The sequence below is a fragment of the Roseovarius litorisediminis genome, assembly GCF_900172295.1.
In the GTDB taxonomy this organism is placed as follows: domain Bacteria; phylum Pseudomonadota; class Alphaproteobacteria; order Rhodobacterales; family Rhodobacteraceae; genus Roseovarius; species Roseovarius litorisediminis.
In genome coordinates this window covers 173015-281300 of sequence record NZ_FWFL01000006.1, presented here as the reverse complement: position 1 = coordinate 281300, position 108286 = coordinate 173015, and the positions used below count along the sequence as shown (strand labels likewise).

The window sequence follows — 108286 nt, the reverse complement described above, 5'->3', positions numbered from 1 at the left end:
GTAACCTTCGACATCGAAGCAGGCCGTGATGGCCGCGAAAGCGCGTCGAACCTTCAGCTCGCCTAAGTCGAACTGATCTGACTAATTCGGGCGGCATCGGGAACACCCCGGCGCCGCCCGTTTTTGTTTTTAGGTGATGGGAAAGCTGGCTGCGCCAACGAAGTCCTTATGAAAATCATCTGGGACGAACGGATTAATGCGCGTTCGAATTAAGGGCGACTGAAGCATTTAGAACCCGGCATTGGTGACCATCCCGGCTTGTTGGGCCAGCAAACCTGGCGTGTGTGAGCCACACATGTCGTAATGGTCTGAAGATTTCCAGGCGCGGGCATCACCCACACAGTGGAAAACAGAAAACTTATCCCTTGCCCTATCCCCCTACCTCCCTTATAGACCCCCAATCCGCGACGCCCGGGCAACCGGGATTCGTGTGTTTGCAATTCATCCACCAGGTTTCAGGTGACCCTGTAACAACCGACAGGGGCCAACTGGTGTTTTGAGAAAGGAAAAGGCGATGAACGCCAAGGAACTACGTGATAAAACACCGGACCAGCTCCGCGAGGATCTGGCCGCACTGAAAAAAGAGCAGTTCAACCTGCGCTTTCAGGCCGCAACCGGTCAGCTGGAAAACCCCGCGCAGATGAAAACGGCCCGCCGTAGCGCTGCGCGCGTCAAGACCATCCTGAACGAAAAAGCCGCTGCAGCGGCCGCTGAATAAGGAGCCATAAGATGCCCAAACGTATCCTGACTGGCACCGTGACCAGCAACGCGAACGAGCAAACCGTAACCGTGTCCGTTGAGCGCCGCTTCAAGCACCCGGTTCTGCAGAAAACCATCCGTAAGTCCAAGAAATACCGGGCTCACGACGAAAAGAACGCCTTCAAGGTCGGCGACCAGGTTCGTATCATCGAATGTGCGCCGCGCTCGAAAACCAAACGCTGGGAGGTTCTGGAGGCCTAAGCCTGCAGATACTTTACAGTATCATCGAAACCCTGGGGACAAGGCAGTGCATCGCCCCCCATAGGTCGGGAGAAACCAAATGATCCAGATGCAGACCAACCTGGATGTTGCTGACAACAGCGGCGCGCGCCGTGTTCAGTGCATCAAGGTACTGGGTGGTTCCAAGCGTAAGTACGCATCCGTGGGTGACATCATTGTCGTCTCGGTCAAGGAAGCCATCCCGCGCGGCCGCGTGAAAAAAGGCGACGTTCGCAAGGCCGTCGTTGTACGCACCGCCAAGGAAGTTCGTCGTGAAGACGGTACCGCCATCCGCTTTGACCGTAACGCTGCCGTGATCCTGAACAACGCAGGTGAGCCGGTAGGGACCCGTATCTTTGGGCCGGTTGTGCGCGAATTGCGCGGCAAGAACTTCATGAAAATCATCTCGCTCGCCCCGGAGGTGCTGTAAGATGGCTGCCAAACTGAAAAAAGGCGACAAGGTCGTCGTGCTTGCTGGCAAGGACAAGGGTAAAGAGGGAACTATTTCCTCGGTTGACCCCAAAGCCGGCAAAGCTGTTGTAGACGGTGTGAACATGGCAATCCGCCACACCCGTCAAAGCCAGACCAGCCAAGGTGGCCGCATCCCAAAAGCGATGCCGATCGACCTGAGCAACCTGGCAATGCTGGACAAAAATGGCAAACCTACCCGCGTTGGCTTCAAGATCGAAGGTGACAAGAAAGTGCGTTTTGCCAAGACCACGGGGGACGTGATCAATGCTTGATACTGCAAATTATACCCCGCGTCTGAAGACTCTGTTCAAGGACAGCATCAAAGCTGCCATGAAAGAAGAGTTCGGCTACAAGAACGACATGCAGATCCCGCGTCTGGATAAAATCGTTCTGAACATCGGCTGTGGCGCCGAGGCGGTCCGCGATTCCAAAAAGGCCAAATCGGCCCAGGAAGACCTGTCCACCATCGCTGGCCAGCACGCTGTCATCACGACTGCCAAGAACTCCATCGCTGGTTTCCGCGTTCGCGAAGACATGCCGATGGGGGCCAAGGTTACCCTGCGTGGCGACCGGATGTATGAATTCCTTGACCGTCTGACGACTGTTGCAATGCCTCGTATCCGCGACTTTCGCGGCGTATCTGGCAAAAGCTTTGATGGTCGTGGCAACTATGCCTTTGGCATCAAGGAACACATCATCTTCCCCGAAATCAACTTTGATAAAGTTGATGAAATGTGGGGTATGGACATCATAATCGCAACCACGGCGCAAACCGACGCTGAAGCCAAGGCGCTGTTGAAGCATTTCAACATGCCCTTCAACAGCTAAAGCAGCGGGAGAAAGAATTATGGCTAAAAAAGCAATGATCGAACGCGAAACCAAGCGCCAGAAACTGGTGGCAAAATACGCCACCAAGCGCGCCGCGTTGAAAGAGATCATCAATGATGAGAGCAAGCCGATGGAAGAGCGCTTTCGCGCTTCTCTGAAGCTGGCAAAACTGCCGCGTAACAGCTCGGCCACCCGGCTTCACAACCGTTGCCAGTTGACCGGTCGTCCGCACGGCTATTATCGCAAACTCAAAGTGTCACGGATCATGCTGCGCGAGCTCGGCTCAAGCGGTCAGGCTCCTGGCCTTGTGAAATCCAGCTGGTAAGGGAGATTTGATATGAATGATCCTATCGGCGATATGCTCACCCGTATCCGTAACGCCGGCATGCGTGGCAAATCCACCGTCTTGACCCCAGCGTCGAAAATGCGTGTCCGGGTTCTCGACGTGCTTGCGGACGAAGGGTACATCCGCGGCTACGAGGCAACCACCGGCGCAGATGGCCACCCGGCCATCGAGGTCAGCCTCAAGTATTTCGAAGGCACCCCTGCTATTCGCGAAATGAAACGGGTCTCAAAACCCGGTCGTCGCGTCTATCTGGGCGTCAATGACATCCCGCAGGTCCGTCAGGGTCTGGGTGTGTCGATTGTCTCCACCTCAAAAGGTGTGATGTCGGATGCAAGTGCACGCAGCCACAATGTTGGCGGCGAAGTGCTCTGCACCGTATTCTAAGGGGGCTGAAACATGTCACGTATCGGCAAACAACCTGTTGCTCTGCCCAGTGGTGTCACCGCGACGCTGTCGGGTCAGACGATTGAGGTCAAAGGCCCTAAAGCGACCAAAAGCTTCACGGCGACTGATGATGTCACCCTCACCATCGAGGATGGCCAGATTTCGGTGACGCCGCGCGGCAAATCGAAACGCGCACGTCAGCAGTGGGGCATGACCCGCACTGTGGTGGCCAACCTGGTCCATGGCTGCAACGAAATGTTCAAGAAAGAACTTGAGATTCGCGGCGTTGGTTACCGGGCTCAGATGCAGGGCAATGTCCTGAAGCTGAACCTTGGCCTGTCCCACGACGTTGATTTCGAAGTTCCGGAAGGTGTGACTGTAACCGCGCCCAAGCCCACCGAACTGGTGGTTGAAGGCACGGATAAGCAGCTCGTTGGTCAGGTTGCGGCAAATATCCGCGACTGGCGTCGTCCCGAGCCCTACAAGGGCAAAGGCATTCGCTACAAAGACGAGTATATCTTCCAGAAGGAAGGCAAGAAGAAGTAAGGACGCGACAGATGGCAAACAGCAAAAGAAAACTGTTCCAAAAACGCCGCATGCGCGTTCGGAACAAACTTCGCAAGGTCAACGCAGGGCGTCCGCGCCTTTCCGTTCACCGCTCGAACAAGAATATCAGCGTTCAGCTGATCGACGACGTCAATGGTGTGACGCTCGCCGCGGCCTCGACCCTCGAAAAGGGGCTGGGTGTGGTTGGCAAAAACAACGTCGAAGCAGCCACGAAAGTGGGTGCAGCGATTGCCGAACGTGCCAAAAAGGCCGGCGTAAGCGAAGCTTACTTCGACCGTGGCGGTTTCCTGTTTCACGGCAAGGTCAAGGCAGTTGCCGACGCCGCGCGTGAAGGTGGCCTGAAAATCTAAATAGCGCAGGCGGTCCATTCAGGACCGCCTCGATGATCCGGGGGTTTTGGCCCACTGGGATTGAATAAAACAGGTACCTATGGTGCCGCAAGGAAAGGACGCCAATATGGCAAGAGATGACAACCGTCGCGGTGGTCGCGATCGCGACGAAACGCCGGAATTCGCCGATCGTCTGGTTGCAATCAACCGCGTATCGAAAACCGTTAAAGGTGGTAAACGCTTTGGCTTTGCCGCTCTGGTCGTTGTTGGCGACCAAAAAGGCCGCGTAGGCTTTGGCAAAGGTAAAGCGAAAGAGGTCCCCGAGGCTATTCGCAAAGCCACTGAGCAAGCCAAGCGTCAGATGATCCGCGTACCGCTGCGCGAAGGCCGCACGCTGCACCACGACATGGAAGGCCGTCATGGCGCCGGTAAGGTCGTGATGCGTACTGCCCCGCAAGGTACCGGTATCATTGCCGGTGGTCCGATGCGCGCCGTGTTCGAGATGCTGGGCGTTCAGGACGTTGTTGCAAAATCCAACGGCAGCCAGAACCCCTACAACATGATCCGCGCCACAATTAACGGCCTGCAAAAAGAAAGCAGCCCGCGTATGGTGGCACAGCGTCGTGGTAAGAAGGTGGCCGACATCCTGAAACGCGATGAGGCCCCCGCAGCGGCACCTGCCGAAGAAACCGCGGAAGCGTAAGGAGATCTGAACCATGGCAAAAACCATCGTCATCAAGCAGATCGGTTCGCCGATCCGCCGCCCGGAAAAACAGCGTCAGACGCTGATTGGCCTGGGTCTCAACAAAATGCACCGCGTGCGCGAACTGGAAGATACCCCAGCCGTGCGCGGCATGATCAACAAGATTCCGCATATGGTTGAGATCATCGAAGAAAAAGGCTGAACGCAGGCGTAGGTCTCACCCGCCCTACGAGAGTTTGCAGGCGCCCCGGTCAGAAATGGCCGGGGCGCTTTGCTTTGCTGGACACGAGTTGCAGGGGGCGAAACCAGCTTTTACGACCATGCGTCAACCGCAATACGGATATTCCAAATCAGACCTAGTGGGGTGAGTCTCGCAGGCTTACTTGCGCCTCTGAGGAATAAATCAAACCCCGGAGTAATTCCAATGGCCATGGCCGCCCGCTACAACACTCTTTTCGCCCCGCTTGCCGGGCTATTTGCATCGCTGATACGCCGCGCTCAGACGGCATGGGCTGCGGGCCCGGTGCCGCACTGGACAGATTACCTGCGCGACACCTCGCCGAAAGGTTGACGGCCAGTCGCTCACGCCGCCTTGGGCCCAGAAATAGCAAACGCTCCGGTCAGCTGACTGGGGCGTTTTTTAATCTCAGTCGCAGGTAAATCCAGGCTCACGCGCTGAAATTCGGGCAGATTTGCCTGACGCCTGCACATATTCTTTAGTATCGGGTGGCAATATTTGATTCACGACCGCCCTGTTTGGCATGGTAAGATTTCCCTGCGACGGGTGTATAACACCGTACCCCGCCAGCCTGTGCATTAAGGTGATGAACCAGCAATAACAGGGGGGACCCATGTCTCATAAGTATTCCGGTGGCTGCAGCCACATCCATACCCATTCCGACAGCGACCCGATTGACAATCACACCTGCCACTGTTCCGTCTGCAAAGGCGTGACCGGCCAGGACACCACCCATGTGGTGTTTTTCAATCACGACGATGTTGTGGTTGACCATGAAGACAAGCTGAAACGCCAGCCGTTCAATGCCAACAACCCCGACGGCCCGCTAGAGCTGTGCACCTGTGGCGAGTGTGGCGCACCAGTCATGCTGGACGACAAACAAAGCCGCATCCGGGTGATCGTGCCCAACCTGATGGGCTATGGCGATCAGATTGAACCGGCGCCCTATCACGCCTTCTATGATCCCGCCAGCGGTGTGCCCAAGCCCTCGGATGGCCGACCGGTCTACGAAGGGTTGCGTCCTGATTTCGTCTGGCCCGAAGGGTCCTGAAAATGCGAACGGATTGGCGCGGGGGAAGATCCTCCGCGCCCCAGCCCCGGGCTTATGCCCCGCCCGCGCTTGGGGTGGTTTGTTGTGCCCGCCCGATTAACGCGCACCCAAGCGTCCGGGTTAGTGCCTCGGCCAGCTCGTCCACCGTCTCGGTCGAAACGAACATGCCGCCGGTGCGGTCCGCCAGACATTTGGCGACGGTTTTTCCATCGGCATAGGTCTTTGCCTCGGGGCTGTCCCAGGTAAAGAAATCCGCGACCACCTTGAAACCGATGACATGCACCGTCAGACCCGGCGCTATGGCGGCGAATTCGGTGCCAAGGGCGCAGGGCGTGCCGCCGCAGGTTTCATTCCCGTCGGTCACCAGCACAACAATACCTCTTTGGCGCAACACGCCCGCCGCCCGCCGGACCGCATTGGTCAACGGTGTCAGCCCATTGGGCTGCAAGCCATCAATGGCAGTGATGATCCGGTCGGCGGCGTCCGGGGCAGGGGCAAAGCGCAGGTCGATGTTGCTGCAGGCATCCAGTGGCCCGGGCCCATAGGTAATCAGTCCAACCCTGCGATAGGGGGCAATCTGCGGCATGGCCCGGCGCACTGCATGGCGCGCGTCGACGATCCGGGTGGTATCCTGAATATCAAACCCAAGTTCGGCCATCGACGCAGACGCGTCAAAAACCAGCATCGCATCCGCCGCACAACCAGATAGCCCACGCGCAGGTGGCGGGCTTACCGCTGCAACTGACAGTGCGGCCGCCCCAATCAGACAGATTGGCATTCTCATACCAACAGCTTGGCACTAGTCTCGTTTCAAAATCAATGAAAGGCACTGCAATGTTCGTCAAAAAACTGTCTGACACTCTGATCACACCTGCCCATGTTACGGGTGATGCCTTTGAAAGCCGCCGCATTCTGCTGGCGGCGGACGGGTTGGGGTATTCCTTTCACGATACAGTCGTGAAAAAGGGCAGCACCCAACGGTTGGAATACAAAAACCACATCGAGGCGAATTACTGCATCGAAGGTGAGGGTGAAGTGGAAGAGGTATCCACCGGGCAGGTCTGGCCGCTGCGCCCCGGCACCATGTATGTGCTGGATCAACACGACGCCCATATCATTCGCGCAACCCAAAGTGACTTGAGGTTCATCTGCATCTTTACGCCTGCCCTCAGCGGCGAAGAGACGCATGACGCCAGCGGAAGCTATGCCCCGCCGGGATGAGGACAGGATAAGGCTTGAACGCGGCGCACATCCCGTCTATACGCCCCCGGTGGTCCGTTGTGGACCCGACTCAACAATCAAGAAACGCCGCGTTTGGCCGCTCCCGTCGCTGGGGGCCACTTCCGGCAAAGGAGAAGCGACATGAAACTGCATGAACTGCACGACAATCCCGGTGCAACAAAGAAACGCAAACGCATTGGCCGTGGTCCGGGTTCGGGCACAGGTAAAACTGGTGGCCGGGGCATTAAAGGTCAGAAATCACGCTCGGGCGTGGCGATCAAGGGCTACGAAGGCGGCCAGATGCCGCTTTATCAACGTCTGCCCAAGCGTGGCTTTACCAAGCCGAACCGCAAGCAATACGCCGTTGTGAACCTTGGTCTGATCCAGAAATTCATCGACGACAAGAAACTCGACATCAAATCCGCCATCACCGAAGATGCGCTGGTTGCGTCGGGTCTTGTGCGTCGCAAACTTGACGGTGTTCGTGTTCTGGCCAAAGGCGATATTTCGGCCAAAGTGAAGCTGGAAGTGACCGGCGCGTCGAAATCTGCCGTTGAAGCGGTGGAAAAAGCTGGCGGTTCGCTGACAGTCACAACTGCGCAGGCTGCTGAATAAGAGGTTGTGAGCGGCGCCCGCGCCGCTTACATAGTCTCACACGTTTTCCCATGACGCCGCCTGAGCTGGAAAACCGCTCATGGCGGCGTTGTCATTAAGAGAGAGCCGAATGGTATCTGCAGCAGAACAAATGGCGGCCAATACAAGCTGGTCCGCACTTGGCAAAGCCTCTGATCTTCGCAACCGCATCCTGTTTACGCTGGGTCTGCTGATCGTCTACCGGTTGGGCACCTACATTCCGGTGCCGGGTATCGACGGCGCAGAATTGCGCGCATTCATGGAGCAGGCGACACAGGGCCTTGGTGGTATCCTGTCGATGTTCACCGGTGGTGCGCTTGGCCGGATGGGTATCTTTGCCCTTGGGATCATGCCGTATATCTCGGCCTCGATCATCATTCAGTTGCTGACCGCGATGGTTCCGACGCTGGAGCAGCTCAAGAAAGAGGGTGAACAGGGCCGCAAGAAGATCAACCAGTACACCCGCTATGGCACCGTGGGTCTGGCAACGCTGCAATCATACGGACTGGCCGTCAGCCTGCAATCCGGCGATCTGGTCACCAATCCCGGCGTCTTTTTCATCGTTTCCTGCATGGTTACGCTGGTGGGCGGTACCATGTTCCTGATGTGGCTGGGTGAACAGATCACCGCACGCGGCATCGGCAACGGTATCTCACTTATCATTTTCGTCGGCATCATTGCCGAAGTGCCCGCAGCCCTTGCACAGTTCTTCAGCCAGGGCCGTTCGGGCGCTGTCAGCCCCGCTGTGATCGTCGGTGTGATGGTCATGGTGGTGGCCGTCATTGCCTTTGTGGTGTTCATGGAGCGCGCCCTGCGCAAGATCCATATTCAGTACCCGCGCCGTCAGGTCGGGATGAAGGTGTATGACGGCGGATCAAGCCACCTGCCGGTCAAAGTAAACCCGGCTGGCGTTATCCCGGCGATCTTTGCCAGTTCGTTGTTGCTGTTGCCCACCACAATCAGCACATTCTCGGGCGCTCAAACCGGCCCGATTATGTCGCTCATCCTGGCTTATTTCGGCCCCGGCCAGCCGCTTTACCTACTTTTCTTCACGGGAATGATCGTATTTTTCGCTTATTTCTACACCTACAACGTTTCGTTCAAGACAGATGAAGTGGCAGAGAATCTGAAGAACCAGAATGGTTTTGTTCCCGGTGTGCGTCCGGGTAAAAAGACTGCCGAGTATCTGGATTATGTCGTAACCCGCGTTCTGGTGCTGGGGTCGGCCTATCTTGCGGCCGTTTGCCTGCTGCCCGAGATTCTGCGCAGCCAGTTGCAAATCCCGTTCTATTTTGGCGGCACATCGGTTCTTATCGTGGTCTCGGTGACCATGGACACGATCCAGCAGGTTCAATCGCATCTTCTGGCACATCAATACGAAGGCTTGATCGAGAAATCACAGCTGAGCGGCAAAGGTAAAAAGCGCGCTCGCAGGAAAGGGGCTGCACGCCGATGAACATCATTCTTCTTGGACCGCCGGGCGCAGGCAAAGGTACACAGGCTCACCTTTTGGTGGAAGGCCGCAACATGATCCAGCTTTCAACCGGCGATATGCTGCGCGAAGCCAAGGACAGCGGCACCGAAATGGGTAAGGTTGTGGCGGATGTCATGGCGCGCGGTGATCTGGTGACGGATGATATCGTGATCGGGCTGATCCGCGAGAAGCTGCAGGGCGACAAGGCAGGCGGCTTTATCTTTGACGGTTTCCCGCGCACGCTGGCACAAGCTGATGCACTGGGCGGTTTGCTGGAAGAGAACGGCGAGACACTGGATGCCGTGGTCGAGATGCGCGTTGATGATGACGCGCTGGTACAACGCATCACCGCACGTTCCACCTGTGGCGGCTGTGGCAATGTCTACAACGACATCACCAAGCCCTGGCCTGCGGATGGCAAGTGCGAAAACTGTGGCTCGAACGATGTCAAGCGCCGGGCGGATGACAACGAGGAAAGCCTTAAGAATCGCCTGATGGAATACTACAAGAAAACCTCGCCGCTGATTGGCTATTACTATGCCAAGGGCATGCTCAGGTCGGTCAACGGACTGGGCGAAATTGCTGAAGTGCAAGCAGAGATCAACTCGGTTTTGAACACCTGAAGCTCACTTCGCACCTTGTCGTTTTGTCATCTATTAGTTCAAATGCTTTGATTAGCTTTAAGCCGCCGCAAAATATTCTGCGGCGGTTTCTGCTTTTAGATTAGGGGCTATGTCCCCTATTTCGAAACAATGCCTCGAGAATGGCTATATTGTACAAGCCAGATAGGGAAATTCACTCAATATTCTTCGGATTTTCGGTTTTGTTTGACATCTAAAGGCATTTCTTAAATATCTTTTTGATGTTCATCAATTATTCCTTGGGGGAATCATGCTAAACACTATCAAAGCTTTTTTAGTTTCGGCCTTTATGGCAACAACGTTAATTGCTGCCACTCAGGCAAGCGCAACAAGTGTGAACTGGACCACAGAAGGTGGTCTGTCTGATTTTGATACGGATACTATCACTTTTACCGGGTTCAACACCAATCAGCTTACCAGTGTGGTCGGCAGCGCATTCTTTCACAGCCATAGCACCAGTTCGGTTGTGAATTTCAATCTTGAAGTTCTGCTTGACGGTGTATGGACATCAATTTTCACAGACTCGACGAACTCTGTTTCTCCGGTCAGCGGCGATAATGTGTTGTCCAGCCTGATCTCGAACGTCAGTTTTGCAACGGGTATCGTATCCGGTATCCGCGCGACCGGTTCCCCTAATCAATCTCAGGCGAATCACAATTGGGGTAACACGGTGTTTAATTTCAACGATGTGTCCCGAGTTCCGCTTCCCGCAAGCCTTCCTCTCTTAGCTGCTTCAATTTTCGGCTTTGGGTTTATGCGTCGACGTGCGCAAAAAGGCTGAGACGCGTTAAAAAAACGCAGTTATCTGCAACAACGCCGCCGTCAAAATTCAAATGGCTTGTTATCAGGCCATTTGGCTTGACGGCGGCGTAATATGCTCATAACACGCCCTATCTGTATAGAGAATCAGATCGCAAAACAGGTCGCTCCTGTGGCGCGAGATCACCAAATCAGCTGCGGCCCGAAGCGAAAACGCGTCGGGCTTGCGTTGTGAAAAAAGGGTCTGGCATTACGGACCCGCAACGAAAAGGAAAGTGACACGTGGCACGTATTGCCGGCGTAAACATCCCGACCCATAAACGGGTCCCGATCGCCCTGACTTATATCACCGGAATTGGCCATTCGACCGCCAAAACCATCTGTGAAGCCGTGAACATCGACGTTTCCCGTCGTGTAAACGAACTCAGCGATGCCGAAGTTCTGGCCATCCGCGAACATATCGACGCGAACATCGACGTCGAAGGTGACCTGCGCCGCGAAGTTCAGATGAACATCAAGCGCCTGATGGATCTTGGCTGCTACCGTGGCCTGCGTCACCGTCGCAACCTTCCGGTTCGCGGTCAGCGGACCCATACCAACGCACGCACACGCAAAGGCCCCGCAAAGGCCATTGCCGGTAAGAAGAAATAAGGGAGGGCTGATCAATGGCACGCGATACCAAACGCACCAAAAAGAAGGTCTCCAAGAACATCGCCACCGGCGTTGCTCATGTGAACTCGTCTTTCAACAACACCAAGATCCTGATCTCGGACGTGCAGGGCAATGCGATCGCATGGTCGTCGGCCGGCACAATGGGCTTCAAGGGGTCGCGTAAATCCACCCCCTATGCCGCTCAGATGGCCGCAGAAGATGCGGGCAAAAAGGCACAGGAACATGGCATGCGCACCCTTGAGGTCGAAGTTCAGGGGCCCGGTTCGGGCCGTGAATCGGCACTTCGCGCTCTGGCCGCCGTTGGTTTTAACATCACTTCGATCCGTGATGTGACCCCGATGGCCCACAATGGCTGCCGCCCGCCGAAACGCCGCCGGGTCTGATACTGTTTTCCGGGTGGGGCTGCGCTTGTTAGCGTGGGCCCCATTCCGTCATTTTAATACCTCGGGCGTCTTGCACCTTTGGACATGAGGACAAGACAGGAATGGAGGGACACATGATCCATAAGAACTGGGCTGAACTGATCAAGCCGACACAGCTGGAAGTGAAACCGGGGAATGACCCGATCCGCCAGGCAACCGTTGTCGCCGAACCGCTGGAGCGCGGTTTTGGTCTGACACTTGGCAACGCGCTGCGCCGGGTGCTGCTGTCGTCGCTTCAGGGCGCGGCCATCACATCGGTGCAGATCGACAACGTTCTGCACGAGTTTTCATCTGTTGCCGGTGTACGTGAAGACGTCACCGACATCGTTCTGAACCTCAAGGGTGTTTCCCTGCGTATGGAAGTCGAAGGGCCGAAACGCCTGTCGATAAATGCCAAAGGCCCCGGTGTTGTCACCGCTGGTGATATTTCGGACAGTGCCGGTATCGAGATCCTGAACAAGGACCACGTGATCTGTCACCTGGACGAAGGCGCTGACCTGTTCATGGAACTGACAGTGAACCAGGGCAAAGGCTATGTCGCAGCCGACAAGAACAAGCCCGAAGATGCGCCGATTGGCCTGATTCCGATCGACGCGATCTATTCGCCGATCAGCAAGGTCAGCTATGACGTTCAGCCCACCCGCGAGGGCCAGGTGCTGGATTATGATAAGCTGACCATGAAGATTGAAACCGATGGCTCGATCACACCCGATGACGCCGTGGCCTATGCTGCGCGCATCATCCAGGATCAATTGTCGATCTTCGTCAACTTCGACGAACCCGAAGCCGCTGGTCGTCAGGACGAAGACGATGGTCTTGAGTTCAACCCGCTTCTGCTCAAGAAAGTGGACGAGCTCGAACTGTCTGTCCGTTCGGCCAACTGCCTCAAGAACGACAACATCGTTTACATCGGCGATCTGATCCAGAAAACCGAAGCCGAGATGCTGCGCACGCCAAACTTTGGCCGCAAGTCCCTCAACGAGATCAAAGAAGTTCTCAGCGGCATGGGTCTGCACCTTGGCATGGACGTCGAAGACTGGCCACCAGACAACATCGAGGATCTGGCCAAGAAATTCGAGGATGCTTTCTAAGCAATTTGGGAAACGTACGGAATCCGCGTACAAATCGTACGTTTCGTACGTTTCCCACACCGGGCAATCCCGCCCCAAGGAGAGCGGCTGACACGCATCAGACCGCCGGACAAAGCAAAACAAGTCTAGGAGAATTAAAATGCGTCACGCACGAGGCTACCGCCGCCTGAACCGTACCCACGAGCACCGCAAGGCGCTTTGGGCAAACATGGCCGGCTCGCTGATTGAACATGAGCAAATCAAAACGACCCTGCCCAAAGCCAAAGAGCTGCGCCGGATCATTGAGAAGCTTGTAACCCTTGGAAAACGCGGCGATTTGCACGCCCGCCGTCAGGCGGCCTCGCAGCTGAAACAGGACCAGTATGTTGAAAAACTGTTTGCTGTCCTGGGTCCGCGCTACAAAGAGCGTCAGGGCGGCTATGTCCGCGTTCTGAAGGCTGGTTTCCGTTACGGTGACATGGCGCCGATGGCGATTATCGAATTTGTTGACCGTGATGTGGATGCCAAAGGCGCCGCAGACAAGGCCCGCGTTGCTGCCATGGCCGAGGCGGGTGACGAATAATCATTCAGTAACAACTGGTTACTGTCAGGCCCTCGCCCCACCGGCGGGGGCCTTTGCCTTTTCTGGCTTGGCAATTTTTACCGGAATAAAGCAGGGTTTGCTTGCATCTGCGGGCTGGTATTCGCATATCCTGTGGCAGTGCAATCATGGAAAAGGGGGCTGTTTTGATCCGGGCGTTTTGCATCCTTTTGGTATCATTGATAAATCCCGCATGGGCCGAAACCAGCGTGCCGCAGAACCAGATTGAGATTCAGTTGGGTTTTGCCCCCGTCGTTGCCCACGCCGCCCCGGCGGTTGTCAATATCTACGCCAAGCGCATCGTCAACGTCCGCTCTTCCCCATTTCAGAATGATCCCTTTTTTCAAGGGCTTTTCCGTGATTTCGGCTCACCGCGACCGCGGGTTCAGAACTCTCTGGGGTCGGGTGTGATCCTGGGCGAGGATGGGATCGTGGTGTCGAATTACCATGTGGTGGGTGAGGCGACGGATATCCGCGTCGTCCTGAATGACCGCCGCGAATTTTCGGCCAAGGTGTTGTTATCAGACGAGGAAAGTGACTTGGCAATTCTACGGATGGAGAATGCCAACGGCATGGCCGCACTGGAGTTGCGCGACAGCGATACGGTACAGGTGGGCGAATTGGTGTTGGCTATCGGCAACCCCTTCGGCGTTGGCCAGACGGTCAGTAGCGGCATCGTGTCAGGTTTGGCGCGCTCAGGCGCTGCCACGGGCAACGGGCGGGGCTATTTCATCCAGACCGACGCGCCGATCAACCCAGGGAATTCCGGTGGGGCCCTTGTGGATGTGAAGGGGCAACTTATTGGAATCAATACCTCAATTCTATCGCGCTCGGGCGGATCAAATGGTATTGGCTTTGCTATCCCCTCGGCACTGGTGGCACAATTTGTGGCGCAGGCTCGTGCCGGGAGCGACCGGTTTCAGCGCCCCTGGGCAGGGATAGCAGGCCAGCAGGTCACGGCGGATATGGCCGAAGGGCTGGGGCTGGACCGTCCCGGTGGCATCGTGATTTCGCTATTGCACCCTGAAAGCCCCTTTAGAAAAACGGGGTTTCGGGCTGGAGATGTGATCACTGCAGTGGATGGTCAGCCGGTGAATACCGCCGCCGAGATGGTTTTTCGTATGTCTGTGGCAGGGCTAGGCGCGCAAGCGATTGTCACGCGGGCGCGTGATGCTCAGGTCAAAGACATTTCCGTCAATCTGATCGCCGCACCTGACCTTCCGCCACGCGATGCTCAGGAAACTGGAGCCGCCTCGGCCATCCCCGGAATGACGCTGATAAACATCAACCCCGCCGTGATTGCCGACTATGGCCTGCCCCTGAGTGCCAAGGGCGTTGCCATAAGCGACCCCGGCCAGATTGGCGCAAGAGCAGGGTTGCACCCCGGTGATATCCTGCAAAGTATAAACAATTACGATGCAACAGATGTTCCCACAGCCCTGACCCTGCTAAATACAGCGACCCGGCGACTGACGCTTGGGGTGCAGCGCGAGGGCAGGAGCATGGTCATGCGGTTCAGGTTATAACGGGTGGCTGATCTTTTCACCTCTGACACGGGCAAAAACGTGGCTGAAACCGCCCCACGCCCCTTGGCCGATCGGCTGAGGCCCCGCAAACTGTCCGAAGTAATTGGTCAGCAACAGGTTTTGGGCCCGCAGGCTCCGCTTGGTGTGATGCTGGAATCCGGCAGTTTAAGTTCACTGGTGTTCTGGGGCCCGCCGGGGGTGGGCAAGACGACCATCGCGCGGTTGCTTGCGGATGAAACCGATTTGCATTTCATTCAGGTCAGCGCGATTTTTACGGGCGTGCCCGAATTGCGCAAGGTGTTCGAAGAAGCCCGCCATCGCCGCAGCAACGGGCAGGGTACGCTTTTGTTCGTGGATGAGATCCACCGTTTCAACAAGGCCCAGCAGGATGGGTTTTTGCCGCATATGGAGGATGGTACCATCCTCTTGGTGGGGGCCACGACCGAGAACCCCAGTTTTGAGCTGAACGCCGCTTTGCTCAGCCGGGCACAGGTGCTGGTACTGGAGCGGCTTAGCCTTGCTGATCTTGAACATCTGGCACAGCGGGCCGAACAGGAACTGGATCGTTCGCTGCCGCTCGATGGCCCCGCACGCGAGGCGCTGTTGGAGATGGCCGATGGCGATGGCCGCGCCTTACTGAATCTGATCGAGCAGGTGGCGGCCTGGAAAACCGATGGCAAACTGAACACCGCCTCACTTGCCGGGCGGCTGATGAAACGGGCGGCAAAATACGACAAGGGCGGCGATGAGCACTATAATCTTATCTCGGCGCTGCATAAATCGGTGCGTGGCTCAGACCCGGATGCCGCGCTGTACTGGTTTGCACGAATGCTTACCGGCGGAGAGGATCCAAGGTATCTGGCAAGGCGGATCATACGCATGGCTGTTGAGGATATCGGATTGGCCGACCCGCAGGCGCAAACCGTTTGCCTGCACGCTTGGGAGACCTACGAGAGATTGGGCAGCCCCGAAGGTGAACTGGCGCTTGCCCAGGCGGTGACTTATCTGGCGTTAGCGCCGAAGTCGAATGCGGGTTATGCCGGGTTCAAGGCGGCCATGGCCATGGCCAAACGCACCGGTTCGGAGCCGCCCCCCAAGCATATTCTGAATGCCCCGACCAAGCTGATGAAGGATCAAGGTTACGGCGATGGGTACGCCTATGATCATGATGCCGAAGATGGGTTCTCGGGGCAGAACTATTTTCCGGACGGCATTAAACGCCCGGTGATTTACCAACCGGTCGAGCGCGGTTTTGAGCGTGAGCTGAAACGCCGACTGGATTATTTTTCGAAATTGCGTGCCAAGAAGAACTGAGACGATACCGCGCTCGGTGCGTGCCAGCGTCGATAAGGACTATCAGGCAGTAAGGTTCAAAATTTCAGGACGATGTCGTTTTCTGACCATTTGACTAAGGAGGCGTGTAAGCGCACGAAACCTACACTTATGCATAAACTCCTGAAATAAACTGTATCTAGCGGACATAACGAAAAAAAAACTGAATCAGCCAACTAGAGACTGGTAGTCATCTAATTTTCGTGTTTTGGTTACTTTATGTCGCAAATAAGCCACCTACTGACGTGCAGGAATAAGAAGCTTCTGGGTAATGGCCGGAACATCGGCTGTACGAACGAAAAAAGTTCCAACAAAAAAACTCACAGGGAGATACGATGAAACAGATCAAAGATCAGATGATGATTGATCGGCTGGCAGATGCTGCTCGCGAGGGCAAAATCTCACGCCGTTCATTCATGAACTATTCAATGGCTGCAGGGATGACCGCATCAGCTGCAACCGGTTTATGGGGAACCACGGCCAAAGCAGCGCCTACGCCGGGCGGTACTTTCCGCCTTGGTGCACACGACGGTAACACCTCGGATTCACATGATCCCGGTACCTATGTTACTTTTTCGATGATTCAGACAGCGCATACGTTCCGCTCGTATCTGACTCTTATTGAATCTGACGGGTCGCTTGGGCCGGACGTGGCCAGCGAATGGTCGGCAACACCGGACGCCAAAGACTGGACCTTCAAGTTGAACCCCAAGGCGACGTTCCACAGTGGTGCCAAACTGACCGCTGCCGATGTTATCGCATCGTTGAACCATCACCGTGGGGATGACAGCACCTCGGCGGCTAAGGCTTTGTTGGCTGATGTTACCGATATTATTGATAATGGCGACCACTCGATCACGATCAAATCGGGCTCGCCTAATGCCGACCTGCCTTGGCTGATGACCGACTATCACCTGGCAATTGTTCCCGGCAACGCAGATGGCAGTGCAAACTGGCAGTCCGGCGATGGTTGCGGACCATACAAGATGATGGCGGCCAATTTCGGGGTCAATTACAGCCTTGTTCGCCACGATGACTGGCATCTGGAAGGCGCGTATTTTGACGCTGTTGAAATTACGGTCCTGAACGATCCGAATGCGATGCAGTCGGCGCTGGTGACAAGCGACATCGACGCGGCGACGCAATTGGATCTGAAAACTCTGGCTCTGTTGCAGCGCAATCCCGATATCGAGATCGACAACGTACCGTCGGCCGCGGCGATCACAATGCCAATGCTGTGCGACGTGGCGCCATTCGACAATGTCGATGTGCGCAACGCGTTGAAACTGTCGGTAGATCGCAACGAACTGATCGAAAAGATCGCTTATGGCGCTGCGTCACTTGGCAATGACTTCCACCATTCCCCGGCAATGCCCTATTTCCCAGCGGATATTCCGCAGCGGGAGTATGACCCGGAACAAGCAAAAGCGTTGCTGAAGAAGGCCGGTCATGAGGGACTGGAAGTTGGTCTGAGTGTGGCCGACTCGGTTTATTCGGGCGCTGTGGATATGTGCGTACTGTACGCTGAGCAAGCCAAGGCTGCTGGTATCACGATCAACGTTCAACGTGAACCAAACGATGGTTACTATTCTGACGTCTGGCTGAAGAAACCTTGGTGTGCCGTTCAGTGGGGCGCGCGTCCGACACCGGATGTTATGTACAGCCTGGCCTACAAGGACGATGCGGCCTGGAACGAAAGCCACTGGCAGAACGAACGCTTCAATGTGCTGCTGCGTCAGGCCAAGGCCGAGTTGGATGATGCCAAGCGTAAAGAAATGTATGCTGAAATGGGTCAACTGGCCCGTGACGATGGCGGCACAGTTATCCCGTTCTTCCCCAACTTTGTTTACGCACGCCGTAAAAATGTGCGTCATGGTGAAAACCTTGCCGCTAGCTGGCAGATGGATGGCGCACGCGCCTGTAGCCGCTGGTGGTTTGAGGGTTGAACCTAAAATAAAGAGCCCGGCGCTGATGCGCCGGGCTTTTACTTTTTGAGATCCGAAAATTGTGTGGGATACTCATAACAGATTGCCGGAACCCACAAGATCATGCTCCGATCTTAGGTGTGGAATGGCCAAAAAGTAAGCTGAGCGCCATCTAGAGTTCTTGCTATTTGGATGTCAGTGGAAAAACAGGAGGGACGAATGGGAGACATTCTTGGGCTCGTTGGAAAGCGGCTCGGTCTCGGATTGGTGATTCTTTTTATCATCTCAATCATAATTTTCTTCATGGTCGAACTGTTGCCGGGTGACATTGCCCAAGCGGTTCTTGGCCAGGGAGCGACCGAGGAAAACCTTGCGGCCATGCGCAAGGAAATGGGACTCGATCAGCCTGCGATCGTCAGATATCTGGGATGGCTTGCTGGTGCGGTCCAATTTGATTTCGGATCATCGATAGTAACCGGAAAAGCGGTTTCAGCGATTATCGGAGAGCGGTTTGTAAACACGCTATTCCTGGCAGCATATGCTGCTGTGATAGCGGTGCCCATAGCAATCATCTTGGGTGTTATTGTTGCGCTGCTTCGCAACTCAATCTTTGACCGGGTTGCAAACGTGGCAACGCTGACATCAATTTCGTCACCTGAGTTTTTTCTGGCCTATATCCTGATCCTCTACTTCTCGATTAAATGGGGGATGTTCCCGTCGAACGCTAAAATCTCTGACGGTATGACCCTGGCAGACTTGTTGTACCGCACCTTCCTGCCCGCGCTTACGCTGGTCTTGGTGGTCGTGGCGCATATGATGCGAATGACGCGGGCGTCAATTATCAGCCTTCTGGCCTCGCCTTATATCGAAATGGCTCGTCTGAAGGGGGCCCCGCCCTGGAAAGTGATCGTAAAGCACGCTCTGCCTAACGCGTGGGCCCCGATTATAAACGTTGTGGCCCTGAACCTGGCCTATCTGATTACAGGTGTGGTTCTGGTCGAGGTGGTCTTTGTTTACCCCGGCATCGGCCAGGCGCTGGTTGATGCGGTTTCGAAACGAGACTTCCCTGTTGTTCAGGCCTGCTGTCTGATCTTCGCGGCGACATTCATTTTGCTTAACCTTGCAGCTGATGTCGGCGCCATCCTGACAAACCCGCGTTTGCGGCATCCAAAATAAGGGAGTAGAGAAATGAGCTATTTCGTAATCGGCTACTACGCCCTTTTGTTAGCGGTGTCCTGCCTTGCTGCCTTCTACAACAGAAGGTCTGTCTTTCTGTTGGCGTTCTCTCTGACGTTGGTTTCCTTCGTTCTGGGGATCGTTGGCGGCGTTGGTGCCCTGAAGGCTGTTGCCATCTGCGCAGGTCTGTTGGGCCTGACAGCAATGGTATCTTACGCCTTCCGCGAATTCCTGATCGCGCTGGCCCCAATTGAGACCGCAAAGGAACTGCGAACTGCACCTTTAACAGCTGCGTTTGGAATGTTCGTCATTTTCACCTATGCAATTGCGGGTATCTTTGCACCCTGGATTGCGCCGTTTGGAGAGGCGGAGGTTATTTCTTCGGCCTTTGCGCCTGCAGACGAAAACATGCTGCTTGGCGCGGACCAGCTGGGCCGTGATATGTTCAGCAGGTTGGTGTTTGGGGCCCGCAACTCGGTTGGGCTTGCTCTGACTGCCACGATCGCTGCCTTTGTCCTGGGTGCTGGCGCCGGGCTTTTGGCGGCAACCAAGGGCGGGTGGTTTGATCAGTTCATGGGGCGGTTTGCGGATGTGATCATGTCGATCCCATCATTGATCTTCGCCCTGCTTATGCTGTCGATCTTTGGTCCTACCACACCGGTGATCATTATCGCCGTTGCCATCATCTATGCGCCAAGGGTGTTCCGCCTGACGCGCGCGGTTGCGGGCAACGTCGTCGTGATGGACTATATCGAAGCAGCCAAGCTGCGTGGAGAAGGCACGGGTTACCTGATCCGCCGCGAAATCCTGCCAAATTCGATGGCTCCACTTATTGCCGAGTTTGGCCTGGAGTTCTGCTTTGTGTTCCTGTTGGTCGCTGGCCTGTCGTTCCTTGGTCTGGGTATCCAGCCGCCAACGGCGGATTGGGGCTCGATGGTGCGAGAGAACGCCACGCTGATTTCATTCGGTGACATTACGCCGCTGATTCCAGCGGCAGCAATCGCGTTGCTGACCGTTGGGGTCAACTTTGTCGTTGACTGGATGTTGCACCGGTCCTCCGGCCTGAAGGAGTAATCTAAATGCCTAAGAAAAAAGAAGTCCTTCTGAAGATCAGGAACCTGAAAATTCAGGGCTATTCTGATGAGCAATGGGTCGACATCATCAAAGGTGTCGATCTGACCCTCCACCGCGGTGAGGTTATGGGTCTGATCGGTGAATCCGGTGCGGGCAAATCCACCATCGGTGCGGGTGCCATGGGTTATGCCCGCGACGGCACGCGTATCTCGGAAGGTTCGATTGAGTTCGACGGGATGGAGCTGACAACGGCCACCGAAGCGGAAAGGCGTGCCTTGCGCGGGTCACGCATCGCCTATGTTGCGCAATCGGCTGCGGCATCGTTTAACCCGGCGCATAAGATCATTGATCAGCATACCGAAGGGCCACTGCAATACCGTTTGCAAAAACGGATGGAAGCCCAGGAAGATGCGATGGATCTCTACGAGCGTCTGCGCCTGCCCAATCCCAAGGAAATCGGGTTTCGGTATCCGCACCAGGTATCAGGGGGGCAGCTACAACGGGCGATGACGGCTATGGCGATGTCGTGTCGACCAGATCTGATCATCTTTGATGAGCCGACAACGGCGCTTGACGTGACCACTCAGATTGAGGTTCTGGCCGCAATCCGTGACATTGTCGAGCAATTCAACACCGCCGCCATCTACATCACCCATGACCTTGCGGTGGTGGCGCAGATGGCGGATACGATCAAGGTGTTGTTGAAGGGTTCCGAAGTTGAAGAAGCATCAACTGAGGAAATGCTGAGTAATCCGAAAGAGGAATACACAAAATCCCTCTGGGCGGTGCGAAGCTTTGAAAGCCCTCAAAAACACCGACCCAAAGATGGTGTTCCGCTGATTTCGGTCAAGAATGTCGATGCGTCTTATAGCGCCGGCCCAAAGATCCTGAATGATGTCTCGTTTGATATCTATGCGGGGATGACCGTTGCTGTGGTAGGCGAATCCGGATCGGGAAAGTCAACTACAGCACGCTGTATCACCGGTCTTCTTCCCCCATCCAAGGGCGAGATTTTGTTCAAGGGCACACCGTTTCCACCGGATTACCGTAACCGCAGCAAGGACCAGTTACGACAGTGTCAGATGATTTATCAGATGGCAGATACTGCCCTTAATCCCAAAGTGCGAATATCAGAGATTATCGGCAGACCGGCAGCGTTCTACTCGGGGCTCAGAGGGGCGGCCCTCAAGAACCGGGTGGATGAATTGCTGGATCTGATCGAGCTTGAGCCTTCGCAATACTACAACCGTTATCCGCCCGAGCTTTCAGGTGGGCAGAAACAGCGGATCGGGATTGCGCGGGCACTGGCAGCGGAACCTACGTTCATCGTCTGTGACGAGGTTACAAGCGCGCTGGATCAGCTGGTCGCTGAGGGGATCCTGCGACTGCTTGACCGGCTGCAGGACGAGTTGGATCTGGCCTATATGTTTATCACTCATGATCTGGCGACGGTACGCTCGATCGCCGATGAGGTCGTGGTGATGCAGCATGGTAGAGTGGTTGAGCAGGGGCCCAAGGACGAAATGTTCACGCCGCCGCACGACCCGTATACCGATCTGCTGCTCAGTTCTGTCCCCGAGATGGACCCGAACTGGTTGACAACACTACTGGAAGAACGCGGTGTTGACAACATAGGCGATGCGGCTACAGCCAAGCTCTGATCAGTGCTAATCTGATCACCTAAAAGCGGCGGATGAGGCTCCATCCGCCGCTTTTTCTATTTTGGATGTACAGAATTCTACGGTCTCAGACGATTGCCATTGCAGAGAATACCATCGTCGCCACGATGATGGCATAAACGATTAGCACTGCTGGCCAAGTCGCGCTATGTGCACGAAGCTCACGGTTCAATTCATCGCGTGTCATTTTGGGCCTCTGTTGGGCGGAAAGAAAGGTCCAGTCACTGTTTCAGATGAAATGATCAAAGCCGTATGGCTGCCAAACCATTCGCGGCCTATTTCATCTGTGAACGAAGAGGACGGTCTCGGACCTGAATTTGATGGTGGTCAGATCAGACGATTGCCATGGCCGAGAAAACCAGCGTGCCCACAATCAGACCATAGACAACCACCACAGCCTGCCACGTGGCGCTGTGAGCACGAAGTTCGCGGTTCAGTTCATCACGGGTCATAGTGGCCTCCTGATTGGAAAGGCTGTGGGATCATGTAAGCGCAAGATACGCTTGCCGACCCCACATAATCGAAAACTTTTACCGCGCAAGTCTTTTTTGTTTAAAAATCCATGCACCAATTGCAAGCCTGTTGTCGCATGAAGTCATAGCTTGTGTTCCAAGTGGAAACCCGGAACACAACACTTAGTTTTAATGACGAAAGTGCAAGTGCGTTTATACCATCAATTGATGTCTTCAGGCTGATCCCTGCAACGGCATCACGATAATTTCTCCGTCTTGGCGTGCCTTAATCGCCATGGCCGCGGCATGGGCCCCTGCGGCCGTGGTGTAATACGGTATCTTGTCATAAAGTGCGACCGAGCGGATTTCGCGGCTATCTTCGACCGCAGCAGCGCCTTCGGTAGTGTTCATCAAGAGATGAATTTGTCCGTCTTTAAGCATATCCACAACGTTTGGACGGCCTTCGTAGACCTTCTTCACAACCTCACAGCCAATCGCGTGGCTTTCAAGGAAGGCCGCCGTGCCACCGGTGGCAACGATGGAAAAGCCAAGGCTTACAAGCGTTTGGGCGGTTTCAACCAGTTGCGGGGTTTTATCAGAATCTTTGATGGAAAAGAACACTTTGCCTTCGTAGGGCAATTCGGTTCCGGCCCCCATCTGGGCCTTCAGGAAGGCGCGGGGGAAGGACACATCCCAGCCCATTACTTCTCCGGTCGAGCGCATTTCGGGGCCCAAGATCGTATCCACACCGGGGAAGCGGGCGAAGGGCAGTACGGCCTCTTTCACCGAAAACCACGGCATGTTGGGATCGGCCAGTGTCATCTGGTCGGCCATCGGCAGCGTGCCGGGTTTGGTGTCGGTCGGGTAGGGGCCGCGGTGCGGGAAAGCTGCCATTTTTTCGCCGGCCATCAGCCGGGCCGCAATCGAGGCGATGGCGCTGTCGGTGGCCTTGGCCACAAAAGGCACCGTGCGCGAGGCGCGCGGGTTGACCTCGATCAGGTAGATATCGTCGTCCTTGACGGCGAACTGTACGTTCATCAGGCCGACCACGTTCAGCGCCAGCGCCAGCGCCTCGGTTTGCTGTTTGATCCGGGCGATCACGTTGTCGCTAAGTGAATAGGGCGGCAGGGAACAGGCGCTGTCGCCTGAATGAACGCCGGCCTCTTCGATGTGCTGCATGATGCCCGCGACATGTACGGTTTCGCCGTCGCACAACGCATCAACGTCGCATTCAATGGCCCCCGAAAGGTAGCTGTCAAGCAGAACGGGGCTGTCGCCGGAAACCACAACCGCCTCGGAAATGTAGCGTTCCAGGTGGGCCATGTCGCGGACGATCTCCATCGCGCGGCCGCCCAGAACATACGAGGGGCGGATCACGAGGGGAAAGCCGATATCCTCGGCAATGGCCAGCGCCTGCGCGTCGGTTGAGGCGATACCGTTATGCGGCTGCTTGAGGCCCAGTTGATTGACCAACGCCTGAAACCGCTCGCGGTCTTCGGCCAGATCAATTGCGTCGGGCGAGGTGCCAAGAATCGGGATGCCTTCGTTTTCCAGGGCGTCGGCCAGTTTCAGCGGGGTCTGGCCGCCGAACTGCACGATCACCCCGTGCAATGTGCCGTTTTCCTGTTCTACCCTCAAAATTTCCATGACATGTTCAAACGTCAATGGTTCAAAATAAAGCCGGTCCGAGGTGTCATAATCTGTTGAAACCGTTTCCGGGTTACAGTTGATCATAATCGTCTCGTAGCCCGCTTTGGTCAGGGCATAGCAGGCGTGACAGCAGCAATAGTCAAACTCGATCCCCTGACCGATCCGGTTGGGGCCACCACCCAGGATAACCACCTTTTTACGATCCGATGGGCGCGCCTCGCATTCCACTTCGCCCATCATCGGGGCTTCGTAGGTGGAATACATATAGGGCGTTTGCGCTTCAAATTCGGCAGCGCAGGTATCAATCCGTTTGAAGACGGCAATGACGCCTTCGGCATGGCGTTTGCGGCGAATGTCGGATTCTGTAAAGCCGGTAAGCTTGGCCAACCGCGCATCGGTAAAGCCCAGCATTTTCAAGGCGCGCAGCCCAGCTTCGTCAGAGGGTAACCCGTTCGCGCGCACGTCTTCCTCGGCGTCGACAATCTCGTGGATACGGGCAAGGAACCATGGGTCAAAGGCGGTTGCGGTTTGAATTTCATCGTCGCTTAAACCATGACGCATAGCCTGAGCGATGACCCGGATGCGATCAGGGGTTTGCTGGCTGAGGGCCTTGATGACAGCTGCTTTGTCAGGCGCACCTTCTATAGCGATCTCATCAAACCCGGTCAGGCCGGTTTCCATTGAGGCCAGCGCTTTTTGCAGCGACTCGTGGATGGTCCGGCCGATGGCCATTGCCTCGCCCACGGATTTCATCGCGGTGGTCAGGTTGGGTTTTGCACCGGGGAATTTCTCAAACGCGAAGCGTGGAATTTTGGTGACGACATAGTCGATTGTCGGTTCAAAACTGGCGGGCGTGACCTTGGTGATATCATTGTCCAACTCATCCAGGGTATAGCCTACGGCCAGTTTGGCTGCGATTTTGGCAATCGGAAAACCGGTCGCCTTGGAGGCCAGCGCGGACGAGCGGCTGACACGCGGGTTCATTTCGATCACCACCATGCGGCCATCTTCGGGGTTGATCGCCCATTGAACATTTGATCCGCCGGTTTCGACACCGATTTCACGCAGAACGGCGATACTGCCGTTGCGCATGATCTGGTATTCCTTGTCAGTCAGCGTCAGCGCCGGGGCCACGGTGATGCTGTCACCTGTGTGCACCCCCATCGGATCAACGTTTTCAATTGCGCAGACGATGATGGCGTTGTCGGCCTTGTCGCGCACGACCTCCATCTCAAATTCTTTCCAGCCCAATAGCGACTCATCGATCAGGATTTGATTGACCGGTGAGGCATCAAGGCCTGTCGTGCAGAAATGGATGTAATCGTCGCGATTATAGGCCACGCCGCCGCCGGTGCCGCCAAGGGTAAAGGCGGGGCGGATGATGGCGGGCAGGCCGACATAATCGATTGCGGCCATGCATTCTTCGATTGAGTTGGCGATGGTGGCCTTGGGGTTCTCAATGCCGAGCCGGTCCATTGCTTCGCGGAAAAGCTTGCGGTCTTCGGCCATTTCAATGGCGGCGCGGTTGGCGCCGATAAGCTCGACGCCGTATTTTTCCAGAACGCCCATGTCCGCGACAGCCAAAGCCGTGTTAAGCCCGGTTTGGCCACCCATCGTCGGCAGCAGGGCATCAGGGCGCTCTTTTTCGATGATCTTGGCGACGACCTCGGGTGTGATCGGCTCAATATAGGTCGCATCCGCGAGTTCCGGGTCGGTCATAATCGTGGCCGGGTTCGAGTTGACCAGAATAACCCGGTACCCTTCCTCGCGAAGTGCCTTGCAGGCCTGGGCGCCCGAGTAATCGAATTCGCAGGCTTGGCCGATCACGATTGGTCCCGCGCCGATGATCATGATGGACGAGATATCGGTTCTTTTCGGCATGGTTTTCCCCGGGCAGCTAGGTGGGTACAGGCAGATGCCCGCACACGCAAATTGTTGCGGGTTATATCCATCAAACGCCTGTGTGCAAGGGGCGATTGGCCTTGAAAATGCGAAACCGAGGCCGGATGGAGCTTTGAGGTTAAGAAAATTTTAACAGCACAACTTGATGGCGGTGGGAGCGGGTATTTGTGACTCCGTTTTTTGCTTTGATACAATCTGACAAAGAGCCTGAAGCAGCAAAGGGAAATTCGGACCGTTAAATCTATGCCATAGCGTTTGAACCACTCAGAAATTCTTTCATACTTTTGCGTGTCACGGGGGCATTATCTGAAGTTTGCAAATTCCCGGGCGCCTCGTCCAGCACAACGGCATCCAGGGCCCCAACCCCAAGCTGATCGCGTTGCGGATGGATGACCAATTTATCAAGGGTCGCGCCTGAGAGCGCCTCGGCCCGGAAATGTATGTAACCCGAAGGTCCGGTGACGGTGTAGGTGTCTATGGCGACTTCTTTCCCATTTCGAAATCCCTGGACCCTGATTGTGGCCGTTGCATTTTCTGCTTGCCAGTCAAGCGAGACAAAGCGGAATGGCACTCCCGGGCGCGTGATGGTCAGTGTACCGTTAGCGCCCATGATGCTTTCGATTTCGTTGGAGCCATCGGTGCCATCACCCGATTTAAGCGATGATGAAATAGCCATATTCTTCGCGACAATGGTATAGCCATCTTCGGACATATCTGTTGGCGCGGGCCCTTCTGGTGGCCCTTCAAATCCGATGGAAACCGGTCCGGCCAATGCGGGGGCAGTCAACATAAAGGCCAGAACAAGGCCAAATAAAAAGTGATGTTTCATATAAATCGCTCCGAACAAAAAATCGCAGTTACAGCGTCTTGTCCCCTGCTTAATGTGTCAAGATGACTATGTGTCGGGCGGTTTTGGAAAAACACCGCAAAACCATCCGAAAAAGACGCTTTTAAGGGTGTTATTTGCAGGTCTGGCCGCTAGATAACCCGGGACCGGACTAGGAATGCGTGCAGTTGAAAATTCGCTTTGATCATGGCCCCGACGGATCTGCCTGCCAATTTGCCCAGGCGAAACAGCTGATCGTCGCGCATCAGCCAGATGAGGTTCCGGGTGCCTTGGCCAAGCTGGATGCCGCGCGGGCAGAGGGGCTATGGCTGGCCGGGTTTGCCAGTTACGAGATGGGATATGCGCTGGAACCAAGGCTGGCGCCGCTTATGCCCCAGGGGCGGCAGTTGCCGCTAATGCAATTTGGGGCCTACAGCTGGCCGACAATTGCCAATGTCCTGACCCCAGGCGAAGCTGCATTGGAAAACATGCAACCCGACTGGGACGAAGCGCGCTATTCAGAAGCCTTTCAGACGGTTCATGAATACATCTGCGCCGGGGATTTTTATCAGGCCAATCTGACATTTCCGATTCGGATGCAGGCCCGTGGAAGCGCCTCCGCGCTGTATCAGGCGCTGGAGAGAGTGCAGCCGGTACGCCATGGCGCTTTGATCGAGCAGGAAGAGGGGCCAGCGATACTGTCGCGCTCTCCCGAGCTGTTTTTCCGTACCGACACGCGTGGCAAGATCGAGACGCGTCCGATGAAAGGGACCCAACCGCGTAGTGATGACCCAACCGAGGATGCAAGACGGCGGTTTTTCCTGCAAACGGATGAAAAGAATCGCGCAGAGAATTTGATGATCGTTGATCTGTTGCGAAATGATATCTCGCGCATTTGTGAGGCCGGTAGCGTTCGCGTGCCCGAGCTTTTTGCAATCGAAACCTACAAAACTGTGCATCAGATGACATCGCTGATCACCGGCCAGATGCAGGCAGGCACTGGCCTGGCCGATATATTTCGTGCGCTTTTCCCCTGCGGGTCTATCACTGGTGCGCCTAAACTGCGGGCGATGGAGGTTTTGGCCGATCTGGAAGATACACCGCGTGATGTCTATTGCGGTACAATCGGCTGGGCGGCCCCAGATGGGCGCAGCGAATTCAACGTGGCCATCCGCACGCTTTTATTGGACGAAGGGCAGGCAAGGCTGAATGTGGGCGGTGGTATCGTTTATGACAGCACAGCCGAAAGTGAATACGAAGAGGCGCTATGGAAAGCCCGCTTTGCCCGCCAGCTGGCCCTGGCTTTCACCTGATCGAAACCTTACGATGACCCCCTGAAAGTGGGATCGTTCGGACAGCTTATCATTTGGTGCGATTGTGGTGCCAGCGACGCGCAATCATGCAGCTCATCCAGCATGATCCAGAATATCTGCCCAGCTTGATGCATTTTCACCCGAAAATCCCGTTCTGCAAACGGTTTTACAGGGATGCAACGGCTATCCTCTATCCGCGCCCCTTGACTTTGCTGGCCCATCAAGGTGTATCGGCGCGGACCAACACATTGGCCTGCTTCCGGGCCCGGAGAATAAATCATGCACGCATTTCGCAGCCATACCTGCGCCGAGCTGACCAAATCCAACGTGGGCGATACTGTCCGCCTGTCGGGCTGGGTGCACCGCATCCGTGACCACGGCGGCATCCTGTTTATAGATTTGCGCGACCACTATGGTGTGACCCAGGTGTTATGTGATCCCGATAGCGCGGCCTTTGCCGAGGTCGAAAATGTGCGCAGCGAATGGTGCATTCGGATCGACGGCGAGGTCAAGGCGCGCGATGAAAGCTTGATCAATGCCAAGCTGTCCACCGGCGAGATCGAGGTTTTTGTGCGCGAGATTGAGGTGCTGGGCAGTGCTGCAGAATTGCCGCTGATCGTGTTTGGCGATCAGGAGTACCCGGAAGAAACCCGGCTGCGCTACCGTTATCTGGATCTGCGACGCGAAGTGATGCAGGAGAATATGAAACTGCGCTCGGATGTGGTGGCTTCGATGCGTCGGCGTATGTGGGACTCGGGCTTTCGTGAATTCCAGACACCGATCATCACCGCCTCCAGCCCCGAGGGCGCGCGCGACTTTCTGGTCCCCAGCCGTCTGCATCCCGGCAAGTTCTACGCCCTGCCTCAGGCGCCGCAGCAGTTCAAGCAGCTGATTATGGTCAGTGGATTTGACAAATATTTCCAGATAGCACCGTGTTTCCGCGATGAAGACCCGCGTGCAGACCGCAGCCCAACCGATTTCTATCAGTTGGACCTGGAGATGTCCTTTGTTGAACAGCAGGATGTATTTGATACGATCCAGCCGGTTATCGAAGGAATTTTCGAGGAATTCGGCAATGGCCGCGCTGTCGACAAGCATTGGCCGCATATCAGTTTCCGCGATGCCGCACTGTGGTATGGCACCGATAAGCCCGACCTGCGCAACCCGATCAAGATGCAAGACGTGTCGGAGCATTTCCGCGGCAGTGGCTTTGCCATTTTCGCGAAGCTGTTGGAGCAGGAGGGCACAGAAGTTCGCGCCATCCCGGCACCTACCGGGGGCAGCCGCAAGTTCTGTGACCGGATGAACGCCTTTGCCCAGAAAGAAGGGCTGCCCGGGATGGGGTATATCTTCTGGCGTGAGAAAACGGCAGATTCAGTAGCGCAAGAACTGGGAATTTCTGTCAAGGACGCGCAAGCCAAGATGAAAGCGGGCGAGGTCGAAGGTGGCATGGACGCTGCGGGACCGCTGGCCAAGAACATCGGGCCCGAGCGGACCGAGGCAATCCGCCTGCAACTGGGGCTTGGCAAGGGGGACGCCGCGTTTTTCCTGGGCGGCAAGCCTAAAGTATTCGAAGCAGTTGCCGGTCGGGCCCGCACCGTGATCGGTGAAGAGCTCAACCTGACCGACAAAGACCGCTTTGCCTTTGCCTGGATCGTTGATTTTCCGATGTACGAGGCCGACGGTGAAACCGGCAAGATTGACTTCAGCCATAACCCGTTTTCGATGCCACAGGGCGGGCTGGAGGCGCTGAATGGCGATCCGCTGGAAGTGCTGGGGTATCAATATGACCTTAGCTGTAATGGTTATGAACTGGTCAGCGGGGCCATCCGGAACCACAAACTGGATATCATGATCAAGGCGTTCGAACTGGCGGGTTATGACGAGGGTGAGGTGCGCAAGCGCTTCGGCGGAATGGTCAACGCCTTCCAATATGGTGCGCCGCCGCACGGGGGCTGTGCCGCAGGTATTGACCGGATCGTCATGCTGTTGGCAGACGAGGCCAATATCCGCGAGGTTATCATGTTCCCGATGAACCAGCGCGCCGAAGACCTGATGATGAACGCGCCCTCGGATCCAACCAGCGACCAGCTGATGGAACTGGGGCTAAGGGTCATTCCGCAAGAGTGATGCCAAATGCCTCGGCTGCCGGGTTGAACACGCTACCATTGCTCAGATCGCCAGCCGCTTGCTCAGCCGTTGGTGGATCAGGTTTGTGACAACCGTCAGGTGAGCCTTGACAGCGCCGTTGCCTTTGCGGCAGCGCGCAAGTTCACTTGCGGCATCGGCCAGTGGGGCATCTTTGGCCGAGCGGGCAACACCCGACAAAAACTGGCTGGCGTAATCCAGAATGGCGCCGTCATTCTGACCGTCCAACAGGTTCGCGACGTGGGCCATGTCGTCCAGATAGGCGATCGGATCGGGGTCGATGCTTTCGTGACTGACGATCCGGGGCCCGATGGGTTGCCTCTCGACGGGTAAAAGCGAAAGAATTTTGTGCTGGAATGCAGCAAGATTGGTAAGCGGCTTTGGCAGAAAATCGTCGGCACCTGCAGCCATTGCCCTGGCTTCGCTATCGTCATCGCCACTGACACCCAAAATCACCTCAACCCTAGGCGTCGCATGATCAAGTTCTTTGATCAGTTCAACGCCCGGTCCGTCTGGCAGGCCAAGATCGACGATGGCAACCGAGGGGCGATAAACTTGCAGGTGACGCCGTGCAGCGCGCAAACAATCCGCGCGCCGGATACGTGCACCGCTGCGCAGGCACATCAATCTGAGCGCTTCACAGGAAAAACGACTGTCTTCGACGGCGAGTACCGTCAAGCCCAGAAGAGGGCGATTTCGCGTTGGCATGCGGAGCGGCGACAGGCCTTCAAATTCGTCCATGGCAGTGATCCCTTTGTTGCGACTGTGAACCTAGAATGACGCAGTCATACCTAACGGGGGGTTAATGTCCGGGTTGCGTCCCCCTGTCGCTTGTCACCGGCGACTGGCGACCCCATAACAGGCGCAACAACAACAAAAGGGAATAGATCATGATTGGACGCCTGAACCATGTCGCAATTGCCGTGCCCGACCTGGACGCCGCTTCTGAGCAATATCGTACCGCCCTTGGGGCCACCGTTGGCGCCCCTCAGGATGAGCCGGACCATGGCGTGACAGTGGTTTTCATTGAATTGCCGAACACAAAGATCGAATTGCTTTATCCCTTGGGTGAGAACAGCCCGATCAATGGGTTTCTTGAAAAAAACCCCTCAGGCGGTATTCACCACGTGTGTTACGAAGTTGATGATATCATCGCTGCACGCGACCATCTCAAGGCCTCGGGTGCACGTGTTCTGGGCACGGGCGAGCCAAAGATCGGGGCCCATGGTAAACCGGTATTGTTCCTGCATCCTAAGGATTTCAATGGTTGCCTTGTGGAATTGGAGCAAGTCTGATGGGGATCGCTTCGGGTATTGTTCTGTTCATGGTGATCTGGTCTCTGACCTTTATGGTCGTGCTGCCGATCCGTATTCAGACTCAGGGCGATCTGGGCGACATCGTGCCCGGCACACACGCCGGATCGCCCGAACATCATCACCTGCGAAAGAAGGCGTATATTGCCACGGGTATCGCAGCGGTGCTTTGGGGAATTATTGCGTCGATTATTCTGTCCGGGGCTATCAGTGTACGTGATATCGACATGTTCAACCGGATGGGTCCGCCTTCGACTGAATCGCGTGAAACAAGTGAGTGAACGTTGCAGCCCCCAAAATAGGGATCACGAGATTGATCAGTGGAACTGAAAGCGGCATGGCCATCAGGGTGCCTGCTGCCCAGATGGTTAAAGTATTCTTCCGGCGCAGTTCTTTTGCGCGTATGCGGCCGATTCTGCGCATCGCAGCCAGCTGAAAATATTCCATTCCCAGTAGATACCCGTTGAGTGCCCAGAAGATGAAAAGCGCGAAGGGTGAAAAGATCGCATAAAGGATAAAGGCCAGCAGGTTTGCGCCGATCAGGATGCCCAGAAAGCTAAATGTATCGCGCAGCGCGTCGACCAGAGGAATGTGAGCGGCTTTTGGCAGGTTTGGGTAGTGCTGATCCTCAACTGCCTGCGCCACCTCATCGAGAAACATCGAGGTGATCGCCGAGGCGACTGGAACCATCAAAAAGACGGACAGAATGACCATCAGCAACAGGCTGCCCCATCCAAGCAGATCGTTTAGCCATGTCACTTCTCCGATCAGAGGCAGAGTTGCGCTATCGCCCAGTCCCCATTGCAGCAAGGCTAGTACAATCGCGTAAGCGGCAATCAATAGTGCCAGAGTCAGGCCGACGCCCAAAAGCAGAACCTTGCGAAACCGACGATCACCAATCTGAGACAACGCTTTGAGGAAACTGGAAAAGATCATTCTTGCAACCAGGTTGTGATCGCCTCAATATTGGGCCTTGGCCGCTCTGGCGGGGCGTTGGTTTCCGTGCCGATGTGGATGAGCCCAGCCACCCTTTCGTGGTCCTCAAGTCCAAGACCCTGTTCAACAAACTCGCGATCATGCGAAGCCCAGCCACTCAACCAGTTTGCGCCCCAGCCCGAAGCAAGCGCTGCATTCAGTAAGGCCAGGCAGACCGCACCGGCAGAATAACTTTGCTCGATTGCTGGAACTTTGGGTGAGTGTTTCTGCACCGCGATCACGGCCACTGCAAGGTGTGCATTTTCAAACTGGCTCCGGGCCTTGTCGATATCGCTCTGGTCGCGTTGCATGGCAGCGCCACGCGTGGCAACCAAACCCGCAAGGCGCAGAAGCGCCGTGCGTTCGAGTACGATAAACCGCCATGGTTCAAGCTTGCCATGGTCCGGGCTGCGCGCAGCAGCAGTCAGGATAGGTTGTAGCGCGGCATGATCAGGCACCGGTGTCGTCAGGGTTTTTGCCGGACGAGATCTGCGGGTTAGCAGGAATTCAAGAACGGGAGCATTTGGATTAGACATGGTTTCCTGCAAAAATAGTTGTGTCGTTATACATGTCGGGGTGTCGTGCGGCAGCGTCAACCCCGGTATTCAAAAAGGGCGGTGCAGTCCCTGTTCAGACTGAAAAAAAGCCGTTACGCAGGAACGATGTCGACCTCTCCTCTCAGTCACCTTGCGATTTCTGGCGCTCAGATTGCCCTGCGCGTGACGCCGAAAGCATCCAGCAATCGGATTGTTGATGTGGACGGTCAGATCCGGGTCTATGTCACAACCGTTCCAGAAGGTGGTAAGGCAAATATCGCAGTGCAAAAGCTGCTGGCAAAAGCGTTGGGAGTACCCAAGTCACGCTTGCGCTTGGTTCGGGGCCAAACATCAAGGGACAAGGTTTTTCTCATCGAGTAGGTTCGCGACTGTCATTTCGTCCTGTTGTCACCGGCTAGTTTGTAGACCCCTTCGGGCAGGTTCAGCGCAGCGGCTAGATCGCGGGCCTGGGATATCGACAGGGTAATCCTGTGCACTTGATCCGTACGTGGATCATATTGCTCGACTGTGATGCACTCTTCAAAGGCGTTGACGATAACATCTTCAGTCAAAGGCGCGTTGCCTTCATCGACCAACGTTATCACTGTAGAGTCAAATTCGTGTTCTATTGAAAACATTACGTTCCCCTGGTCGGTTGGCGGGTCTTTGCAAGTAGACTTTGGCTATCACTATCAGGGCTGGCAGTGGGTAAAAACCCTGTTAAGTTGAGGGCGTGGTATTTTGTAAGAGGACGAACATGCGCTGGATTCCCCTTGTTATTTCCCTTGGCCTTGCCGGTTGCGTGGCGACAGTTGAACCGTCTCAACCAACTCAGCCAGCCCCGGCCAAGACCGTCAGGAAAGCCATTCCAAAGCCAACAAATGCTGATGTGTCGCGCTTCAAAAGCGTTGTTCAGCGGGTAGAGCCTGTTGCTGAACAACAATGCAGGGCACGCACCCGGGGCGCGAATTGTGACTTCCGGATTGTCGTTGATAGCCGCCCCAATCAGCCACCGAATGCCTTTCAGACGCTGGATAAACAAGGCCGGCCGATACTGGCGTTCAACCTTGGTCTGATTGCTTCAGTGCGCAATCAGGATGAACTGGCATTTGTGATGGGGCATGAGGCGTCGCACCATATCCGCGGCCATATTGCACGCCAGCAGCAAAATGCAGCTGCCGGCGCCCTTATCCTGGGCGGGTTGGCAGCGATTACGGGTGCCGGATCAAGTACTGTACGTTCCGCGACAGATTTAGGGGCGTCAGTCGGGGCGCGGACCTATTCCAAGGAGTTTGAGCTTGAAGCCGATGCATTGGGTACCCTGATCACTAAACAGGCCGGGTATAATCCGGTGCGCGGCGCCGAGTTTTTCACTCAACTTCCGGATCCGGGTAACCGGTTCCTTGGGACACATCCGCCTAATGCGCAGCGGATGGAGACCGTCAGACGTGTGAATGCCGGGTTGTGATGCGGCAGTTGACGGGTGTTGTCAGTGATCGCGGCTCGAAATATGCGGTTTCTGGTGGGCCTGTCACAACACGCGAAGATGTGGATTTATTTCTCAAGGAATTGAAGAAAGACAAGAAATTCGCCCGGGCCACGCATAATACCTGGGCGGCTTTACTGTCAGATGGCATGGCGATCAAAGGCGATGACGGCGAATCCGGGGCGGGGATGGTGATCCTGCGCATGCTGGAGCGCGAAGCGCTGACCGACCACATGATCGTTGTAACCCGTTGGTATGGTGGCAAAAAACTGGGGGGCGACCGATTTCGGCATGTACAGGATTGCGTGCGCGCCTATCTGGACGATCTGCGCAGTTGATCTAGGTCAAGGTTGCCTGGTGATCTGCCCCCTACGCTTCTTGCCATGCAAGGGAGAACTGCCATGCCAACTAACACCACAATGAAACGTCACGCTGATCTGGTTGACCGGATGGCGACCACTTTAGGCATTGATCTGGAAGAGAAAATGCTGGAAGGGCTGATCATGCCCGATGGGGTATGTGATGCCGTTTTGAACTGCACGGGTTGCGCGAATCCCGATGACTGTGACGGCTGGTTGAAGGCGCAGGTTGCCCCGGTTGACTCTGTGCCGGATGGATGTCGAAACGCCGAAATGTTTAAACGCCTGAAGGCCGGAAAACCCGCCTGAGATTTTGTACGATCCGTACGTTTTGGACGCGGATTTCGTACGAAATGACGCGCGCGCGTGTTCGGGCTAAAACCCGGCTGCCAGGGCCCCGGATATCCCCAGAAAGAAACATCCCGACGCCGTGACGATAAAGGTGTGCCAGATCGCATTGGCAAAGCGCAGCGATTCCCAGTGATAGAAAACCACCCCCGAGGTATAAAGCAAACCACCTGCCAGCATCAGCCACAGGCTGGTTGCGGGCAACACACCGGTAAGCGGAATGAAAAGAGCAACGCCGGCCCAGCCAAGTGCAAGGTAGGGCATCGCGCCGGTGGTCATCTTGCCGCGTTCTGCCATCAGCTTGGCCGTAGCACCGGCAAGGGCCAGAGCCCAGACCATTGCCAGAAGGGCATAGCCAAAGGCGGTACCCAGAAAAACGCTGAGCGGGGTAAAGGTGCCGGCGATTTTCACATAGATCGCCGCATGGTCCAGCCGCCGCAGAATGGGCCGCGCCGTTGTGTGGGCCGCCATGTGATAGGTGGCCGAGGCGCACAGCATGGTCAGCAGCGCAATGGAATAGATGACAGTGGCGATAAAGACGGGTCCGTTCATTGGAAGGGCCCAGATGGTAAAGACCAGCATGATCCCCATCAGCGCAAGCAAGATACCCACAATATGGACCGCGCCATCGGCGATACGTTCGGCCCGGGTGTAGTTCGGATAGGACATACTCTTACCCTCCAGCTACTCATAATCCCCTATAAAACACTCCCTCTATATGAGCATGAAAGCGCAAACATTGCCTTAAAGCCAGAAAATTCGCGTCAAAACATTGTTTCCGTTGGGGAACGTAATGCGGTGTGGGTTTTGGGTATCGAGGTTCAGGTCCGGTTCGCAGGCGACCCGGACAGCGCCCGACCCTTCCATATTAAGCAAGAGTGGGAGGGAGCTTTGCATCCTACCCAAGGCTGGACATAACCCCACTCGTTTTGCGCGAAGGTCTGTTCTGAGCCCTGAGCGGACGAACCCCATTGCCCGGATTCAAGGCGCACCGCGCCGCCGGGCAGCGCCCGACCCTCCCCAAGGGAGGGCGCTTCGCACCCACCCAGGGTCGAGCGCTGTGCTTTGTTGGGACTGGTTGGTTTAATACAGCCACCTTTGCTATTCGAAAACCAAATATTTTTTTGCCGTCAAAACGCCTAGCGCGCACGCTAAAAAGAATTCCTCTTCTCCAGAGAAAGGTTGATCTGCAGAAAACTCTGCTTTGTGCGTCATGTCCATAGCAACGGAACAGAGGCAATGAATATGTGTCAGCAATAACCATTCTGCATAATCTTTGTTGAATTTAGGATCTAAGTTTGCAGGGGATCCGCCGGACAGGTAGAGCATGGCATCGCGCTTGGCATTGTGCGCGACGTCTGTCAGGGACCTATACACATCGTCCAAGTGCTTGTGCGGTTTAATATGAGGGTTTTTACCGTCCTTTTGTTTCCCTTTTCTATAGGCATAACAATTGTTGACTGCTTCGTGCTCTCTTCGAATAAGCGTTGCTGCAGCGCCGTAAAGTCCTCGTTTTAGGCAATGTTCCACAGCATTTATGCTCTTTACGAAATCAGCATGAACTGAAGCTCGATTTTTATCCTCATCAGTTATCGAAATTATACAAATTCCGGCTTTTCGGGCCAGAACCGAATTCAGAACAGATAGTGCGGCTTCATTGGCGTTCAGAATGTCCTCATCCAGATCGTGCCATTGGGCGCTAACACCGTCTGAGATTTTAGCCTGCATCTGCCGAAAACAATCAGCGTAGCCCAAAAAATCTTTTATGTTCTCGTCTGACTTGCCCACAAATCATACTCCCCCGCCTCGTCCACCTCGACCGAGACGATATCGCCAACTGAAAGCCCTTCGGTACCCTCGTCGATAAACAGGTTGCCGTCGATCTCGGGGGCGTCGGCGCGGGTTCTGCAGGTGGCGATGCCATCCTCGTCGATGTCATCCACAATGACGTCCATGGTCTGACCGACCTTGGCGGCGAGTTTGGCCTCGGAGATGGCCTGCGCCTTTTCCATGAACCGATCCCAGCGGTCTTGTTTGACCTCTTCTGCCACGTGGCCCGGCAGGGCGTTTGAGCGCGCGCCAGCAACGTTTTCGTATTTGAAGCAGCCGACGCGATCCAGTTGCGCCTCGTCCAGCCAATCGAGCAGGGTCTGGAATTCGGCCTCGGTTTCGCCGGGATAGCCGACGATGAAGGTAGAGCGCAGGGTCAGATCGGGGCAGATGGTGCGCCAGGCGGCGATTTCATCAAGGGTCTTGGCCCCATGCGCCGGGCGGGCCATCCGTTTGAGGGTATCCGGGTGGGCGTGCTGGAACGGGATATCCAGATAGGGCAGCACAAGCCCGTCAGCCATCAGCGGAATAAGGTTGCGCACATGCGGGTAGGGGTAGACGTAATGCAGGCGGATCCATGCGCCAAGCGATCCCAGATCACGTGCCAGATCGGTGATATGGGCACGGTGGCCGCGATCGGTGGCGTGTTTGATATCAACGCCATAGGCCGACGTATCCTGTGAGATGACCAGCAATTCACGCACCCCGTTTTCGACCAGTTTTTCGGCTTCACGCAGGATGGCATGGGCGGGGCGGCTGGCAAGGCGGCCGCGCATGTCGGGGATGATGCAGAACTTGCACTTGTGGTTACAGCCCTCGGATATCTTGAGGTAGCTGTAGTGGCGCGGTGTCAGGCTGACGCCCGAGGCGGGCAGCAGGTCGATGTAGGGATCGGGTGAGGGCGGCACGGCGGCGTGCACGGCATCAAGTACCTGTTCGTACTGGTGCGGGCCGGTGACAGCCAGAATCCTGGGGTGATGTTCGCGGATATAATCCGGCTCGGCCCCCAGGCAGCCGGTGACGATGACGCGGCCGTTTTCGGTCAAAGCCTCGCCGATCGCATCCAGCGATTCCGCCTTGGCACTATCCAGAAAGCCGCAGGTGTTCACAATCACGGCATCGGCGCCGGTATAGTCGGGGGATATGCCATAACCTTCGGCGCGCAGGCGGGTCAGGATGCGTTCGCTGTCAACCAGCGCCTTGGGACAGCCAAGACTGACCATGCCGATGGTGGGCTGGCCTTTGCGGGGTTGGTTGGCAATGCGGGCGCGCGCCAGATCGGGGCGCAGATCGGGGGGATTGGTGCTCATGTCGCGCGATATAACGTGCCGGGGCCTTGCCGGGAAGGACAAAAGCGGTTGTTGATGCGGGTGCAGCGCCCTACATTTCAACCAGAGAGCATGGGAGAACGGTATGCGTTGGGTGGTACGTCTGATCGGGCTGATTGTTGTGGTGGCGGTGGTGGCCGTTGTGTCGTTGCTGTTGTTGCCGGGCGACCGGATTGCGAAGATCGCGGCGGAGCAGATCAGCAAGGCCACGGGCCGCGAGGTCACGATGAGTGGCGAGACCAAGATCAGCTTTTACCCGGTGCTGGGCGTTTCCACGGGCCGGGTTGAGGTCGCCAATGCCGGGTGGTCGGATGGCGGCCCCATGCTGCAGGCCGAAAGCCTGAAAGTGGGGGTGGAGCCCAAAGCGCTGTTTGGCGGCGATATCCGGATCACCGGTCTTGAGGCGGTGAACCCGCGTATCCTGCTGGAAAAGGCCCGGGATGGCCGGGTGAACTGGGAGCTTGGGGTGCAGGGCGTGGCGCCTTCGGGTCAGTCGGATGGTGGCACACCGGCGCGTTCGGTACCACTGGCGCTGACGCTGGACCGGGCGCTGATAACCGATGCGGCGCTGACCTACAAAGACCACAAAGCAGGCAAGACAACTGTCTTCAAGGACATGGATTTTGACCTGCGCTGGCCGGATTATCTGGGGGCGGCGACGTTCGACGCTTCGGCCCGGCCTGTGGGGGACACGATCAGCTTGTCGGGCAGATTGGACAAGGTTGCCAACTTCCTTGAAGGTGGCGTGTCGGATATCACCGCAACGGTCACAGGGCCGGGGGGTAAGGTAAGTTTTGACGGGCGCGCAGGGTTTCAGCCGCAGGTGAGTGGCCGGTTGACGGCTGACCTGGAAAGCACCGCAAGATTTCTGACAGCATTGGGCATTGGCGGCGTGGACATCCCCAAGGGGTTGGGCCGGTCGCTGAATGCCAAGGCTGATATCACGCTGACCGAAGACATGCGCTTGTCGCTGCGAGAAATGGTTCTGGGGCTGGGCGGCAACCAGATGACCGGGGCTGCGGATGTATTTCTGGATGAAGATGTGCCGCGGCTGAATGCGCAGCTGAATGCCGGGGCGCTGGACCTGTCGAAACTGGCGGGCGCTGACAGCAATGGCGGCGGCGGGGCCTCGGGCGGTGGCGGTGCGGCCGAAAGCGGCTGGTCGAAAGCGCCGATTGATGCCAGCGGGCTGGCGTTGGCCAATGGCGAGGTGGCGCTGGTCGCTGACAGCATCAATCTGGGCGATCTGAAGCTGGGAAAAACCCGCACACTGATGAAGCTGGATCAGTCGCGCGCGGTATTCGAATTGCGTGAGGTTCGCGCCTATGACGGCCTGCTGACCGGAGAATTTGTCGCCAACAACCGGTCGGGTCTGTCTGTGGGCGGGCAGATGAATGCCAGTGGTATTAACCTTGAGACCTTTCTGGCAGACGCAATGGATATCAGGCGTTTCGCTGCAAAGGCCGATGGTAATCTAAAGTTTCTGGGCGTGGGTAATTCGGTGCACGCTATCATGAACAGCCTGAATGGCAGTGGTGCTGTCAAGTCCGGGCGCGGCGTGATCAGCGGTTTTGATCTGGACAAGCTGATGCGGTCGGGCAGCGTGACGGGCGGGACGACCGTCTTTGATTCCATGGGGGCTACGTTCAATATCGCTGGTGGAAACCTGACCAACAATGATTTGCTGATGTCGCTGCCACTGGCCAAGGCCAGAGGCAAGGGACGCGTGGGGTTGGGGGCCCGAGATATCGACTATCTGTTTACGCCTACCTTGCTGGAGGGGGAAAACAAACGCGGGCTGGCGATTCCGGTGCGTATTCGTGGACCGTGGTCAAATCCACGGATTACGCCGGATCTGGAAAAGGCGCTGGATCTTAATCTCAAGGAAGAAAAGAAGGAACTGAAAGCCAAGGCCAAAAATGAGCTGAACAAGGCGATCGAAAAAGAACTGGGTGTGACGACACAAGAGGACCAGTCGGTTGAGGATGCGTTGAAGGAAAAGCTGGAAGACAAGGCCAAGAAAGAACTGCTGAAGCTGTTCCAGTAGACGGTTGATGGCATTTTTACGCCGAACGATTGGCGAATTTCAGGGGGCTGTCATGGTATTGAGGCCGGGAATGCCCGCTCTTGCGTTGTGGGAAATGTGCCTGGAGCGGCCAAGCCCCTTTTCTATTACAGCGCAGGGGTTATATAGACCGGTCAGAACCTGCCACGTCAAAGATTTAGCGAGAGACATGGACAAGACCCGCATTCATATGGGCGCCAACGATGACGACGACGATACCTCGGTTGTTGTTGAGACGCGCACTCGAACCAAACGGCCACCTTTGTACAAGGTGCTGCTGTTGAATGATGATTATACGCCGATGGAATTTGTTGTGGCGGTGCTGGAGCGGTTCTTCGGCATGGACCACGCGCAAGCCTTCGAGATCATGCTGACAGTGCATCAAAAGGGTCTGGCCGTGGTTGGGGTGTTCAGCCACGAAATTGCCGAGACCAAGGTGGCACAGGTTTTGGACTTTGCCCGCCAGCACCAGCATCCGCTGCAATGCACTATGGAAAAAGAATAACTTGGCAGAAAAATCACGCCTCACAATTGCCCTTGGTACGGGTGACGTAGACTTGCCGGAAGTCGGCCGGATCGCCGTTTTTGGCCCACGCGCAGGGATGGACCTGTCGGCGTTGCCGCGCGAACGGGTGCATGTGCTGACCGGGTTCAAGCCGGACCATGACGCGTTTGGTGGTCTGGGTTTTGAGTGTGATGTCGCGCCCGAGGGGCGCTACAGCGCGGCTTTGGTCTGTTTGCCACGGGCCAAGGCGCTGGCGCGGGCCCTTGTGGCGCAGGCGGCATCGGTCACTGACGGGCCGGTGATTGTGGACGGGGCCAAGACCGACGGGGTGGAATCGGTGCTGAAAGACTGCCGGAAGCGGGCAGATGTTTCCGCCCCGCTGTCGAAGGCGCATGGCAAGATTTTCTGGTTTACCGCAGGTCCGGGATTTGAAGACTGGGCGCCGGACGGGCCCGCCGAAATCGAAGGCGGTTTTCTGACCGCGCCGGGGGTATTTTCGGCAGACGGGATTGACCCGGCCTCGGAGTTGCTGGCGGCACATCTTCCCACCAAGCTGGGCGCGCGGGTGGCCGATCTGGGCGGTGGCTGGGGGTATCTTAGTGCCCGTGCGCTGGACCGCGACAGCATCGAAGAGCTGCATCTGGTCGAAGCCGATCACGCAGCGCTGGCCTGCGCACGGCGCAACATCGCGGATCCGCGTGCGCAGCTGCATTGGGAGGACGCGACCCGCTGGAAGCCCGAGACTGCGCTGGATACGGTCATCATGAATCCTCCGTTTCACACCGAACGCACTGCGGACCCGTCAATTGGCCGGGCGTTCATCGCGGCGGCGGCAGACATGCTGAAGCCATCGGGGCAACTGTGGCTGGTAGCCAACCGGCATCTGCCCTATGAGGCCGCGATGGCAGGCTGTTTCGGGCAGGTCGAGGAAGTGACCGGCAACAATCGGTTCAAAATTCTGCGTGGGGCGCGACCGTCTCGCAAGCGGCGCTGAATTCGCTTAGCTTGCAACAGACAGAATCAACGGGAAAGGCCCGCTAATGTCATTTTCCATCTCGGGCAAAACGGCGATTGTCACTGGCGGGGCCAATGGCATCGGGTTGGCAATTGGCCGGCATTTTGCTGATAAAGGCGCGAATGTCGTCTTTGCAGACATGGACGAGAAACGTCTTATCAAGGAACTGGGTCAGAATGCCGATGAAGGCAACATCCGGTATTTCGCCGGTGATCTGCGCGAAAAGCTGACACAGGCCAATCTTCTGTCGGCCACGATAGATGCGTTTGATCAGGTGGACATTCTGGTGAATGCCTCGCGGCAGATACTGCCGTCAGACCCGTTGAACCCCGATGATGACGCGGTTGAGGTGCTGTTGCAGCAAAACCTGATAACGGCGTTGCGGCTGAGCCAGCAGGTAGCCCGGCGCATGATCAAGCAGTCCGAGGGGCAGGAGGAAGGGATGGCCGGAACAATCGTGAATCTTTCTTCGATCTCCGCACGGCTGGCCCATCCTGATTTGCTGGCCTATTCGGTGGCGGCGGCGGGGCTGGACCAAATGACACGGAGTCTGGCAGTGGCGTTGGCCCCACACAGGATCAGGGTGAATGCGGTGGCGATCGGGTCGGTCATGAGTGCCTCGCTCAAGGATTCCTTGCGTGAAAATCGCGGTTACCGGTCTGATATTGAGGACCGCACGCCGCTTGGACGGATCGCCTCGCCTGCGGAACTGGCCGAGGCTGTGCAATATCTGGCCTGTGACGGATCTGGCTTTATGACCGGGCAGATCATGACCCTGGACGGCGGGCGGTCTTTGCTGGACCCGGTAATTGCGCCCGCTCACTAGGGTGTTCCTGCCCGCTTTTACAGGTAGTTGTGCCCCGGCTGAAAATCTTGGAAAGACCTGATATGACTGTTGAATTCATCGAAGAAAAGGCCCGTGCCGCGGCATGGTTCAGGGCGCTGCGCGACCAGATTGTTGCGGCTTTTGAGGGGTTGGAGGACAGCCATTCTGACGGGCCGCTATCCGAGGCTGCCGCCGGGCGGTTCGAGGTCAGCGAAACGAAACGCGCCAGTGAAGATGGATCTGATGCCGGGGGTGGCCTGATGAGCGTGATGCGCGGTGGTCGGGTGTTTGAAAAAGTGGGTGTCAATGTCTCGGAAGTTTACGGGACTTTGGGGGCTGCGGCACAAAGCGCGATGGCGGCGCGAGGGGTGCCTGGAATTGAGGAGGATCCGCGTTTCTGGGCCAGCGGTATCAGTCTGGTGGCGCATATGCAGAACCCGCACTGCCCGGCGGTGCACATGAACACGCGAATGTTCTGGACACCGAATGCCTGGTGGTTTGGCGGTGGGTCAGACCTGAACCCTTGTATTGAATACGCCGAGGACACAGCCCATTTTCACAACGTTCAAAAGGCGCATCTGGATCCGCACGGCACGGCGCATTACCCGCGTCTGAAAGACTGGGCGGACGAGTATTTTTACATCCCGCACCGGCATCGCGCACGCGGGGTGGGCGGAATTTTCATGGACGACATGAACTCGGGCGATTGGGAGGCGGATTTTGCGCTGACCCAGGATATCGGCCGGGCGTTTCTACCCGCCTTTGCGCCTTTGGTCGAAAAGCGCCGGGTGCAGCCGTGGAGCGACGCGGACAAGGATGCGCAATTGGTTCATCGCGGGCTATATGCGGAATATAACCTTGTCTATGACCGCGGCACCAAGTTTGGCCTGGCCACGGGCCATGATGCCGACGCGGTGTTGATGAGCCTGCCGCCAATGGCGAAATGGGTTTGAATTTCAGGGCAGCTAAAGCGCTTCGATAAAAACTTGAATCACGAATTTTTATCGAAACGCCCGCAACATTTGTATGTTTCACTGCATTTCCATTTACCCCCGGCTCAGGTTTAAATAGAAACGATTTAGTTCACCGGCTGCGAATGGGTATGGGTCCCTGAAGGATGTCGGGGTGCGCTGTTGTTGTGTTATGCAGCATCCGCCACAAAGGGCTTCGCTGATATCGTAGTTTTTCAGCCCTTGCGCTGCATCTCGGCCAATTGTTTGGCGCCACGATCAGCCATCGGGCCGATGCCGTCTTTCCAGCGTCGGTGAATCCAGAACCATTGATCCATACGCTTGCGGACCTGCGCTTCAAGCCGGTTGTTGACCTCTTGGGTCATTGTGGCCGGATCGGTGGGGGGAACGGGTTCTTCCACCAGAATTTCAAAATCAATTCCGTTTTCAGCACGAATACCCCAGACTGGTACCAAAGGTGCATCGAACTTCAGGGCCAACTCGGCAGTGGCCAGCGGGGAAAGCGCCGGTTTGCCAAAAAAATCCAGCGGCACGCCGTCATGGGCGTTGAGATCTGTCAGTATCGCCAAAACCCCACCTGACCTCAGGTGTTTGACCATCTGGATCATGCCGCGGCGTCCCTGTTCGAACATCGGCTGGCTGAGCGCACCCATGGCCGCGATATAACGCCTGTTGAACCAGTCGTTTGACATCGGTCGGTAAAACACGCCCATCTCGAAACCCTGCTCGATCATTGCCACGCGGGCGGCGTTGAAGCTGCCGAAATGGCCGGTAACAAAAATGACAGGGCGATTTGCCTCGCGTGCAGCGCGAATCGCGTCAACACCGGGTCCATGGACACGCGAGTGACGGGTTCTTTCGGAAAACTCGGTGGCCGAGTATAGCTCGATCATGTTCCGCCCGGCATTGTCAGGAACCGTGCGCATAAGGCGTTTGACGTCCTTCTTTGGCATGTCGGGCAGCACGTAGGCCAGATTTTCACGCACACGTTTGTCATATCCGGCGATCGGCGCCACGATACGTGAGGTCAACCAACCCATAAAAGGCACACGCCAGCGATAGGGCAGCAGTTTGCACAGCGCGATGGGCGCGTACATGGCCATGCCCACGGCTGTGTCAGAGGCGCGTTTCAGTAAAGGGTTTGGTTTGTCGCTCATCACTTCGCTGCCTTGAGTGTTTGGCGCAAGACATACGCCTGCCGGGGTTTGATCACAAGTGTATCAGGGCTGCCGGGGCAGGCCGGTACCGATCATGCTGTCGCGGGTGACAAGGCTGGCCAGTTCCGTCTCGGTCATGCTGTCGGTGCCGTTGGGCCGGGCGGGCAGGACGATATAGCGCATGTCGGCGGTGCTGTCGTGAACCCGGACGGTGGTACCAGCGGGCAGATCAACGCCGAATTCCCGAAGCACGGCGCGCGGCTCGCGTACGGCGCGGCTGCGGTATTCGCGGGTTTTGTACCAGTCAGGTGGCAGGCCCAGCAGGTTTCGGGGATAACACGAACACAACGTACAGACGATCAGGTTATGGGTGTCTGCGGTATTTTCCACCGCGATCAGGTTCAGCGGGCCGATATCAAATCCCATTTCGCGGCTGGCGTCCCCGGCGTTGTCCAGCAAACGCTGCTTGAACGCCGGATCAACCCAGGCACGCGCCACCACGGCAGCACCATTGGCAGGGCTGCGGGCATCCATCGCGTCAATCTGTACGGCAATCTCGGCCGGGGTGATCTGGCCTTTTTCGATCAGGAGCTCGCGCACAGCAATTTCCATGCATTGCCAATAGGACAGCGGTTCGTCATTGTCGCTGCGGTAGGGATGGCCCGAGGGGCTGAGACCTTCGTGATGAAAATGGTCGTGGTGATCATGCGGCATGGATCAGAGCCTTTCCAGCCAGTGGTCATAGATTTCGGCGTCCAGCGTATCGCTGGGGTTTTCGGCATCGTCACCCCAGATTTCGGCCATGGTGAAACGCACCCGGTAAAGTGGTTTCTTGTCTGCCTTTAGACCGTAAGCCAATTGTTCCGGGTTGCCAAAGGCCCCGAGCGGGCGTTCGATATAACCAGTCTTGCCGCGCAAATAGGCAGGTGCGCGCACGTGGCCCGGCGGCATCATGGATTTGACACGAACCCTGTCAGCCATCCTGCGCCTCGCCATAGGTGGCGCCACGCCTGCTGACGGCGGCCATTCTCTGGCCCAGTTCTTCCAGCGAATACACCCCGGCCTCGATCAGGTTCTGGTTCACTGCGGCGATCCAGCGTTCATAATAGCTGTGTTTTTCAAAGGCGTCTTCGCCCATGTCCTCAAGCGCGCGGCGCAGGCCATCGACTGTGAATAGCCCCTTGCCGCCGCAAAGTACCATCAGTGCATCAATGCGCTTTTCCCAAAGCGCGAAATCATGCCCGTCTTGCGGGATTGCTCCGGCGGGTAATCCGCCCATGTCATGCCAGCGGCGACCATCTGTATCACTCATGCCGGGATCGTATGGCGCCCGCGCGGGCCTGTCTACAGTCTTTGGGCTAAAAAATCGCTGCCTCAGGGGGCGCCTGACGGCGCCCCCTGAGGGTGTTAGTTGACGACTGAACTGGCGCGCATCCCAGCCTCGAGGTGGCCAGGGATTTCACAGGTGATTTCAACCGGGCCGCCAGTGGGCTGGACCGGAACAAAGAACCATTCAACGGTTTTGCCGGGGCCGACCTCGACCTCGCGGATATGGCCCTTGATTTCGGCTATCAGATTACCCTCGTTGTCAGCCGCTTCGATCTTGCGAGTGAAAATACGTTCGGTCATTTCGTTCAGGGACACTTCGTGTTTGATCTCGTCCACGTTGGTCAGGATCAACTTATAGGCCTGGCCGGTGACGAACTCGAAATTATCGGGCTTGAAATACATGCCGTTGTCGTTGCTACCCATCTCCATGGGGACATCAATCACATTGGCACGGCTGAGGTCGCCGTCTGCAAATGCTGGAAACGCTGTCAACGCTGTTATTGTAAATGCTATTGTAAGTGTCGGTTTCATTTTAGTTCCTCTCAGTGGTCCAAAGGACCTAAGGCGCGATTGCGCAGAGCCAATTGGAAACCTTTTTTGGGAAGGCTGCCATGACCTGAATCAACCTGCGAAAACCGAGTTGTTGTGGTCGCGCTTTAACCTTCGCCCTCTTCGGCATCAGCATCGTCATCCGGGAGGACAAGAGTGATCTCGCCGCCTGCTTCAAGCGTGCGAATGGCATTGACAACTTCGGTCATGGCCTCTTCACCAACCCTGATTTTTACCTTGCCCAGTTCCTGAATTTCTTCTCGGATGGTCTCGGCCATGCGTTTGGACATATTCTCAAGCAGAAAATCTGCGACAGAAGCCAGATCGCCCCCCGAGGCCGCGCTCAGGGCGGTGACCAGAACAGCCTGATCTACCTCGCGCGTGACTTTTGGTATGTCTACCGGGTTCAGACGCTCAGGGATGTTGGCGAAGGTAAAGATGGCCTTGCGCACAAGGCTCGCAAAATCCATGTCGGTTTCATCGAGCCCCGCCAGTACGTCATCACGGGTAATGGCCGGCGAATAATTCAGGATTGCACCTACCCTTTCAACCGGACCGCTTTCAAAGGCGGTTTCGGGCACGTCGTGTAGTTGTGCGGCCAACGACAGCCCGATCCGGTCAACCGCATCGGGTGTGACTGCTTCGGTCTGTGAAACTGCGTAGGTGATGCGCCGGGCCTTGTCGCCGGGCAGCTTGCCCAGCAGTGCGGCGGCATGGGCCACATCCAGCTTAGACAACATGACGGCGGCCACTTCTGTGCTTTCCTGTTCGGCGATCGGCAAAAGCGCTTCGATCTTGGCACTGCGTACCTGTTCCCAGGGGTCGCCAAACTGTCGAACGCCAGCCTCTTTGCGCAGGCGGGTGGCGGTTTGCGGGCTGATGCGTCCATCCAGTGCGGAAAGTGCACCAGCTACCCCGCGTGGAAAGGTCAGGCCCATGGCCTCAAGCTCGGCGGCAAATTCGGCGACGACATCAGCCAATGTCGTGCGGTCGACATAGCGCATTGATCCCATCTGAGTGGTCAGTGCGGCCTGAAGCGGATCGGGCAGGTCTTTTAATGGAATATCAGCGCCTTCGTTCAGCAGAAAACGCACTATAATTGCCGCCTTTTGCTTGCGGGTCAGGCGGGCGGCACCTGTCAAAGGTTTTGACGATGACAGGCGGGCAAGCTGTGTTGCGTCGGTCATTCCATCCCTCACAAGGCAGTTGCGGGATGATAGATCGGGAAGAGTGAAGAAATATCTAAGCCGGATCAAAAGAGGTGCAGGCGTCCGGTTTGCCTTTTTCGGGCAGAAAATTTCCGGCCCGGGGCGGCGCAACCCTTGCCACAGTCACAGGAATGGCTGCGCTACGGGATCGCCTGCCAAGGGGTGCCCAATCATAGAACCAGTGTGCGCGACGGCGCACTCCGCTTAATAACGGCTTGCCTGAAAAAATCTCAGCGCTTGCGGTCCCGCCGGCTGCTCATCGGCTGGAAGGCGACGCCGACATGGGCCTCACAATAGGGTTTGCCGGATTGGACCGGCAGACCGCAAAACCAGAAATCCGGCGTAGCGGGGTCGCCAACGGGCCATTTGCAGGTCCGTTCGGTCAGCTCCATCAACGACAGTTTCTTGGCCTTCTTTTCGATCTCGCTGACCTTGGCCAGAGCGGCCGGGTCAATTTCGTTGGCCGAGGGTTGCGGCGGCAGCGGCTGACCTGCGGGTATGATCGGCTTGATCCGGGTCACCGGGGCCGAGGGTACAGATGCCTCTTTTGCCGGTTCGGCCTTGGTGGCGGGTTTGGCCGCCTTGGGGGCAGCTTTTGCCTTGGTCTCGGTCTTGGCGGCGGTTTTCGATTTGCCGCTGTCGGCAGAACCGCCCGAACCGTTGCGGTTCGACAGGCCAAGGCGATGCACCTTGCCGATCACGGCATTGCGGGTCACGCCGCCCAGCTCTTTGGCAATAACGCTGGCGGACTGGCCTTCGCCCCACATTTTTTTCAGCAGTTCAACGCGTTCGTCGTTCCACGACATAACAGGGCTTCCTTATCTCAAAAGGCGGCAGAGGCTTGGTCTGCCGCCTTGTAAATTGGGTCAAGGCCCTATTCTAATCACTGCGGCCTGAGATACAAGGCATCGAATCACGTTTCAGCGAAGGGTAAAGTATGGCAGACGGCGTCAAAATGGGTGCGCGGCGCTTTGGGCGGGTCAATTGGCTGGGCCTTGGCACTCTGGCCTCACGCGAGGTGCGTCGTTTCATGGCGGTCTGGACGCAGACATTACTGGCGCCGCTGGTAACGGCGGGATTGTTTCTGCTGATCTTCACCATCGCCATCGGCCCGCGCCGCGGTGATGTGATGGGGGTGAGTTTCACCACGTTTTTAGCACCCGGTATTTTGATGATGGCGGTTATTCAGAATGCTTTTGCCAACACCTCGTCTTCGATCGTGATCTCAAAGGTTCAGGGCAATATTGTGGATACGCTGATGCCGCCCTTGAGCGCCGGAGAACTGGTGCTGGGCTATCTGGCGGGCGGGGTCGGGCGCGGGCTGCTGGTGGCGATGGCCATCGGGCTGGGCCTGCTGGTTTTTCTGGGGATCGGCATCCAGCATCCGGTCTGGGCGCTGTCTTTCGTCATCCTTGGCTCGGCGTTTCTGGGTGGCTTGGGCATTCTGGCGGGCATCTACGCCAACAAGTTTGATCAGATGGCGGCGATCACCAATTTCATCGTTACGCCCCTGGCATTTTTATCGGGCACGTTCTATTCCGTGGATGCGTTGCCGCCGGTACTGGGGGCGATCACCCATTTCAACCCGATCTTCTATCTGATTGACGGCGCGCGCTATGGGGTTATCGGGGTGTCCGACAGTAACCCCTTGCTAAGCCTGGGGGTTGGTGTGGGATCAACCCTGGTGGTCTGTCTTATCGCCTGGCTGATGTTGGCGCGGGGTTACCGGCTGAAGGCTTGAAGCGTTTCAGCTGCAAAGCGCCTTGGCGTGATCGGCGTAGTTGGAATACGCTTTCCAGAACCGTTCATCTGATGACCGGTCGGACTGCCGGATTTCCTGTGCCAGGTGCGGATTGTTGTAGAATGCAACGGCGCGGTTTTGCTGGGCGCTGTTGAGGGTCTGGTCGGCGGCGGCCTGAATGCATCCGCACAGCTGGCGCGAACGCGCCTTGCGGTCCGAGGCCTGACACGCCTTGCTGATCGGGCCATAGGAAACCGGGGCCAGTCTGGACACGGTTGCGGGGGTGGTTCTGCTGTTGCCTGGACTTTTGAATCTGTTTGATCCGCCGCAGCCCGCCAGCAGAAGGACCAACCCCAGGATAACGACCTGTTTCATTGCTCTTGCCTCGTTTGCCCTGGCGGTCTCCGGGGATGTGACCCTCTTGTCGACCGCGCTTGCCGTTGCCTTTTGGGATCAATGCCGCATCTGGCCAGAGTTTTCAATTCACAAGATCACCCATAGCTGCAACACTTGGGTCACATCGCCCAAGTTTGGTGGTGCCCCAGATTCGAGTAGAGCACACCATGGAGTTCAGCCTTCCAAACCTTTTTTTCATCTTTTTCATCGTGATGATGTTGCAGCCCATTCTGATGGGGCGCGTTTTCGCGTTGCGTCGGGTGCAGGCGATCCGGGTGATTGAGCGGTTGCGTGGCAGCCGGGTGATCACCATGATCCACAGACAGGAAAAACGCAGCTTGTTTGGCTTTAACATGTCGAACCATATCGATCTGGAAGATGCCCAAAGCATTATATCAGCAATCAAGGCCACGCCGGATAACATGCCGATTGATCTGGTGATGCACACGCCGGGCGGGCTGGTGATTGCTGCGATGCAGATTGCCCGCGCGGTCGAGGCCCATCCCGCCAAGGTAACGGTTTTTGTGCCGATCTATGCAATGTCCGGTGGCACATTGATTGCGATGGCGGCGGATGAGATCGTGATGGGGGAGTTTTCAATGCTGGGTCCGATTGATCCGCAGATCATGGGGATCTCAGCCGCGTCGGTGGTGGCGGCGCGCGATGCAAAGCCGATCGAGCATGTGTCGGATATCGCTCTGGTGCTGGCAGATGTCAGTGACAAGGCGATAGCGCAGGTCAGGCGTGGCGCGATCGAGATCATGACGCCGCGCATGGCGCAGGACAGAGCCGAAGAACTGGCCGCGACGCTGACTTGTGGCAAGTGGACCCACGACTATGCCCTGACGCCTCATGAGGCGACGGAACTGGGATTGCCGATCACTGTCGATATGCCCCCCGAGATTCTGTCGCTGATGAAACTTTACCCGTCTCCGGTCAAGCAAAGCGTGGTCGAGTTTCTACCGTTTGATCCGCCCGGTAAAAAGATGAGATGACAGTGATGGTATAAATCCCGTCAGATGGCGACCTTCAGCAACATGTCGTCAACCGTGCGGTCCGCCATATGTGCCGGGCTGATGCCTTCGGCCGCGGCGCGGATCACGATACGGGCCATTGTTGCATTGAGGGCCGTCAGTTTTTCGTCGACCCATTTCTGGCGATTTTCGATTTGCAGGATTTCGGCTGCGACGTTGATGATCCCGCCAGCATTGGCCACATAGTCTGGCAGATAAAGGATGCCGCGATCCTGCAGCGCGTCTGCGTCGGCCGGGCTGGCCAGTTGATTGTTGGCTGCTCCTGCGATCAGTCGGGCGTTGATTTGCGGAATTGTATGGTTGTTGAGGATGCCGCCGATGGCGCAGGGGGCAAAAATGTCGACCTGGGTCTGGTGGATGTCTGACGGCGCGGCAACGTCGGCGCCAAAGGTCTGCACGGCATCAGCCACGACAACAGGGTCCATGTCCGCGACGATCAGATGGGCACCCGCTGCTTGCAGCAGACGACAGAGATGCCAGCCGACATGGCCCAGCCCCTGCACGGCCACGCGGCGGGACGTCAGATCCTTGTTGCCGAACTGCTTTTCCGAACCGATCAGCATGGCGTTGAAAACGCCCTGCGCCGTCACTGGTGACGGATCACCACTGGCGTGATTGCCGCTATCAAGCCCGGCGACAAAGCGGGTTTCCTTTGCCAGTTCCGCCATGTCCGAAGGGGCCATGCCCATATCCTCGGCGGTCCAGTATTGGCCTTGCAAGGCGTCAATCGCCCGGCCAAAGGCACGCAGTTTTTCGGGCGTCTTTTCGGTGCGCGGATCGCCAAGGATCACGGCCTTGCCGCCGCCAAGCGGCAGGCCGGCAGCGGCGTTTTTGTAGCTCATGCCGCGCGACAGGTTCAGCACGTCGTCAATTGCCGCCTGATCATTGTCGTAGACTCGCATCCTGAGGCCACCCGCTGCCGGGCCCAGCCGGGTTGAATGGAGCGCGATAAAGCCGCGCAATCCACTGGCTGCGTCGTCGACGCGGTACAACCCTTCGTGGGTGGTGGATGAAAGTCGTGTCAGCATGGCTGGTCCTCCCTATGCGCAAGATAGATCTGGCCTTGCGCGAAAAAACAGCGAATACATGTAAGGAAGTGGAAAAAATTAGGGATAATACCTAATTTATGGAGGAAAATTAGAGGTTATGGACAAGATTGACCGGCAGATCATTGTGGCGTTGCAACGCGACGGGCGTCAGCGGCTTGGGGATTTATCCGAAGCCGTGGGTCTGTCACCCACCCCCTGTGCACGACGAATCGCGCGGCTGGAAGCGGAGGGTGTGATCACCGGGTATTCCGCCCGGGTGGATCAGGAAAAACTGGGTCTCCCGCTGAATGTTTTCATTTTCCTGGAACTGGAAAAGCAATCGCGGGACGCGGTTGCGGCATTTGAAAAGGCACTTAAGCGGTTTGATGAGGTGATGGAATGCTATCTCATGACCGGCACGCGGGATGTAATGATTCGAGTGGTGGCTGCCGACCTGTCAGGGTTTGACCGGTTTCTGGAGGACGGGTTGATGCAAATCCCCGGTATCCGGTCGATGCGGTCAAGTTTTGCCCTGCGCACGATGATCCGGCGAGATGCCTTGCCCGCAAGCTGAGGCAGCGCTATGCCTGATCCATGCTGGCTGGGGCCTGCGGGATTGGACATGACGGATCAGGTTTTTGATGTTGTGGTTGTGGGGGCCGGGCCGGCAGGCGGTGCGGCTGCCTTTACGGCCGCACGGGCCGGGCTTCAGGTCGCGCTGATCGACAGGAAAACCTTTCCGCGGAACAAGCTGTGTGGTGGGCTGATCACCGGACGGGCCAGGCGTTATTACCACGAGATATTTGGCGAAGAAATGCCGTTTGAACCTCAGGACCGTAAAACGGTGGTGGATTTCCGGTTTCGCGGACGCTCTGTAGGGCTGATCAATGACGCTCCTGCACTGTGTATGGCGATGCGATGGGACATGGACCATCTGATCTGTGCCAAGGCAATAGCGGCAGGCACCCGGGATTTTACCGGGTGCCAGATCAGCGAGATCAATTTGAACGCCAAATTTCTGGGACTGAAGGATGGGCGGACGATCCGCTATGGGGTGTTAATCGGTGCGGACGGCGCCAACAGCAGTGTCGCCAAGGCCTTGTTTGGGCAGTCGTTTGATCGCACCAGGATTGGTTTCGGTCTGGAGATCGAGGCGACGGGTGATCACATCAACCCCGAGGCGCCGCTCCGGATTGACTTTGCCGCTGCCCGCTGGGGCTATGGCTGGGCCTTCCCCAAGCGTTGCAGCACGACTGTTGGCGTGGGGGGGCTGATGGCGCGGAACCCCGACATGAAGACGGCAATGGCAGAATATCTGACGGAACTGGGAATAGATTGCGCGCCGAAAGCGTTCAAAGGCCAGTTTCTGCCGTTTGGGGATTTCAGGAAAGTGCCGGGGCGTGACGCTATGCTGTTGTGTGGTGATGCGGCAGGGCTGGTGGACCCTATTACAGGCGAGGGGATCGCCTATGCACTGAAAAGCGGGAAACTGGCGGCTTTGTCTGCGGTAGACAGTCTAAGCAATAATGCCCCAGCAACGGCGCTGGAGGGCTACAGGCGGCGTCTGGTTGGGATTCATCGCGCACTGCGGATGGCACGATGGATCAGGCCGGTGGTGTTTTTGCCTGCCCTTGAAGGCGCGTTTGAGACAACATTTCGAAGGTCTTCAACCCTTCGGCAAGATTACTTGCGGCTGATGGCAGGTGAGATCGAGTACGAGCATATCCTGAAGGCGTTGGCTTTGCGGGTGCCAAGATTGCTGGTACATGCGGTCGGCGCAGGCTTCAGGCAGAGGCAAAGCCGGTGATCAACTGACGCAGGCCGATGGCCGCCCCGGCAAAGATTGCGGCAAACGTGATGGGCGCGCTGAATGCTAAAAGGGAAAAGGCTGAAATGCCCTGACCAATGGTGCAGCCGACCGCGATGACCGCGCCGAAGCCCATGCAGACGGCACCAAGAATCTGACGCTTGAGTTCGCGCGGGTCTTCGCAGGCTTCCCACCGGAAATGGCCCTTGATCAGGCTGCCGATAAACGCGCCGGTCAGCACACCAAAGACCGAGCCAACACCAAAGCTGATTCCGCCACCGCTGGACGTCATGACAAAGATCATGGTCTCACCCAAGGGAGCCGAGAAGGTATGCGAGACCACTGGTACCGATCCGAACCCGTGATAGGAAACCCAATTGGTGCCTGCCCAACCGCTGGCAATCGCCAAGCCGACGATCACTGACCAAAGGACTGCTTTTCGGTTGTTCAAAAACGTTTTTGAAAAAAGGGCGGCGACAGCGATCAACAGGCTTATCAAAAGACCGCTGGGGGCAAGGGGCAGGCCTGTTGTTGAAGACAGCAGCCCTGCATAGCCTTGTGTGATGGTGTCAAAAGTCGTCATGTCGGTAAAGCGCACGCGCAGGGCGGCAAGGGGGCCGGACAGCATCACGTAAGCAGCGATGCCCATGACGATGACAATAACGAACGATCGCAGATCACCCCCGCCGAACCGGGCCAAAGCGCCAAACCCGCAATTGCCGGACAGCGACATGCCATAGCCAAAAAGCAGCCCGCCAATGATACTGGCCAAAGGCGACCACGGGGTGAGGTAGTAAACCGTTTGCGTCAGATCCAATGCTCCGGCGCTGACCAAGCCAAACGAGGCAAGACCCGCGATGCCAATTGCGAGTATCCACATGCGAAGCCGAATATCGCTGCCCTGATAGAGAAAGTCCTCGATCGCGCCCAGGGTGCAGAAACGCCCCAGCCGTGCTGCAAGCCCCAGCAGCACGCCACCCGCAAACCCGATCATGGCAACCAGGGCCGCGTCTTCGGTAATGGTGTCGAACATGGCTGTTCTCCGGATGCATCAAGGCGGGTTAGGTGTTTGGACTCAGCTGTCTTTGCAGAACAGATCGTAAACCACATCAAGTATTCGGATGGCGCGTTGATCTGTCAAACGGTAAAAGATCGCCTTGCCCTCGCGGCGGGGGCTGACCAGCCCCTCGGATCGCAACCGTGCCAGTTGTTGTGAAACAGCGGCTTGCCGGGCGGACAACAATTCTTCCAGCTCGGTCACGGTTTTTTCGCCCGTGGCCAGATGGCACAGGATCATCAAACGGCCTTCGTGACTGATGGCTTTGAGAAACGCGGCGGCGTGGCAGGCGCTGGTGGCCAACAGATCTATCTCTTCTCTGGGCATGTTCGGAATGAACACGGGCAACGAGGTATCGGGGCGGGGCGCCATGCTATCCTGCCAGACCCGTGGCGCCGGGATGGGCGTTCAGCAACTGCCCCAGAAGGTGCCAGAAGAAATCAGGCCCGGCGTAGCCTTCGACCCGGCCCAGTTCCTGTCCATTCTCAACCAGTATGAAGGTCGGAGTGAAGATCGGACGAGACGCAAATATTATGTTATCAGGCAGGTTACTGATATTCACCCTGCGCAAGGGCGCGCGTTTGCCTTCGTCCGTCTTGGGGTAGATATGCGCGATCTCGGTATTCCAGCGTTCACACCAGTGGCAGCCGTCACGCTCGATCATTACCAGCTCACCTGCGCGCGCAGGGCTGTAAAAGGTGTACACCAGCAATAACGTGGCCAGGATTGCAAACAGCAGACGCATGATTGTTCCGATTGACGGTTTGGTAAAACATATAATAGTTTGAATGTGAGTTGTGATCAAGCTGTCAGAAGGGACCCCGATGTTTGACGTGTCGATCCTGAGCGCATTTCTGGGTGGTTTGATCGTTTTCTTTTCCCCCTGCGTGCTTCCGATTGTGCCATTTTACCTGAGCTATATGGCAGGCGCGTCCATGCAGGAGATCAGCGCCGAAGGTGAGTTGGCGCCGGGCGTGCGGCGACGGGCCTTTCTGGCCTCGGTCATGTTTTCGGCTGGGATCATCACGGTCTTTGTCCTGCTGGGGGCGGCGGCCTTTGGGCTAAGCCAGGCATTTCGTGGATTTCAGACCGAATTCCGGCTGCTTGCGGCGTTGGTGGTGCTGATACTTGGACTACATTTCCTAGGCTTGCTGCGTATCGGGTTTCTGAATCGTGTATTCCAGATGGATGCCGGTAAGACAAAGAACATGTCGGTGATGGGCGCGTATGTAGTGGGCTTTGCCTTCGCCGCAGGCTGGACCCCCTGTGTCGGTGGTGTGCTGACCGCGGTGGTGTTCACAGCCAGCACCGAATCGACCGCGATGCAGGGGCTGATGCTATTGCTGGTATTCGGGCTGGCGATGACCACACCCTTTATGGTGGCATCGCTGTTCATCGGGCCGTTCCTAAAGTTTGCTGCCAAATTCAGGCGCCATCTGCCCAAGGTAGAAAAGGCGATGGGCATACTTTTGATCGTCTTTGCGGTGCTGATTGCCACCGATAGTGTGAATTACATCGCGCAATGGATGCTGGAGACGTTTCCGGTATTCCGCAACATCTGACGAAGGAGGAGATGCCATGAAACGTGTTCTGATTCTGTTGGCAGCTGTGCTGATGGCCTTGCCTGTTTGGGCGGTTGAACTGGGCGATGACGGGCTGCACAAACCTGATTGGCTGCGAGACACGTTCAAGGATCTGCGTGAAGATCTGGCCGAGGCCAATTCTGAGGGCAAACGCCTGATGATCCTGATCGAGCAGCGCGGTTGCATCTACTGCGAACGAATGCACCGTGATGTCTTTCCGTTGCCTGTGATAGACAGCTACATCCGTGAGAATTTCTTTGTGGTTCAGATTGATCTGTATGGGGCATCTGAACTTACTGATTTCGACGGTCAGGTACTTTCGCAGAGGGACGCCGCCCGCAAATGGGGAATGATGTTCACGCCATCGATTCTTTTCATGCCAGAAGAGGTGGAAGAGGGCCAGACCGCCGCGCAGGCCGCCGTTGCCGTTATGCCGGGAGCATTTGAAGCAGGTACCACGCTTGACCTGCTGACCTGGGTGAATGAAAAACGCTATGCGCTTGAATCAGAAGAGGATTTCCAGCGCTATCATGCTCGTATGATACGGGAACGAACGGTCGATCTGGGCGATTGAGCCGCATGCTGGCGAGCGATGAATTCCAAAAACAGAATTTATCCTTGCCGGTTCACGATTCTGTGTACTATGATATACGAAATTTTGAATGTGTTATGGGAGGACGCATGAAAAGATCCATCATCACCGCCATTGCTCTGGCCTCGACGGCATTTGCCGTTTCGGCGGGCGAGATCGCGCCGACCGAAGTCAGTTTCAGCGACGGGACTGTTGCGGAATCGCTGACAGGCGTTCCGGGTGATCGCGAAAGCGGTCGCGAAATTGTCGGCAGCAAGAAACTGGGCAATTGCGTTGCATGCCATCAGGTCAGCGACCTGAGCGACGTGCCGTTCCACGGCGAAATCGGCCCGTCTCTTGATGGTGCCGGTGATCGCTGGACCGAAGAAGAACTGCGCGGCATCGTGGCCAACGCCAAGATAATGTTTGAAGGCACCATGATGCCGTCGTTCTACAAAACAGAAGGTTTCATCCGGCCGGGCAATGCCTACACCGGTGAAGCGCCGGACGATACGTTTGGCCCGATCCTTACCGCACAGCAAATCGAAGACGTGGTTGCCTATCTGGCAACCCTCAAAGAGTGATCGTTCGCCGCATGCGGTGAACAAGACCAGGAGAATTCAGACATGAAACTGACCAGACGTGACGCGTTGGTTGTGGGGGCAGGGGCCTTTGTGGCGCTTGGCCTGCCTTTGTCGGCATCGGCCGGTTTGGGCGAAGATGCCATTGCCGCCTTTACCGGTGGGGCCGAAATGGCCGATGGCGGTATTACTTTGACCGCCCCCGAGATTGCCGAAAACGGCAATACTGTTCCGATCGAAGTTGATGCCCCCGGCGCGAGTGAGATTTTGGTTCTGGCGATGGGCAATCCGACACCCAGTGTCGCGACCTTTAAATTTGGGCCTCTGGCTGCATCGCAGGCTGCCTCTACACGTATCCGCCTGGCGGGGACGCAGGACGTTGTGGCTATTGCCAAGATGGCCGACGGCTCGTTTGCGAAGGCATCGGCGACAGTCAAGGTAACAATCGGCGGCTGCGGCGGCTAAGGCATTCGAGGAGAATTAAGATATGGCTTCAGGTGTAAAACCCCGCGTCAAAGTACCTAAATCGGCTGCCGCCGGTGACGTGATCACCGTCAAAACGCTGATCAGTCACCAAATGGAATCGGGTCAGCGCAAAGACGATGATGGCAACATCATCCCGCGTTCGATCATCAACCGCTTTACCTGCGAATTTAACGGCGAACTGGTCGTTGATATTACGTTGGAGCCGGCGATTTCGACCAACCCTTATCTTGAGTTTCAGGCCAAAGTGCCCGAGGCCGGTGAGTTCCACTTCACCTGGTACGACGACGATGGCTCGGTCTATGAAACGACCAAAAAAATCGCGTTGAAATAAGGGCAATCGTCAGGGAGGACGATAATGACAAGAACAAAACTGATTTCTGGCCTGATTGGCGCAACACTGCTTTCCACCGGCGCAGCGTTTGCTGATCCGGTGGACGACAATCTGATCATCAATGAAGAGATTGAAATTGTAACCCGCACAGCAGCACCGGCCCATCTGGCCGACGCGCTGGACGAGGTTATGTCGGGCTGGCTTTTCCGGGGCACTGAAACCCGGGCAATGGAGTCTGATGACTTTGACAATCCCGGCATGATCTTTGTGGAAAAAGCAATGGATAGTTGGGAAACGGTTGAAGGCTCAGAGGGCAAATCCTGTGCCAGCTGTCACGGCGATGCAGAAGAAAGCATGAAAGGCGTGCGCGCCGTCTATCCCAAGTGGAATGATGCCGCCGAAGAGGTCCGCACCCTTGAGATGCAGATCAACGATTGCCGCACCACGCGTATGGGTGCCGAAAAGTGGAAATACACCGGCGGCGACATGGTGAACATGACGGCGCTGCTGGCATCCGTTTCACGCGGGATGCCCATTAATGTGGCAATTGATGGCCCGGCACAATCGACCTGGGAAGACGGCAAAGAGCTGTATTATACCCGTACCGGTCAGTTGGAACTGTCCTGCGCAAATTGCCATGAAGACAACTATGGTAAGATGATCCGCGCGGATCACCTGAGTCAGGGTCAAATCAATGGGTTCCCGGCATACCGGTTGAAAAATACCAAGTTGAACTCGGTCCATGCCCGGTTCAAGGGCTGTGTACGTGACACACGCGCTGAGACTTATAAGCCCGGCAGCCCCGAGTTTGTGGCGCTTGAGCTTTATGTCGCTTCGCGTGGCAACGGTTTGTCGGTCGAAGGGCCGTCTGTCCGAAACTAAAATCTGAAACCCCCGCCCGGTTTGACCGGGCGGGGGTTTCTTTATCACAAAACATTCAAAAAGCCGCATGTATATACGGTACGGAGAGACTTCAGATGATTTCACGGCGTGATTTTCTTCAGACAAGCATGGCGGCTTCGGCCATTCTTGGGGCCTCTTCTTACGGGCAATGGGGGCGGTTGGCCGCGCAACAGGCACTGACGCAGGACCAGTTGCTGCAGTTCGATACGTTTGGAAATGTCTCTCTTATCCATGTGACGGATATTCATGCGCAGCTGAAACCGATCTATTTCCGCGAGCCTTCGATCAATCTTGGCGTTGGCGACAATAAGGGGCAGGTGCCGCATGTCACCGGCGCCGATTTCCGCAAGCTTTACGGCATCGACGACGGCAGCGCATCGCATTACGCGCTGAGTGCCGGGGATTTCAACGCGCTGGCGCAGGCGTATGGCAGGGTCGGCGGACTGGACCGGATGGCGACGGTGATTAATGCTATCCGTGCCGAGCGGCCCGATGCCCTGTTGCTGGATGGCGGCGACACATGGCATGGCAGCTATACCTGTTACCAGACCGAAGGCCAGGACATGGTCAACGTGATGAACGCGCTGAAACCCGACGCGATGACCTTTCACTGGGAATTCACGCTTGGATCGGACAGGGTGAATGAGATTGTCGCGGGTCTGCCATTCGCCGCTCTTGGCCAGAATATTTTTGACGCCGAATGGGATGAACCGGCCGAATTGTTTCCGCCCTACAAGTTCTTTGAGCGCGGCGGCGTCAAGATCGCCGTGATCGGGCAGGCATTCCCCTATATGCCAATTGCCAATCCCGGCTGGATGTTCCCCGAATACGCCTTTGGTATCCGCGACGAGAACATGCAGGAAATGGTCGATGAGGTGCGCGGGCAGGGTGCGGAACTGGTTGTGGTTCTCAGCCACAATGGCTTTGACGTAGACAAGAAGATGGCCAGTATCGTGACCGGCATCGACGTGATCCTGTCGGGCCACACCCATGACGCACTGCCTGAACCTGTGTTGGTGGGCGAGACGATTATCATCGCGTCGGGCAGTAACGGCAAATTCGTCAGCCGCGTCGATCTGGATGTGCGCGACGGGCGGATGATGGGCTTTCGCCATAAACTGATCCCGATCTTTTCGGATGTGATTGAACCTGACGCCGAAGTGGCTGCCGTAATTGACGAACAGCGCGCGCCTTACATGGACCAACTGACCGAGGTGATCGGGCAGACGGATTCGCTGCTCTATCGTCGCGGCAATTTCAACGGCACATGGGATGATCTGATCTGCGATGCGCTGATCTCTGAACGTGAGGCCGATATCGCCCTGTCACCCGGAGTGCGTTGGGGGCCATCGATCCTGCCCGGCCAGGATATCACCCGCGAGGATATCTGGAACGTCACCTCGATGACCTATGGTCAAGCGTACCGTACGGAAATGACTGGGGAATTCCTGGGTGTGGTGTTGGAAGACGTGGCAGACAACCTGTTTAACCCTGACCCTTATTATCAACAAGGGGGCGACATGGTGCGCACCGGGGGGTTGGGGTATCGGATTGATATCACCAAACCTCAGGGCAGCCGCATCACCGAAATGACCCTGCTGAAAACAGGCGAGGCGATTGATCCGGCCAAGACCTATCAGATTGCGGGCTGGGCCAGCGTGAACGAAGGCACCGAAGGCCCGCAGATCTGGGATGTGGTCGAAAGCCATATCCGCAAGCAGGGCACCGTCACTGTTAAACCCAATACCAGCGTCAAAGTTGTTGGCGCCTGAAGTCTAGCTGAAAGGAGGCATGTGAGATGTCCAAGACCTTCACAGGCAAACCAACGTCGCGACGCGCGTTTCTGCGCGGCACGGCGGCGGCTGCGGCGGGGGCCATTACGGCCGGGGCCGCAAAGGCCGAAACACCTGACCCGCTGATCACCGAAGTTCAGCCATGGGCCAATGGCTTTGGTGACGGTGTAGATGCCACGCCCTACGGGCTGCCGATCGAGTATGAAAGCGACGTCATACGCCGCAATGTGGAATGGCTGACCGCCGATACGATCAGTTCAATCAACTTCACACCGATCCATGCGCTGGATGGGACAATCACGCCGCAGGGCTGCGCGTTCGAGCGCCACCACTCGGGTGCGATTGAACTGAGCAAGCAGGACTACCGCCTGATGATCAACGGCATGGTCGATACGCCGCTGATCTTTACCTACGCCGATCTTGAGCGGTTTCCGCGCGAAAACCACGTTTATTTCTGCGAATGCGCGGCCAACACCGGCATGGAATGGGCCGGTGCGCAATTGAATGGTGCACAGTTCACGCATGGTATGATCCACAATATGGAATATACCGGCGTGCCGCTACGCACACTGCTGGAAGAGGCCGGCTATGACACTGCTGGCAAGTGGATATACGTCGAAGGCGCTGATGCGTCATCGAACGGTCGCTCAATCCCGATGGAAAAGGCGCTGGATGATGTGCTGGTCGCCTTCAAGGCCAACGGAGAGGCGCTGCGTAAAGAACATGGCTATCCCGTACGGCTGGTTGTTCCCGGCTGGGAAGGCAACATGTGGATCAAATGGTTGCGCCGGATTGAGGTCATGGAAGGCCCCGTGGAAAGCCGCGAGGAAACCAGCAAATACACCGATACGCTGGCTGATGGTATCAGCCGCAAATGGACTTGGGCGATGGACGCGAAATCGGTCGTGACCTCACCCAGCCCGCAATCGCCCATCACTCACGGAAAAGGGCCCCTGGTGATCACCGGATTGGCGTGGTCAGGTCGCGGTGCAATCAAGCGTGTGGATGTCAGCAAAGATGGCGGCAAGACATGGGAAACCGCCCGTCTGGCCAAGCCCGGCGAGAAGATGGCACTGACGCGGTTCTATCTGGATACCGAGTGGGACGGCGAAGAAATGCTGCTGCAATCCCGTGCGATGGACGAAACCGGCTATGTTCAGCCGACCAAGACACAGCTGCGCGAAGTCCGTGGTGAAAACTCGATCTATCATAACAACTGTATCCAGACCTGGTGGGTCCGCCCGAACGGGGAGGCTGAAAATGTCGAAGTTTCTTAAATCAACCACGCTGATAACGGCGTTTGCCCTGACGGCCAGCCCGGTTCTGGCCGAAAAGTTTGGTCTGGGGCGCGCGGCACTGCCTGAAGAGATTGCTGCATGGAACCTTGATGTCAGCCCGGATGGCAGCGGCCTGCCCGAAGGGTCGGGCGATGTGCTGACCGGTGAAGAGGTGTTTGCCGAAAAATGTGCCGCCTGCCACGGTGATTTTGCCGAGGGCGTGGGCAACTGGCCCAAATTGGCTGGCGGGCAGGGCACATTGGCGGATAAGGACCCGCTGAAAACCGTGGGATCCTACTGGCCCTACCTGTCGACCACATGGGATTACGTCAACCGGTCGATGCCGTTTGGCAACGCACAAAGCCTGACAAATGACGAGGTTTATGCGATTGTTGCCTATATCCTCTATTCCAACGATCTGGTTGATGAAGATTTTGAACTGTCGCGCGATACGTTCCTGGACGTGGAAATGCCCAATGCAGAGGGCTTTATCGTCGATGACCGGATCGAGGCAGAGCATGCAATCTGGACCGGTGAGCCCTGCATGGAAAACTGCAAGGATAGCGTGGAGATTACCATGCGTGCGCTTGTGCTGGATGTAACGCCGGAAGAAGAAGGCGCTGAGGCCGAGGTTGTTGAACCCGAGCCCGTGGAAGAAGCGGCCGCCGCAACTGAAGCACCTGATCCCGAATTGGTGGCTGCGGGTGAAAAAGTATTCAAGAAATGCAAGTCCTGCCATCAGGTAGGCGACGGGGCCAAGAACCGTGTGGGTCCGCAGTTGAATGGTATCTTGGGACGTGCTGCAGGTGCTGTGGATGGATTCAAATATTCAAACGCTTTGATGGAAAAAGCCGATGAAGGTCTGAGCTGGAACTCTGAGACCCTGGCCGAGTTTCTCGCCAAGCCAAAGAAGTACATCAAAGGCACAAAGATGAGCTTTGCCGGTTTACGCAAGGACGAAGATATTGCCGCGATTGAGGCCTATCTTTCGACCTTTGCCGAATAGGTAGAATGCGGATCGCTCGATACCTGAACATAGCCTTTGCCGCTGTCCTGGCGGCAGGGGCAGCCCACGCCGAACTGGCGGGCGATGCCGAGACTGGAAAAGAACTGTTTGATGTTTGCAGCGGGTGCCACGAGATTGGCAACGGCGCGCAAGACAGTATCGGGCCACACCTGAATGGGCTGTTTGGTCGTCGGGCCGCGACCCACGAAGGATTTGCCTATTCAAAGTCGATGCAGCGTGCGGGCGTTGACGGGCTGACGTGGACGTTCGAAACACTGGACGCCTATATCGCCAACCCGCTGGCATTGGTTTCGAAAACACGGATGAGCTTTCCGGGATTGGATGATTCGCAGGAACGGGCCGATCTGATGGCTTACTTGCGGATGTTTTCCGATAACCCTTCAAATATTCCCGAGGCCGAACCCACCGCGCGCGGCACCGACCACGATGTTGATCCGGCCATTCTGGCCCTTCAGGGCGACCCGGAATATGGTGAATACCTTTCGACCGAATGCCTGACCTGCCACCAAAGTGATGGTAGCGCGCAGGGCATTCCGTCGATTACCCGTTGGCCCGAAGAAAACTTTGTCGTGGCCATGCATGCCTACAAGAACAAATTGCGTCGGCACCCTGTCATGCAAATGATGGCGGGGCGCCTGTCGAACGAGGAGATCGCATCGCTGGCGGCCTATTTCAAAGACCTCGAATAGCCGGGGCATTCAGGGAGAAGAATAATGAAGCTGAACAGACGCTTATTTATCGGCACAGGCGCCGCAGCTGCTGTCAGCCTTGCCGCACCTGCGGTGATGGCTGATGGCCACGGCAAACCCCGCGTTGTGGTGATTGGGGGGGGCGCAGGCGGTGCCACGGCCGCGCGCTATATCGCTAAGGACAGCAAGGGTGCCATCGACGTTACATTGGTTGAACCTTCGCGGACCTATTTTACCTGCTTTTTCTCCAACCTTTACCTGGGGGGATTCACCGACCTCGAGGATATCGGCCACACCTATGGTACGCTGGCCGCAAAATACGGCATCAACGTTGTGCATGACTGGGCTGTGGACGTGGACCGCGATGCCAAGACGGTTGCGCTGGCCGGTGGCAGCACGCTGAAATACGACAAGCTGATCCTGAGCCCCGGCATTGATTTTGTCGACGGCGCGGTTCCGGGCTGGGACGTGTCTGCACAAAACAAGATGCCCCACGCTTACAAGGCAGGTTCGCAGTCTGAATTGCTCAAGGCACAGATCATGGCGATGCCCGAAGGCGGCACCTTTGCCATGGTGGCCCCGCCCAACCCTTATCGTTGCCCGCCGGGGCCGTACGAGAGGGTGTCGATGGTGGCGCACGTCCTCAAACAGAACAATCCCACGGCCAAGATCCTGATCGTCGACCCGAAAGAAAAATTCTCGAAACAGGCGCTGTTCGAGGAAGGCTGGCAGCATCATTACGGCGGCATGATCGAGCGGATCGGCCCGGATTTCGGCGGTGACAATGTCAGCGTGAACCCCGAGGCCATGACAGTTGATATCGACGGCTCCGAAGAAAAGATTGATGTCTGCAACGTCATTCCGGCGATGAAAGCCGGGCGCATCGCAGATATGGCAGGTGTGGCCGATGGCAACTGGGTGCCTGTGAATGCAGCGGATATGAGCAGCAAGGCGGATGCGGATGTGCATGTGCTGGGCGATTCTGCCGCGCAGGGCGATATGCCCAAATCCGGCTTTGCTGCCAATTCCCAGGCCAAGGTCTGTGCCATGGCGGTGCGTGGTGCGCTGACCAGCTCCAAGGTGTTTCCGGCCAAGTTCAGCAATACCTGCTGGTCGCTGATTGATACCGACGACGGGGTCAAAGTAGGAGCGACCTATGAGGCGACAGATGAAAAGATCGCCAAGGTTGACGGGTTCATTTCTCAGACCGGCGAAGACGCGGCAACGCGTAAAGCTACCTACGAGGAATCCGTAGGTTGGTATGCCGGGATCACTGCAGACATGTTTGGCTGAACCCAACCGGTGGCGAATTGATCCAGCGCAACGCCCGCACCGAAAATATCTGTCTGAATGAAAGTTATGAGAGGAGAACCATCATGAAAACCAATTTCCTTGCGGGTGTCATTGCCCTGATGGCCGTCCCTGTGTTCGCGGGTGACGTTGCGACGGTCTATAAGTTTGATGGCGCGTTTGAAGATGCCACATTTGCCGTTGAAAACGCAATTGTCGGGCATGGCCTGGTCATCGATTTTACCAGCCATGTTGGTGAAATGCTGAACCGTACCGCAGCTGATGTAGGCAGCGACGTTGAGGTGTTTACAGCGGCTGACATCTTTTTGTTCTGCTCGGCTCAGCTGTCGCGCGAAGTGATGGAGGCCGATGCAATGAATATCGTGCATTGCCCCTACAAGATATTCGTAACCGACCGGGGCGGCGATGTTGAAATCGGCTATCCCAACTACCCTGATGGCGTGATGCAAAAGGTGCAGGCCCTGTCAGATGAAATTGTGAAAAAGGCAATGGAATAAGGCTTTGGTGCCTGGTTCCGAGGTTGCTGCTTGACAAAGGTCAAAGCGATTTTGGCGTCCTGCCGCTAGGGTCTGGCGATCCGGAAAGGATGGCATATGCTGGAAAGTTTTATTGACCGTTTCGGTGATGGGGCGGTGCTAATGTTGGCCGGGGCCTTGGTTGGCGTGCTCTTCGGTGCGGCGGCGCAGCATTCGCGATTTTGCCTGCGCGCGGCCTCGGTCGAGGTCAGCGAAGGCAGTTTTGGCCCGCGTCTGTCGATATGGTTGATCGCGTTTTGCACTGGGGTTGCCGCCGTGCAGGGCGCGATCTGGCTTGGCTGGCTGGATGTGTCGCAGGCACGTCAGCTGGCGACCACCGGCTCTATGTCGGGGGCGATCATCGGCGGCCTGATGTTTGGCTGCGGGATGATCCTGGCCCGGGGTTGTGCCAGCCGATTGCTGGTGTTGTCGGCCACGGGCAACCTGCGGGCCTTTGTGACAGGGCTGGTTCTCACGTTAGTGGCGCAATCATCGCTGCGGGGTGTTTTATCGCCCGTGCGCGAGGTGCTGGCGGGGCTGTGGCTGGTTCCCGGAGGCGAAGCGCGCAGCCTGCTGTCACAGATCGGAATGGGGCATGGGATGGCAGCGGGAATTGCGTTCATCGTGCTTTTTTTCTCTTTTTTCCTTGCGTTTAGCAGGCAAGTTCCGATCGGTGAGGCAGTTGCTGCAGCACTTGTTGGGATGGCCGTGGCGTTGGGATGGTTGCTAACTTATGCCATCGCGGAGACCTCGTTTGAGGTGGTGGCGGTCTCGTCCGTCACATTCACCGGCCCATCTACGGATACGCTGATGGGGCTGGTCAATAGCACCGATCTGCCGCTTGGTTTTGGCGTGGGGCTGGTGCCGGGGGTATTTATCGGGTCGGCGGTGATGGCGCTGTTCAAGCGCGAGGCAAAAATCCAGCGTTTTGGCGCAGATACGCCGATGGAGCGCTATCTGATCGGGGCTGTTCTCATGGGTTTTGGCGCGATGCTGGCAGGCGGTTGTGCGGTGGGTGCAGGCATGTCGGGAGGGGCGATATTTGCCACTACGGCCTGGGTAGCGGTTTTCTTCATGTGGGTGGGGGCGATGGCCACAAACCTATGCATGGGCCGCGCCGCGCTGCGGATGGCTCCGACCTGAGAGCGTACAAAGCGTACGAAACGTACGTGGATTTCGTACGCGATCTGGGTGGTTCTGGGAACAGAGCGTACGTTTTGTACGAAATCCGGCATTTGGGACCAAGCCGCAGGGCAGGGCTGTTCGTGGTTTTTTGAAATGCTTGACCAGAAAGTTGGCAGCCCAAACTTTTTGTGGCTGGCCACTTTCGGCCCTTTTTACCGGATGCCCCCGGCAGGGATTTTGGGGCAAATTGCGGAAACCAGCCCTTGGGCCGCAGCAAAGACCTGTAACATCGGGGTGTTTCAAATTGGGCTCATCAACAGACCCTGCCTAATCTGTTCAGCAGAACGTGCAGATAGCCAGGTGTCGAACGTCAGGTGATTTTGACCTTCACGCCACCAAGTGACCCAAAATGGAAAACCGGACGTTTGCGCATGGCGGGTTTGAATAAACGACTGCTTTCCCAAAACACGTTAGTGAACGGCAACATGTAAGGGCTTATGCGCCGCCGGTCCACACCGGCCATTCAAGCACGATGCAGCGAATTTGGGCAGAGAGCCGATTTCGTTGAAAAAGTCTTTGATTTCGGCAGGCTGGTTTGAGGTATCGGTTTGATTTCGTTCAGATGTCTAAGGCGTAACCGTCGGTTCAACCTGCGGCGGGCAGTATTGGCTTGAGCTTTGCCAGTTTCCGGAGGTTTTGGGCGGTGGCTGCGAGGGTAAACTCGTCTTGAACGCCACATGGGCCGCGCAATCGGAGCCGTCCCAGGCCGAGGATGCGTTTGAGGTGGGCGGCATTTTTTAGCCCTGGACCGATTGAAAGTATCCTTACCACCAAGTCCCGCCACACCACCTATTCTTGGCCTTCAAAATCTCAGCGATAAACACGACATGCCGCCGTCAAGCTTGCTGCATTCTGAATTGTTGATCTGAACCACATCATATCCGGCATTGCTCAGCATTTCTGCGGTGCGCGGAAATCCTGCAGGACAGATCACGTATTGGTTGAACCGGATGCTGTTGGCTGCTGCCTCTTCGCCGTCGGCGACGTGCAGAACGTTGTAGCCTTCAAAACAGCCTGACGCCTCCAGCCGTTTGGTCGACAGGATAGTGTCTGCATCCAGCAGCGAACAATCGGTCTTGAAATGCAGCACACCCGGCGGGGTGAACACCTCGCGCAGGCTATGGCCCCAATCGGCAAGGATTCCGGCCAGTTCGGCCACCCCGGCGGCATCGGTGCGGTCAGAGCGGCCTACCAGAACCTCGCGCCCTGTCACCAGAATATCGCCCCCTTCAATATGCCCGGGGCCGCTGATCTGGCGGATATCCTCATAGACCGCCCGAAGCGCCGGTTCCATTTCGGCCACTTCGCCCATTCGGCTGGGGGCGCCGGGGCGCATCATCACCGCCCCCTGCGGCAGGCACAGGGCCGTATCTTCGACAAAGACCGCGTCGGGATAAGCCTCGAGCGGCGGCAATTCGATCACCTCGGCCCCGGTTTCTTTCAGCGTTGCCACGTAATGCGCGTGATCGGCCAGCATCTGATCCAGATCGGGCGTGCCGATATCTTCGGCGCGCAGCCCATTGATGATGCTTGCCGAGGGGCGGCGGGTGACTGCGCGGGAAAATTCAAAACTTGGGTTGGTCATCAATTCCTCGTTGGATCAGTTGCCGTGGGACAGGTTGGGCGCCCGGATTTCGATCAGGGTTGGCCCTGCTTCGCGCGATGCGGCCTTTAGCGCGCTGGCAAATCCATCTGTGTCAGGCCCGCAACGCCAGAACGGCATGCCACAGGATTGGGCCACACCTGCGAAATCCGGCGGGGTTGGATCACAGCCCACAACTGTTACGCCCACGGCCTGCATCGAGGTGGCAATTTCCTGATAGCCGTGATTGTTCCAGATCACGAAAATGATCGGCAGCTTCTCGTCCACGGCGCACATCATCTCGGGCAGGCTGAACTGTGCACCGCCATCCCCTGCGATGCAGATCACCGGGGTATCGGGGGCGGCCAGTGCCGCACCTATGGAAGCCGGGATGCTATAGCCGAGCGCGCCAAATCCGGTGGCCGCGTTGAACCACCCGCCGGGGCGGTCATGGTCATAATAAAGGTTGCCCGCATAGACCGGATAAGTGGAATCGCCCACGATTACTGCCTCTGGAACTGTATCGCGCAGGGTGTTCAGCATTTCGTTGAGGGCCCGCATTTCCGTCCCGATTTCCTCAAAGGCACCGCTGCGCGTTTCGGCCGCCCGGGTGGCGCCACCTGTGTCATTGGTGCGGGGTTCAAGGCGTTTGTTCAGGGCTGTCAGCGCCGCCGAGGCTTCGCCAACAATTGCAACTTCAGCCGGATGGCGCGCCAGCTGATCCGGGCACAGATCGACCCGGATCAGTGTTTGCATCACAGGCATCGTGCCGGTGGCGTACATATCGTAATCGGTCGGGCCCAGCTCGGTGCCGACGGCCAGAACCACATCCGAGGCTTTGATCAGATCCCGAACAGCATTCAGGCTTGGGCTGGCGGGTACGCCAAGTGGGTGGTCATACAGGATACCGCGGGCATTCACTGTCTGCACCACCGGGGCATCCAGTTTTTCCGCCAGTTCACGGACCTTCTGTGCCGCGTGGCGTGTGCCGCCACCGGCCAGAACAACCGGCGCTTTTGCGTTGTTCAGCAAAGCGGCGGCCCGAATGATCAGATCGTCATCAGGGGCGGCAATCGCAGGAACGCTTGCAGTGATTGTCCGGGTGGCCATGTCTGCGCCCGCCACATCCAGCGGTATCTCGATATGGGTCGGGCCGGGACGGCCGGATTGAAATGGCGCAAAGGCGCGGCTGAGCGCCGGGGCCAGATCATCCGCGCCTTCGATCCTTTCAGACACCAGCGCCACGGTCCGCGCCATCGCCTGTTGATCCGGCAGTTCGTGTAAATGACCCAGACCTTTGCCCAGACTGGCCAACTTATTCACCCCTGACACCACCAGCATCGGAATACTATCGGCGCGTGACTGCCCCATCGCTGTCAGCGTATTAGCCAACCCCGGCCCGGTGATCACAAAGGCTATGCCGGGCTTGCCCGACACCCGGGCATAGCCATCGGCCATAAACCCCGCCCCCTGTTCGTGGCGGGGCGTGACATGTCGAATACCCGAGGCCGCCAATCCGCGGTAAAGCTCGACCGTGTGAACGCCGGGAATACCAAAAACTGTATCGACGCCGCGTTGGGCCAACTGGGCCACCAGTGCTTCTCCGATGCTTGTCATGCGATTTCCTTTTCTAACAGGCTGGCGTGTTTAATGATCCGGTCGCAGGCAGCGTCAAAATCGGCGTCATCGACCGTCAGCGCGATGCGCACCCAGCTGTCCAGCGTCTCACCAAAAGAAGCACCGGGCATAACGGCCACACCGCCATGTTCCAACAGGTGCAGGGCATAGTCGTTGCCGTTCAGTCCCGTGGCGCTGACGTCGATCATGGCAAACATCCCGGCCTGTGGCTGGTGTACTTTCAAGGCGCTTTCCTGCGACAAGCGCCGTTCCAGCAAATCGGCACGCGCGGCATATCGTGCGCGCATGCCCGGTGCCACGGTTGAACCGTCGCGTATCGCCTTTTCGGTCATGTCGGCAATAAAGGGCTGATTGCCAAAAAGCATGGTTTCCGACAAGGGCAGCAGCGCTTGGGTAAAAGCTTCGGGCCCCACGCACCAGCCACTGCGAAACCCGGGGGCGGCGTGGGATTTCGAGATCGAAGACACCACAATCACCCGGTCGGCCAGTTCGGGCCGCGACAGCGGAGAAGTAAAAACAGAGCTGTCGAAAATCAGCTCTTGGTACACTTCGTCTGAAATGATCCACAGGTCATGTTCAACCGCCAGAGCGCCAACCGCGTCAATATCAGCCGCCGTCAGAACCGAGCCGGTGGGATTATGCGGTGTTGTCAGAAGAATGGCGGTTGTCCTTGGTGTGATCCGTGCGGCAATATCCTTGGCGTGGATGCGAAACCCGTTTTCCGGGCGCAGCGGCACAGGGATCATATCGGCACCGCTGGCGCGGATCACGCCCTCGTAGGTGGCATACATCGGATCACCAACCAGCACCTCGCAACCCTCTTCGGCCACGCCCATCAGAACGGCAAAAAGCGCGGTCTGCGTGCCCGGGAAACACAAGACCTGATCGGCGGTGATATCGCGTCCCGCGCTACGGGTATATTGTTCGGCCAGAGCGGCCCTTAACCCGGCCTCACCCCGCCCGCTGGAATAGGTGGTCCGGCCCCGATGCATCGCGTCGGTTGCCGCATCTATCAGCGTATCGGGTGTAGGCACATCCGGTTCACCAATGGTCATTTCGATGATGTCCCGGCCCTGTGCCACCAGATCTTTGGCTTTCAGGTAAACCTCCCATTTGGCGCCACCCAGGCCTGCCAGACGTTTTGTGATTGCTGTGTGTTTCATGTCTGGCCCTCTGCCGCTTCCAATTCCACGCCGATAATCGCACCAACCGATCTGAGCCCGATCCGGGGCAACTCGCCTGGTTCAAATGCACCGGGCAAAGCACCGCCTTCCATCCACAGCCCGTCGATGACGGCATTGCAGGCGATCGCCAGTTCCCGCAGGTGCTGCGCTGTGGTGGTGATCTTTGCCTCTTTCAGGGCGTCCGCGATCAAAACCTCAAGCCGGTCGCGGAAGTCATGATAGGTTTGCTCGTGAATGGCCTGCATCCGTGCATCTTCGCGAACCTTGTTCAGAAAGCTGGCCCACAAAGAGACCGACCTGGAATCAAGTACAGGCGGTTTTAATCCCGCTTCGACAAAGGCCGCCAATCGCAGCCTGCACGAGGCATGAGCCGTGGCACTGCGGGCTGCGGTCAGATTGGTCATATGTCTCATGTGGTGCTCATAAGCCGCTGTGATCAGGTCTTCTTTTGACGAAAAATGATGACGGATCAGGCCCTGGGTAACCTCGGCGCGTTTGGCGATCTCGCGCACGGTCGCCCCCCGCACGCCCTTTTCGGCAATGAGGGACAGCGTCGCCAGAATCAGCGCCTCTTTGCGCTGTTCAGCGGGCTCGCGCCTGAATTTTGGAGCGTTTTCAGTCACCGGGCGTCTCGTTTCGTTTAATTATACACTTGCATAATTACTGAATGCACGCATAACTACAACCCGGAAAGCAGGGAAATCCGATGGCAACAGCAGATTCGATAGCCGCAACAATGCAGTCGCCCGATACACAGGACGAAGCCATCTGCGTCACTGATCTGCATAAATCCTTTGGTGCGCTTGAGGTGCTTAAAGGGCTTTCGCTGACCGCCCATAAGGGCGACGTCGTGGCCATCATTGGCGGCAGTGGTTCGGGCAAGTCCACCTTCCTGCGTTGTATAAACTTTCTGGAAACACCCACGTCCGGGCAGATCGTCGTCAGTGGCGAAGAGATTCAGATGCGCCCCGACGGTTCGCCAGCGAACCGACGCCAGATCGAACGTGTCCGCACCCGCCTTGGCATGGTGTTTCAGGCCTTCAACCTGTGGACACACCGTACCCTGCTGGAAAACGTGATCGAGGTACCGGTTTATGTGCTGAAGGTTCCCCGAGCAGAGGCAATTGAAAACGCCAAGGTCCTTTTGGATCGGGTTGGGCTGGGTGAAAAGGCCGATACTTTCCCGGCTTTCCTGTCCGGAGGCCAGCAACAGCGCGCCGCCATTGCCCGTGCACTGGCGGTTGATCCCAGTGTGATGCTGTTTGACGAACCCACCAGCGCACTTGACCCTGAACTGGTCGGCGAAGTGTTAAACGTGATCCGTGATCTGGCCGCCGAAGGGCGCACCATGCTGCTGGTCACCCATGAGATGAAATTCGCCCGCGAGGTGGCAACTCATGTTGTTTACCTGTTCGAGGGCAGGATCGAAGAACAAGGCCCCCCAGCCGAATTGTTCGGCAATCCGAAATCAGCACGACTGAAACAATTTCTGAAAACAGTCGGCTAAATGAAATCAACCAAACCAAAAAACGGGAGAAGACCAATGAAACTCAAGAAACTACTGATTGCCAGTCTGGCAACCGCGGTGCTGGGCACAAATGCCGCCACCGCCGAAGAAGTCAAGATTGGTATAGCCGCTGAACCTTACCCGCCGTTCGCCTCGTTGGATTCATCGGGCAAATGGGTCGGCTGGGAGATCGAGGTGATTGATGCGGTCTGTACCGCCGCCAAACTTGATTGTGTGATCACGCCGGTGGCCTGGGATGGGATTATCCCGTCGCTGACCGGACAGCAAATTGATGCGCTTATGGCATCAATGTCGATCACCGAAGAGCGTCAGAAAACCATCGACTTCAGCGATCCCTATTACAACACGCCTGCCGTGATCGTGGCTGACAAATCCATGGATATCTCGGCAACTCCAGAATCGCTGGCGGGTAAGATCATTGGCATTCAGGCCTCGACGATCCATCAGGCCTATGCGAATGCCTATTTTGGTGACGCTGCCGAAATTCGCGTTTATCAGACCCAGGACGAGGCCAATCAGGACCTTGTTTCCGGCCGGATCGACGCCACACAGGCAGACAGCATTGCCATGGCAGATTTTGTCGGAACCGACGCTGGCGCCTGCTGCGAGATCAAAGGCCCGGTCACCAATGACGAATCCATCCTTGGTCGCGGCGTCGGTGCCGGTGTCCGCAAGGGCGACGATGGGTTGCGCGAAAAACTGAATGCGGGCATTGCCGCCATTCTGGCTGATGGCACCCATGCCGAGATCACCTCGCGGTATTTTACCACCAGCATCTACAGCGAATAAGGTCAGGACTTGGACCTTATCCTCGAAACGCTTGGTCTGGCCAAAAGCGCGGAACTGTTGTCGCTCAGCCCTCCGGGGTGGGGTAGCAACCTTCTGCGCGGTCTGGCTAATTCATTGCAGATCGCCTTTGGGGCGTTTGGCTTTGGTTTGGTGATCGGGTTGTTCGGGGCGTATGGCAAGCTTTATGGCGGGGTGGTCATGCGTGACCTCCTTGCCATTTACACAACCGTGATCCGGGCGGTGCCTGAACTGGTGCTGATCCTGATCCTGTATTACGTCGGCACCGATCTGATCAATCAGGCGTCGCAGGCGATGGGATATGGCCGGGTTGAAATCAGCGGTGTTGTCGCGGGTATCTGGGTGCTGGGCATCGTTCAGGGTGCGTATTCAACCGAGGTTCTGCGCGGCGCTATTCAGGCCGTGCCGCCGGGCCAGATCGAAGCGGCGCGTGCCTTTGGCATGCCGCCCCTGATGCTGATGCGCCGGGTTACAATCCCTGCAATGATGTCTTTTGCCACGCCGGGGCTGGCCAACCTGTGGCTGATTGCTACCAAGGACACCGCCCTTCTTGCCATCGTGGGGTTTAGTGAACTGACGTTGGAAACCCGTCAGGCTGCGGCCAGTACCCGGGCCTATTTCACCTTTTTCTTAGCCGCAGGCGCGCTTTATCTGATTGTCACGCTATGTTCGGGCGCGGTCTTTGCCCGGATCGAGAAATGGGCGCGGCGGGGGCAACGCTCTTTAAGGAGCGGCGAGCGATGATCACCTGGCGCGCCCTTATGCAGCCCCACCGGATTGTCCTGATGGCGCTTTTCATCGGGATGATCATCTGGTGTGCCGTCGCACTCAGGTGGGATTGGATTCCGCAATATGCACCGCTGGCGATACAGGGGCTGTGGCGGACAATCTGGATTCTTGTTGTCACCACGGTTCTGGGCTTTCTGCTGGCCATCCCGCTGGGCCTCGCCCAGGCGGTGGGGCCGTGGTACCTGTCGGCGCCCGCACGCATTTTTTGTACCGTCATTCGTGGCACGCCGCTGCTTTTGCAAATCTGGCTTCTCTATTACGGGCTGGGCTCGCTCTTTCCGCAAATCCCGTGGATACGCGGAAGCGAACTGTGGCCCTACCTGCGACAAGCCTGGCCCTATGCGGTGCTGGCCCTGACGCTGTCTTATGCGGGGTACGAAGGCGAGGTCATGCGCGGCGCGTTTTCTGGCGTGAACAAAGGCCAGCTTGAAGCGGCAAACGCCTTTGGCATGCCACGTTTCACCATGTTCCGCCGTATCTGGCTGCCGCAGGCCATCCGCAATGTATTGCCCACCCTGGGTGGCGAAACCATCCTTCAGCTCAAGGCGACGCCGCTGGTGGCAACGATCACGGTGGTCGAGATTTATTCGGTGTCGTCGCGTGTGCGTTCGGATACGTTTATTGTTTACGAACCGCTGCTGTTGCTTGCCGTGTTCTACATGATCATCGCCGGGATAATCACCCTGATGTTCCGGCGTATTGAAAAGCAGGTGCCAGGCCGATAGCGGCACCCGTTTTCTGCCAGCGAAATTTGCTTGGCGGCCGTTCAGGAGATTTCGACAGGTTCTCACAGATTGGGTGCGCATGTCTGCGCACCCTGTGAAGTTGTGCAGGATCGAACCGTACGTCAGCCGATGGCGGCGGCTTTGACGTCGTCGTCGATGTAGGGCAGGTACTGTTCGAAGTTGTCAGAGAACATCTGCACCAGTTTGGCGGCCTGACGGTCGTAGCTGTCGGGCTTGTCCCAGGTGCGGCGGGGGTGCAGCAAAACCTCGGGCACGCCAGGAGCATTGACGGGAACGTCAAAACCGAAATTGGGGTCCGCACGGAAATCCACTTTGTTGAGCGAGCCGTCAAGCGCGGCGGTCAGAAGGGCGCGGGTGGCCTTGATCGGCATCCGACTGCCGGTGCCGTAAGCACCACCGGTCCAACCGGTGTTGACAAGCCAGCAGGTGGCACCGTGCTTGGCGATCTTGTCGCGCAGAAGGTTGCCATACACCTCTGGCCGGCGCGGCATGAAGGGAGCGCCGAAGCAGGTTGAGAATGTTGGCTCGGGCTCGGTCACGCCGCGCTCGGTTCCGGCGACCTTGGAGGTGAAGCCGCTGAGGAAGTGATACATTGCCTGCGCGGGGGTCAGCCGGGCGATGGGGGGCAGCACGCCAAAGGCGTCACATGTCAGCATGATGATGTTTTTGGGATGGCCGCCAATCGCCGATTTGGATGCGTTCGAGATATAGTGCAGAGGATAGGCGCAACGCATGTTGGCCGTCAGGCTGTCATCTTCGAAATCCAGTTCCAGAGTTTCTTCGTCATAGACCATGTTTTCAATGACGGTGCCGAATTTTGTAGTGGTGGCGTAAATCTCGGGTTCGGCCTCGGGGTTAAGGTTGATCGTCTTGGCATAACAGCCACCCTCAAAATTGAAGGTGCCACGTTCAGACCACCCGTGCTCGTCATCGCCGATCAGCGTGCGTGACGGGTCAGCCGACAAGGTAGTTTTGCCAGTGCCCGAAAGACCAAAGAAGATGGCGGTGTCAACCGGGTTGCCATGGGCATGGTTGGCCGAGCAGTGCATCGGCATGATGCCTTTTTCGGGCAGCAGGTAGTTGAGCAGCGAGAAGATCGATTTCTTGTTTTCACCGGCATATTCAGTGCCGCCGACCAGGATAATCTTACGGTCAAAGTTCATTGCGATGACGGTTTCGGACCGGCAATCGTGCTTTTTTGGATCCGCCTTGAAGCTGGGGCAGTTGATCAGGGTGAAATCGGCGACGAAATCATCCAGGTCTTCGCGGTCTGGACGGCGCAGCATGGTGCGGTTGAAAAGACCGTGCCATGCCAGTTCGGTGATCATGCGGACATTGATCGCATGGGCCTGATCAGCGCCACCTACAAGGTCTTCCACGTAGAAATCCCCGCCCTGCATATGGGCGATCATGTCGGTATAAAGCGCATCGAACCCTTCGGGAGACATCGCTGCGTTGTTTTCCCACCAGATGGTATCGGCAACACTGTCTGTTTTCACGACGTGTTTGTCTTTGGGTGAGCGGCCGGTGAATTTGCCGGTGGTGACTAGGAACGTCCCGCCACGGCCCAGTTTGCCCTCGCCATTCTTGATTGCGGCTTCGATCAGGGCCGGTTCAATCAGGTTGTAGTAGACATTTCCCAGACCTTTGATGCCTTGATCTTCCAGCCGGAATTGCGGGTTTACCCGTCCAAATGTCATGCGTTTCAAGCTCCTGTCGCATTTTGCCGGGGCGGTGCGAGGTGTCAGTGAGCACCGGTGTGTAATGGTACACCGCCCTTTATCGGCCTCTTAGCATGACGCTTATCGAAAAGAACAGGACGGTTTGGCGCAGTTAGCGCAACCAAGCGTAAGTTAGCGCAACCACCGCCGGGTTAGCGGAAACAGTAGAGAATGTCGCTGCAAATTGTGAGTCAATTTGGCCATATCCAACTTGTTTTGTCGCAAACTGCGGCGCGGAAAGACGCGAATCGCACTTTTGGATTGATTGTAAAGCCTGAAAAAGCGCATAGTGGGCGGAAAAATAACGCAACAAGAGCAGTATAAGGATAGTTGCCATGTCTAGGATCGCCCTGGTGGACGATGACAGGAATATTCTGACGTCCGTCTCTATGACCCTTGAAGCCGAGGGTTTTGAAGTGGAAACCTATAATGACGGTCAGCAGGCATTTGATGCCTTTAGCAAGAAACTACCAGATATGGCCGTGCTGGATATCAAGATGCCGCGTATGGACGGGATGGACCTGTTGCAGCGGCTGCGGCAGAAATCGTCGATACCGGTTATTTTCCTGACGTCGAAAGACGACGAGATTGACGAGGTTCTGGGTCTGCGCATGGGCGCCGACGATTATGTGAAAAAGCCGTTTTCGCAGCGTCTTCTGGTGGAGCGGATCCGGGCGCTGTTGCGCCGTCAGGAAGCCATCGCGGGCGATGTCGTGGGCGATACCGAAGAAACAAAGGTGATCGAGCGTGGGGATCTTCGGATGGATCCTTTGCGCCATTCGGTGGGCTGGAAAGGTCAGGATGTAGCGCTGACCGTGACGGAATTTCTGTTGCTTCAGGCACTGGCGCAGCGGCCTGGTTTCGTCAAAAGCCGCGATCAGCTGATGGATGTTGCCTATGATGATCAGGTTTACGTCGATGACAGGACAATCGACAGCCATATCAAACGGCTACGCAAGAAACTCAGAATGGTAGATCCAGAGTTCTCGGCCATTGAGACGCTTTATGGAATTGGTTACCGATATAACGAAGACTGATGGCTTTGGCCGAGAGGGTCAACGTGCGTAATAATGCGCATCGAAAAGACGGCGACGTTGTCCTGGGGGATGATTTTGTAGCGCCAGATAATATTGTCGAACACGAGCTTCGTGTCCGACGCGAAGGGCGTGGGTTTTTCTCACTCAGGGATTCATCCCTGACGCGCAAGATCATCACGTTCAATCTGATCGCCCTGAACGTTCTGGTTGCGGGTATCCTTTATCTCAATTCGTCTCGGGACAGTCTGGCGCTGCAAAGGGCCAACAGCCTGATCAATGAGGTCGATCTGATCGCCGACGTGTTTGAGGTACAGATGCCGGACGGCGCACCTGTTAATCTGATCACCGGAGACGGGATTAACATCGCCGAGACTCTGGCCCGGCTAGATGTTCAGAAAGGCGTTGAAGTTTTCATCTTTGATGCGGACGGGACGCTGGCGGGAAAGGTTGTCGGAGAGGCGGCCCGCTATGGCAGCCAGGCAGAGCCAAAGCCGACGATCATTACCGATGCTCTGAATTCTGTCTGGTCCAAAGCTTCATCGCCTTTCACCTCGGCGTCGTCGCGTCGTGACCGGATCAGCATCGAAAAACAGGTGCAGGGGATGGTAGAGCGTACGATCGCAAGCGGGACTCAGGTTGAAACCGGGGAAATCTCGAAGGGGACGGTGTTTTCCGTTGCCTCTCCGATTCTTCAATCGGGCAAACCGGTGGCCGTGGTGGCCCTGGCCAGTGTGACCGGTGAGATCGACAATCTGGTCCGGTCGGAGCGCGAGCGGGTTTTGCAGATGTTTGTCATTGCCACGCTGGTTTCGATTGGTCTGAGCCTCATACTGGCCTCGACCATCGCCAATCCGCTGTCGGATCTGGCGTCAGCGGCTGAAATCGGTGGTGATCGTAATCAGGGCGGGTCCGCAGGGCGCGTCCGAATCCCCGACCTGACAGCTCGGCCTGACGAGATCGGGCGGCTGAGTGGCGCGCTGCGCGGCATGGTGTCGGCGCTGTATGACCGTATTGACAGCAATGAACAATTTGCGGCCGACGTGGCCCATGAGATCAAGAACCCGTTGGCCAGTCTGCGCAGTGCCGTCGGAACCATGCGCGTGGCAAAGCGCGACGATCAGCGCGAGAAGTTGTTGCAGGTGATCGAGCATGACGTACGCCGTCTGGATCGCCTTGTAAGTGATATTTCCAACGCGTCGCGACTGGACAGTGAGCTGGTCAAGGAAGAGCAGGAGTCATTTGATCTGATCAGTATGCTGCGCAACCTGGGCCAATATCTGGGTGAAGAAGCCGATAACAAAGGCATTGATTTCATCACGGATTTTCCAAAAGAGCCGGTGGTGATCACCGGGCTTGAAGCGCGGCTTGCGCAGGTTTTCGTCAACCTGATCACCAATGCAATCAGTTTCTGTGATGAAGGGGATGCGATCCGGTTGTGGGCGCGCAAACGGGATAACCGGGTGCTGGTTGTGGTCGAGGATACCGGGCCGGGCATTCCCGAGCAGGCGCTGACCAAAGTGTTCCAGCGGTTCTATTCCGAGCGGCTTGAGGGCGATTTCGGCAATAACTCGGGCCTTGGCCTGGCAATTTCCAAGCAGATCGTCGAAGCGCATGATGGCGTGATCTGGGCCGAGAATATTCGCCCGACCGATGCCGATCCCACGTCAGACCCGCTGGGCGCGCGTTTCGTCGTGGGCCTGCCGACCTGAGCCGAATGTGGCCGGGTAAAGACAAGAACATGGATCGTGGCGGTACTATCCTGCATGCGTCCTGTGTGGCGGTGGATGGGTGCGCGGTGTTGATACGCGGGGCCTCGGGACAGGGAAAATCAGGGCTGGCGCTGCAGCTTATGGCCTTGGGCGCCGAGCTGGTGGCGGATGACCGCACCCGGGTATGGCCTGAAGGTGCGGCAGTGATGGCGGATGTTCCAATGTCCATCCACGGAAAGATCGAGGCGCGCGGTGTTGGCATTCTGGCAGCCCGGCCTGCGGGGCCGTGCAAGGTTACCCTTTTGGTAGACATGGACAGGCCCGAAACTGAACGCTTGCCGCCTGAACGGCAGGAAGATTTGCTGGGGGTCAGTCTGCCGGTTATCAGAAAATCGGAATTCCCCCATTTCCCTGCCGCAATCCTGCTTTATCTAAAGAACAGACGTCTTGCCTGAGGAAACAAAACTATGCAGACCGCTGTCGCCAATCGTTTGGTTCTGATCACCGGCCCGTCGGGGGCAGGACGGACCACGGCCATTAGGGCGCTGGAAGATATGGGATATGAGGCGATCGACAATCTGCCCCTGTCGTTGTTGCCGCGGCTGCTGGACGGGCCGGGGCCGGAAAAGCCCCTGGCCCTGGGAGTGGATACCCGGAACCGGGATTTCTCGACCGCGGCGCTAATCGAGGCGATTGACCAGATGGGGGGCCGGGCGGATGTACCGATGCAGGTGCTGTATCTGGATTGCAGTGCGAATGTACTGCTGCGCCGGTTTTCAGAAACCCGCCGCCGTCATCCGCTGGCCCCGGCGGAAAGCCCCGGCGTGGGCATCGCACGCGAGTTTGATCTGCTGGGGCCGATCCGGGCCAGAGCGGATGTTCTGGTGGACACATCTGAAATGTCCCCGCATGATCTGCGCGCCGAGCTGGAGCACTGGTTTGCGCCACAGGGCGGGCGGCAACTGGCGGTATCGGTGCATTCGTTTTCCTTCAAACGCGGTTTGCCCCGGGGGCTGGACATGGTGCTGGACAGCCGCTTTTTGCGTAATCCCTACTGGGAGGAAACGCTGAGGCCTTTGGACGGGCGCGATGACGCGGTGGCAGACTATGTCCGTCAGGACCCGCTGTTTCAGGCGTTTCGCGATAAGGTGAGTGACCTGGTGGGCCTGCTGCTGCCGGCCTACCAGGCCGAAGGCAAGGCCTATCTTGCGATCGGGTTTGGATGTACCGGTGGGCAGCATCGTAGCGTCGCAATGGCAGAAACTTTGGCCAAAGCCCTTGCAGATGGGGGCTGGCAAGTGTCAATAAGACACCGCGAGCTGGAAAGGCGCGGGGTGACGGAGACCAACGTGACACCACCCAAGGATGGCGGCACGTGAGGATGTTGGGAGTAAGACGTCTGTGATCGGTATTGTGATCGTGGCCCATGGCGGACTGGCCCCGGAATATCTGAGGGCCATAGAACATGTGGTTGGTGTGCAACAGGGGATCCGCGCAATCGTGATCGAGGGTGACCACGATCGGACTGAAAAGCAGGAAGAAATCTGTCGCGCCGCCAATGAGGTGGACAAGGGGGATGGCGTGGTGATTGTGACCGATCTGTTTGGTGGCTCGCCGTCGAATCTGGCGCTGCGTGCCTGCCAGCCCGAAAATCGCCGGATCCTTTATGGGGCCAACCTGCCGATGCTGATCAAACTGGCGAAAAGCCGCCATTTACCGATTTTGGATGCCGTGCGTGCAGCGCTGGATGCGGGGCGTAAATATATAGACAGCCACAATGTGTCTGCAGAATAGTTAGAAGGTCCTATGACAGATAAGATTGTGCGGCAGCTGAAGATTGTGAATGAAAAAGGTCTGCACGCCCGGGCGGCGGCCAAACTGGTGGAAGTTGTCGAAGGATTTGACGCAACGGCAGAAGTGTCGCAGAACGGCCAATACACCGGCGCAGACAGCATTATGGGGCTTTTGATGTTGGCAGCGTCCAAAGGAACAACTATTGACGTGCAAATCTCGGGGCCGGATGCGGTTGCGCTGGCCGATGCGGTCGAAGCGCTGGTGGCAGACCGGTTTGGCGAGGACATGTAAAAGCGCAGATGCGCTACGATGGGGCAGGGACAGATCACGTGGCTGACAACGTGCAGGAGGACCAGGCGTTGAAGCAGGCCGGCGAAACGGTGAACTTCACCAAATATGACCGCCGTAGCCTGACCTATGCCAACTCCTTTGACGACCCGATGACAGCAGGGATCATTCGAACCATCGAATGGTTCACCGGCAAGATCACCATTGTGCGCATGATCAAGGCGTTTGAAAAGCGCGGTGCGCCGACCGGCCAGGCGTTTTGGCGGGCTGCTTTGGGGACGATGGGCATCGATCTGGAGACCCCGCCCAAGCAACTGGAGAATATCCCGTCCGATGGCCCGGTTGTGGCGGTGTCGAACCACCCGCATGGTCTGGTAGATGGGATGATCCTTGCGGATCTGATTGGCCAGCGGCGAAGCGACTACAAAATTCTGACCCGCGCCCTGCTGACCGGGATTGACGAGGTGGCGGCATCCTACATGATTTCAGTGCCGTTTCCGCACGAGCCTGACGCGCAACGCAAATCAGTCGAGATGCGCGCCAAGGCGATGGCGCATCTGAAAGAGGGCGGGTTGATCAGCGTCTTTCCGTCGGGCGTTGTGGCATCGTCCGACACGATGTTCGGGCCAGCGATTGAGCGCGAGTGGAATGTCTTTACGGCGCAGATGATTCGCCGTTCAGGCGCCAAGGTGGTGCCGATTTATTTTCCCGGTTCAAATTCTCGCTGGTATCAGATTGCTAACCGGATTTCGGCAACCCTGCGGCAGAGCCTGCTGCTGCATGAGGTGGTCCACAGTTGCAACAAGCCGCAGAAGCCGGTTGTCGGCAAGCCGATCAGCGACGAACGGATGAAGATGCTGGAGAAGGATCCGCGCGGCTTCATGACCTGGTTACGGGAACATACCCTTTCTCTGGGTGACTAAAGCGTTTCGGCTTATTTTTGGCTCACAACAATCAAGCGAAACACGCAGACTCTTTCGGTGGTGTGGGCGTTTCGGGATCAAACTGCGGATCAGCTTAATCTCGAAACGTCTTAAGTCCGGACGGTCGCGGAATGAATTGAAAAATCAGGATTGCGGGATGTCTGGCCGGATGCCTCCGGCGGGAGTATTTTGGGAAAAATGAAAGGCATTTAGCGCTTTCTTGATTTCTGTAGAAATAAATGTTATTTTACTTTCATTATTCCGGAGAATTGTGATGCTATCTCTTGCCAGAAAGCCAGAAGATGTCAGCCATAGCGCCGGGCGGGTGTTGGCTAAAGCAGCGTTTAACGCAGCCCAGGAACTGGGCCTGTCGCAGCGTGAACTGGCAGCGGTGATCGGCGTCAGCGAGGCTACCGTTTCGCGAATGCGCGAAGGTGGTTATGAGTTGCAGGGCAAGCCGTTTGAACTGGCAGCCTGTGTGGTGCGTATCTTTCGGTCGCTGGATTCAATTTCGGGGGGCGATCCGGATACGATGCAGGGCTGGATGGCGAATGCCAACAGTGATCTGGGCGCCGCGCCGCGCGAATTGATGGTGCAGGCCACAGGGCTGATTGCGGTTATGAATTATCTGGATGCGGCCCGTGCCCCGACCTGAAGGGGGATACAAGCCTTATCATGGCAACCTTTGGCGGATGATTGAGGGGCAATTCAGGCCCTCGACCATGCGGCTGGTTGATACCGATGCCGAGCAGAGTGTGTTGGAGCAAGTGCTGGAGGAAAGTAAACCGCCGGTGCCCGAACCCTGCCAGCATCTGGATTATCAGTTCTGGTCGCCGTTTCGTTATGGGCGCTATCCGCGTGCCTCACGTTTTCGTCGGGCGGGGCCGACGCCGGGTGTGTGGTACGGGTCCGAGGCGCCGCTGACAGCGCTGGCAGAAAGCGCCTGGGGAGGCTTGCGATTTTATGCGGCGTCTGAAGATACGCCGATGCCGCGCTGGCCGGTGGTGCATACGGCGGTGATGGCGGATATCCGGGTGGATAGTGCGGTGGATCTGACAGATGCGGATTGGGCCGGGCAGGGGCGGTGGGAAGACCCCGACGATTATACTGACTGCCTGGCGCTGGCGGATCGGGCGCGCGACGCGGGTGCCAAGGCGATACGGTATGCGTCGGTTCGCGATCCGGATCATAGGGCCAATGTGGCGGTACTAAGCTGCGCGGCGTTTGCTCAGCCGGTCCCGATCGCGCAGCAGACCTGGCATGTGTTGTTGCGCCCGGGCATCGTGCGGGCCCATTGCGAAACCTTGCGGCAGCGGCACATGTTTCTGGTGCGGGAAACCGGACTGGAAAAAGCGGGTTAGCGCGTGGGCACGGGTGTTTCACCGCGATAATCGTAAAAGCCCCGGCCGGTTTTGCGGCCCAGCCAGCCGGCCTCGACATATTTGGTCAAAAGCGGGCAGGGGCGGTATTTGGTATCGGCCAGCCCGTCGTGCAGCACGTTCATGATGGCAAGACAGGTGTCCAGCCCGATGAAATCGGCCAGTTCCAGCGGGCCCATTGGATGATTGGCGCCCAGCTTCATCGACTGATCAATAGAGCGAACATTACCGACGCCTTCGTAAAGGGTATAAACGGCCTCGTTTATCATTGGCATCAGGATGCGGTTGACGATGAAGCCGGGGAAATCCTCGGCGGAGGCGGCGGTCTTGCCCAGTTTTTCAACCACTGAAAGACAGGCATTATATGTATCTTTATCGGTGGCAATGCCGCGGATAAGTTCGACCAGCTGCATCACCGGCACCGGATTCATGAAGTGGAAGCCCATGAATTTTTCGGGTCTGTCGGTGCGGCTGGCCAGCCGGGTGATGGAAATCGACGAGGTGTTTGAGGTCAGGATGGTGTGGGGCAGCAGATGCGGCAGAAGCGCGTCAAAGATGGCCTGCTTGACGGTTTCACGCTCGGTCGCGGCTTCGATCACCAGATCTGTGGCGCCCAGGTCTGTGAGGGTCAGCGTGGAGGCGATGCGGCCAAGGGCGCCGTCCATATCGGACTGGGTGATCTTGTCGCGGCTGACCTGGCGTTCCATGTTCCGGGTTATGGTTGCCATGGCCGCATCCAGCCCATCCTGGCTGATGTCGTTGAGCAGTACGTCGTACCCTGCCAATGCCAGAACATGGGCGATGCCGTTGCCCATCTGACCTGCCCCGACAATGCCGATTTTCTGGATTTCCATAGCCTGCCTCGCGACGTTTTTCGAAAGTACCATAGGCCCCGCGGGTGCCGGGCTGCAAGGGCTGAGGATCGTTAAAACATGTAATGAATTCACGCATTAGCAAATTCTCAATGCATAAGGCCGAATCCTGACCATGGGTGAGATTAAATGGTGGGTGATATGGCCTATGAAAAACTTGGGGAAAGATCCCTTGACTATTTGCCGTGCCGGTATGCCGGATCAGGGCTATTGTTCCGGGGGCCACGGCGGCGGCTGAGCGGACGTTATGCTGTCTTTCTGGGCAGTACGGAAACCTATGGCAAATTTATCTGGCGCCCCTTTCCGGCGCTGATCGAAAAAGCCACCGGTGTGACATGTGTGAATCTTGGGTTTCCGAATGCCGGCGTGGATGTGTTCCTGAACGACCCAATGGTTCTGGGGGCGGCGCGGCGTGCGTTTGTCACTGTTGTTCAGGTGCCTTGCGCGCAGAATATGACGAACCGGTTTTATGCCGTGCATCCACGCAGGAACGACCGGTTTGTTGAAGCTACAGGTCTGTTGAGGTCGGTGTTTTGCGATGTCGATTTCACCGAATTCCACTTTACCCGGCATATGTTGGGGCATTTGCAGAGGGTATCCCCGGGGCGGTTTGCCATGGTCCGCGAAGAATTGCAGCGGGTCTGGGTTGAGCGCATGCGGCTTTTGCTGGGCCGGATCGACGGACCGGTTATGTTATTGTGGTTCTCAAACCGCCGCCCCGGAGAGGATGCCAATGGTGCTGATCTGGCGCATGAGCCAGCCTATGTCACCCGGCAGATGCTGAACAAGCTGTCTGAGATGGTGACGCAAACTGTTGAGGTTGTCGCCAGCCCCGAAGCGCTGGCCGCCGGGACGGCGGGAATGATCTGTTCCGACATAGAGGCGGCTGCGGCGCGCGATCTGCCGGGGCCTTTGGTGCATGCGGATGCTGCTTTTCTGCTGTCGCCGCTGATTTCCGGCCTGGCCGAATGAATCAAAAAGGCCCGCCGTTTTTCGGCGGGCCTTTGGGTTGGTTTACGATTTCAGTGGCTTACAGTTTCTCGGTCAGTTCCGGGACGGCTGAGAAGAGGTCGGCGACAAGGCCGAAGTCTGCGACCTGAAAGATCGGGGCTTCTTCGTCCTTGTTGATCGCAACGATGATCTTGCTGTCTTTCATGCCGGCCAGGTGCTGAATGGCGCCCGAGATGCCGACGGCAACGTAAAGACCGGGGGCAACCACCTTGCCGGTCTGACCCACCTGCCAGTCGTTCGGTGCATAGCCACTGTCGACCGCGGCACGAGACGCGCCAACGGCGGCGCTCAGCTTGTCGGCGAGTTTTTCGATCAGGGCGAAATCCTCTTGCGAGCCGACACCGCGACCACCCGAGACAACCACACCAGCCGAGGTCAGTTCGGGGCGGTCCGAGGTGGCAACCTTGTCCTCGACCCAGGACGAAAGGCCCGGATCGGCAGCCGCCGAGATGGTTTCAACCGGGGCTGAGCCACCGTCACCGGCGGCGTCAAAGGTCGAAGTCCGGAAGGATACGACTTTTTTGCCATCGGTGGATTTCACGGTCTGGATCGCGTTACCGGCATAAATCGGGCGCTCGAACGTGTCGGAAGAGACAACGCCCGAGACATCCGAGATCACCATGACATCCAGCAATGCAGCCACGCGGGGCAGCACATTCTTGGCGTCGGTGGTGGCGGGGGCCACGATATGTTCGTAATCGCCCGCGAGGCTTACGATCAAGGCGGCCGTTGATTCCGCCAGGCGGTGCCCCAATGAGGCATCTTCAGCAACCAGTACCTTGGTCACGCCGTCGATCTTGGCGGCAGCATCGCCTGCGGCGGCAGCCGAGGCGCCACAGCAAAGCGCGGTGACATCACCCAGGGCCTTGGCGGCGGTTACGGCCTTGGCGGTTGCGTCGAAGGCCAGTTCGCCATCGGTTACTTCTGCGAGAAGAAGAACAGCCATTATACAGCCCCCACTTCTTTGAGTTTTGCGACAAGCTCGTCAACCGAGCCAACGATGATCCCGGCGGCGCGGCTGTCAGGCTCTGACGTGCCGGTGATTTGCAGGCGGGGCGTGACATCGACGCCGTAATCGGCGGCGGTTTTTTCGTCCAGCGGCTTTTTCTTGGCCTTCATGATGTTGGGCAACGAGGCATAGCGCGGCTCGTTCAGGCGCAGGTCGACCGAAATGATTGTCGGCATGCTCACCTTGATCGTCTGCAGGCCGCCATCCACTTCACGGGTGACGGTGGCATGATCGCCGTCGATGTCCAGGCTGCTGGCGAAGGTGCCCTGGCTCCAGCCCAGAAGGGCCGACAGCATCTGACCGGTGGCGTTCATGTCATTGTCGATCGCCTGTTTGCCACACAGCACGATACCGGGCTGTTCTTCGTCGACGATCGCCTTGAGGATCTTGGCAACGGCGAGCGGTTCGATATCGGTATGCACGTCATCGGCGGCGACAACCAGAATGGCGCGGTCTGCACCCATGGCCAGCGCCGTGCGCAGTGTTTCCTGCGCTTGCTTGACGCCGATCGAAACGGCGATCACTTCTTCGGCCTTGCCGGCCTCTTTCAGGCGGATCGCCTCTTCGACGGCAATCTCGTCAAAGGGGTTCATCGACATTTTGACGTTGGCAAGATCGACACCGCTTCCATCCGCTTTGACACGGACCTTCACGTTATAGTCGATCACGCGTTTGACAGGTACGAGCACCTTCATTGGCATGGTCTCCGTTAAAATGATTGAGAGCCGCGACGCGACTCTCGGGAAAGCTCTATAAAGCGTTTTCCATTTTCCCTGAGTCGGGAAAACCACAAAAGGCTTTGGCGCGTTGATACCGATTTGTACACTGGTGAAACAGGGTAAAATCGTCACGTTTACGTCTCACGACGTCGCGTTTCCGTTTTTGAACCCAAAAATATTGCAGGAGTGTTGCAGGATTCGCCATATGGCCGGGTTTGGGCTTTGGCCCGTGCGGCCCCGGGTCAGCACATGGTTGATGAATTGTGCGATGCAGGGAGTCTATTCGGCGCCTTGCATGTGGGGGCGGTTCATTGCCTGGGGCGGCAATCGAATGTCAAACCGGGCGCGCAACTTGGCCTGTGTGTCGGCAGATAGATGTGTGGGATAATGTGACGTCAGAATTTCCTGCGCACGGGCCTTGGCGCGGACGCGGATATCAGGCTTGCCGGCGGCCTGCCATTCTTCGGGCGGGGTCCGGTCGGCGATGACGGGGTACAGGAAATCGGTTTGCATCCGGGCCAGCGTGTCGGCCTGCCCCAGAAAATGGCCTTCGCCGCGGGCCACCCTGTCGATCACGTCGGTTGCAAGGGTGGTATCATCCACCCCGACCGGTGACAGCGATCGCAGTACCGCGCCCAGCATTTCGTTGTCGACCACATAGCTTTCCGGCGAAGCGCCCATCAGCCCGGCCTGCATGCCGCAGGCCTGCGTGATCAGGTTGGCGCCGCACTGGGCCGCCGAGCTGATGGTGAGTGCTTTTTCATAGCCGCTTTGGGCATCGCTGATCTTGCTGTCGGTGGCCCCCGCGATGGTTGAGTTCGGCAGATTGTAATATCTGGCCATTTGTACCGAGACGGCTGTCAGCAACGCCTGTTCGCCGGCGCCGCCTGCCATGCCGCCGGTGCGCAGGTCGGTGATCATCGGGCGCATGCCGAAAACGGCCTTGACCTGTGGGTCAAGCAGCCACGCAAAACACAGGCCTGCAAGCGTTTCTGCCACGGTCTGGGCCACACAGCCTGCGATGGTCACCGGGCTGGAAGCGCCAAGTTGTCCGAAGGTGTTGATGTGCACGGGAATGCCCTGCAAGACAGCCTCGCGCAGGACGTCGCAGGCCTCGGCGGAAAACCGCAGCGGAGGGACGACATGATTGATGTTGAGCGACAGAAAGGGCCGGGCACGGAAAGCTTCGGCGCTGCCCGCGATTATGTGGCACATCGCTGCGATTTCGCGCAGGTTTTCGGTGGACTGGGCTGCCACCATCACATGCTTTTGTGTCCCCGCGAGTGAGGCGAAAGCGGTATTGATATCCAAAAGCGCAGTGGTGTTCATGTCGCGGGCCACGAGTGAGCGGCTGAAGAAATGCACGTTGTCCAGTGCATCAACCATGCGTGCCACATCGTAGAGATCGCGCAGGGTCGACGGGCGATAGCTATCGCTGTCAAGGTCAACCAGCATCGGCGCGGCCCCGCCCGACCCGACGTGCACACGGGTGCCGCGCAGATCCATGTCGTGGCGGGCTGTCTGCCCACATAGCGTAAGGTCACGCGGGAGGGTTTCCAGCATCCGGGTTATCAGTTTTTCGGGAAACAGAAGCCGCCCGTCGGCATCTGTGGTGCCGCCCGCTTTTGAAACGGTTTCAACAACCGCGGGCGGGCTATCGGCCATGCCCGTCTGTGACAGGATGCGTAGGGCGGCCTGGTGAATCCGGCCCAGGTTTTCCTGTGAAACCGGAGAATAATGCCCGCCTTTGACGCAGGTTGATGCAAGCGGGCGACCATTGCCGCCTGGTGCAGCGCGGGCACGCCGGCCTCGCCGGGTTACGTTCTTGCCTTGATTTGGTGGCGAACTTGGCATGTGCGCGTTTTCTTTTGGGCCATGGGGTTGTCGCCAGATTAGGGCGTTTCGCGGATTGGGGCCATGCTGTTTTACCGGGTTTATGGTTTTCAGTTCCGTCTAAAAAGCGGCGTTTTAGTCGACGACAACCAGATCAATGTCCTTTTCCTGAAGCATCGTGACAATGGATCGGGGTGGTTGGGCATCGGTAAAAAAGACATCGAACTGAGTATCATTGCCGACGGATACAGGGGCGCGTTTGTTAAATTTTTCCTTGTCGGCCACCACAATGCGAACCTGCGCGTTCTGGGCCGCGACGCGGGCCAGATTGGCCTCTTCCAGATCGTGCAGCATGAAGCCCGTTTCGCCATTCACAGCGCCGACGGAAAATACCGCAAACTGAACATTCAGGCGGCGTACAAGATCAAGGGCTTCGGCGCCAAAAGCGCCCCCGTCGTGGCGGCGCAGCTTGCCGCCTGCCAGAAACACTTGATTATTGTTCAGGGTGGCAAGTGTATTGGCCACAAAGGCCGAATTTGTCACGACCAACAGGTTGCTGCGTTTTTTCAGCGCCATCGCCACATAAGCGGTGGTCGACCCGATATCCAGAAAGACGGAGTCGCCGTCGCTGATGCTGTTGGCCACCGCGGCGGCAAGGCGTTGTTTGGCGTCGGCGTGGGTGGATATCCGGCTTTGAAACGGTGCCTCGCTGAAATCCTCGATCAGATGAACGCCGCCGTGCACCTTTCGTACGATCTTGTTTTCTTCCAGCGTGCGCAGGTTGCGACGAATGGTTTCATTCGAAACGCCAAGCGCGTCGGCCAGAAAACTGACCCGGCAGGACCCGCCCTGCTTTTCCAGCTCGCGCAGAATTTCTTCTTCCCGCTGGTTGGTTGTTTTTCGCGTAGTGTTCATGAAACCTCTGATAGGGGAACTTAAACAAAAAGCCACATTATGCAACGTTAATGCCCGGATATTTTGCAGTTCTATAGAATTGACACCTTTTAATGTGGTTATTTGTGGTTTTAATTGACCGATACGCAAAATTGCCGCAGAATAAATCGTATTAAGAATAAAAAAACACACAAAACCACAAACCAGGGAGCTAAAAAATGCTGAAACTCAATACTTTAGGCGCTTTAGCGTTGAGCGCTATAACGGCATCGGCCGGCTGGGCTGCCGAATCGTCAGACCCTATTCGCCTCACGTTGCACGATTGGTCGGGGCAGTTGATCAACACCAAGATCATGGGCAGCATTCTGCAAGAGGCGGGTTATAATGTCGAATATGTGCAGGCCGACTACATCGCGCAATTTGCCGGGCTGAAAACCGGCGACCTGCATCTGGCGATGGAGATCTGGGAAACCACCGGGCGCGAGGCGCTGGACGAAGCAACCGCCACCGGCAACGTTGTGAATGTGGGTGAAACCGGCCTGATGGCGATCGAGGAATGGTGGTATCCGTCTTATATGAAGGAGCGGTGCCCCGGTCTGCCCAACTGGGAAGCGCTGAAAGATTGCGCCGAGGAATTTGCCACTGCCGAAACTGCACCCAACGGCCGCTATGTTGGCGGGCCTGTCACCTGGGGTGGGTTTGATGACGAACGGGTCGAGGCGCTGGAACTGGATTTCGAGGTTGTGCACGCCGGTACAGATGCGGCGCTGTTTGCCGAACTTGAGTCGGCCTATCAGCGGCAGGATCCTGTTATTTTGTGGGTTTATGTACCGCATTGGGCGCCTGCAAAATACGAGGGCGAGTTTGTGGAATTTCCGCCCTACACGCCGGAATGCTATTCTGACCCGTCGGTGGGCGTGAACCCCGATATGGCCTACGACTGCGGCAAGCCGCGCGGCCCGATCTGGAAAGCGGCCTGGAGCGGCCTGAAAGACAAATGGCCGGGGGCGTATGACATCATTGAGGATTACCGCCTGAGCAACGAAGAAATGAGCGCCATGGTCGGAGAGGCCGATCTGGACGGGGTCGAGATTGACACTGTGGTGGCGAACTGGATGACAGAAAACAAAGACCGCTGGTCTGGCTGGGTCAATCAGTAAGCCTGTTTGTCGGGGCTGTTTTCAATCAGATGCAGCCCCGGCTTTTCACCAGAATGCGCGTTTTCAATTCACCACTCCGGTCCGGGGATACCTATGACGTCCAATATCAAGCTGTCGTGCCGGAATATCTGGAAGCTTTACGGCGCAGATACGGAGCGGTTTTTAAAGAATACCCCGGCGCCCACCGGGAGTGACCTGAAAAAAGCGGGCATAATAGGTGCGGTACGCAATGCCAGCATCGATATTGCCGAGGGCGAGATATTTGTCATCATGGGTCTGTCGGGGTCGGGCAAGTCCACGCTGGTGCGCTGCCTGTCGCGCCTGATCGAACCCACCGGCGGCGAGGTCTTGTTCGATGGGATCGACCTGTTGCGCGCCACCGACAAGGAAATGATCGAGATTCGCCGTCACAAGCTGGGTATGGTGTTTCAGCACTTTGCCCTTTTGCCCCATCTGACAGTCTTGCAAAACGTGATGTTTCCGCTGACGGTTCAGGCTGCGCCAAAAGCGCAGGCCGAAGCGAAGGCGCGCGAGGTTGTGGAACTGGTCGGCCTGAAGGGGCGCGAAGACAATTACCCGCGCGAATTGTCAGGGGGACAGCAACAGCGCGTTGGCATTGCCCGGTCACTGGTGGTTGAACCGCATCTGTGGTTTCTGGACGAGCCGTTTTCGGCGCTTGATCCGCTGATCCGTCGCGAAATGCAGGACGAATTTCTGAGCCTTCAGGCGCGCTTGCACAAGACGATCGTGTTTATCACCCACGACTTTGACGAGGCGGTACGTCTGGCCGACCGGATCGCCATCATGAAGGATGGCGAGATCATTCAGGTCGCCACGCCCGAGGAACTGGTGGTGAACCCGGCCTCGGATTATGTAGAGGAGTTCACCAAGCATATTCCTCGCTCAAAGGTACTGACAGCGGGCGGGTTGATGACCAAAGGCGCGGGCGGGTCCGGGCCGCCCATACGTCAGACGGATCGGATTTCGGCAGTGGCCGAACGCATCATCATGGCCGACGGGCCTGTGCCGGTTGCAGATAACTCTGGCCAGATTGTTGGCAGTATTGACCGGCAAGCCATCGCGCATGTGCTTTTTGGTGCCGGAGGTGGCGAATGATCCGGCGACTTGACAACAGAGCGCTGATTGTCTGCGCGTTGATTGTTGTCACGATTGTGCTGGGCCAATTTGGCCGCGACCTTTCCAAGGCACTGGACATGCGCTGGCTGGTCAAATTCCCGTCGGCTTGGGTCGTTTCGTTCAAAGACCCGATTTCAGCAGGCATAAAATGGCTGGTGGAAGAGGCTGCGATCGGACCTGTTTCCTTTACCGATGTGACCCGAGCGATTGCCTGGATGATCGAGCAGCCCTACGAGTTGCTGCTGAACTTGTTAAGCAAGGGTTTCACCTCGGGGCAGGGATCCGCGGAAGTCACGCTTTTGCCTGCTGTCAGCTGGATCGTGGTTACAACTGCCGTGGTTGCTTTTGGTAAATATTGCCGTGATTGGGGCCTGGCGGCGCTGGTCGGCGCCTGTTTTCTGTACCTCGCCATTTTCGGGCAGTGGGACAGTGCCATGGTCACACTGGCCTCGGTCATGATTGCGGTGCCGATTGGGGCCGGTGGCGGGCTAATGATCGGTATCTGGGCCTACCGGCATCCAGTGGGTGAACGCCTGCTGTCGCCGGTTCTGGACCTGATGCAGACCATCCCGATCTTTGCCTATCTGGTGCCGATCCTGTTCATGTTCGGGTTCGGTCCGGTCTCGGCTTTGGTGGCGACGATCATCTATGCCACGCCGCCCATGGTACGGATCACGATTATGGCGCTGAAAGCGGTTGATCCCGAGATCGTGGATTTTGGCCGCATGGTGGGCACAACCGAGCGGCAACTTATGTGGCGCGTGCTGGTGCCGTCGGCGTCACACAGCCTGATGGTGGGGGTCAATCAGGTGATCATGCTGACGCTGAACATGGTGATCATCGCCTCAATGATTGGTGCGGGGGGCTTGGGCTTTGACGTGCTGGCAGCCCTGCGGCGGCTGGATATCGGTGCCGGATTCGAGGCCGGAATCGCGATTGTGGTGCTGGCCATCGCCGTTGACCGGCTAAGCCAGGCCTTCGCCGAACGTATGGGGCAGATTACGCCGCCCGTTCATGGGCAAAGTTGGGTCACGCGTCACAAGCGCACAACACTGGTGGTTGTCTTGCTGGGTCTTACGTGGGTTCTGGGGCGGTTTGCGCCTGCGCTGCTGGACTATCCGGACAGCCATACCCTGACCACCGGGCATTTCTGGGATGACGTGGTGAAATACCTGAACGTGAATTATTTCGATACGTTCGAGGCGGTGAAGGTCTTTTTCCTGCAATATTTCATGCTGCCGATCAAGCGAACCCTACTGGGCATACCCTGGCCCTGGGCCATTGCCATGTTAACCCTTCTGGGGTGGCGCGCAGGTGGCTGGCGTCTGGCCCTGCTATGTGGCGGGTTGTCTGGCCTGATTGCAATTACCGGGCTGTGGGCCAAGGCGATGGTCACGGTTTATCTGTGCGGTGCGTCGGTGATTTTGGCGACTGTTATCGGGGTGCCCTTGGGGGTGTTGGCGGCGCTGAACCGCAGGGCGGGTACGGCCATTGGCCTGCTGATCGACACGCTGCAGACGCTTCCCAGTTTTGTCTATCTGATCCCGGTGGTCATGTTGTTCCGCGTCGGAGATTTCACCGCGATGATCGCCATCGTTCTTTATGCGCTTGCCCCGGCTGTGCGCTATGCGGCGCATGGCATCCGCAATGTCAGCAGCGATCTGATCGAGGCCGGCATCGTTTCGGGCTGCACGCCACGCCAGTTGCTGCGGCTTGTGCGTATGCCCCTGGCGCTGCCCGAGATTTTGCTGGGGATCAACCAGACGATCATGCTGGCGCTGTCGATGCTGGTGATCACTGCCCTCGTGGGCACGCGCGATTTGGGGCAGGAGGTGTACATCGCCCTGACCAAGGCCGACACGGGCCGGGGGTTGGTTGCCGGTCTTGCCATCGCTTTCATCGCCATCATCGCCGATCGGCTGGTCAACGCGGGCGCCCGTGGCGCACGCATTCGCTTTGGACTGGAGAGTTAAACCATGAGCCAACCCGAATTCCGCAACCTTCCGATCTGGCAGAGCGAGATCACCGCCACGCCGCTGACCGGCGGGATTACCAATGTGAACTATCTGGTCGAGGATGCGGGGCGCAAATACGTGGTGCGCGTCGGCGATGATATTCCGCTGCATCAGGTCATGCGTTTCAACGAGTTGGCCGCAAGTCGCGCAGCGCATGCCGCCGGGCTATCCCCGGCGGTAGTGTACGCCGCTGACGGGATCACCGTGCTGGACTATATCGATAGCCGCACCCTGACTGAAGAAGATGTGCGCGCGCCCGAGATGTTGCCGCGCGTGCTGGATCTGGTCAAACGCTGTCATCGCGATGTGCCGGACCATCTGCGCGGGCCATCGCTGGTGTTCTGGGTGTTTCATGTCATCCGCGATTACGGTGCGACATTGCTGGAACGTGGCAGCAGCCACACGGCACTGGTTCCAGAACTGGTCCGGATCGGGAATGCGCTGGAACAGTCGGCCGGACCCTATGATATTGTCTTTGGACATAATGATCTGCTGTGCGGGAATTTTCTGGATGACGGCAGCCGCCTGTGGCTGATTGACTTTGACTATGCCGGATTCAACAGCCCGCTGTTTGATCTTGGTGGTCTGGCGTCGAACAACGGGCTGAGCGAGACGCAAGAGGTCTGGCTGCTGGAGACCTATTTCGATGAATCTGTAACCGATGATCTGCGCCATCGCTATTCAGCCATGAAGTGCGCATCGCTTCTGCGGGAAACGATGTGGAGCATGGTGTCGGAAATCACATCGGAAATTGACTTTGATTACACGGCATATACGGCCGAAAACCTTGCGCGGTTTCGCGCGTCCTATGACGATTTCAAGAATAGCTGAGGCATCCCATGACAACCCTTCCCACAACGGCCAAAGCGGTCATCATCGGCGGCGGCATCATCGGCTGCTCAACTGCGTATCATCTGGCCAAACTGGGCTGGACCGATACGGTTCTGCTGGAGCGCAAAAAACTGACTTCGGGCACCACGTTTCATGCGGCGGGTCTGGTGGGGCAGTTGCGGTCAAACGCCAACATCACCCAGCTTCTGGGTTATTCGGTGGATCTTTATAGCAAACTGGAAGAGGAAACCGGCCTTGGGACCGGCTGGAAGATGAATGGCGGGTTGCGCCTGGCCTGTAACGAGGAACGCTGGACCGAAGTGAAACGGCAGGCCACCACTGCCCATAGTTTCGGCCTTGAAATGGAGTTGCTGACACCGTCCGAGGCACTGGAATTGTGGCCGCTGATGGATATCTCGGATCTGGTTGGCGCGGCCTTTATGCCCACGGACGGGCAGGCGAACCCATCGGACATTACGCAGGCCCTGGCCAAGGGCGCGCGCATGGCAGGCGCGTCGATTTTCGAAGATACCAAGGTGACCGATCTTGAGGTCGAGAACGGCCGGATCAAAGCTGTCATCACCGATCTGGGCCGCATTGAATGTGAAAAGGTCATTGTCTGCGCCGGGCAGTGGACGCGGAGCTTTGCCAAACGGTTTGGAGTCAATGTGCCGCTGGTGTCGATGGAACACCAGTATATGCTGACCGAACCCATGGGCGTGCCCGGCAACCTGCCCACCCTGCGCGACCCGGATCGCCTGTGTTATTACAAGGAAGAGGTTGGTGGCCTGGTCATGGGCGGATATGAGCCAAATCCGATCCCCTGGGCAGTGGATGGCATACCGGAAGGATTTCATTATTCGCTGCTGGGCAGCAATTTTGACCATTTCGAGCAGATCATGGAACAGGCTCTTGGCCGTGTGCCCGGCCTGCAGACCGCAGGGATCAAGACGCTGACCAACGGGCCTGAAAGCTTTACCCCCGATGGCAATTTCATCATCGGTGAAGCACCTGAGTTGAAGAATTTCTTTGTTGGTGCCGGGTTTAACGCCTTTGGTATCGCCTCGGGCGGGGGTGCGGGAATGGTGCTCGCCGAGTGGGCTAAAAACGGCGAACCGCCGTTTGATCTGTGGTCTGCCGATATCCGCCGCTTTGGCCGCCCGCATTTCGATACCGATTGGGTGCGCACCCGCACGGTTGAGGCTTATGGCAAACACTACACCATGGCCTGGCCCTATGAAGAGCACGATTCAGGCCGCCCCTGCCGGAAATCGCCGCTTTATGATGTCTTGGCGGATGCCGGTGCCTGCTTTGGCGAAAAGCTGGGCTGGGAACGGCCGAACTGGTTTGCTGACACTTCCAGAGGTGAGACGCCCAAGGATGTCTATAGTTTTGGCCGTCAGAACTGGTTTGAGGCTGTCGGGCGCGAGCACAAGGCCGCACGCGATGCGGCGGTTGTATTCGACCAGACCTCGTTTGCGAAATTTGCACTGAAAGGCCCTGATGCTGTGGCCGCTCTGAACTGGATCTGTGCCAACAATGTGGACCGGCCGGTGGGGTCACTGACCTATACCCAGATGCTGAACGACAAGGCAGGTATCGAATGTGACCTGACAGTGGGCCGTGTTGCCCATGATGAGTTTTACATCGTCACCGGCACCGGTTTTGCGACGCATGATTTCAACTGGATCAGCCGCAATATTCCCGAAGGTATGAATTGCCAGCTTTTCGATATTACCTCTTCGAATGCGGTTTTGGCGCTGATGGGGCCCGAGGCGCGCAATATCCTTGAAAAGGTCACTCGCGATGATGTGTCAAACGATGGTTTCAGGTTTGGCACAATCCGCACCATTGGCATCGCCGGGTGCCCGGTTCAGGCGCTGCGGGTGACGTATGTGGGGGAATTGGGATGGGAATTGCATCTGCCAGTGGAATATGCCGAAGCCGTTTATGCCGCTTTGATGCAGGCCGGGCGGGACCACGGGCTGAAAAATGCCGGGTACCGGTCGCTTGAGGCTCTGCGCCTTGAAAAAGGCTATCGGGCATGGGGGTCGGATATTGGGCCGGATCATACCCCGTTCGAGGCCGGGCTGGGCTGGGCCGTAAAACTGGGTAAGAATATCGACTTCAAGGGCCGTGCCGCTGCGCAAGCCCAGAAATCAGGCGGTGTGAAAAAGATGCTGGCCTGTTTCACTGTTGACCCCGATGTGGTGTTGCTGGGGCGCGAGACAATTTACCGGAACGGACAGCGCGTGGGCTGGCTGACCTCGGGGGGGTATGGTTACACGGTCGGTAAATCCATCGGGCTGGGGTATGTTCGCAACCCGGACGGCGTGGATGCGGATTATGTGATGTCGGGCGACTACGAACTTGAGGTGGCCACAGAACGCGTACGCGCTCAGGTGCACATGGAACCGCTATACGATCCGAAAATGCTGAAAGTGAGGGGCTGACCGCAGGCTAAGGCGAAACGCCCGGACGCTATCGATGGTGTGGGCGTTTCAAGATCAGTTTGCGGATCACCGTGATCTCGAAACGCTTGAGCGCTGGCACCTTCAGGTTTGGCCAATCTGCATCGCTTCGGCTGACTGACGCACGATATTGGAAATCTGCATCAGTTGTTCGGCCAGCGGACTGGTTTTGCGCCAGACCATGCCGATCTGGCGCGATGGTTGCGGGTTTTTGAACTGAGCTACAGAGACGGACGCCGAGCGCGTTTCGATCGGGACCGCCATTTCCGGGATCAGAGTGACCCCAATACCAGCACCAACCATCTGCACGAGGGTCGACAGTGAGCTTCCGTCAAGCCCTTCGCGGGGAAGGCCGGAGCGGATGTTGCAGAAGGATAGCGCCTGATCGCGAAAACAGTGGCCTTCTTCCAGCAAAAGCAGTCGCATTTCGCGCAGCTTTTCGCTGCTGGGGACAGGTTTTTCAGCATCCTCTTGCGGACGCACAAAAACGAAATTTTCCTTGAACAAGGCAACTTCGGTCAGGGAGGGTTCGGATATGGGCAGGGCGACGATGGCGGTGTCAAGCCGCCCTTCGGTCAATTCATGGATCAGCTTTTCGGTCATGGTTTCGCGCACGTGGATATCAAGACCGGTGTGCTTTTGGGTAAGGTCACCGATGATCCTTGGCAACAGATAAGGCGCGATTGTCGGGATGATGCCAATGCGAAGGCGACCGATCAGAACGTCGCGGGAGGTGCGAGCGAGATCTGCAAGATCATCAACTGCGCGAAGGATTTCGCGGGCGCGCATGGCAAATTCTTCGCCAAAAGATGTCAGGCGTACCTGACGCGGGCCTCGTTCGAACAGTGTGATACCGAGTGTTTCCTCAAGTTCCTTGATTTGCACGGACAAGGCGGGCTGCGAGATTGAACAGGTGTCAGCTGCACGCCCGAAATGGCCGTGAAGAGAGAGCGCCTGAAAATACCGGAGGTGTTTTAGTGTGAGATTTTTCATAATTAAAAGTTATCGCGGTGATTACTAAATGCAACTTAAATTAATTGAAGTTCTTTGATAAACTTTTTGCAATGAGGGGGTTGGCCTGCGACAGATTCGGTCTGACCAGCATTGCCCAAATTGACGGTATTGACTCTGGATCGTCTTGCTGGCGAGTTCACCCAACCACCTTTGGCAAGATCAGACAACGCAGCCACGAATGGAGAGAAAAATGGACGGAAATGATATCGGAAAATGCCCCGTGATGCATGGTGCTACCACCTTTGGCGCCCGATCAAATAGCGATTGGTGGCCGAACCAGCTGAACCTGCGGATTCTGCATCAGAATTCTGCCCTGTCTGATCCGATGGGGGCCAATTTCAACTACGCTGAAGAATTCAAGAAGCTTGACCTGACAGCATTGAAAAAAGACCTTTATGCCCTGATGACGGATAGTCAGGACTGGTGGCCGGCGGATTATGGTCACTATGGCGGGCTGTTCATCCGGATGGCGTGGCACAGCGCCGGAACGTACCGCACCGCCGATGGCCGCGGCGGCGCTTCGACCGGATCGCAGCGGTTCGCACCATTGAACAGCTGGCCGGACAACGGCAACCTGGACAAGGCGCGCCGCCTGCTGTGGCCGATCAAGCAGAAATACGGCAACAAGATTTCCTGGGCTGATCTGATGATTCTGGCAGGAAATTGCGCGATTGAATCCATGGGTGGAAAAACCTTTGGTTTTGCCGGTGGACGTGCCGACATCTGGGAGCCCGAGGAAGATATCTATTGGGGCGCCGAAACCGAATGGCTGGCCCCTTCCGATAGCGACGACAGCCGTTATTCCGGTGACCGCGAGTTGGAAAACCCGCTGGCTGCCGTGCAGATGGGCCTGATCTACGTCAACCCGGAAGGGCCGGATGGAAACCCTGATCCGGTTGCCTCGGGCCGTGACATCCGCGAAACTTTTGCCCGGATGGCTATGAACGATTACGAGACCGTGGCGCTGACTGCGGGTGGCCATACCTTTGGCAAGATGCACGGCGCGGGCGATCCTTCGCATGTTGGCCCTGAGCCAGAGGCTGCCCCGCTTGAAGCGATGGGTTTCGGATGGTTGAGCAGCTACAAGTCGGGCAAGGGCGGTGATACCATTACGTCGGGCCTTGATGGTGCCTGGACGTCGAACCCGACGCAGTGGGATATGGGGTATTTCGACGTTCTGTTCAAATACGACTGGGAACTGACCAAAACCCGCGCTGGTGCGTGGATCTGGACTCCGAAGGACATTGAAGAAGCGGATATGGCGCCGGACTCGGCCGATGCTTCGCAAAAGGTACCGGTATTCATGACCACGGCGGACATGGCGATGCGCATGGACCCCGAGTACGAGAAAATCTCGCGTCACTTCCATGCCAACCCGGACGAGTTTGCCGATGCATTTGCCCGTGCATGGTTCAAGTTGACCCACCGCGACATGGGCCCGAAATCGCGCTATCTGGGCGCAGAGGTGCCTGCCGAAGACCTGATCTGGCAAGACCCGATTCCGGTCGGTCCGAAGTTGTCGGATACCGATGTGGCCGACCTGAAGGCAAAGGTTCTTGCCACTGGACTTACGGTTTCCCAGTTGGTTCAAACCGCCTGGGCGTCGGCATCAACTTTCCGCGGCTCGGACAAGCGCGGCGGGGCCAACGGCGCGCGCATCCGCCTTGCCCCGCAGAAAGACTGGGACGTCAATCAGCCTGCTGAACTGGCAACGGTTCTGGGCGCGCTTGAAGGGGTGCAGAAAGATTTCGGCAAGGCCGTCTCGATGGCCGACCTGATCGTGATTGGTGGCGCTGCAGCTATCGAAAAGGCAGCTGCAGATGCAGGCCATGACATCACGGTACCGGTGACCACAGGCCGGGGAGACGCCACGCAAGAGCAGACAGATGCCGAAAGCTTTGAGCCGCTTGAACCCGTTGCTGACGGTTTCCGCAACTACCTCAAGGCTAAATACACCGTCTCAGCCGAGGAACTGCTGGTTGATCGTGCACAATTACTGACGCTGACTGCGCCGGAAATGACAGTGCTTGTCGGCGGTATGCGGGTGTTGGGTGCAAACCATGGTGGCGCGGCACATGGCGTTCTGACCGATCAACCCGGTAAGCTGACCAACGACTTCTTCGTAAATATTCTGGATATGAGCACGGAGTGGAAGCCTGTCTCGGATGATGGAGACGTGTTCGAAGGCCGTGATCGCGCCAGCGGCGATGTGAAGTGGACCGGGACGCGTGTCGATCTGGTCTTTGGCTCCAACTCGCAACTGCGCGCACTGGCCGAGGTTTACGCCCAGGATGACAATCAGGCAGCCTTTGTGAACGACTTTGTTGCTGCCTGGACCAAGGTGATGCAGGCGGATCGCTTCGATTTGGGCTGAGGTGGCCGGTTAAAGGCTTAGGCCTGACTGGATTGATTAAAGATACCGGTCGTTTAAGGCGCTGGTAAAAACGAAAACAGGGGCGGCGTTTCAATGTGAATTGAAGCGCCGCCTTTTTTCTGAAGCACGATGAGTGTCTCTGAGACCTGATTACAGGCCGAATCTTTGCAAGGAATTCGGACAGAGGCGCAATATTCGCAATTTTTCCCGAACGGGAATCGGGTCTGGTAGACCGCTTGCGGGGTAATGCCAGAATGGAATTTTTGTAAAGCCAAACAATAAATATCACATAGAATTTCTTGGCTTACCCAAAAACGAACTGGACTCACGGGAAAAAACAGGCGTCAATGCGGCGCATAAATTGCACTGTGACAAGTCGATCGTCAAAAAGACTTAAGAACAGGCACAACAGGAGGAAAAAGAATGACTGCTAAAACCAATCTTACACGCCGTACGGTTCTGAAAGGTGTCGGTGCAACTGCACTTGCGGCGCCGCTGTATTCGAAAAGCGCTCTTGCGTCCTCGGGAGAGGTCAACATCCTGATGTGGTCGGACTATCTGCCGCCGTCCTTCATCGAAGCGTTTGAAGCGAAGACCGGTATCAAGGTGAACTACACCGGCATCGGATCGAACGAAGAAATCATCAACAAGATGAAGGCTACCAAGGGTCAGGGCTTTGACATCGTATCGCCGACCAACAACCGGTCGCTGCAATGGGGGCCGCTGGAACTGCTGCAGCCGTTTGATCTGAGCAAGGTCAACATGGATGCGGTCAACCCGTCCATGTCGAAAATTGGCACAGACGCCTGGAACTTTGGCGGAAATGGCGCGCATTGGCTGCCACATATCTGGGGCACCGAGGGCATTGCCTATCGCACCGACAAATGGCTGCCGGCCGGTGACGCACCGTCATACGGTGATGTCTGGTCGGAAGAAAACGCTGGCAAGACCATGGGCCGGGCGCATTCGATGATGCTGGGTGCCGGGCTTTATATGGAAGCGTCGGGCGAAATGGAGCCGGGATCTGTCTGGGCCGCCTATAACGACGAAGACACCATGCGCAAGGTCTGGGGCCAGATCGCCGATTGGACGATTGCACGCAAAAACCGGATCAAGCTGATCTGGAATGATGCCGACACGCAGAAAAACGGCCTGCTGAACGAAGGTGTGGTTGTTGGTCAAACCTGGGACGGCCCGCCGCTGGCACTGAAATCCGCTGGTGAGCCGGTGCATTATCAGGCGCCTGTCGAAGGCGCGATGGCCTGGGTTGACGGCATGTCGATGCCGGTTGGGGCGCAGAATATCGAACAGGTCTATGCCTTCATCGACTTTGCCTATGAAAAAGAACCTGCTGGCGTGGCGATTGACAGCCATGGCTACAACTCGCCGGTTCTGGGGGCTGATGGCTTCTCGGGTGATACCTACAAGAAGAACTTTGCCGAAGCCTACCCCGGTGACAGCCTGGCCAATCTGAACCCATGGCCAGCAGAAGCCCCGTGGTATGCCGACGTCCGGACAGAGTTCGTCAACAAGTTCAAGAGCGCCTGATAGCGCTTATGATCAAGGTCCTTCCGCAATAGCGGGAGGACCATTTGCAACTGCGCGACTGAACGTGCAGACAAAAAATTGAACAACAAAAGATGCGCTGGGCCGGACCTTTGAGTGCGACGGGCCTACGTTCATCCAGGGAGAAGCTACATGAGTGCTGGCGTCGGCGTTGATCTGGAAAGCCTGTGGATTCGCTTTGGCGATTTTGTCGCGGTCCGCGATGCGAACGTACACATAAACGGGGGTGATTTTTTCTCGTTTCTGGGACCATCGGGTTGCGGCAAGACCACAATCCTGCGGGCCGTGTCCGGCTTTCTGGAGCCTAGTGAAGGCAATGTGCTGATTGGCGGTCGCAATATGAAGGGCATTGGTCCCAACAAACGGCCCACCGCTTTGATTTTTCAGAATCTTGCACTTTTCCCATTGATGAAAGTTTGGGAAAACATCGCGTTTTCGATGGAGATTAACGGGGCCAGCGCCGCCGAACGCCGCAAACGCGCGGATGAGTTGCTGGACATGATTGCGTTGCCGGGGCAGGGCGACAAATTGCCAAGCGAACTGTCGGGCGGTCAACGTCAACGGGTCGCGATTGCGCGGGCGCTTTGCGCCGAGCCGGATGTGTTGTTGCTGGATGAGCCGCTTTCGGCGCTTGATCTCAAACTCCGCCAGCACATGCGTACCGAATTGCGAGAAATCCAAAAACGGGTCGGTATCACCTTCATCTATATCACCCACGATCAGGGTGAGGCGCTGACAATGTCAGACAACATCGCCGTCATGCGCGAAGGTATCATCGACCAGATTGGCGACGGGAAAGCCATTTACAACGACCCGGCCACAGCCTTTGCCGCGAGCTTTGTTGGTGAAAACAATGTCTTCCGCGGGAAAATCAAACGCATCTCGGGCGATGAAGCGCTTGTTGCTACCAACCGTTCAGGTGATCTGGTGGCGCGGATATCCACCGCCAATCAGGGCAAGATGAAAGAGGGTGACGACGCGATGATGTTCATTCGCCCTGAAGCGTTTGCAATTGCATCCAAGGGAGCGAAGGGCGACCATTTTGTGACCGCAAAGGTTAACCATGAAGAGTTTGAAGGGAATTCTTTCAACATCTTCATGGAGGGGGGCGGTGGCAAAGAGCTGAAAGTCACGATCCCCAACCTGGGTCAGTCGTTCAAAGATCACACAGGTCAGTCGCTGACGCTGGAATACGAGATCAAAAACTCGGTTGTTGTTCCAGCTGGCGAGCTGGCGGCAGAGTAGGGGGGCTGATCATGCCAGGCTTCCTGAAGGAGTTTTTAAATCGCAACGGCACGGGCATGGGGCTTGCAATCCTTGGCCTCGTTCTGTTCTGGACCATTGTCCTGATCATCCTGCCGCAGGTGTCGATGCTTGACTTTTCGTTCCGCCCGAACCTGCCGCCACCCGAGATTGGCGGGCCCAAGGATATATATACGGCTGAGAACTACAAATATCTGATTTTTGGCCCCGAGGGCGGAAGTCAGGATTATAACGCTGTCGATCTGCGGGTCTTTTTCCGTACGTTGGTAGCGGCAATTTGTGTCACAATTTTCAACCTGATCCTGTGCTACCCGATCGCCTATTATCTGGGGCAGACCAAGGGCAACCATATCCGCATTTTTGCGCTGATGCTGATCATTCCTTACTGGATCAACGAGATTTTGCGGGCCTTTGCATTACGGATCATCTTTGGTGAAACCGGAGTTCTGAACAATTTCTTTGTGGGGCTCGGGGTGTTTGATACGCCTTTCGATTTCATACGGAACGATATCGCACTCTATGCCGGTCTGGGGTATGCCTATATCCTGCTGATGATTTTCCCGATCTACAACGTGATCGAAAGCCTTGACCGCAATCAGATCGAGGCTGCGCGTGACATGGGCGCCAGCTGGATCAAGATTCACCGCCGCGTTGTCATCCCCTATGCCAAGCCGGGCATCAGCTCGGGCTGTACGATGGTGTTCATGCTAAGTGCGGGCGCGCTTGCAGCGCCTCAGATCCTCGGCGGCCCGTCCAGCCTGTGGTTCACTCAGTTGATCTATCAACAGTTCAACGACAACAGTGACTGGCCACAAGGCGCGGCTTATGCGGTTGTTCTTCTGGTCACCTGTATCCTGCTTGTTCTGGCCATCATGCGGCTGTTCAAGGTGAACATGGGGGATATCGGCAAATGAAGAATCTGTCTTTCCTGCGCCTGAGCGTCTGGTTTTATCTGGCGATTTTCTTTGCCTATCTTCTGGGCCCGCTGATCATCATGTCCGCGACGGCGTTCAACTCGCCCGATTTCCCGCGGATCACGCCTTGGGAATGCCTGACGTTTGAATGGTTTTCAGCCCTGTTTCAGGATGAACGGATTCTGAACGGCATCAAGAACTCGGTCATCATCGGGTTTGGTACGGTGGTTTTGTCTGTCGCCATGGGGCTGGCCGGGGCGTTACTTCTGACCCAGATATGGCCGAAACTGCGCGCGACTTATTACACCATCATCATCGCGCCTATCCTTATTCCCGGCGTTGTTCTGGGGATCTCGACCCTGGTTTTCTGGGATCGTATCAACCGTATGCTGGGGCTGGGTGCTGATAGTTTCCTTTCAAATGGCCTGTTCCTGACGATCATCGGCCAGTCCACTTTCATTGCCTCTTATTGCATGCTGGTTCTGGTGGCGCGGCTGCAGCGCTATGATGTTGCGCTGACCGAGGCGGCGCTTGATCTTGGGGCTACCCACGCTCAGGCCTTTCGCAAGGTGCTGTTACCCTTCATGCGACCGGCGCTTGCCAGTGCTGCAGTGCTGGCATTTCTGGCCAGTTTTGAGAACTACAACACCACCACGTTCACTTTTGGCGAATACCCGACGCTGACGATCGAACTTGCGCAGAAGGTACGCTATGGCATCACCCCGGCGATCTCGGCGCTGGCCTTTATTATCGTCGTATTAACCGTTTTTGCAGCGCTGGCGAACGAAGCCAAAATCAAGCGGCAGCAACTTGTTTTGGCCGCCCGCCAAAATGCCAGTATCGAAGAACTGAAACAGGGCATCAAACTTCCCGGGTTTCTGTCCGGCAATGCCGCCGCTGTGGCGCTGGTGCTGGTTTCGATTGCGACAGTCGTCGTCGTGGTCACGGCAACCACGCATAGCCCGGCACAATGTATCGCGGACGTCAAAGAGCAAAAACGTATCGAGGCTGAAAAACTGATTCAGGAATTGCGTGCCAAACGTGATGCGAACCGCGCCAAGGAAGATAACAAAGAGGACGTACAACAAGCGCCGAAGTCTGAAAATAATTCGGGCTTTGGGAACGTTTTCGATCCGAATGCTTTGTCCACTGACAATTAAGACCCAAACGACCCCCGGGTTCGTTTGGGCCTTCCTTTCGTGTTCAAACGCAGCGGCGTTGGTATGGGTCAGGTGATGTAACCAAGGGGATACAGCCCAAAGAAAGTGCAATGACTCAAATTTAACCTGAGTTGGGCTGTCTTAACTGAAAACAGACCACAAAGACTATTCGTCAAAAAGACCTCGTTGCTGGTAAACCTTGGCGGCACGGTCGATGAAATCCGCGATCAGCGCTGCGCCATATTCATTTCGCAGAAGCGTGGCCTGTGCAACAAGCGCTGATTTGCTGTGCACACGGCCCGGGCGCAGCATTTCATAGGTCTGCATGATCACCTCTTGTGGTACATTAATCAGTTCAGCACCGCGTTCGAAATTTCTGGCAAGCGTTTCGCGCCCGGTAGCGCGGGCAATACGGGCTTGCGCCAGCAAGGCATCACGCGAGATACGCAAATCTTCGATTTCGATATCTCCGGCTGTGACAGCAGCAAGGGTGATCTTGTTCAGCGGTACCCCTCGCGGGCCGCAAATGCTGTCGTCTTGGCTTTCAGACAGGGGATAGTCGGCAAGGGTCGGGGCCTTCATTGGTGCGCCCCCGCTTTTTTGCCAGTGAATTTCAGAGCGACCTCGGCTGGCGCACGGTTGGGATCGACAAGCCCGGTTTCGATCGCGTGGATCAGGGCAACCTGTGCATGGAAACGCGCGCCCAGGGCTTCGCCCTGCGTTGGCACCAGTATCGGTTCAACCTCTTGTTTGAATGCATAAAGTGCCGCGTTGTGCCCCAAGGCCCGATAATGCTCCAGCGTGGTAATCGGCGCGTTCGAAAAAAGCTCAAGATTGTTGTGTGGCAGCCTGTCACTGGAATGGATCACGGCGGTGCCTTTCGCCTGAATGCCGATGCCGATGCCTGAGCCCGACAGTTTTGCTGCAGAAAGGCCCAGAAAAGATGTATCTGCAGTATGGTACATCCGGACAACGCGGGCCTTGCCGCCCCCTGATTCAACGCCTTCAACCAGGCAATTTAGAACTTCAGAAAGGTTAAGCCCGCCGGTTGTCTGGAAAAGTTGCAGCCCAAAGGCCGGGCTGATTCCAATGACGACTTCTGAGCTATTTTTGCCCTCAACAGCAGTTTCTGTTTCAAGATAGACAATACGCTTTGACTCGGCCTTTTTGTGCCGGGCCTGCGCGCTCAGCACCTCGGACTGGCCCAAAGTGTCGCGGATGCCGATGATCTCGTCCCGACGGGCCTCGGACAGGCGGTAACCGGTGCCGGGGCCAGCATAATCATTGGGATCGTTGATTGCGCTGATTACGTGTTCGTTGCGCACAATGGCCGAGGTTTGCAGATAATCGCCAGACACCCGTAGCTTGACCAGATTCAGCAGGTTCTGGGCCTCGGGCACAAAGCCGCGTTT

119 protein-coding genes and 1 pseudogene (2 of these 120 cut by a window edge) are annotated in these 108286 nt (G+C 56.9%); 83 read left to right on the top strand and 37 right to left on the bottom strand.

From position 1 onward, the window contains the following. From PEL8287_RS13425 to PEL8287_RS13365, 14 genes are all read left to right on the top strand, one after another. On the top strand, window positions 1-66 hold the end of the coding sequence (locus tag PEL8287_RS13425) for a cold-shock protein (protein WP_085892920.1). 141 nt of this gene lie to the left of the window's left edge; the window shows 66 of its 207 coding nt (coding positions 142-207); the start codon falls outside the window, past its left edge; it ends in the stop codon at window positions 64-66. Between the two features lie 448 nt (window positions 67-514). Further along, entirely contained in the window at window positions 515-718 is a 204-nt protein-coding gene (gene rpmC / locus PEL8287_RS13420; RefSeq protein WP_085892919.1) for a 50S ribosomal protein L29, read from the top strand. An 11-nt stretch (window positions 719-729) separates the two neighbouring features. Beyond that, window positions 730-960: a 30S ribosomal protein S17 gene (gene rpsQ, locus PEL8287_RS13415; RefSeq protein ID WP_085892918.1), complete on the top strand. Its 231-nt coding sequence runs from the start codon at window positions 730-732 to the stop codon at window positions 958-960. Window positions 961-1039: 79 nt separating this feature from the next. Further along, a complete protein-coding gene (gene rplN / locus PEL8287_RS13410) occupies window positions 1040-1408 on the top strand; it encodes a 50S ribosomal protein L14 (protein ID WP_085892917.1) in 369 nt (122 codons plus the stop codon). 1 nt (window position 1409) lies between these two features. Continuing rightward, the gene (rplX, locus tag PEL8287_RS13405; protein WP_085892916.1) at window positions 1410-1721 is read left to right on the top strand and encodes a 50S ribosomal protein L24; all 312 of its coding nucleotides are present in this window, start codon (window positions 1410-1412) and stop codon (window positions 1719-1721) included. Further along, on the top strand, window positions 1714-2277 hold the full coding sequence (gene rplE, locus PEL8287_RS13400) for a 50S ribosomal protein L5 (protein ID WP_085892915.1): 564 nt from the start codon (window positions 1714-1716) through the stop codon (window positions 2275-2277). Before rplX ends, rplE begins: the two co-directional genes overlap by 8 nt. Window positions 2278-2296: 19 nt before the next feature. After that, window positions 2297-2602, top strand: coding sequence for a 30S ribosomal protein S14 (rpsN, locus tag PEL8287_RS13395; protein ID WP_085892914.1), 306 nt, complete (start codon window positions 2297-2299; stop codon window positions 2600-2602). Window positions 2603-2614: 12 nt separating this feature from the next. Beyond that, a complete protein-coding gene (gene rpsH / locus PEL8287_RS13390) occupies window positions 2615-3007 on the top strand; it encodes a 30S ribosomal protein S8 (RefSeq protein WP_085892913.1) in 393 nt (130 codons plus the stop codon). Window positions 3008-3019: 12 nt separating this feature from the next. Next, window positions 3020-3553 (top strand): 50S ribosomal protein L6, encoded by a 534-nt coding sequence (gene rplF / locus PEL8287_RS13385; protein WP_085892912.1) that lies wholly within the window; start codon window positions 3020-3022, stop codon window positions 3551-3553. Between the two features lie 11 nt (window positions 3554-3564). Continuing rightward, complete coding sequence (rplR, locus tag PEL8287_RS13380) at window positions 3565-3924, top strand: 50S ribosomal protein L18 (protein ID WP_085892911.1); 360 nt, start codon at window positions 3565-3567, stop codon at window positions 3922-3924. 106 nt (window positions 3925-4030) lie between these two features. Continuing rightward, entirely contained in the window at window positions 4031-4606 is a 576-nt protein-coding gene (gene rpsE, locus PEL8287_RS13375; RefSeq protein ID WP_085892910.1) for a 30S ribosomal protein S5, read from the top strand. A gap of 13 nt (window positions 4607-4619) precedes the next feature. Then, complete coding sequence (gene rpmD, locus PEL8287_RS13370) at window positions 4620-4808, top strand: 50S ribosomal protein L30 (protein ID WP_085892909.1); 189 nt, start codon at window positions 4620-4622, stop codon at window positions 4806-4808. A gap of 222 nt (window positions 4809-5030) precedes the next feature. After that, complete coding sequence (locus tag PEL8287_RS20060) at window positions 5031-5177, top strand: hypothetical protein (protein WP_176228644.1); 147 nt, start codon at window positions 5031-5033, stop codon at window positions 5175-5177. A gap of 280 nt (window positions 5178-5457) precedes the next feature. Further along, window positions 5458-5895, top strand: coding sequence for a GFA family protein (locus tag PEL8287_RS13365; protein ID WP_085892908.1), 438 nt, complete (start codon window positions 5458-5460; stop codon window positions 5893-5895). A 52-nt stretch (window positions 5896-5947) separates the two neighbouring features. On the opposite strand, the gene PEL8287_RS13360 is transcribed toward PEL8287_RS13365, so the two are convergent. Next, complete coding sequence (locus tag PEL8287_RS13360; RefSeq protein ID WP_235862302.1) at window positions 5948-6679, bottom strand: vWA domain-containing protein; 732 nt, start codon at window positions 6677-6679, stop codon at window positions 5948-5950. 50 nt (window positions 6680-6729) lie between these two features. On the opposite strand from PEL8287_RS13360, the gene PEL8287_RS13355 reads away from it, so the two are divergent. From PEL8287_RS13355 to PEL8287_RS13285, 15 genes are all read left to right on the top strand, one after another. Continuing rightward, window positions 6730-7116, top strand: coding sequence for an ectoine synthase (locus PEL8287_RS13355; RefSeq protein ID WP_085892958.1), 387 nt, complete (start codon window positions 6730-6732; stop codon window positions 7114-7116). Between the two features lie 141 nt (window positions 7117-7257). Continuing rightward, window positions 7258-7731 (top strand): 50S ribosomal protein L15, encoded by a 474-nt coding sequence (gene rplO, locus PEL8287_RS13350; RefSeq protein WP_085892907.1) that lies wholly within the window; start codon window positions 7258-7260, stop codon window positions 7729-7731. Window positions 7732-7840: 109 nt separating this feature from the next. Then, window positions 7841-9205 (top strand): preprotein translocase subunit SecY, encoded by a 1365-nt coding sequence (secY, locus tag PEL8287_RS13345; protein WP_085892957.1) that lies wholly within the window; start codon window positions 7841-7843, stop codon window positions 9203-9205. Further along, window positions 9202-9846 carry an adenylate kinase gene (locus tag PEL8287_RS13340; RefSeq protein WP_085892906.1) on the top strand — a complete coding sequence of 215 codons (645 nt, stop codon included), beginning with the start codon at window positions 9202-9204 and terminating at the stop codon, window positions 9844-9846. Before secY ends, PEL8287_RS13340 begins: the two co-directional genes overlap by 4 nt. Window positions 9847-10114: 268 nt before the next feature. Beyond that, on the top strand, window positions 10115-10645 hold the full coding sequence (locus PEL8287_RS13335; protein ID WP_085892905.1) for a VPLPA-CTERM sorting domain-containing protein: 531 nt from the start codon (window positions 10115-10117) through the stop codon (window positions 10643-10645). Between the two features lie 260 nt (window positions 10646-10905). Further along, complete coding sequence (gene rpsM, locus PEL8287_RS13330; protein WP_085892904.1) at window positions 10906-11274, top strand: 30S ribosomal protein S13; 369 nt, start codon at window positions 10906-10908, stop codon at window positions 11272-11274. 14 nt (window positions 11275-11288) lie between these two features. Beyond that, on the top strand, window positions 11289-11678 hold the full coding sequence (gene rpsK / locus PEL8287_RS13325; protein WP_085892903.1) for a 30S ribosomal protein S11: 390 nt from the start codon (window positions 11289-11291) through the stop codon (window positions 11676-11678). 113 nt (window positions 11679-11791) lie between these two features. Then, entirely contained in the window at window positions 11792-12808 is a 1017-nt protein-coding gene (locus PEL8287_RS13320; protein ID WP_085892956.1) for a DNA-directed RNA polymerase subunit alpha, read from the top strand. 139 nt (window positions 12809-12947) lie between these two features. After that, on the top strand, window positions 12948-13370 hold the full coding sequence (rplQ, locus tag PEL8287_RS13315; RefSeq protein ID WP_085892902.1) for a 50S ribosomal protein L17: 423 nt from the start codon (window positions 12948-12950) through the stop codon (window positions 13368-13370). 146 nt (window positions 13371-13516) lie between these two features. Then, the gene (locus tag PEL8287_RS13310; RefSeq protein WP_085892901.1) at window positions 13517-14914 is read left to right on the top strand and encodes a trypsin-like peptidase domain-containing protein; all 1398 of its coding nucleotides are present in this window, start codon (window positions 13517-13519) and stop codon (window positions 14912-14914) included. Between the two features lie 3 nt (window positions 14915-14917). Further along, a complete protein-coding gene (locus PEL8287_RS13305) occupies window positions 14918-16228 on the top strand; it encodes a replication-associated recombination protein A (protein ID WP_085892900.1) in 1311 nt (436 codons plus the stop codon). A 353-nt stretch (window positions 16229-16581) separates the two neighbouring features. Further along, on the top strand, window positions 16582-18192 hold the full coding sequence (locus PEL8287_RS13300; protein WP_085892899.1) for an ABC transporter substrate-binding protein: 1611 nt from the start codon (window positions 16582-16584) through the stop codon (window positions 18190-18192). A gap of 198 nt (window positions 18193-18390) precedes the next feature. Beyond that, window positions 18391-19347 (top strand): ABC transporter permease, encoded by a 957-nt coding sequence (locus tag PEL8287_RS13295; RefSeq protein ID WP_085892898.1) that lies wholly within the window; start codon window positions 18391-18393, stop codon window positions 19345-19347. A gap of 12 nt (window positions 19348-19359) precedes the next feature. Beyond that, the gene (locus PEL8287_RS13290) at window positions 19360-20421 is read left to right on the top strand and encodes an ABC transporter permease (protein WP_085892897.1); all 1062 of its coding nucleotides are present in this window, start codon (window positions 19360-19362) and stop codon (window positions 20419-20421) included. Between the two features lie 5 nt (window positions 20422-20426). Continuing rightward, a complete protein-coding gene (locus PEL8287_RS13285; RefSeq protein ID WP_085892896.1) occupies window positions 20427-22082 on the top strand; it encodes an ABC transporter ATP-binding protein in 1656 nt (551 codons plus the stop codon). A 704-nt stretch (window positions 22083-22786) separates the two neighbouring features. On the opposite strand, the gene carB is transcribed toward PEL8287_RS13285, so the two are convergent. Both carB and PEL8287_RS13275 read right to left on the bottom strand, forming a co-directional pair. Further along, window positions 22787-26083 carry a carbamoyl-phosphate synthase large subunit gene (gene carB, locus PEL8287_RS13280; RefSeq protein ID WP_085892895.1) on the bottom strand — a complete coding sequence of 1099 codons (3297 nt, stop codon included), beginning with the start codon at window positions 26081-26083 and terminating at the stop codon, window positions 22787-22789. Window positions 26084-26345: 262 nt separating this feature from the next. Beyond that, window positions 26346-26933, bottom strand: coding sequence for a hypothetical protein (locus PEL8287_RS13275; RefSeq protein WP_085892894.1), 588 nt, complete (start codon window positions 26931-26933; stop codon window positions 26346-26348). A gap of 185 nt (window positions 26934-27118) precedes the next feature. Here PEL8287_RS13275 and PEL8287_RS13270 point away from each other — a divergent pair, with 185 nt between their 5' ends. Then, window positions 27119-28243, top strand: coding sequence for an aminodeoxychorismate synthase component I (locus tag PEL8287_RS13270; RefSeq protein WP_085892893.1), 1125 nt, complete (start codon window positions 27119-27121; stop codon window positions 28241-28243). A gap of 279 nt (window positions 28244-28522) precedes the next feature. Beyond that, complete coding sequence (gene aspS, locus PEL8287_RS13260; protein ID WP_085892891.1) at window positions 28523-30373, top strand: aspartate--tRNA ligase; 1851 nt, start codon at window positions 28523-28525, stop codon at window positions 30371-30373. A 42-nt stretch (window positions 30374-30415) separates the two neighbouring features. Here the strand turns inward: aspS and PEL8287_RS13255 are convergent, their stop codons facing one another. Continuing rightward, a complete protein-coding gene (locus tag PEL8287_RS13255; protein WP_085892890.1) occupies window positions 30416-31132 on the bottom strand; it encodes a response regulator in 717 nt (238 codons plus the stop codon). 149 nt (window positions 31133-31281) lie between these two features. Between PEL8287_RS13255 and mce the strand changes: the two genes are divergently transcribed. Both mce and PEL8287_RS13245 read left to right on the top strand, forming a co-directional pair. After that, window positions 31282-31686 (top strand): methylmalonyl-CoA epimerase, encoded by a 405-nt coding sequence (gene mce / locus PEL8287_RS13250; RefSeq protein ID WP_085892889.1) that lies wholly within the window; start codon window positions 31282-31284, stop codon window positions 31684-31686. Further along, the gene (locus tag PEL8287_RS13245; protein ID WP_085892888.1) at window positions 31686-31985 is read left to right on the top strand and encodes a DUF1467 family protein; all 300 of its coding nucleotides are present in this window, start codon (window positions 31686-31688) and stop codon (window positions 31983-31985) included. The genes mce and PEL8287_RS13245 overlap by 1 nt, the downstream gene beginning before the upstream one ends. On the opposite strand, the gene PEL8287_RS13240 is transcribed toward PEL8287_RS13245, so the two are convergent. After that, window positions 31936-32640 carry an EI24 domain-containing protein gene (locus PEL8287_RS13240; protein ID WP_085892887.1) on the bottom strand — a complete coding sequence of 235 codons (705 nt, stop codon included), beginning with the start codon at window positions 32638-32640 and terminating at the stop codon, window positions 31936-31938. The genes PEL8287_RS13245 and PEL8287_RS13240 overlap by 50 nt on opposite strands. Then, window positions 32637-33215 (bottom strand): nitroreductase family protein, encoded by a 579-nt coding sequence (locus PEL8287_RS13235; RefSeq protein WP_085892886.1) that lies wholly within the window; start codon window positions 33213-33215, stop codon window positions 32637-32639. Before PEL8287_RS13235 ends, PEL8287_RS13240 begins: the two co-directional genes overlap by 4 nt. A gap of 126 nt (window positions 33216-33341) precedes the next feature. Between PEL8287_RS13235 and PEL8287_RS13230 the strand changes: the two genes are divergently transcribed. After that, window positions 33342-33596, top strand: coding sequence for a DUF167 domain-containing protein (locus tag PEL8287_RS13230; protein WP_085892885.1), 255 nt, complete (start codon window positions 33342-33344; stop codon window positions 33594-33596). 11 nt (window positions 33597-33607) lie between these two features. Here the strand turns inward: PEL8287_RS13230 and PEL8287_RS13225 are convergent, their stop codons facing one another. Further along, entirely contained in the window at window positions 33608-33853 is a 246-nt protein-coding gene (locus PEL8287_RS13225) for a DUF8831 family protein (protein WP_085892884.1), read from the bottom strand. A 119-nt stretch (window positions 33854-33972) separates the two neighbouring features. Between PEL8287_RS13225 and PEL8287_RS13220 the strand changes: the two genes are divergently transcribed. The 3 genes from PEL8287_RS13220 to PEL8287_RS13210 all read left to right on the top strand — a co-directional run bounded on the left by PEL8287_RS13220 (window position 33973) and on the right by PEL8287_RS13210 (window position 35369). After that, the gene (locus tag PEL8287_RS13220) at window positions 33973-34683 is read left to right on the top strand and encodes a M48 family metallopeptidase (protein ID WP_085892883.1); all 711 of its coding nucleotides are present in this window, start codon (window positions 33973-33975) and stop codon (window positions 34681-34683) included. Further along, window positions 34683-35039: a YigZ family protein gene (locus PEL8287_RS13215; protein ID WP_085892882.1), complete on the top strand. Its 357-nt coding sequence runs from the start codon at window positions 34683-34685 to the stop codon at window positions 35037-35039. The genes PEL8287_RS13220 and PEL8287_RS13215 overlap by 1 nt, the downstream gene beginning before the upstream one ends. Window positions 35040-35102: 63 nt before the next feature. Beyond that, on the top strand, window positions 35103-35369 hold the full coding sequence (locus PEL8287_RS13210; protein WP_085892881.1) for a DUF6455 family protein: 267 nt from the start codon (window positions 35103-35105) through the stop codon (window positions 35367-35369). Window positions 35370-35435: 66 nt separating this feature from the next. Here the strand turns inward: PEL8287_RS13210 and trhA are convergent, their stop codons facing one another. From trhA to rimO, 3 genes are all read right to left on the bottom strand, one after another. Beyond that, window positions 35436-36077, bottom strand: a complete 642-nt coding sequence (gene trhA, locus PEL8287_RS13205; RefSeq protein WP_085892880.1) for a PAQR family membrane homeostasis protein TrhA — start codon at window positions 36075-36077, stop codon at window positions 35436-35438. Window positions 36078-36509: 432 nt separating this feature from the next. Beyond that, complete coding sequence (locus PEL8287_RS13200) at window positions 36510-37196, bottom strand: hypothetical protein (RefSeq protein ID WP_085892879.1); 687 nt, start codon at window positions 37194-37196, stop codon at window positions 36510-36512. Then, window positions 37172-38548: a 30S ribosomal protein S12 methylthiotransferase RimO gene (rimO, locus tag PEL8287_RS13195; RefSeq protein ID WP_085892878.1), complete on the bottom strand. Its 1377-nt coding sequence runs from the start codon at window positions 38546-38548 to the stop codon at window positions 37172-37174. Before rimO ends, PEL8287_RS13200 begins: the two co-directional genes overlap by 25 nt. Window positions 38549-38651: 103 nt before the next feature. Between rimO and PEL8287_RS13190 the strand changes: the two genes are divergently transcribed. The 5 genes from PEL8287_RS13190 (at window position 38652) to hemF (ending at window position 43930) form a co-directional block, all read left to right on the top strand. Beyond that, complete coding sequence (locus PEL8287_RS13190; protein ID WP_085892877.1) at window positions 38652-40613, top strand: AsmA family protein; 1962 nt, start codon at window positions 38652-38654, stop codon at window positions 40611-40613. Window positions 40614-40800: 187 nt separating this feature from the next. After that, on the top strand, window positions 40801-41136 hold the full coding sequence (gene clpS, locus PEL8287_RS13185; protein WP_085892876.1) for an ATP-dependent Clp protease adapter ClpS: 336 nt from the start codon (window positions 40801-40803) through the stop codon (window positions 41134-41136). A 1-nt stretch (window position 41137) separates the two neighbouring features. Continuing rightward, the gene (locus PEL8287_RS13180; protein ID WP_235862301.1) at window positions 41138-42130 is read left to right on the top strand and encodes a class I SAM-dependent methyltransferase; all 993 of its coding nucleotides are present in this window, start codon (window positions 41138-41140) and stop codon (window positions 42128-42130) included. Between the two features lie 46 nt (window positions 42131-42176). Then, complete coding sequence (locus PEL8287_RS13175; RefSeq protein WP_085892875.1) at window positions 42177-42977, top strand: SDR family NAD(P)-dependent oxidoreductase; 801 nt, start codon at window positions 42177-42179, stop codon at window positions 42975-42977. Window positions 42978-43039: 62 nt separating this feature from the next. Then, window positions 43040-43930 (top strand): oxygen-dependent coproporphyrinogen oxidase, encoded by an 891-nt coding sequence (gene hemF / locus PEL8287_RS13170; RefSeq protein WP_085892874.1) that lies wholly within the window; start codon window positions 43040-43042, stop codon window positions 43928-43930. 233 nt (window positions 43931-44163) lie between these two features. Here the strand turns inward: hemF and PEL8287_RS13165 are convergent, their stop codons facing one another. From PEL8287_RS13165 to PEL8287_RS13135, 7 genes are all read right to left on the bottom strand, one after another. Further along, window positions 44164-45105 (bottom strand): lysophospholipid acyltransferase family protein, encoded by a 942-nt coding sequence (locus tag PEL8287_RS13165; RefSeq protein WP_085892873.1) that lies wholly within the window; start codon window positions 45103-45105, stop codon window positions 44164-44166. A gap of 63 nt (window positions 45106-45168) precedes the next feature. Beyond that, window positions 45169-45819 (bottom strand): nitrile hydratase subunit alpha, encoded by a 651-nt coding sequence (gene nthA / locus PEL8287_RS13160; RefSeq protein ID WP_085892872.1) that lies wholly within the window; start codon window positions 45817-45819, stop codon window positions 45169-45171. Window positions 45820-45822: 3 nt separating this feature from the next. Next, complete coding sequence (locus PEL8287_RS20470) at window positions 45823-46086, bottom strand: SH3-like domain-containing protein (RefSeq protein ID WP_085892871.1); 264 nt, start codon at window positions 46084-46086, stop codon at window positions 45823-45825. Next, window positions 46079-46417 (bottom strand): SH3-like domain-containing protein, encoded by a 339-nt coding sequence (locus PEL8287_RS20465; protein WP_268877825.1) that lies wholly within the window; start codon window positions 46415-46417, stop codon window positions 46079-46081. Before PEL8287_RS20465 ends, PEL8287_RS20470 begins: the two co-directional genes overlap by 8 nt. 95 nt (window positions 46418-46512) lie before the next feature. Beyond that, entirely contained in the window at window positions 46513-46965 is a 453-nt protein-coding gene (locus PEL8287_RS13145; RefSeq protein WP_139837798.1) for a cupredoxin domain-containing protein, read from the bottom strand. Window positions 46966-47090: 125 nt separating this feature from the next. Beyond that, on the bottom strand, window positions 47091-48170 hold the full coding sequence (locus tag PEL8287_RS13140; protein ID WP_085892869.1) for a flagellar motor switch protein FliG: 1080 nt from the start codon (window positions 48168-48170) through the stop codon (window positions 47091-47093). A gap of 251 nt (window positions 48171-48421) precedes the next feature. Further along, window positions 48422-48997: a GcrA family cell cycle regulator gene (locus PEL8287_RS13135; RefSeq protein WP_085892868.1), complete on the bottom strand. Its 576-nt coding sequence runs from the start codon at window positions 48995-48997 to the stop codon at window positions 48422-48424. Between the two features lie 131 nt (window positions 48998-49128). Here PEL8287_RS13135 and PEL8287_RS13130 point away from each other — a divergent pair, with 131 nt between their 5' ends. Continuing rightward, a complete protein-coding gene (locus tag PEL8287_RS13130; protein WP_085892867.1) occupies window positions 49129-49932 on the top strand; it encodes an ABC transporter permease in 804 nt (267 codons plus the stop codon). A 6-nt stretch (window positions 49933-49938) separates the two neighbouring features. Here the strand turns inward: PEL8287_RS13130 and PEL8287_RS13125 are convergent, their stop codons facing one another. Next, a complete protein-coding gene (locus tag PEL8287_RS13125; RefSeq protein ID WP_085892866.1) occupies window positions 49939-50307 on the bottom strand; it encodes a hypothetical protein in 369 nt (122 codons plus the stop codon). A 188-nt stretch (window positions 50308-50495) separates the two neighbouring features. Here PEL8287_RS13125 and PEL8287_RS13120 point away from each other — a divergent pair, with 188 nt between their 5' ends. After that, window positions 50496-51323, top strand: a complete 828-nt coding sequence (locus PEL8287_RS13120; RefSeq protein WP_085892865.1) for an SDH family Clp fold serine proteinase — start codon at window positions 50496-50498, stop codon at window positions 51321-51323. A 20-nt stretch (window positions 51324-51343) separates the two neighbouring features. On the opposite strand, the gene PEL8287_RS13115 is transcribed toward PEL8287_RS13120, so the two are convergent. After that, a complete protein-coding gene (locus PEL8287_RS13115) occupies window positions 51344-52390 on the bottom strand; it encodes a Glu/Leu/Phe/Val family dehydrogenase (RefSeq protein ID WP_085892864.1) in 1047 nt (348 codons plus the stop codon). Between the two features lie 118 nt (window positions 52391-52508). On the opposite strand from PEL8287_RS13115, the gene PEL8287_RS13110 reads away from it, so the two are divergent. Then, complete coding sequence (locus PEL8287_RS13110; protein ID WP_085892863.1) at window positions 52509-52964, top strand: Lrp/AsnC family transcriptional regulator; 456 nt, start codon at window positions 52509-52511, stop codon at window positions 52962-52964. A 9-nt stretch (window positions 52965-52973) separates the two neighbouring features. Then, window positions 52974-54197 carry an NAD(P)/FAD-dependent oxidoreductase gene (locus PEL8287_RS13105; protein ID WP_235862300.1) on the top strand — a complete coding sequence of 408 codons (1224 nt, stop codon included), beginning with the start codon at window positions 52974-52976 and terminating at the stop codon, window positions 54195-54197. On the opposite strand, the gene PEL8287_RS13100 is transcribed toward PEL8287_RS13105, so the two are convergent. From PEL8287_RS13100 to PEL8287_RS13090, 3 genes are read right to left on the bottom strand one after another with little or no spacing between them, the layout of a single operon-like run. After that, the gene (locus PEL8287_RS13100) at window positions 54175-55230 is read right to left on the bottom strand and encodes a YeeE/YedE family protein (RefSeq protein ID WP_085892862.1); all 1056 of its coding nucleotides are present in this window, start codon (window positions 55228-55230) and stop codon (window positions 54175-54177) included. The two genes, PEL8287_RS13105 and PEL8287_RS13100, sit on opposite strands and share 23 nt — an antisense overlap. Window positions 55231-55272: 42 nt before the next feature. Beyond that, window positions 55273-55626 (bottom strand): ArsR/SmtB family transcription factor, encoded by a 354-nt coding sequence (locus tag PEL8287_RS13095; RefSeq protein ID WP_139837797.1) that lies wholly within the window; start codon window positions 55624-55626, stop codon window positions 55273-55275. 1 nt (window position 55627) lies between these two features. Beyond that, the gene (locus tag PEL8287_RS13090) at window positions 55628-55999 is read right to left on the bottom strand and encodes a thioredoxin domain-containing protein (RefSeq protein ID WP_085892861.1); all 372 of its coding nucleotides are present in this window, start codon (window positions 55997-55999) and stop codon (window positions 55628-55630) included. Window positions 56000-56078: 79 nt separating this feature from the next. Here PEL8287_RS13090 and PEL8287_RS13085 point away from each other — a divergent pair, with 79 nt between their 5' ends. From PEL8287_RS13085 to PEL8287_RS13025, 13 genes are all read left to right on the top strand, one after another. Next, complete coding sequence (locus PEL8287_RS13085; protein ID WP_085892860.1) at window positions 56079-56816, top strand: cytochrome c biogenesis CcdA family protein; 738 nt, start codon at window positions 56079-56081, stop codon at window positions 56814-56816. A 16-nt stretch (window positions 56817-56832) separates the two neighbouring features. Further along, entirely contained in the window at window positions 56833-57411 is a 579-nt protein-coding gene (locus PEL8287_RS13080; RefSeq protein ID WP_085892859.1) for a thioredoxin family protein, read from the top strand. 107 nt (window positions 57412-57518) lie between these two features. After that, window positions 57519-57992 carry a sulfur oxidation c-type cytochrome SoxX gene (gene soxX / locus PEL8287_RS13075; RefSeq protein ID WP_085892951.1) on the top strand — a complete coding sequence of 158 codons (474 nt, stop codon included), beginning with the start codon at window positions 57519-57521 and terminating at the stop codon, window positions 57990-57992. 42 nt (window positions 57993-58034) lie between these two features. Beyond that, window positions 58035-58454 (top strand): thiosulfate oxidation carrier protein SoxY, encoded by a 420-nt coding sequence (gene soxY, locus PEL8287_RS13070; protein WP_085892858.1) that lies wholly within the window; start codon window positions 58035-58037, stop codon window positions 58452-58454. 22 nt (window positions 58455-58476) lie between these two features. Next, window positions 58477-58806 carry a thiosulfate oxidation carrier complex protein SoxZ gene (gene soxZ, locus PEL8287_RS13065; RefSeq protein WP_085892857.1) on the top strand — a complete coding sequence of 110 codons (330 nt, stop codon included), beginning with the start codon at window positions 58477-58479 and terminating at the stop codon, window positions 58804-58806. Window positions 58807-58830: 24 nt separating this feature from the next. Next, window positions 58831-59688, top strand: coding sequence for a sulfur oxidation c-type cytochrome SoxA (gene soxA / locus PEL8287_RS13060; RefSeq protein WP_085892856.1), 858 nt, complete (start codon window positions 58831-58833; stop codon window positions 59686-59688). 95 nt (window positions 59689-59783) lie between these two features. Beyond that, the gene (soxB, locus tag PEL8287_RS13055) at window positions 59784-61481 is read left to right on the top strand and encodes a thiosulfohydrolase SoxB (protein WP_085892855.1); all 1698 of its coding nucleotides are present in this window, start codon (window positions 59784-59786) and stop codon (window positions 61479-61481) included. A 26-nt stretch (window positions 61482-61507) separates the two neighbouring features. After that, the gene (gene soxC / locus PEL8287_RS13050; RefSeq protein ID WP_085892854.1) at window positions 61508-62779 is read left to right on the top strand and encodes a sulfite dehydrogenase; all 1272 of its coding nucleotides are present in this window, start codon (window positions 61508-61510) and stop codon (window positions 62777-62779) included. Continuing rightward, window positions 62763-63785, top strand: a complete 1023-nt coding sequence (locus PEL8287_RS13045; RefSeq protein WP_085892853.1) for a c-type cytochrome — start codon at window positions 62763-62765, stop codon at window positions 63783-63785. The genes soxC and PEL8287_RS13045 overlap by 17 nt, the downstream gene beginning before the upstream one ends. A gap of 5 nt (window positions 63786-63790) precedes the next feature. Continuing rightward, window positions 63791-64495 (top strand): c-type cytochrome, encoded by a 705-nt coding sequence (locus PEL8287_RS13040; RefSeq protein WP_085892852.1) that lies wholly within the window; start codon window positions 63791-63793, stop codon window positions 64493-64495. A gap of 24 nt (window positions 64496-64519) precedes the next feature. Further along, on the top strand, window positions 64520-65788 hold the full coding sequence (locus PEL8287_RS13035; RefSeq protein ID WP_085892851.1) for an NAD(P)/FAD-dependent oxidoreductase: 1269 nt from the start codon (window positions 64520-64522) through the stop codon (window positions 65786-65788). An 83-nt stretch (window positions 65789-65871) separates the two neighbouring features. Continuing rightward, on the top strand, window positions 65872-66303 hold the full coding sequence (locus PEL8287_RS13030) for a DUF302 domain-containing protein (protein ID WP_085892850.1): 432 nt from the start codon (window positions 65872-65874) through the stop codon (window positions 66301-66303). A gap of 96 nt (window positions 66304-66399) precedes the next feature. Continuing rightward, the gene (locus PEL8287_RS13025) at window positions 66400-67464 is read left to right on the top strand and encodes a YeeE/YedE family protein (protein ID WP_085892849.1); all 1065 of its coding nucleotides are present in this window, start codon (window positions 66400-66402) and stop codon (window positions 67462-67464) included. 627 nt (window positions 67465-68091) lie between these two features. On the opposite strand, the pseudogene PEL8287_RS13015 reads toward PEL8287_RS13025, so the two are convergent. From PEL8287_RS13015 to PEL8287_RS12995, 5 genes and pseudogenes are all read right to left on the bottom strand, one after another. After that, window positions 68092-68235, bottom strand: a pseudogene (locus PEL8287_RS13015) (IS5/IS1182 family transposase); the annotation flags it as partial. 73 nt (window positions 68236-68308) lie between these two features. Next, window positions 68309-69091 (bottom strand): dimethylarginine dimethylaminohydrolase family protein, encoded by a 783-nt coding sequence (locus PEL8287_RS13010; protein ID WP_085892846.1) that lies wholly within the window; start codon window positions 69089-69091, stop codon window positions 68309-68311. A gap of 15 nt (window positions 69092-69106) precedes the next feature. Then, complete coding sequence (locus PEL8287_RS13005; RefSeq protein WP_085892845.1) at window positions 69107-70705, bottom strand: 5-guanidino-2-oxopentanoate decarboxylase; 1599 nt, start codon at window positions 70703-70705, stop codon at window positions 69107-69109. Continuing rightward, window positions 70702-71889: a pyridoxal phosphate-dependent aminotransferase gene (locus PEL8287_RS13000; protein WP_085892844.1), complete on the bottom strand. Its 1188-nt coding sequence runs from the start codon at window positions 71887-71889 to the stop codon at window positions 70702-70704. The genes PEL8287_RS13005 and PEL8287_RS13000 overlap by 4 nt, the downstream gene beginning before the upstream one ends. After that, the gene (locus tag PEL8287_RS12995) at window positions 71886-72533 is read right to left on the bottom strand and encodes a TetR/AcrR family transcriptional regulator (RefSeq protein WP_085892843.1); all 648 of its coding nucleotides are present in this window, start codon (window positions 72531-72533) and stop codon (window positions 71886-71888) included. The genes PEL8287_RS13000 and PEL8287_RS12995 overlap by 4 nt, the downstream gene beginning before the upstream one ends. An 83-nt stretch (window positions 72534-72616) precedes the next feature. Between PEL8287_RS12995 and PEL8287_RS12990 the strand changes: the two genes are divergently transcribed. Genes PEL8287_RS12990 through PEL8287_RS12975 form a run of 4 tightly spaced genes read left to right on the top strand, consistent with a single transcriptional unit; the run spans window position 72617 to window position 75759 of the window. Continuing rightward, window positions 72617-73417: an ABC transporter ATP-binding protein gene (locus PEL8287_RS12990; protein ID WP_085892842.1), complete on the top strand. Its 801-nt coding sequence runs from the start codon at window positions 72617-72619 to the stop codon at window positions 73415-73417. 36 nt (window positions 73418-73453) lie between these two features. Then, entirely contained in the window at window positions 73454-74227 is a 774-nt protein-coding gene (locus PEL8287_RS12985; RefSeq protein WP_085892841.1) for a transporter substrate-binding domain-containing protein, read from the top strand. 9 nt (window positions 74228-74236) lie between these two features. Continuing rightward, window positions 74237-74989: an ABC transporter permease gene (locus PEL8287_RS12980; protein WP_085892840.1), complete on the top strand. Its 753-nt coding sequence runs from the start codon at window positions 74237-74239 to the stop codon at window positions 74987-74989. Then, the gene (locus PEL8287_RS12975) at window positions 74986-75759 is read left to right on the top strand and encodes an ABC transporter permease (RefSeq protein ID WP_085892839.1); all 774 of its coding nucleotides are present in this window, start codon (window positions 74986-74988) and stop codon (window positions 75757-75759) included. Before PEL8287_RS12980 ends, PEL8287_RS12975 begins: the two co-directional genes overlap by 4 nt. Window positions 75760-75881: 122 nt before the next feature. On the opposite strand, the gene PEL8287_RS12970 is transcribed toward PEL8287_RS12975, so the two are convergent. Both PEL8287_RS12970 and PEL8287_RS19810 read right to left on the bottom strand, forming a co-directional pair. Further along, window positions 75882-77480: a phosphoenolpyruvate carboxykinase gene (locus tag PEL8287_RS12970; RefSeq protein ID WP_085892838.1), complete on the bottom strand. Its 1599-nt coding sequence runs from the start codon at window positions 77478-77480 to the stop codon at window positions 75882-75884. A gap of 133 nt (window positions 77481-77613) precedes the next feature. Continuing rightward, window positions 77614-77838 carry a hypothetical protein gene (locus tag PEL8287_RS19810; protein WP_139837796.1) on the bottom strand — a complete coding sequence of 75 codons (225 nt, stop codon included), beginning with the start codon at window positions 77836-77838 and terminating at the stop codon, window positions 77614-77616. Here PEL8287_RS19810 and PEL8287_RS12965 point away from each other — a divergent pair. From PEL8287_RS12965 to PEL8287_RS12925, 9 genes are all read left to right on the top strand, one after another. Continuing rightward, complete coding sequence (locus tag PEL8287_RS12965) at window positions 77837-78538, top strand: response regulator transcription factor (protein ID WP_085892837.1); 702 nt, start codon at window positions 77837-77839, stop codon at window positions 78536-78538. The two genes, PEL8287_RS19810 and PEL8287_RS12965, sit on opposite strands and share 2 nt — an antisense overlap. Then, window positions 78538-80247: a sensor histidine kinase gene (locus tag PEL8287_RS12960; RefSeq protein ID WP_085892836.1), complete on the top strand. Its 1710-nt coding sequence runs from the start codon at window positions 78538-78540 to the stop codon at window positions 80245-80247. Before PEL8287_RS12965 ends, PEL8287_RS12960 begins: the two co-directional genes overlap by 1 nt. Before the next feature lie 29 nt (window positions 80248-80276). Beyond that, on the top strand, window positions 80277-80702 hold the full coding sequence (locus PEL8287_RS12955; RefSeq protein WP_085892950.1) for an HPr kinase/phosphorylase: 426 nt from the start codon (window positions 80277-80279) through the stop codon (window positions 80700-80702). A 12-nt stretch (window positions 80703-80714) separates the two neighbouring features. After that, window positions 80715-81626 (top strand): RNase adapter RapZ, encoded by a 912-nt coding sequence (rapZ, locus tag PEL8287_RS12950; protein WP_085892835.1) that lies wholly within the window; start codon window positions 80715-80717, stop codon window positions 81624-81626. A 22-nt stretch (window positions 81627-81648) separates the two neighbouring features. Further along, complete coding sequence (locus PEL8287_RS12945; RefSeq protein ID WP_085892949.1) at window positions 81649-82041, top strand: PTS sugar transporter subunit IIA; 393 nt, start codon at window positions 81649-81651, stop codon at window positions 82039-82041. 12 nt (window positions 82042-82053) lie between these two features. Next, the gene (locus PEL8287_RS12940) at window positions 82054-82332 is read left to right on the top strand and encodes an HPr family phosphocarrier protein (RefSeq protein WP_085892834.1); all 279 of its coding nucleotides are present in this window, start codon (window positions 82054-82056) and stop codon (window positions 82330-82332) included. An 8-nt stretch (window positions 82333-82340) separates the two neighbouring features. Further along, on the top strand, window positions 82341-83252 hold the full coding sequence (locus PEL8287_RS12935; RefSeq protein WP_085892833.1) for a lysophospholipid acyltransferase family protein: 912 nt from the start codon (window positions 82341-82343) through the stop codon (window positions 83250-83252). Between the two features lie 274 nt (window positions 83253-83526). Continuing rightward, a complete protein-coding gene (locus PEL8287_RS12930) occupies window positions 83527-83907 on the top strand; it encodes an antitoxin Xre-like helix-turn-helix domain-containing protein (RefSeq protein WP_085892832.1) in 381 nt (126 codons plus the stop codon). Beyond that, a complete protein-coding gene (locus PEL8287_RS12925; RefSeq protein WP_176228643.1) occupies window positions 83894-84613 on the top strand; it encodes an RES family NAD+ phosphorylase in 720 nt (239 codons plus the stop codon). The genes PEL8287_RS12930 and PEL8287_RS12925 overlap by 14 nt, the downstream gene beginning before the upstream one ends. Here the strand turns inward: PEL8287_RS12925 and PEL8287_RS12920 are convergent. Continuing rightward, the gene (locus tag PEL8287_RS12920; protein WP_085892831.1) at window positions 84610-85485 is read right to left on the bottom strand and encodes a 3-hydroxybutyryl-CoA dehydrogenase; all 876 of its coding nucleotides are present in this window, start codon (window positions 85483-85485) and stop codon (window positions 84610-84612) included. The two genes, PEL8287_RS12925 and PEL8287_RS12920, sit on opposite strands and share 4 nt — an antisense overlap. A gap of 147 nt (window positions 85486-85632) precedes the next feature. On the opposite strand from PEL8287_RS12920, the gene PEL8287_RS12915 reads away from it, so the two are divergent. After that, window positions 85633-86475: a DUF6473 family protein gene (locus tag PEL8287_RS12915; RefSeq protein ID WP_235862299.1), complete on the top strand. Its 843-nt coding sequence runs from the start codon at window positions 85633-85635 to the stop codon at window positions 86473-86475. 58 nt (window positions 86476-86533) lie between these two features. Here PEL8287_RS12915 and PEL8287_RS12910 read toward each other — a convergent pair whose 3' ends face one another. The 4 genes from PEL8287_RS12910 to PEL8287_RS12895 form a co-directional block, all read right to left on the bottom strand. Continuing rightward, complete coding sequence (locus tag PEL8287_RS12910) at window positions 86534-87460, bottom strand: electron transfer flavoprotein subunit alpha/FixB family protein (RefSeq protein WP_085892830.1); 927 nt, start codon at window positions 87458-87460, stop codon at window positions 86534-86536. After that, on the bottom strand, window positions 87460-88218 hold the full coding sequence (locus PEL8287_RS12905) for an electron transfer flavoprotein subunit beta/FixA family protein (protein ID WP_085892829.1): 759 nt from the start codon (window positions 88216-88218) through the stop codon (window positions 87460-87462). Before PEL8287_RS12905 ends, PEL8287_RS12910 begins: the two co-directional genes overlap by 1 nt. A gap of 303 nt (window positions 88219-88521) precedes the next feature. After that, on the bottom strand, window positions 88522-90096 hold the full coding sequence (locus PEL8287_RS12900; protein ID WP_085892828.1) for a trimethylamine methyltransferase family protein: 1575 nt from the start codon (window positions 90094-90096) through the stop codon (window positions 88522-88524). Window positions 90097-90210: 114 nt separating this feature from the next. After that, window positions 90211-90990: a DeoR/GlpR family DNA-binding transcription regulator gene (locus PEL8287_RS12895; RefSeq protein WP_085892827.1), complete on the bottom strand. Its 780-nt coding sequence runs from the start codon at window positions 90988-90990 to the stop codon at window positions 90211-90213. A 197-nt stretch (window positions 90991-91187) separates the two neighbouring features. Here PEL8287_RS12895 and PEL8287_RS12890 point away from each other — a divergent pair, with 197 nt between their 5' ends. From PEL8287_RS12890 to PEL8287_RS12870, 5 genes are all read left to right on the top strand, one after another. Continuing rightward, the gene (locus PEL8287_RS12890) at window positions 91188-92129 is read left to right on the top strand and encodes an ABC transporter substrate-binding protein (protein WP_085892826.1); all 942 of its coding nucleotides are present in this window, start codon (window positions 91188-91190) and stop codon (window positions 92127-92129) included. Window positions 92130-92222: 93 nt separating this feature from the next. Beyond that, window positions 92223-93245: a quaternary amine ABC transporter ATP-binding protein gene (locus PEL8287_RS12885; RefSeq protein WP_085892825.1), complete on the top strand. Its 1023-nt coding sequence runs from the start codon at window positions 92223-92225 to the stop codon at window positions 93243-93245. Continuing rightward, window positions 93242-95239, top strand: coding sequence for an ABC transporter permease (locus PEL8287_RS12880; protein WP_085892824.1), 1998 nt, complete (start codon window positions 93242-93244; stop codon window positions 95237-95239). Before PEL8287_RS12885 ends, PEL8287_RS12880 begins: the two co-directional genes overlap by 4 nt. 3 nt (window positions 95240-95242) lie before the next feature. Then, on the top strand, window positions 95243-96112 hold the full coding sequence (locus PEL8287_RS12875) for a choline kinase family protein (RefSeq protein WP_085892823.1): 870 nt from the start codon (window positions 95243-95245) through the stop codon (window positions 96110-96112). Between the two features lie 8 nt (window positions 96113-96120). Further along, window positions 96121-98565: a GcvT family protein gene (locus tag PEL8287_RS12870; protein ID WP_085892822.1), complete on the top strand. Its 2445-nt coding sequence runs from the start codon at window positions 96121-96123 to the stop codon at window positions 98563-98565. Between the two features lie 102 nt (window positions 98566-98667). Here the strand turns inward: PEL8287_RS12870 and PEL8287_RS12865 are convergent, their stop codons facing one another. Continuing rightward, window positions 98668-99576: a hydrogen peroxide-inducible genes activator gene (locus PEL8287_RS12865; RefSeq protein ID WP_085892821.1), complete on the bottom strand. Its 909-nt coding sequence runs from the start codon at window positions 99574-99576 to the stop codon at window positions 98668-98670. 211 nt (window positions 99577-99787) lie between these two features. Here PEL8287_RS12865 and katG point away from each other — a divergent pair, with 211 nt between their 5' ends. The 5 genes from katG (at window position 99788) to PEL8287_RS12840 (ending at window position 106874) form a co-directional block, all read left to right on the top strand. Continuing rightward, on the top strand, window positions 99788-101971 hold the full coding sequence (katG, locus tag PEL8287_RS12860; RefSeq protein WP_085892820.1) for a catalase/peroxidase HPI: 2184 nt from the start codon (window positions 99788-99790) through the stop codon (window positions 101969-101971). A 423-nt stretch (window positions 101972-102394) separates the two neighbouring features. Further along, window positions 102395-103519 (top strand): ABC transporter substrate-binding protein, encoded by a 1125-nt coding sequence (locus PEL8287_RS12855; RefSeq protein ID WP_085892819.1) that lies wholly within the window; start codon window positions 102395-102397, stop codon window positions 103517-103519. A gap of 150 nt (window positions 103520-103669) precedes the next feature. Further along, the gene (locus PEL8287_RS12850; protein WP_085892818.1) at window positions 103670-104782 is read left to right on the top strand and encodes an ABC transporter ATP-binding protein; all 1113 of its coding nucleotides are present in this window, start codon (window positions 103670-103672) and stop codon (window positions 104780-104782) included. 11 nt (window positions 104783-104793) lie between these two features. Continuing rightward, a complete protein-coding gene (locus PEL8287_RS12845; protein WP_085892817.1) occupies window positions 104794-105714 on the top strand; it encodes an ABC transporter permease in 921 nt (306 codons plus the stop codon). Beyond that, window positions 105711-106874, top strand: a complete 1164-nt coding sequence (locus PEL8287_RS12840; RefSeq protein WP_085892816.1) for an ABC transporter permease — start codon at window positions 105711-105713, stop codon at window positions 106872-106874. The genes PEL8287_RS12845 and PEL8287_RS12840 overlap by 4 nt, the downstream gene beginning before the upstream one ends. 165 nt (window positions 106875-107039) lie before the next feature. Here PEL8287_RS12840 and PEL8287_RS12835 read toward each other — a convergent pair whose 3' ends face one another. Together PEL8287_RS12835 and PEL8287_RS12830 are read right to left on the bottom strand one after the other, a co-directional pair. After that, window positions 107040-107456, bottom strand: coding sequence for a diol dehydratase small subunit (locus PEL8287_RS12835; protein WP_085892815.1), 417 nt, complete (start codon window positions 107454-107456; stop codon window positions 107040-107042). Next, window positions 107453-108286, bottom strand: the 3' portion of a protein-coding gene (locus tag PEL8287_RS12830; RefSeq protein ID WP_085892814.1) for a propanediol/glycerol family dehydratase large subunit. It continues 1455 nt past the right edge of the window; the window shows 834 of its 2289 coding nt (coding positions 1456-2289); the start codon falls outside the window, past its right edge; the stop codon is at window positions 107453-107455. The genes PEL8287_RS12835 and PEL8287_RS12830 overlap by 4 nt, the downstream gene beginning before the upstream one ends.

What these genes read in the sequence shown, in the direction of transcription:
- PEL8287_RS13215 (WP_085892882.1), top strand. Translation starts at nt 34,683, where the DNA reads ATGCGGCAGTTGACGGGTGTTGTCAGTGATCGCGGCTCGAAATATGCG.
- PEL8287_RS13040 (WP_085892852.1), top strand. Translation starts at nt 63,791, where the DNA reads ATGCGGATCGCTCGATACCTGAACATAGCCTTTGCCGCTGTCCTGGCG.
- PEL8287_RS12940 (WP_085892834.1), top strand. Translation starts at nt 82,054, where the DNA reads ATGACAGATAAGATTGTGCGGCAGCTGAAGATTGTGAATGAAAAAGGT.
- PEL8287_RS12870 (WP_085892822.1), top strand. Translation starts at nt 96,121, where the DNA reads ATGACAACCCTTCCCACAACGGCCAAAGCGGTCATCATCGGCGGCGGC.
- PEL8287_RS20060 (WP_176228644.1), top strand. Translation starts at nt 5,031, where the DNA reads ATGGCCATGGCCGCCCGCTACAACACTCTTTTCGCCCCGCTTGCCGGG.
- soxX (WP_085892951.1), top strand. Translation starts at nt 57,519, where the DNA reads ATGAAAAGATCCATCATCACCGCCATTGCTCTGGCCTCGACGGCATTT.
- PEL8287_RS13310 (WP_085892901.1), top strand. Translation starts at nt 13,517, where the DNA reads ATGGAAAAGGGGGCTGTTTTGATCCGGGCGTTTTGCATCCTTTTGGTA.
- PEL8287_RS12970 (WP_085892838.1), bottom strand. Translation starts at nt 77,480, where the DNA reads ATGACATTTGGACGGGTAAACCCGCAATTCCGGCTGGAAGATCAAGGC.
- PEL8287_RS12895 (WP_085892827.1), bottom strand. Translation starts at nt 90,990, where the DNA reads ATGAACACTACGCGAAAAACAACCAACCAGCGGGAAGAAGAAATTCTG.
- rplQ (WP_085892902.1), top strand. Translation starts at nt 12,948, where the DNA reads ATGCGTCACGCACGAGGCTACCGCCGCCTGAACCGTACCCACGAGCAC.
- PEL8287_RS13230 (WP_085892885.1), top strand. Translation starts at nt 33,342, where the DNA reads ATGTCGACCTCTCCTCTCAGTCACCTTGCGATTTCTGGCGCTCAGATT.
- PEL8287_RS13005 (WP_085892845.1), bottom strand. Translation starts at nt 70,705, where the DNA reads ATGACAAGCATCGGAGAAGCACTGGTGGCCCAGTTGGCCCAACGCGGC.
- PEL8287_RS13335 (WP_085892905.1), top strand. Translation starts at nt 10,115, where the DNA reads ATGCTAAACACTATCAAAGCTTTTTTAGTTTCGGCCTTTATGGCAACA.
- hemF (WP_085892874.1), top strand. Translation starts at nt 43,040, where the DNA reads ATGACTGTTGAATTCATCGAAGAAAAGGCCCGTGCCGCGGCATGGTTC.
- PEL8287_RS12905 (WP_085892829.1), bottom strand. Translation starts at nt 88,218, where the DNA reads ATGAAGGTGCTCGTACCTGTCAAACGCGTGATCGACTATAACGTGAAG.
- PEL8287_RS12920 (WP_085892831.1), bottom strand. Translation starts at nt 85,485, where the DNA reads ATGGAAATCCAGAAAATCGGCATTGTCGGGGCAGGTCAGATGGGCAAC.
- PEL8287_RS12875 (WP_085892823.1), top strand. Translation starts at nt 95,243, where the DNA reads ATGAGCCAACCCGAATTCCGCAACCTTCCGATCTGGCAGAGCGAGATC.
- PEL8287_RS20470 (WP_085892871.1), bottom strand. Translation starts at nt 46,086, where the DNA reads ATGGCTGACAGGGTTCGTGTCAAATCCATGATGCCGCCGGGCCACGTG.
- rpsQ (WP_085892918.1), top strand. Translation starts at nt 730, where the DNA reads ATGCCCAAACGTATCCTGACTGGCACCGTGACCAGCAACGCGAACGAG.
- rpsN (WP_085892914.1), top strand. Translation starts at nt 2,297, where the DNA reads ATGGCTAAAAAAGCAATGATCGAACGCGAAACCAAGCGCCAGAAACTG.
- rpsE (WP_085892910.1), top strand. Translation starts at nt 4,031, where the DNA reads ATGGCAAGAGATGACAACCGTCGCGGTGGTCGCGATCGCGACGAAACG.
- PEL8287_RS13355 (WP_085892958.1), top strand. Translation starts at nt 6,730, where the DNA reads ATGTTCGTCAAAAAACTGTCTGACACTCTGATCACACCTGCCCATGTT.
- rplX (WP_085892916.1), top strand. Translation starts at nt 1,410, where the DNA reads ATGGCTGCCAAACTGAAAAAAGGCGACAAGGTCGTCGTGCTTGCTGGC.
- PEL8287_RS13090 (WP_085892861.1), bottom strand. Translation starts at nt 55,999, where the DNA reads ATGCGTCTGCTGTTTGCAATCCTGGCCACGTTATTGCTGGTGTACACC.
- PEL8287_RS12890 (WP_085892826.1), top strand. Translation starts at nt 91,188, where the DNA reads ATGCTGAAACTCAATACTTTAGGCGCTTTAGCGTTGAGCGCTATAACG.
- aspS (WP_085892891.1), top strand. Translation starts at nt 28,523, where the DNA reads ATGCACGCATTTCGCAGCCATACCTGCGCCGAGCTGACCAAATCCAAC.
- PEL8287_RS12915 (WP_235862299.1), top strand. Translation starts at nt 85,633, where the DNA reads ATGGTGGGTGATATGGCCTATGAAAAACTTGGGGAAAGATCCCTTGAC.
- PEL8287_RS13290 (WP_085892897.1), top strand. Translation starts at nt 19,360, where the DNA reads ATGAGCTATTTCGTAATCGGCTACTACGCCCTTTTGTTAGCGGTGTCC.
- PEL8287_RS12930 (WP_085892832.1), top strand. Translation starts at nt 83,527, where the DNA reads ATGCTATCTCTTGCCAGAAAGCCAGAAGATGTCAGCCATAGCGCCGGG.
- PEL8287_RS13255 (WP_085892890.1), bottom strand. Translation starts at nt 31,132, where the DNA reads ATGGACGAATTTGAAGGCCTGTCGCCGCTCCGCATGCCAACGCGAAAT.
- clpS (WP_085892876.1), top strand. Translation starts at nt 40,801, where the DNA reads ATGGACAAGACCCGCATTCATATGGGCGCCAACGATGACGACGACGAT.
- PEL8287_RS13320 (WP_085892956.1), top strand. Translation starts at nt 11,792, where the DNA reads ATGATCCATAAGAACTGGGCTGAACTGATCAAGCCGACACAGCTGGAA.
- rapZ (WP_085892835.1), top strand. Translation starts at nt 80,715, where the DNA reads ATGCAGACCGCTGTCGCCAATCGTTTGGTTCTGATCACCGGCCCGTCG.
- katG (WP_085892820.1), top strand. Translation starts at nt 99,788, where the DNA reads ATGGACGGAAATGATATCGGAAAATGCCCCGTGATGCATGGTGCTACC.
- soxB (WP_085892855.1), top strand. Translation starts at nt 59,784, where the DNA reads ATGATTTCACGGCGTGATTTTCTTCAGACAAGCATGGCGGCTTCGGCC.
- PEL8287_RS12835 (WP_085892815.1), bottom strand. Translation starts at nt 107,456, where the DNA reads ATGAAGGCCCCGACCCTTGCCGACTATCCCCTGTCTGAAAGCCAAGAC.
- soxY (WP_085892858.1), top strand. Translation starts at nt 58,035, where the DNA reads ATGAAACTGACCAGACGTGACGCGTTGGTTGTGGGGGCAGGGGCCTTT.
- PEL8287_RS13130 (WP_085892867.1), top strand. Translation starts at nt 49,129, where the DNA reads ATGGCAGACGGCGTCAAAATGGGTGCGCGGCGCTTTGGGCGGGTCAAT.
- PEL8287_RS12845 (WP_085892817.1), top strand. Translation starts at nt 104,794, where the DNA reads ATGCCAGGCTTCCTGAAGGAGTTTTTAAATCGCAACGGCACGGGCATG.
- PEL8287_RS13120 (WP_085892865.1), top strand. Translation starts at nt 50,496, where the DNA reads ATGGAGTTCAGCCTTCCAAACCTTTTTTTCATCTTTTTCATCGTGATG.
- soxC (WP_085892854.1), top strand. Translation starts at nt 61,508, where the DNA reads ATGTCCAAGACCTTCACAGGCAAACCAACGTCGCGACGCGCGTTTCTG.
- PEL8287_RS12880 (WP_085892824.1), top strand. Translation starts at nt 93,242, where the DNA reads ATGATCCGGCGACTTGACAACAGAGCGCTGATTGTCTGCGCGTTGATT.
- PEL8287_RS13225 (WP_085892884.1), bottom strand. Translation starts at nt 33,853, where the DNA reads ATGTTTTCAATAGAACACGAATTTGACTCTACAGTGATAACGTTGGTC.
- trhA (WP_085892880.1), bottom strand. Translation starts at nt 36,077, where the DNA reads ATGTCCTATCCGAACTACACCCGGGCCGAACGTATCGCCGATGGCGCG.
- PEL8287_RS13240 (WP_085892887.1), bottom strand. Translation starts at nt 32,640, where the DNA reads ATGATCTTTTCCAGTTTCCTCAAAGCGTTGTCTCAGATTGGTGATCGT.
- PEL8287_RS13165 (WP_085892873.1), bottom strand. Translation starts at nt 45,105, where the DNA reads ATGAGCGACAAACCAAACCCTTTACTGAAACGCGCCTCTGACACAGCC.
- rpmD (WP_085892909.1), top strand. Translation starts at nt 4,620, where the DNA reads ATGGCAAAAACCATCGTCATCAAGCAGATCGGTTCGCCGATCCGCCGC.
- rplN (WP_085892917.1), top strand. Translation starts at nt 1,040, where the DNA reads ATGATCCAGATGCAGACCAACCTGGATGTTGCTGACAACAGCGGCGCG.
- PEL8287_RS13235 (WP_085892886.1), bottom strand. Translation starts at nt 33,215, where the DNA reads ATGTCTAATCCAAATGCTCCCGTTCTTGAATTCCTGCTAACCCGCAGA.
- PEL8287_RS13045 (WP_085892853.1), top strand. Translation starts at nt 62,763, where the DNA reads ATGTCGAAGTTTCTTAAATCAACCACGCTGATAACGGCGTTTGCCCTG.
- soxZ (WP_085892857.1), top strand. Translation starts at nt 58,477, where the DNA reads ATGGCTTCAGGTGTAAAACCCCGCGTCAAAGTACCTAAATCGGCTGCC.
- PEL8287_RS13135 (WP_085892868.1), bottom strand. Translation starts at nt 48,997, where the DNA reads ATGTCGTGGAACGACGAACGCGTTGAACTGCTGAAAAAAATGTGGGGC.
- rplO (WP_085892907.1), top strand. Translation starts at nt 7,258, where the DNA reads ATGAAACTGCATGAACTGCACGACAATCCCGGTGCAACAAAGAAACGC.
- PEL8287_RS13010 (WP_085892846.1), bottom strand. Translation starts at nt 69,091, where the DNA reads ATGACCAACCCAAGTTTTGAATTTTCCCGCGCAGTCACCCGCCGCCCC.
- PEL8287_RS13115 (WP_085892864.1), bottom strand. Translation starts at nt 52,390, where the DNA reads ATGCTGACACGACTTTCATCCACCACCCACGAAGGGTTGTACCGCGTC.
- PEL8287_RS12855 (WP_085892819.1), top strand. Translation starts at nt 102,395, where the DNA reads ATGACTGCTAAAACCAATCTTACACGCCGTACGGTTCTGAAAGGTGTC.
- soxA (WP_085892856.1), top strand. Translation starts at nt 58,831, where the DNA reads ATGACAAGAACAAAACTGATTTCTGGCCTGATTGGCGCAACACTGCTT.
- PEL8287_RS12865 (WP_085892821.1), bottom strand. Translation starts at nt 99,576, where the DNA reads ATGAAAAATCTCACACTAAAACACCTCCGGTATTTTCAGGCGCTCTCT.
- rpsH (WP_085892913.1), top strand. Translation starts at nt 2,615, where the DNA reads ATGAATGATCCTATCGGCGATATGCTCACCCGTATCCGTAACGCCGGC.
- rpsK (WP_085892903.1), top strand. Translation starts at nt 11,289, where the DNA reads ATGGCACGCGATACCAAACGCACCAAAAAGAAGGTCTCCAAGAACATC.
- secY (WP_085892957.1), top strand. Translation starts at nt 7,841, where the DNA reads ATGGTATCTGCAGCAGAACAAATGGCGGCCAATACAAGCTGGTCCGCA.
- PEL8287_RS13110 (WP_085892863.1), top strand. Translation starts at nt 52,509, where the DNA reads ATGGACAAGATTGACCGGCAGATCATTGTGGCGTTGCAACGCGACGGG.
- PEL8287_RS13000 (WP_085892844.1), bottom strand. Translation starts at nt 71,889, where the DNA reads ATGAAACACACAGCAATCACAAAACGTCTGGCAGGCCTGGGTGGCGCC.
- PEL8287_RS13035 (WP_085892851.1), top strand. Translation starts at nt 64,520, where the DNA reads ATGAAGCTGAACAGACGCTTATTTATCGGCACAGGCGCCGCAGCTGCT.
- PEL8287_RS13245 (WP_085892888.1), top strand. Translation starts at nt 31,686, where the DNA reads ATGGGGATCGCTTCGGGTATTGTTCTGTTCATGGTGATCTGGTCTCTG.
- PEL8287_RS12975 (WP_085892839.1), top strand. Translation starts at nt 74,986, where the DNA reads ATGATCACCTGGCGCGCCCTTATGCAGCCCCACCGGATTGTCCTGATG.
- PEL8287_RS12850 (WP_085892818.1), top strand. Translation starts at nt 103,670, where the DNA reads ATGAGTGCTGGCGTCGGCGTTGATCTGGAAAGCCTGTGGATTCGCTTT.
- PEL8287_RS12840 (WP_085892816.1), top strand. Translation starts at nt 105,711, where the DNA reads ATGAAGAATCTGTCTTTCCTGCGCCTGAGCGTCTGGTTTTATCTGGCG.
- PEL8287_RS19810 (WP_139837796.1), bottom strand. Translation starts at nt 77,838, where the DNA reads ATGGCAACTATCCTTATACTGCTCTTGTTGCGTTATTTTTCCGCCCAC.
- PEL8287_RS13080 (WP_085892859.1), top strand. Translation starts at nt 56,833, where the DNA reads ATGAAACGTGTTCTGATTCTGTTGGCAGCTGTGCTGATGGCCTTGCCT.
- PEL8287_RS13210 (WP_085892881.1), top strand. Translation starts at nt 35,103, where the DNA reads ATGCCAACTAACACCACAATGAAACGTCACGCTGATCTGGTTGACCGG.
- carB (WP_085892895.1), bottom strand. Translation starts at nt 26,083, where the DNA reads ATGCCGAAAAGAACCGATATCTCGTCCATCATGATCATCGGCGCGGGA.
- PEL8287_RS13275 (WP_085892894.1), bottom strand. Translation starts at nt 26,933, where the DNA reads ATGAAACATCACTTTTTATTTGGCCTTGTTCTGGCCTTTATGTTGACT.
- PEL8287_RS12885 (WP_085892825.1), top strand. Translation starts at nt 92,223, where the DNA reads ATGACGTCCAATATCAAGCTGTCGTGCCGGAATATCTGGAAGCTTTAC.
- PEL8287_RS13030 (WP_085892850.1), top strand. Translation starts at nt 65,872, where the DNA reads ATGAAAACCAATTTCCTTGCGGGTGTCATTGCCCTGATGGCCGTCCCT.
- PEL8287_RS13190 (WP_085892877.1), top strand. Translation starts at nt 38,652, where the DNA reads ATGCGTTGGGTGGTACGTCTGATCGGGCTGATTGTTGTGGTGGCGGTG.
- PEL8287_RS12990 (WP_085892842.1), top strand. Translation starts at nt 72,617, where the DNA reads ATGGCAACAGCAGATTCGATAGCCGCAACAATGCAGTCGCCCGATACA.
- rplE (WP_085892915.1), top strand. Translation starts at nt 1,714, where the DNA reads ATGCTTGATACTGCAAATTATACCCCGCGTCTGAAGACTCTGTTCAAG.
- PEL8287_RS13145 (WP_139837798.1), bottom strand. Translation starts at nt 46,965, where the DNA reads ATGAAACCGACACTTACAATAGCATTTACAATAACAGCGTTGACAGCG.
- PEL8287_RS13175 (WP_085892875.1), top strand. Translation starts at nt 42,177, where the DNA reads ATGTCATTTTCCATCTCGGGCAAAACGGCGATTGTCACTGGCGGGGCC.
- PEL8287_RS20465 (WP_268877825.1), bottom strand. Translation starts at nt 46,417, where the DNA reads ATGAGTGATACAGATGGTCGCCGCTGGCATGACATGGGCGGATTACCC.
- PEL8287_RS13025 (WP_085892849.1), top strand. Translation starts at nt 66,400, where the DNA reads ATGCTGGAAAGTTTTATTGACCGTTTCGGTGATGGGGCGGTGCTAATG.
- PEL8287_RS12910 (WP_085892830.1), bottom strand. Translation starts at nt 87,460, where the DNA reads ATGGCTGTTCTTCTTCTCGCAGAAGTAACCGATGGCGAACTGGCCTTC.
- PEL8287_RS12985 (WP_085892841.1), top strand. Translation starts at nt 73,454, where the DNA reads ATGAAACTCAAGAAACTACTGATTGCCAGTCTGGCAACCGCGGTGCTG.
- rplF (WP_085892912.1), top strand. Translation starts at nt 3,020, where the DNA reads ATGTCACGTATCGGCAAACAACCTGTTGCTCTGCCCAGTGGTGTCACC.
- PEL8287_RS13365 (WP_085892908.1), top strand. Translation starts at nt 5,458, where the DNA reads ATGTCTCATAAGTATTCCGGTGGCTGCAGCCACATCCATACCCATTCC.
- PEL8287_RS12960 (WP_085892836.1), top strand. Translation starts at nt 78,538, where the DNA reads ATGGCTTTGGCCGAGAGGGTCAACGTGCGTAATAATGCGCATCGAAAA.
- PEL8287_RS13085 (WP_085892860.1), top strand. Translation starts at nt 56,079, where the DNA reads ATGTTTGACGTGTCGATCCTGAGCGCATTTCTGGGTGGTTTGATCGTT.
- PEL8287_RS13105 (WP_235862300.1), top strand. Translation starts at nt 52,974, where the DNA reads ATGCCTGATCCATGCTGGCTGGGGCCTGCGGGATTGGACATGACGGAT.
- PEL8287_RS12965 (WP_085892837.1), top strand. Translation starts at nt 77,837, where the DNA reads ATGTCTAGGATCGCCCTGGTGGACGATGACAGGAATATTCTGACGTCC.
- PEL8287_RS13100 (WP_085892862.1), bottom strand. Translation starts at nt 55,230, where the DNA reads ATGTTCGACACCATTACCGAAGACGCGGCCCTGGTTGCCATGATCGGG.
- PEL8287_RS13340 (WP_085892906.1), top strand. Translation starts at nt 9,202, where the DNA reads ATGAACATCATTCTTCTTGGACCGCCGGGCGCAGGCAAAGGTACACAG.
- PEL8287_RS13220 (WP_085892883.1), top strand. Translation starts at nt 33,973, where the DNA reads ATGCGCTGGATTCCCCTTGTTATTTCCCTTGGCCTTGCCGGTTGCGTG.
- PEL8287_RS13295 (WP_085892898.1), top strand. Translation starts at nt 18,391, where the DNA reads ATGGGAGACATTCTTGGGCTCGTTGGAAAGCGGCTCGGTCTCGGATTG.
- rimO (WP_085892878.1), bottom strand. Translation starts at nt 38,548, where the DNA reads ATGAGCACCAATCCCCCCGATCTGCGCCCCGATCTGGCGCGCGCCCGC.
- PEL8287_RS12935 (WP_085892833.1), top strand. Translation starts at nt 82,341, where the DNA reads ATGCGCTACGATGGGGCAGGGACAGATCACGTGGCTGACAACGTGCAG.
- PEL8287_RS13140 (WP_085892869.1), bottom strand. Translation starts at nt 48,170, where the DNA reads ATGACCGACGCAACACAGCTTGCCCGCCTGTCATCGTCAAAACCTTTG.
- PEL8287_RS13300 (WP_085892899.1), top strand. Translation starts at nt 16,582, where the DNA reads ATGAAACAGATCAAAGATCAGATGATGATTGATCGGCTGGCAGATGCT.
- rplR (WP_085892911.1), top strand. Translation starts at nt 3,565, where the DNA reads ATGGCAAACAGCAAAAGAAAACTGTTCCAAAAACGCCGCATGCGCGTT.
- PEL8287_RS13285 (WP_085892896.1), top strand. Translation starts at nt 20,427, where the DNA reads ATGCCTAAGAAAAAAGAAGTCCTTCTGAAGATCAGGAACCTGAAAATT.
- PEL8287_RS12900 (WP_085892828.1), bottom strand. Translation starts at nt 90,096, where the DNA reads ATGCCAAGTTCGCCACCAAATCAAGGCAAGAACGTAACCCGGCGAGGC.
- PEL8287_RS13125 (WP_085892866.1), bottom strand. Translation starts at nt 50,307, where the DNA reads ATGAAACAGGTCGTTATCCTGGGGTTGGTCCTTCTGCTGGCGGGCTGC.
- mce (WP_085892889.1), top strand. Translation starts at nt 31,282, where the DNA reads ATGATTGGACGCCTGAACCATGTCGCAATTGCCGTGCCCGACCTGGAC.
- PEL8287_RS13095 (WP_139837797.1), bottom strand. Translation starts at nt 55,626, where the DNA reads ATGGCGCCCCGCCCCGATACCTCGTTGCCCGTGTTCATTCCGAACATG.
- PEL8287_RS13360 (WP_235862302.1), bottom strand. Translation starts at nt 6,679, where the DNA reads ATGAGAATGCCAATCTGTCTGATTGGGGCGGCCGCACTGTCAGTTGCA.
- PEL8287_RS12955 (WP_085892950.1), top strand. Translation starts at nt 80,277, where the DNA reads ATGGATCGTGGCGGTACTATCCTGCATGCGTCCTGTGTGGCGGTGGAT.
- nthA (WP_085892872.1), bottom strand. Translation starts at nt 45,819, where the DNA reads ATGCCGCATGATCACCACGACCATTTTCATCACGAAGGTCTCAGCCCC.
- rpmC (WP_085892919.1), top strand. Translation starts at nt 515, where the DNA reads ATGAACGCCAAGGAACTACGTGATAAAACACCGGACCAGCTCCGCGAG.